This window comes from Achromobacter sp. 77 (assembly GCF_020541125.1).
Taxonomy (GTDB): domain Bacteria; phylum Pseudomonadota; class Gammaproteobacteria; order Burkholderiales; family Burkholderiaceae_B; genus Achromobacter; species Achromobacter mucicolens.
The window spans coordinates 5,777,012-5,868,070 of sequence record NZ_CP059848.1; the positions used below are offsets into that span (position 1 = coordinate 5,777,012).

The following is a 91,059-nucleotide window of genomic DNA, read 5'->3' on the forward strand; positions in this document are numbered from 1 at the left end:
TCGACGAACCCACCGCCGGCATGAGCGTGGATGATGTGCCCATCGTGCTGGACCTCATCCGCGAACTGAAGGCTGACGCGTCCAAGACCATCCTGCTCGTCGAGCACAAGATGGACGTCGTGCGCGAACTGGCCGACCGGATCGTCGTGCTGCACAACGGCCGGCTGATGGCCGATGGCGATCCGGCCACCGTGATCGCATCGCCGATCGTGCAGCAGGCCTACCTCGGCATCAGCGCGCCGGAGGCATCATGACTGTGCAGCCGCTTCTGGAACTGAAGGACGTCCATACGCACATCGGCGCGTATCACATCCTGCACGGCGTAAACCTGTCGGTGCCGGCGTCTGCCGTGACGATGCTGCTCGGGCGCAATGGCGCCGGCAAGACAACGACGCTGCGCACCATCATGGGGCTGTGGCGCGCGACGCAAGGCCAGGTCTGCCTGGACGGCACACCAATCGGCGGTCCTGGCACGCGCACCTCTCCGCCCGACATGGCGCGCATGGGCATGGCGTACGTGCCCGAGAACATGGGCATTTTCGGCGACCTGTCCGTGAAGGAGAACATCCTTCTGGCCGCGCGCATGGCCAGGAATGCCGCGCAACTGGACACCGCGCGGCTGGAATGGATCTTCGGGTTCTTCCCCGCGCTCAAGAAGTTCTGGCTGCATCCCGCCGGCAAGCTGTCGGGCGGGCAAAAGCAGATGCTGGCAATGGCGCGCGCGATCATCGAACCGCGGCGCCTGCTGCTGGTCGACGAACCCAGCAAGGGCCTGGCGCCGGCCATCATCCAGAACATGATCGACGCGTTCATCGAACTCAAGCAGTCCAGCACCACCATCCTGCTGGTCGAACAGAACTTCAACTTCGCCCGCCGCGTTGGCGACTTCGCGGCGATCATGGACAACGGCCAGGTCGTGCACGCGGGCACGATGGGCGAATTGGCCGAGGACGAGGCGCTGCAGACGCGCCTCTTGGGCCTGTCATTGGGAAGCCATCAATGAGCACGCTGGACATCGAAGCTCCCCTGCCCCGCGCGCGCGCCGATCTCATGCCCGTGCTGCTGGTGCTTGCGCTGGCTGCGGTCGCGCTGCCGCTGGTCGGGTCGTTTTCCACCTGGGTGACGCTCACCTTCGCCGGCCTGGCGATGGGCATGATCATCTTCATCGTGGCGTCGGGCATGACGCTCGTCTTCGGGCTGATGGACGTGCTGAACTTCGGGCATGGCCTGTTCATCGCGATCGGCGCCTACATGGCGGCCACCGTGCTGGGTTCCATGGCGGATTGGACGCAGTCGGGCAGCCTGTGGACCAATCTGGCCGCGGTGCTGCCAGCCATGATCGTGGGCATGCTGGTGGCGGGCGCGGTCGGCCTTGCCTTCGAGCGCGTGATCGTGCGCCCGGTTTACGGTCAGCACCTCAAGCAGATCCTCATCACCATGGGCGGCATGATCATCGGCGAAGAGATCATCAAGATGATGTGGGGACCGCAGGCGATCACGCTGCCCTTGCCGGAGTCGTTGCGTGGCGCATTTCTGCTGGGCGACGCCGCCATCGAGAAATACCGCGTCGTTGCGCTGGCGGTGGGCCTCATCGTGCTGGGCGGCATGCTGTTGGTGCTTAACCGCACCAAGCTTGGCCTGCTGATCCGCGCCGGCGTCGAGGACCGCGAAATGGTCGAAAGCCTGGGCTACCGGATCCGGCATCTGTTTGTCGGCGTGTTCGTCGCCGGGTCGATGCTGGCCGGCCTGGGCGGCGTGCTGTGGGGGATGTATCAGCAGTCGATCGTGCCGCAGCTGGGCGCACAGGTGAACGTGCTGATCTTCATCGTCATCATGATCGGCGGCCTGGGTTCCACCGTGGGTTGCCTGATCGGCGCGTTGCTGGTCGGGTTGATGGCCAACTACACCGGCTTTTTGATGCCCAAGGCCGCCCTGTTCTCGAACATCGCGCTGATGGTCGCCATTTTGTTGTGGCGACCGCAAGGCGTGTATCCCGTCACCAACCGCTAGGAGCCGCCGACATGTCGTTTCGTCTGCTTTCCGGCGATCCTCCGCGCAGCGCGATCCTGGCGCTGCTGCTTGTCGCAATCGTGGCCGCGCTGGCCGCGGCTCCCTTCCTGTTCCCCGGCCCCAAGGCGTTGGCGGTCGCGGCAAAGGTCCTGGTCTTCATCGTGCTGGTTGCGAGCTACGACCTGTTATTGGGTTACACCGGCATCGTCAGCTTCGCGCACACCATGTTCTTCGGCATCGGCGCCTACGGCGTGGCGATTGCCAGCATCCGCATGGAACCGGGATGGACCGCGGTGCTTGCCGGCACCGCCGCCGGCCTGGCGGTGTCGCTCGCCTTTGCGTTGGTGATCGGTCTGGCCAGCCTGCGCGTGCGCGCCATCTTTTACGCGATGATCACACTGGCTGTTGCCGCGGCGTTTCAAACGCTGGTATCGCAGCTATCCGAACTGACGGGCGGCGAGGACGGCTTGAACTTCAAGGTCCCGCAGATGCTGCGGCCCGCGTTTCGCCCGTTGTCCGAGCCCCTGTTCGGCGTCACCGTGGACGGGCGGGTCATCACCTACTACCTGATTGCAGCGGTCTGCGTGGTGCTGTTCCTGATGTTGCTGCGCATCGTGAACTCGCCCTTTGGCCGCGTGCTGCAAGCCATCCGCGAAAACCCCTTTCGCGCCGAGGCGATCGGCTATCGCACCGTGCTCTACCGCAGCCTCTCGAACCTGCTTGCGGCCGCGTTCGCGACGCTGGCCGGCGCGCTGTACGCGCTCTGGCTGCGCTACAACGGCCCTGATACGACGCTGTCGTTCGAGATCATGCTCAACATCCTGCTGATGGTGGTGATTGGCGGGATGGGCACGATGTACGGCGCGGTGGTCGGCGCCACCCTGTTCGTGTTCGCCCAGAGCTACCTGCAGGACGGCCTGCACGCCGTGCACGAGGTCGTCTCCGGCATCCCGCCGCTGGCGCTTTTGTTCGAGCCGGATCGCTGGCTGCTGTGGCTTGGGATTCTGTTCGTGCTGTCCGTGTACTACTTTCCGACCGGTGTCGCCGGACGGCTCAGGGAGCTTGCAAGACGCACGTAGCGCACAGGCGATCGCGCGCTTGCGGCATGACTTACTTGCGGTACCCCGGCGCTTGACCTTGACCCAGGCCCAGGCTATTTGCCGCCCTGCCTCAGCGCATCGGCCTCCCGTCTCAGTCCGTCGACGCGCCGCTGCATGTCGTCGACGCTGCGCCGGGTCTCGCTGCGCTGCTGATCCAGTTGCGAACCAGAAGGCGCGGGCAGCAACTGCGGCACATTCATGGGACGCCCGGAAGTCAGGGGAATCATCGCGGGCGGATGGGAATCCGCGCCCGGCGGCGGCGCGTTCAGCACGCGTTCCAGAACCTTGAGCTGGTCGCGCTGCGCCTGCAGCGCGCGTTCCTGATCCAGCAAGGCCCGCTCATCAGGGTCATCGGTGCCAAAGATGGCAGCATGGTCGCGGGATCTGCCGTCCAGTTCCACCCGAGGGTCCGGTCCGGCGTTCAGCAGCTGCTGGCCGAGCGTCGTGGCGTCCGTCGGGGATGGCGACGGCTTCGGAGACGGAGCCGGCGGCGGCAGGTCGGCCTGCACGGGCGCGGCGCGCTCCTGCGCCATCGCCGCGCCGGCGGTCATGACCATCCAGCACAGGGCCGCACCGGCAAGCCGGGCTGATTTGCTGACGCTGAGCATGCTTACTTTCAGGTTTCCCAAGTGCGAGACAAAAAAAAACGGCAAGGGTTTTGGCCCTTGCCGTTTTATATCAGAACGGCGAACCGTTCCGAGGTGCAGCTTTCACTTAGATGATACGTGCGGCTTCAACCAGACGCACCACGCGCCACGACTTCGAGCGCGAGATGGGACGGCCTTCAGCGATTTCAACCGTATCGCCTTCGTTGTACTGGTTCGATTCATCGTGCGCCTTGTACTTCGCGGAACGCATGATGATCTTGCCGAAGATGGGGTGCTTGACGCGGCGCTCAACCAGAACGACGACAGTCTTGTCCATCTTGTTGCTGACGACCTTGCCAACCAGCGTGCGCTGGCGCTTGGCCACTTGGGTGTTTTGAGTTTCGCTCATCTTTATTTCCCTGCCTTCTCGGTCAGCAAGGTGCGGACGCGAGCGATGTCGCGGCGCACGTTGCGCAGCTGGCTGGTGTTGGCCAGTTGCTGCGTGGCTTTCTGCATGCGCAGACCGAATTGTGCCTTCAGCAGGCTTTCGAGCTCTTTGCCGAGCTCGGCGGCGTCTTTCGAACGGAGTTCGCTAGCTTTCATGTTAGTACTCCTTAAGCACCGATATGACGCGCGACGAACGTGGTCGAAATCGGCAGCTTGGCAGCGGCCAGGCGGAAAGCTTCACGCGCGAGCTCTTCGCTAACCCCTTCCATTTCGTAGAGCACCTTGCCGGGCTGGATTTCAGCAACCCAGTACTCCGGGTTGCCCTTACCGTTACCCATACGGACTTCGGCAGGCTTCTGCGAGATGGGCTTATCCGGGAAAATGCGAATCCAGATACGGCCGCCACGCTTGATATGACGATTGATGGCGCGACGAGCAGCTTCGATCTGACGAGCGGTCAGACGGCCACGGCCGGTAGCCTTCAGGCCGAACTCGCCGAACGACACGTGGGTACCACGGGTCGCCAGACCGGTGTTGCGGCCCTTCTGCTCTTTGCGATACTTTCTGCGGGAGGGTTGCAGCATGGTTATTCTCCTTCAGGCGCCGGAGCAGCATCCGCCTTGCGGGGAGCGCGGCCACGACCACCCGGACGACCGGTGCGAGCACCGTCCGGACGATCGCCACGCGGAGCGCGGCGCGGACGACGTTCTTCTTCACGCGGGGCTGCGGTTTCCGGCGGCAATTCGCCGTTAGCCAGCATGTCGCCCTTGTAGACCCAGACCTTGATGCCGATCACGCCGTACGTGGTGTGGGCTTCGGAGGTGCCGTAGTCGATGTTGGCCTTGAGGGTGTGCAGCGGCACACGGCCTTCGCGATACCACTCGGTGCGAGCAATTTCGATACCGTTCAGACGGCCCGAGCTCATGATCTTGATGCCTTGGGCACCCAGACGCATGGCGTTCTGCATCGCGCGCTTCATGGCGCGGCGGAACATGATGCGCTTCTCGAGCTGTTGCGAGATCGAGTCGGCGATCAGTTGAGCATCGGTTTCCGGCTTGCGGATTTCTTCGATGTTGACGTGCACGGGCACGCCCATCAGACGCTGCAGATCAGCCTTCAGGCTTTCGATGTCTTCGCCGCGCTTGCCGATCACCACGCCCGGACGAGCCGAGTAGACGGTGATGCGGGCATTCTTGGCGGGACGCTCGATGATCACGCGACCAACGGAGGCGCTCTTGAGCTTCTTCTTCAGGTACTCGCGAACGCGAATGTCTTCGGCCAGCATCGAGCCGAAGGCCTTGTCGTCGGCGAACCAACGCGAGGACCAATTACGGGTGACCGCGAGACGGAACCCAGTGGGGTGAATTTTCTGACCCATCGTGACTCCTTAAGCTCCGACCTTGACCGTGATGTGGCAGGTCTGCTTCTCGATACGGTTGCCGCGGCCCTTGGCGCGAGCGGAGAAGCGCTTCATCGACTGAGCCTTGTCCACAAAAATCGTGGTGACTTTCAGTTCGTCGATGTCGGCGCCGTCGTTGTGCTCGGCGTTGGCGATGGCGGACTCGACAGCCTTCTTCAGGATGACGGCAGCCTTCTTCGGCGAGAAGGTGAGGATTTCCAGGGCACGGCCGACCTTCTGGCCACGGATCAGGTCCGCAACCAAACGGGTCTTCTGTGCGGAGATGTGAACCCCACGGATAATGGCAGTAGTTTCCATCGCTTACCTCTTCGCCTTCTTGTCCGCGGCGTGACCCTTGAACGTACGGGTCAGCGCGAACTCGCCCAGCTTGTGACCGACCATGTTCTCGTTGATGTACACGGGAACATGCTGCTTGCCGTTGTGCACAGCGATCGTCAGACCGATGAACTCGGGCAGGATCGTGGAACGACGCGACCAGGTCTTGATCGGCTTCTTGTCTTTGCCCGCGACGGCCGTGTCCACCTTTTTGATCAGGTGAGCATCGACAAACGGGCCTTTCTTGATCGAACGTGACATAGTGTTCGCCTCTTACTTGCGCTTGCGCCGTTGGACGATCATATTGTTCGTCCGCTTGTTGCGACGGGTCTTGTAACCCTTCGACGGAGTGCCCCACGGGCTGACCGGCTCGCGTGCTTCACCGGTACGGCCTTCACCGCCACCGTGCGGGTGATCCACCGGGTTCATGGCAACGCCACGAACGGTCGGGCGGATACCGCGCCAACGCATTGCACCGGCCTTGCCGATTTGGCGCAGGCTGTGTTCTTCGTTACCGACTTCACCGATGGTGGCGCGGCATTCGATGTGCACACGGCGGACTTCACCCGAGCGCAGACGCACCTGAGCGTAGATGCCTTCGCGAGCCAGCAGGACGGCGGAAGCGCCGGCCGAGCGGACCATCTGGGCACCCTTGCCGGGGAGCATTTCGACGCAGTGGATCGTCGTACCGACCGGGATATTGCGGATCGGCAGCGTGTTGCCAGCGCGGATCGGAGCATCGGTGCCCGACAGCACGGTTGCACCGACTTCCAGGCCACGGGGAGCGATGATGTAACGACGTTCGCCGTCGGCGTAGCACAACAGAGCGATGTGCGCCGTACGGTTGGGGTCATATTCCAGACGCTCGACCTTTGCCGGGATGCCGTCCTTATCGCGACGGAAGTCGACGATACGGTAGTGCTGCTTGTGACCACCGCCACGATGACGGATCGTGATGTGACCGTTGTTGTTACGGCCAGAACCACGGGTCTTCTTTTCGAGCAGCGGCGCGTAGGGCTCACCCTTGTGCAGGTTCGGGCTGACAACCTTCACCATGCCACGGCGGCCAGCCGAAGTCGGCTTAACTTTTACGAGGGCCATTTACTTCACCTCCGCAAAGTCGATTTCCTGGCCGTCCTTGAGCGAGACGTAGGCCTTGCGCTCATTGCGGCGGCGGCCAACGAATCGGCCAAAGCGCTTGACTTTGCCCTTACGGTTGAGGACCTGCACGGACTCGACCTGCACCTTGAAGAGCAGTTCGACGGCAGCCTTGATTTCCGGCTTGGTAGCGTCAGCCACGACACGGAAAGCGACTTGCTGATTCTTCTCAGCGACGAACGTGGCCTTTTCGGTCACGATCGGAGCCAGAATGACTTGCATCAAGCGTTCAGCGTTCATCCCAGCATCTCCTCGAGTTGAGCGATGGCCGGCTTGGTGATCAGCACTTTCTTGTAGTGGACCAGCGACAACGGATCGGCATAACGGGGCTCGACAACGGCAACGTGCGGCAGGTTGCGGGTGGCGAGGTAAACATTTTCATCGACGCTGTCGGTGATGATCAGGACCGAGTCCAGACCCAGGCTCTTCAGCTTTGCAGCGGCTGCCTTGGTCTTGGGCGATTCCAGATCAAACGATTCAACGACGGCGATGCGGTCTTCGCGAGCGAGCTGCGACAGGATCGAACGGATCCCGGCGCGGTACATCTTCTTGTTGACCTTCTGGCTGAAGTTCTCTTCGGGCGAGTTCGGGAAAGTCCGACCACCGCCACGCCACAGCGGCGACGAAGTCATACCGGCGCGAGCGCGGCCGGTACCCTTTTGACGCCAGGGCTTCTTGGTGGAGTGCTTGACTTCCGTACGGTCCTTCTGAGCACGATTGCCGGAGCGCGCGTTGGCTTGGAAAGCCACGACGATCTGGTGAATCAGCGCTTCGTTGAAGTCACGGCCGAAGATCGTGTCGGGCGCGCTGAACGTAGCAGCGGCCTGACCTTGGTCGTTCAGGAGCTTGAGATCCATTTACTTACGCTCCCTTCTTGGCCGGGGCCTTGATGGCCGGGCGCACAACGATGTCGGCGCCAGCGTGGCCGGGGACAGCGCCCTTGACCAGCAGCAGGCCGCGCTCAACGTCAACGCGAACGACGTCGAGGTTTTGAACGGTGCGGGTGACGTCACCCAGGTGACCAGCCATGCGCTTACCCGGGAAAATACGACCCGGATCCTGAGCTTGACCAATCGAGCCGGGAACGCGGTGCGAACGGGAGTTACCGTGCGACGCGCGCTGCGAACCGAAGTTGTGACGCTTGATGGTACCGGCAAAGCCCTTACCAATGGTCGTGCCCGTGACGTCGACCTGTTGGCCGGCTTCGAACACGGATTCCACGGCGATCACGGAACCGGCCGAAAATTCAGCGGCGCGAGCGGGATCAAGGCGGAATTCTTTGAGGATGCTACCGGCTTCAGCGCCGGCTTTGGCGTAGTGGCCCGTTTGCGGCTGAGCCACACGCGAGGCACGACGAGTGCCATAAGCCACCTGGATAGCGGCGTAGCCGTCGGTTTCCAGCGACTTAACTTGGGTCACGCGGTTGTTGGACACGTCCAGCACGGTCACCGGGATGGATTCACCTTCCTCGGTAAAAATGCGGGTCATGCCGACCTTGCGACCCACCAGCCCCAGCCGGTGAGCGGCGGGCGTGGGTGTCGAATTCGACATCGTTTTCTCCATTCCCGACTGCGATTGGTCGGGGCTAATCAGGCAAAAGGTAACGGCCTTTGCCCTACGACTATGTTCAACCTGGACTTGGCGCGCCGTCCTCGAACTGCAGGGCGGTTTTCGCTTTATCCATAGTTAGACTTGCCACAAAATGGCAAGCTTCGCATATTAGCATGTTTTTTCTAAGCGGCACAAGCACTTAGCGGATTCAAGGCATGCCGCGGTGGGCATTTTTGCGACGGTTTGCGTGCCCGGATCCGCGCGCAGGTACGCGCACGGCCTGGTGGCCCACATTCCACGAGAGTGAGCGCCTGCTCACTTGGACCTCAGGAGCCGCAAAACAAAATGGCCGCATTCCCGAGGGAGTGCGGCCATTTTTGACGTACCTGCCGGCGAAGGTAGCAGGTCCGCAGCGTCTTACTGCAACGCGATTTCGACGTCGACGCCGGCCGGCAGGTCCAGACGCATCAGGGCGTCAACGGTCTTGTCGGTGGGATCAACGATGTCCATCAGGCGCTGATGGGTACGGATTTCGAACTGGTCACGCGACGTCTTGTTGACGTGCGGCGAACGCAGGACGTCATAGCGACGGATACGCGTGGGCAGCGGCACCGGACCGCGGACGACAGCGCCCGTGCGCTTGGCGGTGTCGACGATTTCGGCGGCCGATTGATCGATCAGCTTGTAATCGAAGGCTTTCAAGCGGATGCGGATCTTTTGGTTTTTCATGGCGTTTCCTAAAGAACGAGATGCGAGGGCGGGATCACGCCCTCGCTGGTTGGGTGCTGCTTAGTAGATCCGAATTACTTCAGGATCTTGGCGACGACGCCGGCGCCGACGGTACGACCGCCTTCACGGATGGCGAAACGCAGACCTTCTTCCATGGCGATCGGGGCCAGCAGCTTGACGGTCATCGTCACGTTGTCGCCCGGCAGAACCATTTCCTTGTCGGCCGGCAGGTCGATCGTGCCCGTCACGTCCGTCGTGCGGAAGTAGAACTGGGGACGATAGCCGTTGAAGAACGGGGTGTGGCGGCCGCCTTCTTCCTTGGACAGGATGTACACCTCGGACGTGAAGTCCGTGTGCGGGGTGATCGAGCCCGGCTTGGCCAGAACTTGGCCGCGCTGGACGTCTTCACGCTTGGTGCCGCGCAGCAGGATGCCCACGTTGTCGCCAGCTTGACCTTGGTCCAGCAGCTTGCGGAACATTTCCACGCCCGTGCAGGTCGTCTTGACCGTCGGAACGATACCGACGATTTCGATTTCTTCGCCGACCTTGATGATGCCGCGTTCGATACGGCCGGTCACCACGGTGCCGCGACCCGAGATCGAGAACACGTCTTCAACCGGCATCAGGAACGCGCCGTCGATGGCACGCTCAGGCGTCGGGATGTACGAATCCAGCGCGGCAGCCAGGGCCAGGATGGCCTGTTCGCCCAGTTCGCCCTTGTCGCCTTCCAGCGCCAGCTTGGCCGAACCCTTGACGATCGGGGTGTCGTCGCCCGGGAAGTCGTACTTGGACAGCAGTTCGCGAACTTCCATTTCCACCAGCTCGAGCAGCTCGGCGTCGTCAACCATGTCAGCCTTGTTCAGGAAGACGATGATGTACGGCACGCCAACCTGGCGGCTCAGCAGGATGTGCTCGCGCGTTTGCGGCATGGGGCCGTCAGCGGCCGACACGACCAGGATCGCGCCGTCCATCTGGGCAGCGCCCGTGATCATGTTCTTGACGTAGTCGGCGTGGCCCGGGCAGTCAACGTGCGCGTAGTGACGCGTTTCCGTTTCGTACTCGACGTGAGCCGTGTTGATGGTAATGCCGCGTGCCTTTTCTTCAGGAGCTGCATCGATCTGGTCGTAGCCCTTGGCTTCGCCGCCGAACTTGGTCGACAGAACGGTCGTGATCGCCGCCGTCAACGTCGTTTTGCCGTGGTCAACGTGACCAATCGTACCCACGTTCACGTGCGGCTTGGTACGTTCAAACTTGCCTTTTGCCATGATCTCTATCCTTTGACTTTCAAGGAAACTTGATATCTGCCGGGGCCGTCCGGTTGGACGGACCCGGCAAGGGTTATTTACTTGGCCCGAGCGGCGATGACTTCGTCAGCGACGTTCTTGGGGGCCTCGGAGTAATGCTTGAATTCCATCGTGTACGTGGCACGGCCTTGCGTCAGCGAACGCAGGTTCGTGGCGTAACCGAACATCTCGGCCAGGGGCACTTCGGCCTTGATGGTCTTGCCACCGCCGACCATGTCATCCATGCCTTGGACCATGCCGCGACGCGAGGACAGATCGCCCATCACGGTGCCAGCGTAGTCTTCCGGCGTTTCGACTTCGACGGCCATCATCGGTTCCAGCAGCACGGGGCTAGCCTTGCGCATGCCTTCCTTGAATGCCATCGAACCGGCCATCTTGAACGCGTTTTCGTTCGAGTCCACATCGTGGTACGAACCGAAGAACAGGGTGACCTTGACGTCCACGACCGGGTAGCCGGCCAGGATGCCCGAAGGCAGCGTTTCCTGGATGCCCTTGTCCACCGCGGGGATGTATTCGCGAGGAACCACACCGCCCTTGATGGCGTCGACGAATTCGTAGCCACCGCCAGGAGCGAGGGGCTCGACCTTCAGGACCACGTGACCGTACTGGCCGCGACCGCCCGACTGCTTGACGAACTTGCCTTCGACTTCTTCGCAGACCTTGCGGATCGTTTCGCGGTAGGCCACCTGCGGCTTGCCGACGTTGGCTTCCACGCCGAATTCGCGCTTCATGCGGTCGACCAGAATTTCCAGGTGCAGCTCGCCCATGCCGGAAATGATGGTTTGGCCGGATTCTTCGTCGCTGCGCACGCGGAACGACGGATCTTCCTGAGCCAGACGCGACAGCGCCAGACCCATCTTTTCCTGGTCAGCCTTCGACTTCGGCTCGACGGCCTGCGAAATCACGGGCTCCGGGAAAATCATGCGTTCGAGCAGGATGTGGGAGTCGATGTCGCACAGCGTTTCGCCGGTGGTCACGTCCTTCAGGCCGACCACGGCGGCGATGTCGCCCGCCAACACTTCCTTGATTTCTTCGCGGTTGTTCGCGTGCATCTGCAGAATGCGGCCGATACGTTCCTTCTTGCCCTTGATGGGGTTGTAGACCGTATCGCCCGACTTCAGGACGCCCGAGTACACACGCACGAAGGTCAATTGACCCACGAACGGATCGCTCATCAGCTTGAATGCCAGGGCCGAGAACTTCTCGGAGTCGTCGGCATTGCGCTGGATGGCGTTGCCATCGTCGTCCTGACCGTCGACCGGGGGAATGTCCACGGGCGAAGGCAGGTAGTCGATGACCGCGTCCAGCATGCGCTGCACGCCCTTGTTCTTGAAGGCGGTGCCGCACAGCATCGGCTGGATTTCGCCAGCGATGGTGCGTTGACGGATGGCCAGGTTGATTTCGGCTTCTTCCAAGGAACCCGTTTCCAGGTACTTGTTCATCAGCTCTTCCGACGACTCGGCAGCAGCCTCAACCAGCTTTTCGCGCCATTCGTTCGCCAGACCTTCCAGCTCGGCCGGAACGTCCTTGTAGTCGAACTTGGTGCCTTGGCTGGCTTCGTCCCAAATGATCGCCTTCATCTTGACCAGGTCGACCACGCCTTGGAACGTGTCTTCGGCGCCGATGGGAATGACGATCGGCACGGGATTGGCGCGCAGGCGGTTCTTCAGCTGGTCATAGACCTTGAAGAAGTTGGCGCCGGTGCGGTCCATCTTGTTGACGAAGGCCAGACGCGGCACGCCGTACTTGTTGGCTTGACGCCACACGGTTTCGGACTGGGGCTGAACACCGCCCACCGCGCAGTAGACCATGCAAGCACCGTCCAGGACGCGCATGGAACGTTCCACCTCGATGGTGAAGTCCACGTGTCCCGGGGTGTCGATGATGTTGATGCGGTGCTCGGGGTAGTTGCCGGCCATGCCACGCCAAAACGCCGTCGTAGCAGCCGACGTAATGGTGATGCCACGCTCTTGCTCCTGCTCCATCCAGTCCATGGTGGCTGCGCCATCATGCACTTCGCCAATCTTGTGATTGACGCCGGTGTAAAACAGGATACGTTCGGTCGTGGTGGTCTTCCCTGCATCGATGTGCGCAGAGATACCAATGTTGCGATAGCGCTCGATCGGGGTTTTGCGGGCCATGGTGGATTAATCCTTAAATTACCAGCGGAAATGGCTGAAGGCCTTGTTGGCCTCTGCCATCTTGTGCGTGTCTTCGCGCTTCTTCATCGCGGCGCCACGACCTTCGGAGGCGTCGATCAGTTCGCCAGCAAGACGCAGATCCATCGACTTCTCGCCACGCTTCTTGGCGGCTTCACGGAGCCAACGCATAGCCAGGGCCAGGCGGCGCACGGGGCGCACTTCAACCGGCACTTGGTAGTTGGCACCGCCAACGCGGCGGCTCTTCACTTCGACGATCGGCTTGATGTTGTTGATCGCCAGGCTGAACACCTCGATCGGCTCCTTGCCGGTCTTGGTGGCGACTTGCTCGAGGGCGCCGTAAACGATGCGCTCGGCGACGGCCTTCTTGCCGTCCAGCATGACGACGTTCATGAACTTGGCGAGCTCGACGCTGCCGAACTTGGGATCGGGCAGAATCTCGCGCTTGGGTACTTCGCGACGACGGGGCATTGTTGCTTCCTTGTGTCTGTTCAGTTGAACCGTGTTTCATTACACGGCCATGGCCGCCCATTGGGACGACCCCTTACGTGCCGCGCACCTTCCCATCATCTGGATGGCGCGGTCGCACTTCCCGGGTGACGGACTTCCGTCACGTGGGGGTACTGCTGACTTGTAATTAAGCCTTCTTCGGGCGCTTGGCGCCGTACTTCGAGCGGGCTTGCTTACGGTCCTTGACGCCTTGCAGGTCAAGGGAACCGCGCACGATGTGGTAACGCACACCGGGCAAGTCCTTCACACGGCCGCCACGCACCAGAACCACCGAGTGCTCTTGCAGGTTGTGGCCTTCACCGCCGATGTACGAAATGACTTCGTAACCGTTGGTCAGACGCACTTTGGCAACCTTACGCAGAGCGGAGTTCGGCTTCTTGGGGGTGGTGGTGTACACGCGGGTGCACACGCCGCGGCGTTGCGGGCAGTTTTCGAGCGCGGGGCTCTTGCTTTTGATGATGCTGACTTCGCGCGGCTTGCGCACGAGTTGGCTAATGGTAGGCATGACCTTTGAAATCCCTTTTACGTACCACTGGTAAGTACTTACGTACTCGTCTCCTGGAGCGGGTGAGCTTTCGGAGAAGGCAGTTCGCGCAAAACCGCCTCAAACGTTCAAATACGTAAAAGAGCGGGCTTGCCAACAAACCATGACAAACGCACAAAATCGGGGGCAGCCAGAAAAACAGTTACTACTAGCTGGAGCAAGGACAAAAGGCTCGTGACGCACCTTCGACCATGACCCTGAACTGTCTGCCTGAGCGTGCTGATTTTGCGCGCGAAATAAAGCAGTAAGCCCTTTAGCATAACTGAGATGAAGGGATACTGTCAAAGTTTTTTGTAAGTGTCGCCAAGCCGCGCGTTGCCGGCAAAAGCCGGGCAATTGGCGGCGGCTGACGAAAAATGGGGCCATGTAAGGGACAAACCCAGCATACAAACGCGGCGGAAAGACCTGGCGGCCAACGCCGGCTTGATACCACGGTGCTCGCGGCGCGGCCTGCGAGCAATCCCTGCCCCACGTTCTGGATTGGAGGAGTGTACCCCCTTGCGCGCTCAGCGATCAGTAAATAGATAGCCGCTGCCGTAGACGGTGCGGATCGGCAACACCACGCCTGCTTGCTCGGCCTTGCGCCGCAATCGGCTGACGATGACGTCGATGCTGCGCGCGCTGCTGGCGCGCGCTCCGCCCCCTTCCGCCTGCAGTTCGCTGCCCAGCACGTCGCGGCCCACGGCCTTGCCGGCCACGTTCAGCAAGGCCCGCACGATAAGACGTTCGTTGGCAGACAGGGATAGCGTCACGCCAGTCGGCGCCACCAGCGTCCACCCCTGGTCGCGCAGCTCCCATCGGCCGCTGCCCGTCTCGTGCGCGTCGGCCGGCTCAGCGGTGGCGGGCAGCCGGCGCGCAAGGGCGAGAAGGATGCAGACGAGTTCGCGCGGATCCTGGGGGTCTGGCAGACACGCATCGGCGCCGCTCTGAAGACAGCGCAGGCGGTTATCCACGGACATGTTCTTGCCGACGACCACGATGCCTAGCGGCGCGGAGCCATGCAAGCGGGCGACAAGGGCATAGCCGATGTCACCGGATGCGCCGATATCCAGGACCACGGCGTCGAAGTGCCCGCCGCTGAGCAGGCCAAACAATTCCAGCGTAGTGGAGCAGCCGCGGGCCGAGATGCCGGCCTGCAGCAGCGTGGATACGGACGAACCACGTACGGCTTCGTCCGGAGACATCACAAGTATGCGCAATTGATTCATATCTGTCCCGATCTGCGTTCCCTCCCCTTGCACCGCCTGCTGTGTCGCGGCTGGTGACATCGTTGGAACAGTGTGGCGCTCGATAACGCAACAACTCCAGTCAAGATTCGTCAACTTTGCAATGTTTGACAGTTCTTGCCATAACGTAGCCGCGGGAGGGTTTTCCCGAGTTATCATTCGTTTACATAAATCCGCCCCCTTCGTTTTGCTAGGTCGCCACACGCGCGCCTGCGCAGCCAACTTTCGCGAGAACTCGTCTAATGAAAATCGCGTCGCTGGAAGACGACCTGGATCAGGCTCGGCGCATCCAGCAGGTTCTGACCGCCGCCGGTTATGCTTGCACCAGTTATCACCAAAGCCGCGATCTGCTCGCGGCCTTGCGTACCGAAGCGTTCGACCTGGTGCTGCTGGACTGGCACCTGCCCGATATCGACGGCGACGACGTGGTCCGCTGGTTGCGCACCCATATCGGCGCGCGCATCCCTGTGATTTTCCTGACCAACCGATCGGCCGAAGATGACCTGGTCGAGGGCCTGCGCGCGGGCGCGGACGACTACATCGTCAAACCGATGCGTCCCCTGGAACTGCTGGCCCGGGTCGCGGCTTTGCTGCGCCGCAGCCAGATCGCCGAGCCCGTGGACCAGACCATCGAAGTCGCGCGATACCGTGTCGATCCCGCCGCACGCGTCATTACGCTGGACGACGTGGCCATTACGCTGGCGCCGAAGGAATTCGAACTGGCGCTGCTGTTCTTTCGCAACATTGGGCGGCTGATGTCGCGCGATGTGCTGGCCGAGTGCGTCTGGAACCGGGAAATCCCCGCCACCTCGCGCACGCTGGACACCCACCTGTCGAACATCCGGCAAAAGCTCCAGCTTCGTCCGCAGCACGGTGTGCGGCTGACCTCCTCTTATGCACTTGGCTACCGGCTTGAACTGGTCAGCCCGACCGACGACGGCCAGACCCTTTCGCTGTAGCTGCGTTGCCCGACTCCCTGGAGAATCGTTTGCCATGAGCCGCTTCCGCGCGCTTTGTTTGCTTGTCCTGGTTTCCTGCATCACGCTCACCGCCCCCGCGCGCAGTCAGCCGGCGGGCGCACTGGGCGACGACTTCATCCACCGGGTCCGTCCCGGCGATACGCTGATCGATTTGGCCTCGCGGTACACGCGCAGCCCGACCAACTGGAACCGGCTGCAGACGCTGAACAAGATCGTCACGCCCGAAACGCTGCCCATCGGGTTGGAGCTGCATATTCCGCTGGCCATGATTCCAGTGCGCGACGCGCAGGCGCAGGTGGTGCACGTGAGCGGCCGCGCAGTCCTGAATGGCAAGCCCGTGCAACCCGGCGCGCCCGTGAGCGAAGGCAGCACGCTGGAGACCGCCCCCGACGGCTTCGTCACGCTGCAACTTGCCGACGGATCCCGCCTCACGCTGCCGTCCAGCGGCGCCGTGGACCTTACCCGCCTACGGCAGTTCGAAGGCACCGCGCTGACGGATTCGGTGATCAACGTGCGCCGCGGCAGCGTGGAATCCAGCGTCGCGCCCGCGGGTCAGGGCGTGGGCCGTTTCGAGATCCGCACGCCGGTTGCGGTGACGGGTGTGCGCGGAACGCGCTTTCGCGTGCAGCGCAGCGCGCAGGGCGTGCATAGCGAAGTTTTGCAAGGCAGTGTGCGCCTGCAGGCGCAGGCGCCCGGCGACGCGCCCGCCAAACCGGTCGCGGTGGCGCAAGGGTTCGGCGCCGCGGTGGGCGCCGACGGCGCCATGTCGGGCGTACGTCCACTGCTGGCTGCGCCGCAATTGGGCGAGCCGGTTCGCGCAGGCGGCACGTGGTCGATCCCCTTCGCTCCCGTCGAAGGCGCGCAAAGCTATCTGGTGCGCGTCTCGCACGATGCCGAAGGCCTGCTGCCCGTTTCTTCCGCCAGCTTTCCGACCCCCGACATCCGCTTTTCCGCCCCCGGCCCCGGCACGTTCTACGTATCGGTGCGCGCCGTCGATGCCATCGGCCTTCACGGAACGGATTCGGTCCAGTCGTTCGAGGGCGCCAACATGCTGATGACGTCGTACGGGCTTGGCGTGGCGAGCGGCTCCGGCGGCCTTGTGACGCTGACCGCGTACTGAGGCAACCGCCATGCCCGACGCCGCCGACTCGCTCGACCGGTCCTGGCGGTCCGGCCTGTGGCTGACATTGGCGCTGGCGGCGTTGGCGGCGTTTCTTGGCGCGTTCAACGGCCTGGGCCGTCTGGACCAGGTCTTCTATGACCGCGCGGTCATGCTGACGGGCAGGCCCGCCGACCCGGATATCCTGATCGTGGCGATCGACGACGCCAGCATCGACGCGCTGGGCCGCTGGCCGTGGCGGCGCGCCATCCACGCCGCCCTGCTCGACCGGCTGACCGGCGCGCGCGCCGTGGGATTGGATCTCATCTTTGCGGAACCCGACAAGATCAATGCCGACGACGATGCAATCTTTGCAGACAGCATCCGTCGCAATGGGCATACCGTGCTGCCGGTGGTACTGGACCGCCTGAAGAACCCGACGGCCATCGGATTGCCCATTGCGGAACTGGCGCAAGCGTCCGCTTCCACAGGCTTCATCAATGCGGTCATCGACCCGGACGGCGTCGTGCGCGAAGCCGCCCTCACCGCGCAGTTTGCCGGAGACCGCCGCAACCACCTGGCCATCTCGATGCTGGAAGTTGGCGGCCAAGCCGGCGAGGCGCAACGTCTGCTCAAGCGCGCCGATGCCGACGGCCGCATCCTGATTCCGTATGCGGGTCCTCCCGGCCATGTGCGGACGGTGTCGTACCTTTCGGTGCTGCGCGGCGACCTGCGGCCGGAAGACCTGCGCGGCAAGTATGTGCTCGTGGGTGCGTGGGCCACCGGCCTGGGCGACGATTACCCGACGCCGGTGTCGCACGACGCCAGCGGCATATCGGGCGTGGAGATCGTCGCTAACGTCCTGCAGGCCGCGCGCGACGACATCGCATTCCAGCGGCCGCGGGCTGCGTGGAGCGCGCTGTTCGCGGCGTTGCCGGTGTTGCTGGCCTGCCTGGCCTTGTGGCGTCTGGCGCCCAAGAAGGCGCTGCTCGTCACCCTTGCGCTGCTTGCCGTCATCCCCGCGGCCGCGTGGCTGTTGCTGGCCCACGCCTATCTGTGGTTCGCACCCACCGCGGCGCTGGCGGGCGTGGCGCTGTGCTATCCGCTCTGGAGCTGGCGTAACCAGGAAGCCGCGCTGCGCTATATGGACACGGAGCTGCAGCGTTTGCAGCGCGAGTACCCGCCGATCCTGAACGAAGCCCGCGTGCAGCTTGCCAATCCCGGCGCCTCGCTGGAGAGCCGGGTGGGAGAACTTCGGCGCGCGCTGGCGCGGGTCCGCAACCTGCGGCGGTTCCTGGCTGATGGGCTCGACGGCATGCCCGATGCGACGCTGGTGTTCGACCAGGAAGGCCGCGTGCGATTTCGCAACCAGGCCGCCATCATGTTCTTCCAGCAGCTGGGCATTCGTCCGCCGCGCATCGGCCGGCCGGCGGCGCATCTGCTTGAACACACCCTTGCCGACGACGCTGCGCGGGTGCGCGTGGCCGACGCGCTGAGCGGCCGTCACCCGGCCGATGCGGCTTCGCCCTGGAGCGCGGACCTGGAAGTGCGCGACCGGGCAGGCCGCGACCTGATCCTGAAATGCGCCCCCATCCACACGGCCGAGGGCCAGTTCGCGGGCACGGTGGCCACGCTGACCGACATTTCCAACATCCGTCAGGCCGAGCGGCAGCGCGAAGAGACGTTGCGCTTCATCTCGCATGACATGCGCGCGCCGCAAAGCTCGATCCTCGCATTGGTGGAACTGGCGCAGGAAGGCGGGCAGCAGGAAGTTCGGCACGACACGCTCGCGCGCATTGCGCTGCTGGCCAACCGCACGCTCAGGCTGGTCGACGACTTCGTGCATCTGACCCGCGCCGAATCGATGCCGATCAGCACCATCGAACTGGATCTGGGCGGGTTGCTGCAGGACGCCGTCGACGATCTCTGGCCGTCCGCCAGCAAGCGCGGCATCGCATTGGAAGCCAGCACGCCGCTACCGGTCGCCTACACGCGCGGCGAGCAGACGCTGCTGATGCGCGCGCTGTGCAATCTGGTCGACAACGCCATCAAATACAGCGCGAGCGGCACGCGTGTCGATTGCAGCATCGATGAGCAGCACGGCTTCTGGTGCGTGCGCATCAAGGACCAGGGTCAGGGCATCGCGGCGCAGGACGTGGCCCGGCTGTTCGAGCCCTTCGCCCGTGTCGGCGCCGACAATCGCGACGACGTTGGCGGTGCGGGGCTGGGACTGGCATTCGTGCATACCGTGGCCGGACGGCACGGCGGGCGAATCGAAGTGCAGAGCGAGCTCGGCGCAGGCTCCGAATTCATCCTGCACCTGCCAAAGGTGTAGGTCGCGATCCTATTGGAAGGTGTGCGAGATGACCGCGGGCTTGCCCGGCCTGACCTCGAGCGTCATGCGAAAGGGCGGCAGGTCTGCGTTGCGCACGACCACCTGATACTTGCCCGGAATCAGCTTGAGCTCCTTGACGGGCGGACTGATTCCCCGCGCCACGCCGTTGATCCAGACTTCGCCCCAGGGGCGGATGTCCACCCGCACGGTGACCGGCACCGGCTTGGGCTTGGGCGCCTCTTCGGCAACCGAAGCTGCCGGCGCGGTTTCCTGCGCCGTGGGCGCGGGCGGCGGCTCGGCGGCACTTGGCGAATCCGCCTGCGTGCGCGCAGACGGCGAACCCGGGCCGGCGGCCGGGCCAGTTGCGGTTGCTTGGCCCCCAGCGGCGGCGCCGGCCGTCAAGGGCGGCAGGTCGGCGGGCGCTTGCGATACCGCCGGCGCGGGTTTTGGCGTGGGTGTGGGCGTGGGCGCGGACACTGGCGCGGCAGGCTGCGGCAAGGGATGCACGACGGGCGGATTAGGCTGTACGACTTCCGAGCGGGTAATCAGCGCATTGGGACTGCCCTTGCCCCAATGGAACCACGCATAGATGCCCGCGCCGATCAGCGCGAGGATCAGCAGCCAGAACAGCAGCGGACCGCGCCGGCGGGCGGGCTCGCGCCGTTGCGCGAAACCGGCCACGGGAGGCGGCTTGGCCGTCTCGACCGATTCGTCTTCCGGCTCGGCCGGTTCGTCGTAGGCGGCCACGCCGAGCAGGCTGGCCAGCTCCGCCAACGACTGCGGGCGCGCCCTGGTGTCCATCGCCAGGCCGGCATCGATGACCCGCAGGAAGTCCTGTCCGTACTTGGGCAGTCCCATGTCGGCCAGCGCTTCGTATTCGTCGTGGGCACGGCGCTCGGGCGCCGGCGGCGGCCGGCTGCCAATCACGAGCGCGTACGCCACGGCGCACAAGGAATAGATGTCGGTCCATGGTCCGCGCGGCCATTCCACAGAATCCGTGTACAGCTCGAACGGCGCGAAGCCCGCTGCCGGCGTCCTGCTGGCCCGGCGCGAGCGCGCCACCACCAGTTCGGGCAGCAGATGCGCCCGCGCGCCTTCATCCATGCCCACGGTTTCGAGCGAGATGTCGCCGCAGATTTCCCCTTGCGCATGCAAAGCGATAAGCGAAGGCAGAAGGTCGGACAGGAGCCGCTTGATGCGCGATTCCGGCACCCCGCCCGCCGCGCTGGCAGCAATGGCGCTCAATGGGCGAAGCGCCAACGGCGCAGCGCCTGAAAAGGGGCCACGCGGCGTCAACAAGCCGGCGGGTGTAGACATCATCGAAGCTGCGCAGACGCGCCAATAACAGGTTCAGGGGCTATTTAGGCGGAATATTATCCAATCCGCAACGGCAGGACATTGCCGAAAATGTCCGAGCGCATCAGGCTGTGGCACGATAGCGTACCGCGTCACCATCCTACATCTTTGGAAGCCATGAAAATTCGCATCCTGAGCAGTCTGCTTGGCGTATCGGCCCTGTTGGCCGGTTGCACGGGCATCTCCAAATTGCAACCCGAGAGCCCTCCAACGGCCGAAGCCCTGGCCGAGCTGCAGCAGGTGCGCGACCAGTACAGCGCCGGGCGCTACGGCGAAGTCATCCGCGGCGTCGCCCGTTCCGACACCCTGGCCACCTCATCCAAAGCGGTACGCATCGAGGCCTACAAGCTTCAGGCGTTCAGCTACTGCGTCACGCAATATACGCAGCTCTGCGAGGACAGCTTCGCGCGCATCCTGGTTCTGGATCCGGCCTTCGAACTGGCGCCCAACGAAGCTGGCCATCCCGTCTGGGGGCCGGCCTTCCAGCGCGCCCGCGCCCAGACGGCCAAGTAGTCCTGCCGCACCCTTTCTCTCGCAAGTAAAAAGGCCGCTGATTTTCATCAGCGGCCTTTGTATTCTCAGGCTTGCCCGCGAACCTCGCGGGGCAAGCCTGCCGGAGACTTCCGCTTATTCGGCGGAATCCTCGGTACCCACGTCGGAAGCAGGCGTCTCGGCGTCCGAGCCCACCGTGACCGGCGCGTCCTCGAACGGGTTGGCCTGCTGGCGGGCGGCTTCGCGTTCCGCGGCCTCCAGCAGTTCCTTGTCGCGGCGTGCGTGGTGGTAAGCCAGGCCGGTACCCGCCGGGATGAGGCGGCCGACGATGACGTTTTCCTTCAAGCCGCGCAGGTCGTCGCGCTTGCCCATGATGGCAGCTTCGGTCAGGACCCGGGTGGTTTCCTGGAACGAGGCGGCCGAGATGAACGAGTCGGTCGACAGCGAGGCCTTCGTGATACCCAGCAGCACGTTGTCGTACGTGGCCGGACGCAGGTCGGCAGCCGTGACGCGGTCGTTCTCGTTCAGCAGCTCGGAGCGCTCGACCTGCTCGCCCGGGATGAACTCGGTATCGCCCGCATCGACGATGTTCACACGGCGCAGCATCTGACGAACAATCACTTCGATGTGCTTGTCGTTGATCTTCACGCCCTGCAGACGGTAAACGTCCTGCACTTCGTCGACGATGTACGTCGCCAGCTTCTCGATGCCTTGCAGGCGCAGGATGTCGTGGGGATCGGCCGGGCCGTCCACGATCATTTCGCCCTTGTTCACCACCTGGCCGTCGTGCACCAGAACCTGCTTTTCCTTCGGAATCAGGAACTCGTGGCTCACGCCTTCCAGGTCGGTGATGACCAGACGCTGCTTGCCCTTGGTGTCCTTGCCGAACGAAACCGTACCGGTGACGTCGGCGAGCATGCCGGCGTCCTTCGGCGAACGGGCTTCGAACAGTTCGGCCACACGCGGCAGACCGCCGGTAATGTCGCGGGTCTTTTGCGATTCTTGCGGAATACGCGCCAGAACTTCACCCACGGCAACCTGCTGGCCGTCGCGCACCGTGATCAGCGCGCCCACCGGGAACGAGATGTTCACCGAGTGATCGGTGCCGGCGATCTTGACGTCTTCGCCGTTCTCGTTGACCAGCTTGATCTGCGGACGCATGACGATCTTGCCGCCACGGGTCTTGGGCGTGATGACGACGAGCGTCGACAGGCCGGTGACTTCGTCCACCTGCTTGGCAACGGTCACGCCTTCTTCGATGTTCTCGAAGCGGACGGCGCCGCCGTATTCCGACACGATCGGACGGGTCAGCGGATCCCACGTCGCCAGGCGCGCGCCGGCCTTCACGGCCTCGCCATCGCCCACCAGCACGGTCGCGCCGTACGGGATCTTGTGGCGTTCGCGTTCGCGGCCGTTGTCGTCGAAGATCGCCAGTTCGCCCGAGCGCGAGATCGCGACACGTTCGCCCTTGGCGTTCGTGACGTAACGCATCGTGCTGGCAAAGCCGACCGTACCGGTCGACTTCGTTTCCACCGCGCTGGCCAGCGCCGAACGCGACGCCGCACCACCGATGTGGAACGTACGCATCGTGAGCTGCGTGCCCGGTTCACCGATGGACTGAGCCGCGATGACGCCGACGGCTTCGCCCTGGTTGACGGACGAACCGCGGCCCAGGTCACGGCCATAGCAATGCGCGCACAGACCATGACGCGTTTCGCAGGTCAGCGGCGTGCGGACCTTGACTTCGTCCACGCCGATGCGGTCGATGGTATCGACCAGGTCTTCGTCCAGCAGGGTGCCGGCGACGATGGCCGTTTCCTGCGTGTCCGGATTGACGATGTCCACGGCAGCCACGCGGCCCAGGATACGGTCGCGCAACGGTTCGATGACTTCACCGCCTTCGACCAGGGCCTTCATGTTGTAGCCCTGCGAAGTGCCGCAGTCGTCTTCCGTAATGACCAGATCCTGCGTCACGTCGACCAGACGGCGGGTCAGGTAACCCGAGTTCGCGGTCTTCAGTGCCGTGTCGGCCAGACCCTTACGCGCACCGTGAGTGGAGATGAAGTACTGGAGTACGTTCAGGCCTTCACGGAAGTTCGCGGTAATGGGCGTTTCGATAATCGAGCCGTCCGGCTTGGCCATCAGGCCGCGCATGCCGGCGAGCTGGCGGATCTGGGCGGCCGAACCGCGGGCGCCCGAGTCAGCCATCATGTAGATGGAGTTGAACGATTCCTGGCGCACTTCCTCGCCGTGACGGTTGGTCACGGGCTCGGTGGCCAGTTGTTCCATCATCGCCTTGCCGACCTTGTCGCCAGCCTTGCCCCAGATGTCCACAACGTTGTTGTAGCGCTCTTGGGACGTGACCAGACCCGACGAGTACTGCTTGTCGATTTCCTTCACTTCGCGGCTGGCTTCGGCCAGGATGCCTTCCTTGGCGGTCGGGATCAGCATGTCGCCCATGGCGATCGAGATACCGCCGCGCGTGGCCAGGCGGAAGCCCGACTGCATCAGCTTGTCGGCGAAGATCACCGTGTCGCGCAGGCCGCAGCGGCGGAACGACTGGTTGATCAGACGCGAGATTTCCTTCTTCTTCAGCGCCTTGTTCAGGACGGTGAAGGGCAGGCCCTTGGGCAGGATCTCGGACAGCAGCGCGCGGCCGACCGTCGTCTCGTGACGGCGGATGACCGGTTGCCATTCGCCGTTCTCGTCGCGCTCGTGTTCCTTCAGGCGCACGGTGATACGGCTTTGCAGCTCGACTTCGTTGTTGTCGTAGGCGCGCTGGACTTCAGCGACGTCCATGAAGAAGATGCCTTCGCCACGGCCGTTGATGCGCTCGCGAGTCGTGTAGTACAGACCCAGCACGATGTCCTGCGACGGCACGATCGACGGTTCGCCGTTGGCGGGGAACAGCACGTTGTTCGAGGCCAGCATCAGCGTACGCGCTTCCAGCTGGGCTTCCAGCGACAGCGGCACGTGAACAGCCATCTGGTCACCGTCGAAGTCGGCGTTGAACGCCGCGCAAACCAGCGGGTGCAGCTGGATCGCCTTGCCTTCGATCAGCACCGGCTCGAACGCCTGGATGCCCAGACGGTGCAGCGTCGGCGCACGGTTCAGCATGACCGGGTGTTCGCGGATGACTTCTTCCAGGATGTCCCAGACCACCGGTTCCTGGCTTTCGACCAGTTTCTTGGCAGCCTTGATGGTCGTGGCCAGGCCCATCATCTCCAGACGATTGAAGATGAACGGCTTGAACAGTTCCAGGGCCATCAGCTTGGGCAGGCCGCACTGATGCAGCTTGAGCTGCGGACCCACCACGATGACCGAACGGCCCGAGTAGTCGACGCGCTTGCCCAGAAGGTTCTGACGGAAACGACCGCTCTTGCCCTTGATCATGTCGGCCAGCGACTTCAACTGGCGCTTGTTGGCGCCCGTCATGGCCTTGCCACGGCGGCCGTTGTCCAGCAGCGAGTCGACAGCTTCCTGCAGCATGCGCTTTTCGTTGCGCAGGATGATCTCAGGCGCCTTGAGCTCCAAGAGACGCTTCAGGCGGTTGTTGCGGTTGATGACGCGGCGGTACAGGTCGTTCAGGTCGGAGGTCGCGAAGCGGCCGCCGTCCAGCGGCACCAGCGGACGCAGGTCCGGCGGCAGCACGGGCAGCACTTCCATGACCATCCACTCGGCCTTGATGCCGGACTTCTGGAAGCCTTCCAGCACCTTCAGGCGCTTGGAGATCTTCTTGATCTTGGCTTCCGAGCTGGTGGCCTTCAGTTCGCCGCGCAGCGTTTCCACTTCGCGATCGATGTCGATGGTGCGCAGCAGTTCACGCACGGCTTCAGCGCCCATCAGGGCACGGAAGTCGTCGCCGTATTCCTCGGTCTTGGCCAGGAAATCGTCGTCCGACATGATCTGGCCGCGCTTGAGCGGCGTCATGCCGGGTTCGATCACGCACCAGGCTTCGAAGTACAGCACGCGTTCGATGTCGCGCAGGGTCATGTCGAGCACCATGCCCAGACGCGACGGCAGGCTCTTCAGGAACCAGATGTGCGCGACGGGGCTGGCCAACTCGATGTGGCCCATGCGTTCACGGCGAACCTTGGCGACGGTGACTTCAACGCCGCACTTTTCGCAGATCACGCCACGGTGCTTCAGGCGCTTGTACTTGCCGCACAGGCACTCGTAGTCCTTGATCGGGCCAAAGATCTTGGAGCAGAACAGACCGTCACGCTCAGGCTTGAACGTGCGGTAGTTGATGGTCTCGGGCTTGCGAACTTCGCCGTAGGACCACGAACGGATCTTCTCGGGCGAGGCGATGCCGATCTTGATGGCATCGAACTGCTCGTCTTGCGAGACTTGCTTAAAGAGGTCGAGTAGCGCTTTCATTAGTTACGCTCCAAATCCATGTCCAGGGCCAACGAGCGGATTTCCTTGACCAGAACGTTGAACGATTCCGGCATGCCGGCATCGATCACGTGGTCGCCCTTGACGATGTTCTCGTAAACCTTGGTACGACCGTTGATGTCGTCCGACTTCACCGTCAGCATTTCCTGCAGGGTGTAGGCGGCGCCGTATGCTTCCAGCGCCCACACTTCCATTTCCCCGAAACGCTGGCCGCCGAACTGCGCCTTGCCGCCCAGCGGCTGCTGCGTGACCAGCGAGTACGGGCCGGTGGAACGGGCGTGCATCTTGTCGTCGACCAAGTGGTGCAGCTTCAGGTAGTGCATGTAGCCGACAGTCACGGGGCGTTCGAACTGCTCGCCCGTGCGGCCGTCGAACAGCCATGCCTGCGTACGCGAAGGCGTCAGCGCCATGCGTTCGGCGACGTCGTCCGGATAGGCCAGTTCCAGCATCTTGGTGATTTCCTCTTCGGTGGCGCCGTCGAAGACGGGCGTCGCGAACGGCACGCCGTTCTTGAGGTTCTGGGCCATTTCCATGACTTCGTCATCGGTCAGCTCGTCGATGCGCGCGCCGGTGCCGGTCGTGTTGTAGACCTTGTCCAGGTAGGCGCGGACGTTCTTGACCTGCGCCGTGCGCTCGTCACGCAGCATGTCGGCGATGCGATGGCCAACACCCTTGGCAGCCCAGCCCAAGTGAACTTCCAGCACCTGGCCGACGTTCATCCGCGAGGGCACGCCCAGCGGGTTCAGAACGATGTCGGCCGGCGTGCCGTCAGCCATGTGGGGCATGTCTTCCACCGGGGTGATGCGCGACACGACGCCCTTGTTGCCGTGACGGCCTGCCATCTTGTCGCCAGGCTGCAGACGACGCTTCACGGCCAGGTAGACCTTGATCATCTTCAGCACGCCCGGGGGCAGCTCGTCGCCCTGCGTCAGCTTCTTGCGCTTCTCTTCGAAGGCCAGATCGAACTGGTGACGCTTCTGCTCGAGCGATTCCTTGGCCTGTTCCAGCACGACGGCGTGCGGCTCGTCGGCCAGACGGATGTCGAACCACTGCCAGCGATCCAGATCGGCCAGGTAGGCCTTGGTGATCGTCGCGCCCTTGGCCAGCTTGCGCGGGCCGCCGTTGACGGTCTTGTTGATCAGCATCTTCTCGATACGATCGAACTGGTCGTTTTCAACGATGCGCAGCTGGTCGTTCAGGTCCTGGCGATAGCGGCGCAGTTCATCGTCGATGATGGACTGGGCGCGCTTGTCGCGCACGATGCCTTCACGCGTGAACACCTGCACGTCGATCACGGTGCCGGTCATGCCCGAGGGCACGCGCAGCGAGGTGTCCTTAACGTCGGACGCCTTTTCACCGAAGATGGCGCGCAGCAGCTTTTCTTCCGGCGTCAGCTGGGTTTCGCCCTTGGGCGTGACCTTGCCGACCAGCACGTCGTCGGCGCTGACTTCGGCGCCGATGTAGGTGATGCCGGAATCGTCCAGACGGTTCAACTGCGTTTCAGCCAGGTTGCTGATGTCGCGGGTGATTTCTTCCGGTCCGAGCTTCGTATCGCGGGCGACAACGGTCAGTTCCTCGATGTGCACCGAGGTGTAGCGGTCATCCGCCACGACCTTTTCGGAGATCAGGATCGAGTCTTCGAAGTTGTAGCCGTTCCAGGGCATGAACGCGATCAGCATGTTCTGACCCAGGGCGAGTTCGCCCAGGTCGGTCGATGCGCCGTCAGCCAGCACGTCGCCCTTGGCAACGCGGTCGCCACGCTTGACGATCGGACGCTGGTTGATGTTCGTGTTCTGGTTGGAACGCGTGTACTTGATCAGGTTGTAGATGTCGACGCCCACTTCGCCGGCGACGTTTTCTTCGTCGTTCACGCGAATCACGACGCGCTCGGCGTCGACGTGGTCGACCAGACCGCCACGCAGCGCCTGCACGGTGGTGCCCGAGTCAACGGCCACGGTGCGCTCGATACCCGTACCCACGACCGGCTTTTCCGGACGCAGGCAAGGCACGGCCTGGCGTTGCATGTTGGCGCCCATCAGTGCGCGGTTCGCGTCGTCGTGTTCCAGGAACGGAATCAGCGAGGCAGCAACCGACACGATCTGCGACGGGGCAACGTCCATGTAGTGCACGTTGGCCGGGGCGGTCAGCATCGTTTCGCCAGCTTCACGGCAAGCGACCAGGTCGTCCACGAAACGGCCTTCTTCGTCGAGCGCGGCGTTGGCCTGCGCGATGACGTAGTGGCTTTCTTCGATGGCCGACAGGTAATCGATCTGCTCGCTGACGCGGCCGTCGATGATCTTGCGGTAAGGCGTTTCCAGGAAACCGTACTCGTTCAAGCGAGCGTACAGCGCCATGGAGTTGATCAGACCGATGTTCGGGCCTTCCGGCGTTTCGATCGGGCAGACACGGCCGTAGTGGGTCGGGTGCACGTCGCGGACTTCAAAGCCGGCGCGCTCGCGGGTCAGACCGCCCGGGCCCAGTGCGGAAACACGACGCTTGTGCGTGATTTCCGACAGCGGGTTGGTCTGGTCCATGAACTGCGAGAGCTGGCTCGAACCGAAGAACTCCTTGATGGCAGCCGAGATCGGCTTGGAGTTGATCAGGTCGTGCGGCATCAGGTTTTCGGTCTCGGCCTGGCCCAGACGTTCCTTGACGGCGCGCTCGACGCGCACGAGGCCCGCGCGGAACTGGTTTTCGGCCAGTTCGCCCACGCAACGCACGCGGCGGTTGCCCAAGTGATCGATGTCGTCGATCTGGCCACGGCCGTTACGCAGCTCAACCAGCACCTTGATGGTTTCAAGGATGTCTTCGTTGGTCAGCGTCATCGGGCCGGTGATGTCCTCACCACGGCCCAGACGGCTGTTGACCTTCATGCGGCCGACGCGCGACAGGTCGTACGTCTCTTCGCTGTAGAACAGACGCTGGAACAGCGCTTCCACCGCTTCTTCGGTGGGCGGCTCGCCAGGACGCATCATGCGGTAGATGGCAACGCGCGCGGCCATCTGGTCGGCGGTTTCATCGGTGCGCAGCGTTTGCGAGATGTACGGACCGCGGTCCAGATCGTTCGTGTAGAGCGCCTGGAACTCGTGCACGTTGGCGGCGCGCAGGGCGCCGAGCACGCTTTCCGTGATTTCGTCGTTGGCGTTGGCGATGACTTCGCCGGTATCTTCGTCAACGATGTTCTTGGCCAGCACACGGCCGTACAGGAAATCTTCCGGCACGGAGATGCGCTGGATGCCGCCGGCAGCCAGGTCGCGCAGGTGCTTGGCGTTGATGCGCTTGTCCTTCTCGACGATCACCTTGCCCGAACGGTCGGCGATGTCGAAACGGGCCATTTCGCCCTTCCAACGCTCAGGCACGAATTCCATCATCGCGCCTTCGCTCTTCAGTTCGAAGTTGTCGAAGTCGAAGAAGTTGGCCAGGATGGTTTCCGGCGTCATGCCGATGGCCTTGCACAGGATCGTGACAGGCATCTTGCGGCGGCGGTCGACGCGGAAGAACAGGACGTCCTTCGGGTCGAATTCAAAGTCCAGCCACGAGCCGCGGTAAGGAATCACGCGGGCCGAGAACAGGAGCTTGCCGGAGCTGTGCGTCTTGCCGCGGTCGTGTTCGAAGAACACGCCAGGCGAGCGGTGCAGCTGCGAAACGATGACACGCTCCGTGCCGTTGATGACGAAGGAACCCGTGCCCGTCATGAGCGGAATTTCGCCCATGTAGACTTCCTGTTCCTTCACTTCCTTCACGGTGGGCTTGCTGACTTCGCGGTCAAGCAGCACCAGGCGGACCTTGGCTCGCAGGGGCGAGGCATAGGTCAGGCCACGTTGCTGACATTCCTTGACATCGAACACCGGTTCGCCGAGCACATAGCTCACGAACTCCAAGCGCGCCATACCGTTGTGACTAACGATCGGGAAAATCGACGAAAACGCCGCCTGCAAACCGTCGGCTACGCGTTCGGACGGGGCGGTATCCGCCTGCAGGAAAGTTAGGTAGGATTGAAGCTGTGTCGCCAAAAGGAAAGGAACGTTTTGAACGTCTTCACGCTTGGCGAAGCTTTTGCGGATGCGCTTTTTTTCGGTGTACGAGTAAGGCATGAGCACTCCGACTCGAGGTTGCATGGGCCGTCAACCACGGCCCCAGGTGATACGACTCCAGGAAACCCCACTGAATGGGCATACCCCCAGTAGGGGTTTCCTGGAAACGCAAAAGCCCGGGGACTGCAAACTGTGCTGTCCCCGGGCAGTTGACGCAGGTCTTACTTGACTTCGACCTTGGCGCCAGCTTCTTCCAGCTTCTTCTTGGCGGCTTCGGCGTCAGCCTTGGCCACAGCTTCCTTGACGGGCTTCGGAGCGCCGTCGACCAGGTCCTTGGCTTCCTTCAGACCCAGACCGGTCAGCTCGCGCACGGCCTTGATGACGCTGACCTTGTTCGCGCCGGCTTCTTGCAGGACGACGGTGAACTCGGTTTGCTCTTCAGCAGCGGCAGCAGCGCCACCAGCGGCGGGAGCAGCGACAGCGACGGCAGCGGCAGCAGCCGACACGCCGAACTTCTCTTCCATTTCCTTGATCAGCTCGGACAGCTCGAGCACGGTCATGCCAGCGATGGCGTCAAGGATTTCAGCTTTGTTAAGTGCCATTTTTCAGAACTCCAAATATTTTGGTAATGCCAGGGTTTGGGTGTCGCTTCGTCGTTCAGCGAATTCCGGACAACAGGGCGATTAGGCCGCTGCCTTCTGGTCGCGCACGGCAGCGAGGCCACGGGCGAACTTGGTCGGAACTTCGTTGAGCGTACGCACGAATTGCGCGATGGGGGCTTGCATGGTGCCAAGCAGTTTCGACAGCAACTCTTCGCGCGAGGGCATGGTGGCCAGGGCCTTCACGCCTTCTTGGTTCAGCAAGTTGTTGGGCAGAGCGCCCGCCTTGATGACCAGCTTATCGTTGCTCTTCGCGAAACCAGCAATGACCTTGGCCGCCGCTACCGGATCAGTGCTGATGCCATAGATCAGCGGACCGGTCAGTTGCTCAGCCAACGGCTCGAAAGCCGTGCCAGCAACAGCACGACGGGCCAGCGAGTTCTTCAGAACACGCAGATACACGCCCGATTCACGCGCAGTTTTGCGCAGTACGGTGACAGAGGCGACGTCCAGACCACGGTACTCAGCGATAACAATCGATTGGGCCTTGGCGACTTCCGCCGAGACTTCCTCGATTACCACCGCTTTCTCTTGACGATTGAGACTCACGGTTTGAACACTCCATCAAAAGACGCCTGGGGCCGGAGCCTTGCGCGTCAACCGAATGCGGCGCCTGGACGAGTTCTTCGGGTAAAGAATTCTTCCTGGGGACGCCGTCTACGCTGGATCCGGACTAGGTGAGCTCCGGGATTAAGCGGGGCAGCGGCGATGCTGCCTTCCTTGCGGAAGGTAGATTCCTTCCACTGCCCTGCTCCAGCGGTCTTTGACAGCAACATCCGGAGGGGTCCGGATGCAGCCCAAAGTACGTTTACTGCTGTTGGCTTAGTTGGAAGCCGACAGCGAGGCAATTTCCACACGCGCTCCGCCGCCCATCGTGGACGAAACGGCGAGCTTGCGCAGGTAAATGCCCTTGGCAGCTGCGGGACGAGCCTTTTGCAGGGCGTCGACCAGAGCGGCCAGGTTGGTTTGCAGCTGTTCCACGCCGAACGACGCGCGGCCGATCGTTGCGTGGATGATGCCGGCCTTGTCGGTACGGTACTGAACCTGACCGGCCTTGGCGTTCTTCACAGCGGTTGCGACGTCGGGGGTCACGGTGCCGACCTTCGGGTTCGGCATCAGGCCGCGCGGGCCCAGGATCTGACCCAGGGCGCCGACGACACGCATCGTGTCGGGCGAGGCGATGACAACGTCAAAGTCCATTTGACCGGCCTTGATGCTGTCGGCCAGGTCGTCCAGACCAACGATGTCGGCGCCAGCGGCCTTGGCGGCTTCAGCCTTGTCGCCTTGGGCGAACACGGCGACGCGGACCGACTTGCCGGTGCCGGCGGGCAGCACGACCGAACCGCGGACCAGTTGGTCCGACTTCTTCGGGTCGATGCCGAGCTGCACGGCCACGTCAATGGATTCATTGAACTTGGCGACGGCGGTTTCCTTGACCAGGGTCAGGGCTTCAGCGACCGGGTACAGCTTGGTGCGGTCGATCTTTTGTGCAATAGCGGCGGCGCGCTTGGACAACTTAGCCATGATTAGATCCCCTCAACCGTGATGCCCATGCTGCGGGCGCTGCCAGCGATCGTGCGCACTGCGGCTTCCAGATCGGCGGCGGTCAGGTCGGGACCCTTGGCCTTGGCGATTTCTTCAGCTTGCGCGCGGGTCAGCGTGCCGACCTTGTCGGTATGCGGCTTGGGCGAACCCTTTTGCACGCCGGCGGCCTTCTTGATGAGGACCGTCGCGGGCGGGGTCTTCATGATGAAGGTGAAGCTCTTGTCCGCGAAGGCGGTGATCACCACCGGAATCGGCAGACCAGGCTCCATGCCTTGGGTCTTGGCGTTGAACGCCTTGCAGAATTCCATGATGTTCAAACCACGCTGACCCAGGGCCGGGCCAATCGGGGGGGAGGGGTTAGCCTTACCAGCCGGTACTTGCAGCTTGATAAAGCCGACGATCTTCTTCGCCATGCTTTGCTCCTTGCGGGTGATATCGCCCTGGCCGATAAGGACAGGGCTCCCCGGGGGTTAGATTCAGGTCTTTTCGACCTGGCTGAAATCGAGCTCGACGGGCGTGGCGCGACCAAAAATGGTGACGGACACACGCACCTTGCTCTTTTCGTAGTTGACTTCTTCGACGTTGCCGTTGAAGTCCGCAAACGGACCTTCCTTGACCCGAACCATCTCGCCCACTTCGAACAGGATCTTGGGGCGGGGTTTCTCGACGCCCTCTTCCATCTGGGAGAGGATCTTTTCGACTTCCTTTTCGGAAATCGGGGTCGGACGATTGCCCGAGCCGCCCAAAAAGCCGGTGACTCGGTTGGTGTTCTTGACCAGGTGCCACGTTTCGTCGGTCAGGTCCATTTCAACCAGGACATAACCGGGGAAAATGCGGCGCTCGGTGATCGACTTCTGACCACCCTTGACCTCGACGACTTCTTCGGAGGGCACAAGGATGCGGCCAAAAGACGTTTGCAGGCCCGCGCGCTCAATGCGCTCATTCAGGGCCTTGTGTACGCTTTTTTCCATGCCGGAGTACACATGGACGACATACCAACGCTTACTCATTTGCCGTCCTTATTTCCAGCCCAGCAGCAGGCCGTAGAGAATCCATTCGATGCCCTTGTCGAGCACCCACATGAAAATGCCCATGACGGCCACGAAGGCAAAAACGATACCCGTCATCTGGGTCGTTTCCTTGCGGGTGGGCCATGCGACACGCTTGACTTCGTTGTAGGACTCGCTGGCAAAGCTCAGGGTACGGCGACCGGGTTCGCTGAACCAGGCGATCGCGGCTGCGATCACGAGGCCGCCGACGAACACACCGATCCGAGCGGGCATCGGCTGCGCGCTAAGCACGGAGAACCCGACGATGCCAGCAATAACGACGAGAACCGCCAGCCCGAGCTTGACCCGGTCGGCGGTACTGGTTACGGTTTCTACGCTGGTATTAGACATATTGCGACGCGAGCCGCCGTGAATGCGTAACTCGCGATGATCTCCCGCGGGTTTATCCTGGCGGTGGCAGGGGCAGTAGGAATCGAACCTACAACCTTCGGTTTTGGAGACCGACGCTCTGCCAATTGAGCTATGCCCCTAAACACATCAAAATCTTGTTCCGCCTGCATCGGCTCGCGGAACCATACATAGTACTACTTTTACAGCAAAGATGGATAGAGGGGCATGAATGCCCACCCTACCCATCCGGGTATTGCTTACTTCAGGATCTTGGCGACGACGCCGGCGCCGACGGTACGACCGCCTTCACGGATGGCGAAACGCAGACCTTCTTCCATGGCGATCGGGGCCAGCAGCTTGACGGTCATCGTCACGTTGTCGCCCGGCAGAACCATTTCCTTGTCGGCCGGCAGGTCGATCGTGCCCGTCACGTCCGTCGTGCGGAAGTAGAACTGGGGACGATAGCCGTTGAAGAACGGGGTGTGGCGGCCGCCTTCTTCCTTGGACAGGATGTACACCTCGGACGTGAAGTCCGTGTGCGGGGTGATCGAGCCCGGCTTGGCCAGAACTTGGCCGCGCTGGACGTCTTCACGCTTGGTGCCGCGCAGCAGGATGCCCACGTTGTCGCCAGCTTGACCTTGGTCCAGCAGCTTGCGGAACATTTCCACGCCCGTGCAGGTCGTCTTGACCGTCGGAACGATACCGACGATTTCGATTTCTTCGCCGACCTTGATGATGCCGCGTTCGATACGGCCGGTCACCACGGTGCCGCGACCCGAGATCGAGAACACGTCTTCAACCGGCATCAGGAACGCGCCGTCGATGGCACGCTCAGGCGTCGGGATGTACGAATCCAGCGCGGCAGCCAGGGCCAGGATGGCCTGTTCGCCCAGTTCGCCCTTGTCGCCTTCCAGCGCCAGCTTGGCCGAACCCTTGACGATCGGGGTGTCGTCGCCCGGGAAGTCGTACTTGGACAGCAGTTCGCGAACTTCCATTTCCACCAGCTCGAGCAGCTCGGCGTCGTCAACCATGTCAGCCTTGTTCAGGAAGACGATGATGTACGGCACGCCAACCTGGCGGCTCAGCAGGATGTGCTCGCGCGTTTGCGGCATGGGGCCGTCAGCGGCCGACACGACCAGGATCGCGCCGTCCATCTGGGCAGCGCCCGTGATCATGTTCTTGACGTAGTCGGCGTGGCCCGGGCAGTCAACGTGCGCGTAGTGACGCGTTTCCGTTTCGTACTCGACGTGAGCCGTGTTGATGGTAATGCCGCGTGCCTTTTCTTCAGGAGCTGCATCGATCTGGTCGTAGCCCTTGGCTTCGCCGCCGAACTTGGTCGACAGAACGGTCGTGATCGCCGCCGTCAACGTCGTTTTGCCGTGGTCAACGTGACCAATCGTACCCACGTTCACGTGCGGCTTGGTACGTTCAAACTTGCCTTTTGCCATGGCTGACTCCTGACCTGGATTGCGCTTCTGACTGAAGAAAAGAATTTGGAATTTGTGGTGCCCATGGCGCGGATCGAACGCGCGACCTCTCCCTTACCAAGGGAGTGCTCTACCACTGAGCCACATGGGCATTTAAAAATCTTGGAGCGGGTGAAGGGAATCGAACCCTCGTCGTAAGCTTGGAAGGCTTCTGCTCTACCATTGAGCTACACCCGCGGCAAACCCTTTCACCTTCTCTCATCCCAACCCTTCGAAATGAAGGCCGGAGGATCCTTGCCACCTTCTTTGCGAAGGCTGCGCAAGGCCACCGGGCCTTACATTGCAAATCCAGGCCAACCGCGCCTGGATTTAGGTATGGGTCTCTGGTGGAGGAGGTTGGATTCGAACCAACGTAGGCGCAAGGCCAACAGATTTACAGTCTGCCCCCTTTAACCACTCGGGCACCCCTCCAGCGGAGAACTTGAGATTATGAACACTTTCAAATCCGCTGTCAAACCATTCGGACGAAAAATTCATAATTTCAGTTCCACCTCCGCCGCGTTTCCGCGCAGAGGGGGCGAAGCTTACAGGTTTCCGCGAATTGCTGCACGAAAAAGCTGAGAATATTTTTCGGCGGAGAAATCGACGGGGTTCGTGCCGGCGGAAGGATCCTGGCTGGCCATGCGCCCCACCCGCTCGGCCTGGCCGTCATCCAGGCCGATCTCGGCGAGCGTATGCGGGATACCCACGGCCTCGCGCAGCGCCAGCACCCAGTCGAGCACCGCGCCCGGACTTTGCCGCGGCAACCCGAGATAACGCGCAAGCGCTTCAAGCCGGGGCGCCACCGCTTCTTCGTTGGCCTTGAGCACGTAGGGCATCAAGATCGCGTTGAGCAGGCCGTGATGCGCGTCATAGAGCGCGCCGAGCGGATGCGCCAGCGCGTGCATGGCGCCCAGGCCGCGCTGGAAGGCGGTGGCGCCCATGCACGATGCCGTCAGCATCTGCTGGCGCGCCTGCAGATCGGCGCCATCGGCCACCGCCTGCGGCAGATACGCCTTGATAAGGCGCATGCCCTCCAGCGCAATGCCAGCCGCCATGGGATGAAAGAACGGCGAACAGTAGGCTTCCAGGTTGTGCGACAGCGCGTCCATGCCCGTGGCCGCCGTGATCTTGGACGGCAGGCCCACGGTGAGCTCGGCGTCCAGGATCACGATGGATGGCAGCATGCGGGCGTGAAAGATGATGCGCTTGATGTGCGCGGCCTCGTCGGTGATGACGGATGCGCGCCCGACTTCGGAGCCGGTGCCTGCGGTGGTGGGTACGGCCACGACGGGCGCCATGCCGGCGGCATTGACGCGCAGGTAGTTGTCGCCGATGTCTTCGAAGTCCCACAGCGGCCGGCTCTGCCCCGCCATCAATGCGATGGCCTTCGCTGCATCAAGCGCAGAACCGCCGCCGAACGCAATGACACCGTCATGACGACCGCGCTTGAACGCCGCCACGCCGTCGTCGACGTTGCGCCCGGTGGGATTGCCCTTGATGTCGTGAAAGACCGCGCAATCGACGCCATCATCGTGGCACATGCCCACGGCATCGCGGACCATGGGCAACGCGGCCAGTCCGGGATCGGTCACGAGCAAAGGCCGGGACATGCCCAGCTCACGGCAGCACGCGGGCAATTCCTTGATGCGTCCGGGACCCACCTTGATGGCGGTGGGATAGTTCCAGTTGACGTGGGGGACGGTCATGATTCGGTTCCTGGTGACGCCGCCTTCAGAGGCTACGCAAATGGAAGGATTTGGCCTGGGTGAGCGGTTCGTAGCCGAGCTTGGACAAGGACACGCCGCGGCCCGACTCCTTGACGCCCGTCCACGCGAGCGCCGGGTCGAGGTAGTCGCATCGATTCATGAAAAACGTGCCCGCGCGCACCTGCCTGCCGATACGCAATGCGGTCGCTTCGTCCTGTGTGAAGACGGCAGCCGTCAATCCGTACGGACTGTCGTTCATCAGCGCGATGGCCTGTTCGTCGCTGTCGACCGGCATGATGCCGGCAACCGGACCGAAACACTCCTCGCTCATGATGCGCATGCGGTGGTCGACCTGCGTCAGCAACGCGGGCGCGACATAACACGAGCTTTCGCTCGCTTTAAGTGAGCTTTCGCTCGCTTTTTTGAAATGCGAGTTATCGATCACGTTTACAGCGCCGGCGCCGACGGCTTGCGCGATCACTTCCCGGATCTCGGCCGCAGCGCGGGCGCGCACGACAGGGCCAAGCGTCGTGTCCAGCTGCAACGGATTGCCCAGCACGTAGCGCTGCGTTAACGCAGCGGCGCGCTCGACGAAGGCGTCGTGCACGCCACGCGCCACGTAGATGCGCTGAATGCCGCAACACGACTGGCCCGCGTTGAAGAACGCGCCATCGACGAGCGTCTCTGCCGCGGCGTCCAAATTGGCGTCCTCGCGCACGTAGGCTGGGTCGTTGCCGCCCAGTTCCAGTCCGACGCCGATAAAGCGGCCCACCGCGCTTTCCTCGACGATGCGCCCTCCCCGGACCGAGCCCGTGAAGGACACATAGCCGATCTCCGGCGCGCGGATCAGCCGTTGCGTGATGTCGTGGCTGGCGTGCAGGTATTGAAAAACGCCTCTTGGCGCCCCCGCGTCTCGGAATGCGCGATCGATGAGCTCGGCGCACAGCGGCGTCTGGTCTGAATGCTTGAGAATGACGGTGTTGCCCGCCATCAGTGCGGGCACGATGCTGTTCACCGCGGTCAGCAGCGGATAGTTCCACGGTGCGATGGTGAGCGCCACGCCGATGGGCTCGCGGCTGATGAAGCGCGTAAAGCCTGGCTGCGCGGGCGCGGCAATGGGCGCGAGGGCATCGTCGGCGATGGCGATCATGTGGCGCGCGCGGGCGGCGAAGCCGTCGACTTCGCCGGGTGCGTCGCGCAGCGGACGGCCCATCTGAATGGTGATCGCGCGCGCGATCTCGTCCTTGGCCGCCGCGACATGGTCCACGGCAGCCGCCACGATGCGCCCCCGCGCCTGGATGCCGAGCGCATGCCACGCCGGCTGCGCGCCCTGCGCGTTGGCCAGCGCCTGCGAGATCTGCGCTTCGCTGGCGTAGGCGCGGCGCACGACCGGGCGTCCGTCGATGGGGCTGATGGTGATGAGTTCGTGGGTCATGGCTACCCTGATGGCAATGGACGGGTTCAGATAATTTCGAAGTAGCGCGCAAGCTCCCAGTCGGTCACATGACGCCGGAACTGCCGCTCTTCCCATTCGCGCGTCGCGGCGTAGTGCTCGACGAATGCGTCGCCGAACAGCAGCCGCGCGGCGTCGGAGCCGCGAAGACGCTGCGCGGCTTCCCACAAGGTCGTGGGCAGATGCAGATGCGCGGGAAACTCCTGCGTATAGGCATTGCCCTGCACCATGGGCTCGGGCGACAGCCCTTGCTCGATGCCGTACAACCCGGAGGCGAGCGCCGCGGCCAGCGCCAGATAGGGATTGGCGTCGGCCGATCCGATGCGCACTTCGACACGCTGCGATTTGTCGCTGCCCGGGATGAGGCGCAGTGCCGTCGTCCTGTTTTCCATCCCCCACGTGGCGTCCAGCGGCGCCCAATAGCCGGGCACCAGGCGCGAATAGCTGTTGATGGTTTGCGCGTACAAGGCCATGAATTCGGGAAGGTACCGCTGCACGCCCGCCATGAAGGCGGCCTGCAGGTTGCCGACGCCATGTGGCTGCGACTCGTCGTAGAAGGCCGAACGCCCCGTCTTGCGGTCGCGCAGAGACAGGTGAATATGGCCGCTTTGACCGGGGTGGTCGTGCGACCATTTCGCCATGAAGGTAGCCATCAGGCCGTTCTGTTGCGCAAGCGCCTTGGCGAACGTCTTGAACAGAAACGCCTTGTCGCCGGCCGCGGCCGCATGGTCCACGGCAAGCGCGGCCTCCAGCACGCCCGGCCCGGTCTCGGTGTGCAGGCCTTCGATGGGCATGTCCATGCGCTCGCACATGTCGAGCAGCTTGCGATAGAAGTCGCCCTCGACCGTGCTGCGCAGAACCGAATACCCGAAATTGCCCGGCGTCCAGTTCTCCATGTTGCGGTAGTGCTTGGCGCGCACGGAGTGCGGCGTCTCGCGGAACATGAAGAATTCGTACTCCAGCGCGGCATAGGCATCGAATCCCATGTCCGCCGCGCGATCGATCACGCGGTGCAGCAGGCGGCGCGGACAGATGGCGGCGGCATCGCCCTCGAATTCCGCCAGGAATAGCAGCATGTCTTCGCCGCCGGGGCCTTGTTCCAGCGTAAGACGGCGCGCGCTTTGCGGCACGATGCGCATTTTTGCGTCGGGGTATGCGGTGTGCCAGCCGGTGTACCGGGTGTTGTCGTAGAGCTGATCGTCCAGGTCCCACCCCAGCACCACGTCGCAGAACGCGAGCCCGGAACGCAGCGCGCCCAGGAATTTGTCGCGCCTCAGGTACTTGCCCAGCATGACGCCGTCCACATCGGACAGGCCGATCTTGATATGCGAGAGCGGGCTGGCCTGCACCAGCCGCTCTGCGTCTTCCACCGTTGCTACCCCTAGTGCATGCATGCTCGTTCACCTTATGGCTGAAGCGTTGCGTGGAACTGCGGGCGGGCGGCGCGCCGGTCAGGCCATGGCCGCCCCCAGCACCTGCATCGCCTGGCGATGCAGCGCAGGCGTGGCGGCCGCGATCACGCGGCCCTTTGAAGCGAAACCGAGCGGCTGCCCTGCCCAATCCGTCATGACGCCGCCAGCGCCTTCGATCACGGGCGCAAGGGCAAGGTAATCGTAGGGTTGCAGCCCCGCCTCCACGACGAGGTCGACGTGACCGCTGGCGAGAAGCCCATAGCTATAGCAGTCGCCGCCATAGCGGCGCATGCGTGTCTTGGCTGCCAAGTGGTCGAAAGCGGCCAGCTCGGCGCCCGTGAAGATGTCGGGCGCGGTGGCATACAGGATGGCGCTGTCGAGGTCGGTGCATGCGCGCGTCGCGCACGGCTCGCCGTTCAATTGCGATGGCGCGTGCGCCACGCCGATCCAGCGTTCGTCGAGCATGGGAATGTCGATCAGCCCCAACACCGGCCTGCCGCGGTGCAGCAGCGCAAGCAGCGTGCCCCACAGCGGATTGCCCGAGATGAAGGCGCGGGTGCCGTCGATGGGGTCGAGCGACCACACGAATTCGGCATCGGCATGAGAGGCGCCGAATTCTTCGCCGAATATGCCGTGTCCGGGATGATGCGCGGCGATGGCTTCGCGCAGCGCCGCCTCGACCTGCCTGTCTGCCTGCGTGACGGGACTGTCATCGGCCTTGGTGTCGACATCAAGCGGATGCCGGAACCACTTGCGCGACAGGGGCCGGGCGCGATCCGCCAGCGACTGCGCGAACGCGGCATACGCCGCGAGCTGCGGCGACGACAAGGCCGAGGAAGTCTGCATCGATGCCCTCCAGGAGGGGCGCGCGGAGGATCAGTGCGCCGACGGAACGCCTGCACGCAGGCGTTTCCAGTCTAGACACCTTGCTCCGCGTTGGCAAACATGCCGTTCAATCGAGCGACACGCCCGCCGTCTTCACCATGTCGGCCCAATACGTGGTGTCCTGCTGCAGCCGGCTCTTGAAGGCCGCGGGCGCGCTGCCCACGGGTTGGCTGCCGCCGCTGTTGATCTTGGCGATCACGGCGGGCGACTTCATGGCCTGCTCCACGGCCTGGGCCAGATAAGCGATGCGCTCGGGCGGCGTTCCCGCGGGCGCGAACAAGCCATACCAGTCATCCGCGGTGATGCCTTCCAGACCGGCCTGCTTCAACGTGGGCGCGCGCTTGAAGATACCCACGCCATCGCCGTGACTCATCGCGAGGATCTGCAGTTTGCCGGCCGCCACCATGGGTTCGGCCGATGCCGGCGAAGTGATCAGCATGTCGACGGTGCCGCCCAGCAGGTCCGTGACCGCCGGCGCCGCGCCGCGGTACGGCACATGCACCAGCTTGACGTTGGCCTTCTGGGAAACCAGCGCGCCCATCAGATGGCTCATCGTGCCGTTGCCCGGCGTCGCGTAGGTGATGACCCCAGGCTGCTTGCGTGCGGCCGCAAGATAATCGTCCAGCGTCTTGTACGGGCCGTCCGCGCGCGAGACGAGCACCAGCGGCGCCGAGGTGATCTGCGAAATGGGCACGAAGTCCTTCAGCGGATCGAAGCCCACGTTCTTGTACAGGCGCGGATTGACGGCCATGACGCTGGTCTGCGACATCACGAGGGTGTAGCCGTCAGGCTTGGCGCGGGACACCTGCGCCGTGCCGACGTTGCCGCCCGCCCCCGAGCGGTTTTCGACAACCACGCTTTGACCCGTGATGGCGCCCAGCTCCTGCGCGATCAAGCGTGCGACGCCGTCGTTGCCGCCGCCCGGCGGGAACGGCGAGACAACGGTGATGGCCTGCTTCGGATAGTCCGCCAGCGGCGCCGGCGTCTGGGCATGGGCGGCGAACCCCCACGCGAGGGCTGCCGCTGCCACCGCGGCCGTCTTGCAAGCTTGCAATGCGTGATGCTTCATCTGGATTTCCCCTTGAGATGGCGGCCGGATACTCGGCCGTCCTTTGCATTCCGGTTCTCCATGAACCGTCCGCACCCCGGCGGCGATTGCCGCCGGGGCGTCCTGATCAGGTTGAAGCGGGTGGCGCCGCGCAAACGCGCGGCGGCGGTGTCAGCTGGCCGGGAACCGGTACGCGGCGCGTTCCCGGTCGTCGATCTGCTTGACGAGATTGGTTTCCCAGGCGAGGTACTGCCGCGCGGCGGCCTTGTTCCCGTCGTGGCGGTCGTGCACGAAAAACAGGTAGTCGATGCAATCGCTGTCGGGCGGATCGGCAGGCGTCGTCTCCAGCGAAATGCCTTGAGCGGACCAGCTGTTCGGCGTGCCCGTATTGGCCTTGACGTCATCGATGCCCAAGGCAGCCAGATCGCGTGCCGCCCACGCCGCCAATGCGGCGTCTTCGGCCAGCAGCACGACAGGACGCGCGGGATCGAGCGCCAGACGATGCAGCCGCGGACGGATGGACCAGCGGGCGCCGGCCACGTGGCTCGCGCGGTACCGCATGCTGGGCCGAATGTCGACAATCTGGGCGCCCTGCTTCAGCACATCGGCCAAGGCCGCATCGGACAGCAGAGCAAGCGCAGGCGCCTCGGGCAGTGCCGGAGCGTGGGCCAGGACGGCGCCCGTGCCTTCTTCGAGCGTGCAGGCGTCCCATCCCATCTGCCGAAGCCAGCTGGCGACGACCGGCGCGCGCACGCCTTCGCCATCGAACACGACGATGCGGGCGCCGCGCACGGCGATGTACTGGTCCGTCGCCTGAATGAGTTGCCCGCCAGGCGCATGCTGCGCGCCGGGCAACGATCCCTTCGCGAACTCTTCGGCGCTGCGCACATCGCACAGGAACGTGGTGCGCTGCGGGTCGCGCAGCCAGTCCTGCACCTGCCCGGCTTTGGCCGACGGCACGCCGTGACGCTGGGCGAGCTGCGCGGAACGCTGCGCCAGCGCCGGCACGTCTTCAGGCGTGACGTCATCCGGATACCGGCGGCGCGCGCCATGCTCGAGCTGCAGGTCTTCCAGGTACCAGCCCTGCGTGCCGTTCTCCAGGGCGTAGACCGGATTGGGCACACCCAGGTTGATGAGCGTCTGCGCGCCGATGATGCTGCGCGTGCGGCCCGCGCAGTTGACCACGATGGTGGTGTCCGGCCGCGCGGCCAGCGTGTGGGCGCGCAGCGCCAGTTCGCCATTGGGGCAGCAGATGCCGCCGGGAATGCTCATCTTCTGGTATTCGGCGAAGGGCCGGCCGTCTAGCACGATAAGGTCGTCGCCCCGACGCTGGCGTTCGGCCAGTTCGCGGGCGCCGATGCGCGGGGTGTGGAAAACCTCTTCGGCGAGTTCGCCAAACGTTTTGCTGGGAACGTTCACGCCTGCGAATGCGGCATAACCGTCGCGCTGCCATTGCGCGATGCCGCCGGCCAGGCGGTGCACATCCGTGTAGCCCAGGACGCCAAGGGCGCGCGCGGCGCGGGCCGCGGTGTCGTCCTCGCCCCCCTCGTCGTAGACCACGACGCGCACGCCGCGGCGAGGCGCGAGGCGGACGATGTCGACTTCAAGGCGGCTGTACGGGACCGGCGCGGCGTAGAACAGATGCGACTCGCCATACTGGCCATGCTCGCGCACGTCCAGAAGCGCAATCTCGCGGCCGTCGTGCAACCACTGCTTGAGCGTGTGCGAATCGACGTCGGCGAAGGTGGGGTCGTTATACGGCTGCATCATGAGATTCGGAGGGAACGGATGGGTTGAGTCAGTGCGGCCAGGCCGCGGTCAAGGTCGGCGATCAGGTCGTCAGGATCTTCCAGGCCGATGTGCAGGCGCAGCATGGGGCCGCGCGCTTCAAGGCCGGGCAACGAGCGCGCGGCCTGCAAGTTCACCGGAATAACCAGGCTTTCAAAGCCGCCCCACGAGGCGCCGATGCCGAAAAGCTGCAGGCTGTCGATGAAGCGTTCGGCGTCGGCCTCGGTATAGGCGTCAGACAGTTCCAGCGTCAGCAGGCCGTTGGCGCCGCTGCAATCGCGCTGCCAGATTGCATGGGAGGGATCGCCAGGCAGCGCAGGATTCAAAACGCGCGCAACTTCCGGACGCGCCTTGAGCCACTGGGAGATCCGGAGCGCGCTGCGGGCGTGCTGCGCCATGCGCAAGGGCAGCGTGCGCATGCCGCGCAATACCAGGAAGGCGTCGTCGGCGCCGACCGTCTGGCCGAAATCGATGGTTGCGCGTTCCAGCGCCCGCCATGCGCGCTCGTTCGTGACGGCGGCGCCCATCATCACGTCGGCATGGCCGCCCAGATACTTGGTCGCGGCCAGGATGGAGATGTCGGCGCCCAATTCGAGCGGTTTTTGCACCAGACCGGACGCCCACGTGTTGTCCACAGCCAGCCAGCAATCGTGTTTTCTCGCGGTTGTGGATAACTCGGTGAGGTCCGGCATTTCGTAGGTCAGCGACCCCGGCGACTCCGCGTAGATCATGCGGGTATTGGGCCGGATCAGCGCCTCGATGCCAGCGGCATCCGGCCGGTAGTACGTGAATTCGATCCCCAGGCGCGTCAGGTGTTCGGCGCAGAACCGGCGCACCGGCTCATACACGGCGTCTGTCACTAGCACATGATCGCCGGCGCGCAGATAGGCAAGCAGCACGGTGGCGATTGCGGCCTGGCCCGTGGGATAAAGCTTGGCGCGATAGCCCGCTTCCAGTTCGACGAGCGCGTCTTCCAGGGCGTGCGTGCTGTCGGTGCCCCGCGCGCCATAGGAGGGCAGACGCTCCTGTTCGCGGCGCGCCCGCGTGTCGCGCCACGCTTCTACGCTCTCAAAGACATACGTGCTGGCGCGCGTGACCGGCGTGTTGACCCAGCCTTGATGAGGACGTCCTGCGCGCAGCAGGCGCGTTGCGGACCGGAAGGGCTTGCTCATGATCAGCGCCGCGTCTGCACGCCGATCGGCATGATCTTGCAGGTGCCGGTCTCCAGGTCGAAGCCCAGGCGTTGGTCCAGCGTTTCCAGCGCGCGTCCGTACATGTGCAGATGGCGGATGACGCTGTCGCCCTGGATTTCCACCGCGTGGATATCGTCGGGCATCAGCGCGATGCCGGTGCCGGGGCCCACCACCACGGTATCGATCTGCGCCAGCTTGCCGACGCCCGGCTGCGAACCGTCGTCCAGGCGGTCGTACACATAGTTGTATTCGACGCCCTCGACCGCCGCGATACACGCCCAGGTGGTGTGGTTGTGCGGCACGATCTTCTTGCCCGGGCGCATGACGTTCAGGTACAGCGCATAGCTCTTGTCGGCGTCTTCGGCGATCAGATAGCGGGCCTGGCGTTCGTCGCCCTCGGGCGGCGGGTAGCGGTCGGCGCCCCACCATGCAGTATTGCCGGCCAACGCCACCAGCTCGTCCAGGACGAGCTGAAGGCTGTCGCGGTTCAGACCCTTATTTCCTACAGTTTTTTTAATATTTTCGACCGCGCTGTCGATGCCGGCCTGTTGGGGATGTGCGGTGCTCACGTCGTTGTTCCCTCTTGTTTCATGAGTTATTGCACTTACTGTATCGCCGGGTGTGAATGCCAACAATTTAAATTGCTTGAACATTCCATTAGGACTGCTAATGTGTCGGGTTATCCCTGAACCCATTTCCCGTTGAACGGATGCGCAATCTAGACCTGGACCTGCTTCGCACGCTGACGGCCATCGCGCAGCATGAAACGTTTTCCGAGGCCGCCAACCGGCTGCACAAGACGCAGTCCGCCATCACGCAGCAGATGCAGCGGCTCGAGGCGATGATCGGTTTGCCGCTGTTTGAAAAGCAAGGCCGCAACAAGGTGCTGTCCTCGCATGGCCGGCGGCTGGTCGAATACGCCCGGCACATGCTGGCCATCAACGATGAAGCGCTGCGGGCGTTGCAGGACGGGCCGCTGGAAGGCGATCTGCGGCTGGGTGCGCCCCTGGACGTGGCGGACACGATCCTGCCCACCCTGCTCACGCACATCGCACGCGTGGCGCCCCGCGTGAAGCTGGAGATCCGGGTCGATCGCAGTCCTTTCCTGATGGATGCCCTGCGCGCGGGCGAGATCGACCTGACGATCTCCACGCGCTTTGACCAGGACTTCGAGGGCGTGGCGTTGCGCACGTCGCCGACGGTCTGGCTGGCATCCGCCGATTACATGCACGATTCCCATGCGCCCGTGCCGCTTGTGCTGGCGGACGAACCCAGCATCTTTCGCCGCCTGGCGCTCAATGCGCTGGAGCAGGCGCAGGTGCGCTGGCACACGAACTACGTGGCGCCAAATCTGGTGGGGATCAAGGCCGCGCTGCGCGCGGGCCTGGGCGTGACGGCGCGCAGCGTGGAACTGCTGGGGCCGGAGATGCGGGTGCTGGGAGAAAAGGAAGGGCTGCCGCCCCTGCCGGACGTGACCTACTTCCTGTGGATAAGGCGTGATCTCATCAATCCGCTGACGCGGCAGGTGTACGACATGCTGCGGACCAACCTGGGTCTTGCGCAGCAAGGCGCGGCGACGGAGCCGCCGCCCACGGTTCAATAACGGTCGAACACCTGCTGCAACGCATCCGGATCGCGAGTGATCGTCAGCGCGAGCATCAAAAGGATGCGCGCCTTCTGCGGATTCAGGTCCCGCGCGGCGACAAAGCCCAAGCTGGCATCGTCGACTTCGACATCGCGCGCCACGAAACCGCTGCCCGTGCGGCTGGACCGAACAACGGCCACGCCGTCGTCGGCTGCACGCCGCAGGCCTTCGATGGCCAGGTCGGTGGCGTTGCCGTCGCCCACGCCCGCCAGCACGATGCCGTCGGCGGCGCTGGCCAGGAAATCGATCACGTCGGCCTGCAGGTTGGCATACGCATAGACGATGTCCACACGCGGCCAGCCAGCCTTTTCCAACAATGCGAGTGAAAACTCGCTTTGTGCGCCACAGGTGGTGGCATTGCGCGAGTAAAAGCAAGGCACGCCGCCGTGCATGACGCCGGCGCGGCCGCGATTGGGCGATGCAAACGCGCACAGGCCGGCGCTGGCGATCTTCTGGATCTCGCGGGCGTAATGGATGTCTTCGTTCATGACGACGAGCGGGCCGCGGCCCCGCGCATCGGGATGGCGCGCCAGCGCCACCGCGTTGTACAGATTGGCCGGACCTTCCGCGCCCAGCGCCGTGGCCGGGCGCATGGCGCCAACCAGCACGACGGCCTTGTCATGACGGTTCACCAGGCTGAGGAAATACGCGGTTTCCTCGAGCGTGTCCGTCCCGTGGGTAATCACGATGCCTGCCACCGAGGCGTCCTGGCAAAGCGTGTCCACGCGCTGCGCCAGCGCGCGCCAGACGCCGTGCGTCATGTTCTGGCTGCCGACGTTGGCTACCTGCTCGGCGCGGATCTCTGCGATGCCGGCCAGCTGCGGCACCGCCGCGAGCAGGTCATTCACGGAAAAGGTGCCCGACTTGTAGCCGGCGGACGTGGCGTCAGCCTGGGCCCCCGCAATCGTGCCCCCCGTCGCCAGCACCGCGATGACGGGCAATGCGTTTTCAGGCATCCACCGCTCCGGAAAGGCCCTGGCGCTCGAGGAGCGAATTCAGGTGCTCCCAGCCGTGGAAGTCGATGACGATCTGACCCTTTTCCTTGGCGCCCACTTTCAGCGCCACGCGCGTGCCCAGATGATCGGACAGCGCTTCTTCCAGACGCGTCAGGTCACGCGACACGCCGTTGGTCTTTTTCTTGGGCGACGCCGAGGCTTCGGCTTCCTTGGCCGTCTTGGCAACGAGCTTTTCGGCCTCGCGCACCGACAGACGGCGCGCGATGATGAGATTGGCAAGCTGGATCTGCGTGGCCGCATCGACGGCGAGCAGCGCGCGGGCGTGGCCCATGTCGACGTCGCCGGCCAGCAGCATGGTCTGCACGGGCGCGGCCAGGTTCAAGAGGCGCAGCAAGTTGCTGGTGGCGGACCGTGAACGGCCGATGGCCTGCGCGGCCTGTTCGTGCGTCAGGCCGAACTCATCGAGCAGACGGCGCACGCCGTGCGCTTCTTCGAGCGGATTCAGGTCTTCGCGCTGGATGTTTTCGATGAGTGCCATGACGGCGGCGTTTTCATCGGCGACTTCGCGCACCAGGACCGGCACTTCTTTCAGGCCGGCAAGCTGCGCGGCGCGAAAGCGGCGTTCGCCAGCAATGATTTCGTAGTGGCCGGGCGCATCGCCCAACGCACGCACGAGTATCGGCTGCATGATCCCTTGCGTGCGAATCGATTCGGCCAGCTCGCCCAGGGCCCCCTCGTCCATGCGCGTGCGCGGCTGGTACTTGCCGGCGCGCATCTTCGAAATGGGCAGGGTGGACGGCGGACCCTCGGGCTTGGCGACAGCCTTGCCGATGTTGTCGATTGCGGGCGCATCGGCGCCCAGCAAGGCGTCCAGTCCGCGACCCAATCCCTTGGGTTTCTTGGTGGCCATAATTAAATCCTCTTTCCTTCTGTCTTTGTATCCTGAGCGCTGGGCTCAGGCGTCCGCCTGCTCGGCGGGCAGGCGGTACCAATACGCGTAACAGTCTTTGAATCCGTAGCGGTCATACAGGGTCCGCGCGGCGACGTTTTCCGGCTCGACCTGCAGATAGGCCGTCCTGGCGCCGTCGGCAGCCCCTTCGCCCAGCAAATGCTCCACCAGGACAGCGGCGTAACCTTTGCGCCGATGTCCCGGGTGGGTAACGATGTCGAACAGGCCGAGCAGGTCGCCTTCACGCACGGCCATCCCCGCAGCGACCATCTGCCCTGCCGCGTCGGTGGCGAGCACCGGCTGCTTATCCACAGCCAGACCGGCAAGGCGCGCGTGGTGTTCGGCGATGTGCGCAGCCGATGAGCCGCGCAGCGCCCCGACCGCCGCCGCAAAGCGCTCGGCATCGACCATGCTGAAATGCAGATCGCTCCTGACGCTTGCGCGGGGAGCGAGCGGCGTGCTCATGACGCGAGTCTCACCGGTGTAGAGATAACCGCGGGCCTCCAGCTCGGCGTCGAGCGAAAAATCGGGGCCGATGGAGGTGATGCGCAGCACCATGGGCAAACCCTGGCGCGCATACAACGATGAACAATACGCCAGCCGCTCATCCAAAGGACGTGTGGATAACCCCAGCACATTGACGCTTCGGACCCGCTTGGCCGGCGATTGGGCAAAACGCACGAGCCAGCCATCATAGATCACCTGCGCGCCCACGGCGGTGGCATTGAGCGCCGCGTCTTCCAGCCGCACGCGCAGCGCATCGCGCACGTCGGCGGGCGGCGTGGAGACGGTTGGCTGTGGCGGAAAAAAGAGCGCGGCGTCAGGCATCGGGGACGGCTAGTTCAGGTCTTTCCTGACGCGTTCGATCATTTCGGCGCCGAACGAGATGTATGCCTGCGCGCCGCGTGACGCGCGGTCATACACAACACCCGGCATGCCGTAACTGGGTGCTTCGGCCAGGCGCACGTTGCGCGGCACGACGGTCTTGAAGACCTTGTCGCCGAAGTGCGATTCCAGCTGCGCGGACACCTGCTGTTGCAGCGTCATGCGCGGATCGAACATGACGCGCAGCAAACCGATGACGCGCAGGTCGTCGTTGATGTTGCGATGCACGCGCTTGATGGTGTTGACGAGGTCCGACAGGCCTTCGAGCGCGAAATATTCGCACTGCATGGGAATGATGACGCCATGCGCGGCTGCCAGGCCGTTCAAGGTAAGCAGGGACAGCGTGGGCGGGCAGTCGATGAGCACGAAGTCGTACTGGGTCGCAACAGTGTCGATGGCGGCCTTCAGTTGGCGCTCGCGCTGTTCCATCTGCACCAGATCGATTTCGGCGCCGGACAGTTCGCGGTTGGCCGGCAGCACGTCGTAACCACCGGACTCGGACTTCACGCGCGCCTGCTCGATGGAGGTCTCGCCGATCAGCACCTGGTACAGATTGGACTCCAGCGAGTTCTTGTCGATGCCGCTGCCCATCGTGGCGTTGCCCTGCGGGTCCAGATCCACCAGCAGCACGCGCTGATTGTGCGTGGCAAGACCCGCCGCCAAGTTGATGGCGGTCGTCGTCTTGCCCACGCCGCCCTTCTGATTGGCAATGCAGAAAACGCGGGCGGATGTGCTGGGGGGTATGTTCTTCATAGGGTTCCTTGACTGCGGCGCATCCAGATCAGGCAGCGTTCTGCTTGCAGCTCCGGCACCTGGAGCGGCTGAATATGGTCGACTTGCCATTCCCCGCGCGCGTGCAGCGCCTGGATTTCTTCTTCGGGGACCTTGCCCTTCATGGCGACGAGGGTACCATTCTTGGCTACATGGCGACCCGCGAGTTGCGCAAAATCATCCAATGATGCAAACGCTCGCGAGGTGACGATGTCGCACTCGGCGGGATCCAGCGTTTCAATGCGCGCGTGCCGCGATTGCAGGTTGGGTAAACCCAGCGCGCCGCTCATCTGGCGCACGAACGCGGTCTTCTTTTCGACGGCATCGACGCACGTCACGGACCAATGGGGCTGCATGATCGCCAGGACGACGCCAGGCAGGCCGCCGCCCGATCCGACGTCGAACACCTTGGCTGGCGCGTCGGGCGCGGCCAGCGCCTCGCTGAAGGGCTTTACGGCCGCAAGACTGTCGAACAGGTGCTGCACGAGCATCTGCTGCGGATCGCGAATGGCGGTCAGGTTGTACGTGCGATTCCAGCGCTGCATCTGCGCCAGGTAATTGAGCAGTTTGGCGACGGCGCCATCGTCGGGGCGCAGGCCAAGCTGCTCGCATGCACGAGTGAGTCGGCCGGCCATGTCGATGCCGGCCTGATTGGCGGGCGCGCTCATGCCGCTTGCTTGCGCGAGCCGTAATGCAGGCGCTTCAGATGAATGAGCAGGAGCGAGATGGCAGCTGGCGTGACGCCGGAAATGCGCGCGGCCTGGCCGATCGTTTCCGGACGATGCGTCTTGAGCTTCTGACGCACTTCAAAGGACAGGCTGGTCACGGCGTCGTAATCCACGTCCGCCGGAATCGGCTGTTGTTCATGGGCGATGTGCTTTTGCACTTCGTCCTGCTGGCGCGCGATGTAGCCGGCGTACTTGACCTGGATCTCGACCTGCTCCGACAACACGTCGTCTTCAACGACCCCCGGGCCGGCGAGCAACGAGCCATCGGCGTTTTGGGCGCCCATCAAGGCTTCGTAGGACACGTTCGGCCGTTTCAGCAGGTCAGCGAGTGAGTACTCACGTTCAATTGCCTTGCCCAGCAGCGGTTCGGCGACCTCGGCCGGCAGCAGGCGCGGATTCACCCATGACGACTTCAAGCGTTCGACCTCGGCCGCCACCGCATCGCGCTTACGGTTGAAGGTATCCCAACGTGCATTGTCGACAATTCCGAGCTGCCGGCCGATTTCGGTCAGACGCAGATCGGCATTGTCTTCGCGCAGGCTAAGTCGGTATTCGGCACGCGAGGTGAACATGCGATAGGGCTCGGTCACGCCACGAGTGACCAGGTCATCGACCAGCACGCCCAGGTAAGCCTCATCGCGGCGCGGGGTCCACTGTTCGCGTTCCTGCGCTTTCAGGGCCGCATTCACGCCAGCCAGCAATCCCTGCGCGGCGGCTTCTTCGTAGCCGGTGGTGCCGTTGATCTGGCCGGCAAAGTACAGACCTTCGATGGCCTTGGTCTCGAGCGTGCTCTTGAGTCCACGTGGATCGAAGTAGTCGTACTCGATGGCGTAGCCGGGCCGCATGATGTGCGCATTTTCCAGCCCGGGCAGCGAGTGGATCAGATCCAGCTGCACGTCGAACGGCAAGCTGGTGGAGACGCCGTTGGGATACACCTCGTGCGTGTCCAGCCCTTCCGGTTCAAGAAAGACCTGGTGGGACTGCTTGTCGGCGAACCGGTGGATCTTGTCTTCGATGGACGGGCAATACCGCGGACCCACCCCTTCGATGACGCCGCTGTACATCGGCGAGCGATCCAGACCGCCGCGAATGATGTCGTGCGTGCGCGCGTTGGTGTGGGTGATCCAGCACGGCAACTGGCGGGGATGCATGGCCACGTTGCCCATGTACGAAAACACAGGAATCGGGTCCAGGTCGCCGGGCTGCTCTTCCAGGATGGCGTAGTTGATGGTGCGCCCGTCAATGCGAGGAGGCGTACCGGTCTTGAGGCGGCCTTGGGGAAGCTTCAGTTCCTTCAGGCGCTGACCCAGCGAAATAGCCGGCGGGTCGCCAGCGCGTCCGCCCGAATAGTTCTGCAGGCCAACGTGGATCAGACCGTTCAGGAATGTGCCGGCGGTCAGCACCACCGTCTTGGCCCGGAACTTCAGGCCAACCTGCGTCACCGCGCCGACGACGCGATCGCCCTCCACCATCAGGTCCTCAACCGCCTGTTGAAACAGCCACAAGTTCGGCTGGTTCTCGAGGCGGCCGCGGATGGCCTTGCGATACAGCACACGATCTGCCTGCGCGCGCGTGGCACGGACAGCCGGCCCCTTCGAGCCGTTCAGGATGCGGAACTGGATGCCAGACTCATCCGTGGCCAATGCCATGGCCCCGCCGAGGGCGTCCACCTCTTTGACGAGGTGGCCCTTGCCAATTCCGCCGATGGACGGATTGCAAGACATTTGGCCAAGGGTCTCGATGTTGTGCGTGAGCAGCAGCGTCTGCGCACCAGTACGGGCTGCAGCCAGCGCCGCTTCGGTGCCGGCGTGGCCGCCACCGACGACGATGACATCGAATTCGCGGGGATAGTCCATGATGGGGGGAAGGTAAAGAAGAGAGCGTTCGGCGCTCATTATAGAGGCAGGGGTTGCATGTTTCACGTGAAACATTTTCGGGGAGTGTGTTTTGCGCCAATGGGCCTTTGTCGGGTAGTCCGAGAACTCGTGGGCGGCGGGCAGACGGGTCTGAAAGTATCGGCATCTGCCGGTGTCATGGGCTGATGTTCCACGTGAAACATCCCCGTCGCTTGTCGACTGAGTACGCCGCAGCACGGCTCTTGCGTTGTTTCACGTGGAACATTCATTTATTTGGGGACTTGGTGGCTCGCGTAGATGGCCAGATGCATCGGCGCGAGGGCTGAAGTCCGTACCTATAGCGCCTGCTCCGCTTTCCGGCAGGTGAAGTGCGGGCCTGGTGGTCGAGGCAGAAGGCGAGTGTTGGAAGAACTGGGGCGATGGGCATCGGAGTGTTTCACGTGGAACATTACGCGGGGCATCATCGACTCGCCAGCGAGCCACGATTCGTCCAGCGTTGGACCCTACGGCTGGCTCCCTACTTATCTCCCCTCGCCCACCGTCAGCATCGTGCGCTTAGGACGTGTAGCCAGATTGAGACCCCTCAAAGGCGCGCGGGGCCGCATCCTTTACACCACACGATGACGTCACGCTTTAGACAGCAGAGACTGCCGTCAGCTATGTAGAGCTCAGGTAAGTCCGCCAGCCGCCCCTGCGTTCGGACTTGAGGCAATCATTCCTCACTTCACCGTGCGCCTATTCGGGCTGCGGACCAACGGGTGTTTCACGTGAAACAAGCGCTTAGCTCCGGGCGGTTGCCGATGGGGTAAATCGCTAAGTGGCAGCCGTACGGGCCAATCGGTGCGCCATGGAGAGGTGAGATGGGTGCCGCGATATACCTCGAGTACCGAAGTCCAGAAACGCCTTCACCAGTTGAAGCCCGATGCGCACCAGTGTTGTTCAACACCATCCAGTGTTTCACGTGAAACACTGGTCACGAGGAGCGTCGTGGTTAACGTCGATGTACTCGATGCTAGCTAGCCTTCGAATGTTTGAACCAGCCTGCAATCGTCCCAACTAGTTCTCGGTGTTCTGTCGGTGATAGAGATGGCTGCGGTATTCAACGACGCTCGCGCCCACTCCCAGCACGGCCAAAGCAACGTGGACGTCGCTTCTTTGGGCACAAACCGCCCCCCTCCCAACAACCGGAAGTCGTGGTCTCGAAAGTCTGCCGAATCTATCGTCATTCGTACCCCCAAAAGACGCCGATGTTTCACGTGGAACATCCAAGACAAAGATTCCGCGGCTGGCCGGCAGCTATGTTCCACGTGAAACACCCAAAGCAGCCGGCGTCTATCCCGCCGCAACATCTCACTTTCCGCGGGAGGGCCCACATCAATAAGCAACGCATGGACCTGCAGCGCGTGACCCAGGAAAAGTAAGAAAGCAGAAAAATATCGATTTATTCCACCCTACCCTACCCCTAGCCTGAGAAAACGAACTTTTCGGATCACAGCGGTTGGACAAAACCTCAGCGGATGATTCGAAAGCCGCATTAAAGTTCCCGGGGTAGCCAACCAGGCAGCCGGATGCGGCAAGCGAAACGGTTCTCACATTCCGTTCCGACGGCCGGCAGCATGAAACGCAAACACAGGTTGATGCCAAGCGAACGTCACGCGGGAACCATGAAGCATGCGTTCCCAGCTTAAAACGTAGGGCTTATCCACAGACAACGGTTAACCGCAGCGCACTATGAAAAGGTTCGAATTGCTCAACGCCAGACTCGGGTTACGCACATTCTTATCAACAGGCCGGCAAGGGTTCAAGCCAATACACGCCATGCATTGAAGACCCGTGCGTTATCAACAACAGCACAAGCCACCGGAACGCCCACCTTCAGCGGGTTCTCGCAACACCAGCAGACACGGCTGGCTTCAACGGCTGTCTTATCCACAGCACCAGCAGCACGTTCTTCTGACGTCGGCCTCATACCAACCGCTCGTTGATGGGCATGCTCATGCCAGCGCGGACTGCGGCTACGCTGATCAAAATCGGCGGCGTACATCGGCATGTTGCTGCCGGCCGCCTTGAGCAAACTCGCCGCGCAGATTACTGGGGGGCACGTTATTCACAAAATTATCCCCACCCCAGAAATCCACTGAAACGCACATGCCCAGGGCATCGATCTTCATTGACCCGACAATCATCTTGCTCGGTCTCTGCCACCGGCGCCATCATCCATATGGCCGAGACGACAACACTTCATGTGAAACGCTGTGGAAAAGTCGGCGGAAGAAGTTCTATGAGCAATTCTCCGCGCGACTAGTGCGCGCAGGCATCGTTGGGATAATCCAGTGCCCGGCTCTTGCCCGACCCTCTTGAATCAGCAATGCAACGTGGCGCGCCAGCCGCTTGACGAAGTTCGTCCTGCTCACGCCAGGCATCGGGATAACTCCGCAATTTCCGTTCCCTGACCCTAAGCCTTTCGGCGATATCCCCACTTCTATCCACAGGCGCAGACCGCCAATTTGGACTCCAGAAGGCGTAATTCTGTGCATAACCGGGATGGGGATATCTTTGTGAACAACAGACAGAATTCAGGCCCGGACGCGCCAACTACAACCCGAAAAGCGCGCCTCTCAGCGCAAGAAAGAGCCGGCATGCCAGCGGAAAATAATGCGCAAATCCCCGAGTTTCCCTATGAGAACGCGGATTAAACCCTCTATCCAGCGCTCGGACGCAGGCAAACTGATTATTCACGGGAAACCCAATCGGGTCGCCGTTATTGATGCAGATATCTGTGCAAAACCGGATTGACCCTGACCTGAATGCTTCATTACTGAGCACCAAAATCAACGGCACCGGAAATAATTATCCACAGAGTTATCCAGTGCTCGAGAATATGTTAGTAAACACTAACGTCGCGTGTTTTTAATGGGCAGGACCAGACAGCCGGGCGCCGCAAAACGGAAGGCCAAATGAAACAACGCCCCAGACCGGGAGGTCTTGGGGCGTTGTAGCCAGGCCGGGCCTGGCGGACGGGAAATTGGGATTTCCCGATTTAGAGCGGGCGAATGTCGGCCGCTTGAGGTCCTTTCGGACCATCCTTAACTTCGTATTCGACTTCCTGGCCTTCGTTCAGGCTGCGATAGCCGCGACCCTGGATGGCGGAAAAGTGTGCGAACACATCGGTGCCGCCCACGTCCGGCGTGATGAAACCGAAACCCTTGTCAGCGTTGAACCACTTGACTTTGCCCTTCTGAGCCATTTTCTCTAGCGTCCTGTAATTAAATCGAAATGCAATGAATCAAGGACGCCGTGCGAACTGAACGATCGGTGCAAAACCAGTGTTCCCGCTTGTCGCCAGAGCGGCAGACCGAGTCCGCGCGCTGCTTGAATCAACTGCGGAATCAGCATACTCATCCGGCATTACCGAGTCATATAGTTGTTTACCCCAATGTCGCTTTTTTTTCACTGGAACGGCAATACCGCCTGGCGGAATTAGCCTTGCCGACGCGCCAGAATCGCGTAAATGGGACCGGTCACGATCACCACGAAAACCATGCGCGTGACGTGAAAAGCGGTCACCACCGGAACGCCCAATTGCAGCACTTTGGCGGTGATGGCCATCTCTGCAATGCCGCCGGGTGTCGTGCCCAGAATCAGCGTGGGAATTGGTGCGGCGGACCATAGCGAAAGCAAGGCGCCCACGCCAAATGCAAGCGCCAGCGCAAGGATCGTGAAGCCCGCCACCGCCGCCATGAATCGCGGTGCGGCACGAAAGAAGTCGGGGCGATAACGATCGCCCAGCGACCAGCCGATAAGGAGTTGCCCCGCCCTGGGCACAAAGTCCGGCAACGCGGATAGCTCTATGCTCGACGCGGTGAGAATCATGGCGACAAGCATGGGCCCCAGCACCCAGGGATTGGGCAGCCGAAATTTCGTGAAGGCAGCGCCACCCACGATGGTCAGGGCCACCAGTGCCGCAAGCCCCAGCGCATGCACATCGCGCGGCCCCGGCACGGTCGGATCCAGCCCCGCCACGCCCCACCACTGAAAGATGAAAGGCACGGTGACCACCACCAGCAAGACGCGCACGCTGTGCGCGGTGGCCACGCGATCGATCCTCGCGCCGTGACGCTCGGCCAGGTTGGCCATTTCGCTTGCACCGCCGATGGCCGATGAAAACCACGCGGTCTTGAAGTCCACATCGGTATAACGACGCAGAATCGCGGTGCCCAGAAATGCGAGCGCCAGCGCAAACAACATGCCGGCAATGATGGGGCCGGCGTTGCTGCCGATATGCCCGATAACCTGCGGCGTGAAGTACAGCCCCAGCGAGGCGCCGATGACCCACTGGCCCGCATTGCGAGCTGGCCTCGGGCACGCCGTTCGCAATCCGGCGATCCGGGTAGCCGCGGTCAATAGCAGCGCGCCCAACATCCACGGAAGCGGCATGTGCGCCCACACCGCCAACAACGCGCCGATCAGCGCAATACAAAATCCGGCCAGCACTCGGGCCATCCTGTTCTGAACCACAATCCCGTCCGCATTGGAACTCTTGAAAATGGAATTATGAGTTAGTGGGATACTTACGAGAAATTTCCTCGGCTACCCGTGTTCACTTCGCGTCCAACATGATCCGCTCCAAACTCCCCGACGTCGGCACCACCATCTTCACCGTGATGAGCCGCCTGGCCATCGAGCACAAGGCCATCAACCTGGGCCAGGGCTTTCCTGACTTCGATCCGGACCCTGCGCTCTGCGCGCTTGTCACCAAGGCCATGGCCGACGGGCACAACCAGTACCCGTACATGCCTGGCGTCGCGCCGCTGCGCGAGGCCATCGCGGCCAAGACGCGGGAACTGTATGGACACGCCTACGATCCCGAAACCGAGATCACCGTGACCAGCGGCGCAACTGAAGCGCTGATGGCTACCGTGCTGGCGGCTGTGGGCAGCGGCGACGAAGTCGTGGTGATCGAACCTTGTTATGACTCGTATCTGCCGGCGATTCGCCTGGCCGGCGGCACCGCGGTTCCCGTGCCGTTGCGCGCGCCCACCGAAGCCGATCCGTACTACCGCATCGACTGGCAGCGCGTGCGCGACGCCATCACGTCCAAGACCCGTCTGTTGATGCTGAACTTTCCGCACAATCCCACAGGTGCGGTGCTGGACGACAGCGACCTGGATGCGCTGGAAGCCATCGTCCGCGACACGGGTGTGCTGCTGGTGTCGGACGAGGTTTACGAACACATTGTGTTCGACGGCAAGCCGCATGCCAGCGTGGCGCGGCGCCCCCTGCTTGCCGAACATGCGTTCGTGATCTCTTCGTTTGGCAAGACGTATCACACCACCGGATGGAAGATCGGTTATTGCTGCGCGCCGCGGCACCTGAGCGCCGAACTGCGCAAGGTGCATCAGTTCATGGTGTTCACCGTGCCCTCGCCCATGCAGTTTGCGCTGGCCGAGTTCATGCGCGATCCCAAGCCCTACCTCGATCTGCCGGCGTTCTACCAAGCCAAGCGCGACCGTCTTTCGCAAGGCCTGGCCAAGACGCGCTTCCGGCCGCTGCCCAGCCCCGGCACGTTCTTCCTGCTGGCTGACTACAGCCAGATCTCGAAGCAGAACGAAGCCGACTTCGCGCGCGACCTGACCGTCAATCATGGCGTGACCGTGATTCCCGTGTCGGCGTTCTACCGCCACCCCGATGCGCCCGAATCCAATCATCGGATCGTGCGCTTCTGCTTTGCCAAGAAGGACACGACGCTGGATGCGGCCCTGGAGCGCTTGAAGCAGGTCTGACATTCAATATATGAGCAAAAGCTCATATATGAACGGGCGCGCCACCTTGTGCGGCACGCCTGAAAAAAAGGGGCGCCGAAAGGCGCCCCTCAACGTTTGCCGGCCTGGATTTGAGCCGGTGTGCGCACCGTCAGGGTTGCATCACCGCGCCATCAGACCGGCCCAGCGGCAACCTTTCTTGCGGCCCGCACACGACGCAGGACCTGCGGCACGATCACGACCGCCGCCGCGCCCGTCCACAGCGCAATCGAGACCGGGCTGGCGAACAGCACACCCACGTCGCCATCCGTCATCGACAAGGCGCGGCGCAGGTTCTGCTCCATCATGTTGCCCAGCACGACGCCCAGCACCAGCGGCGCCATCGGCACGCCGAACTTACGCAGGAAGTACCCAAGCGTGCCAATGCCCGCCACCAGCAGCAGATCAAACGTGCCGGCGTTGATTGCATACACGCCGATGTAGCTGATGCACAGAATGCCCGGCACCATCAGCCAACCCGGCACCGACAGCACTTTGGAGAACAAGCGGACCAGCGGCACATTCATCACGAAAAGCAATACGTTCGCCACGAACAGCGAGGCGATCAGGCCCCACACCAATTCAGGCTTGGTGTCGAACAGCACCGGACCCGGCGTGATGTTGTAGAGCGTCAGCGCCCCCATCATCACGGCAGTGGTGCCAGAGCCGGGCACGCCCAGCGTCAGCATCGGCACGAACGAGCCGATGGCCGAGGACGTCGCGGCCGCTTCCGGCGCGACCAGGCCGCGCATGTCGCCCTTGCCAAATTTGGCATCGGGATCCTTGGCCTCGATGATGCGCTTTTCCTGCGAATAGGCGACGGCCGCGGCCACGCTGGCGCCAGCGCCAGGCAGCACGCCCACGCCGAAGCCGACCAGCGCGCTGCGCACGACGCTCCACCACGTGAATGCCATCTCTTTCAGGTTGAACAGCTTGCGCCCGCTGGGCTTGACCTCGACGCTGTGGCCGGCCACTACCTTTTCAAGCATTTCCAGCATCTCGCTGACCGCGAACAGCGCAATCACCACCACGACGAAATCGATGCCGTCGGCCAAGTGGACGGACTCGAAGGTATAGCGATACACGCCCGAGTTCGCGTCCACGCCCACCACGGAAATGGACAGGCCGATCATCGCCGCCAGCACGCCCTTGACCGGTTGCTTGCCAAGCAGGCTGGTCAGGCAGCAGAACGCGAAAATCATCAGCACGAAGTATTCGGCGGGGCCAAACGCGAGCGCCCATTTCGCCAGCATCGGCGCAAGCAGGATGATGCCCACTACCGACACGATCGCCCCAAAGAAAGCCGACCACGCGGAAAGCGTCAACGCCACGTTGGCCAAACCCTGCCGCGCCAGCGGGTAGCCGTCCAGCGTCGTCATAATGGCGCTGGCTTCGCCCGGCACGTTCAGCAGGATCGCCGTGATACGGCCGCCATACTCGGCGCCCACATACACCGCGGCAAGCAGGATCAGCGCCGTTTCCGGCGGCAGATTCATGGCGAAGGCGATGGGGATCAGCATGGCCACGCCGTTGACCGGCCCCAGCCCTGGCAGCACGCCCACCATGGTTCCGATGAAGGAGCCGATGGCGGCGACCAGCAGGTTCGTCAGGGAAAAGGCGACGCCAAAGCCTATCGACAGATGATCGAGAATGCCGCTCATATCAGGTTCTCCAGCAGTCCGCCGGGCAGGACGACGTCCAGCACCTTGTCGAACAGCACGAAAAAGAAAAGACTCATCACCACACCGCCGATCGCGCACTTGATCCAGCTGCCGCCAAAGAGGCGTCCCACGAAGATCGTCATGAGCGAGGTTGCGATCACGAAGCCCAGCCACTGGAAGAGAAAGGCATAGGCGGTCGCGAACACGACCATCAGCGCGATGCGTCCATTGGCGCCGGCGGAATTGTGCTCGACCGCATGGCCGCCCTTGTAGACGAGGCGCAACCCGCACAGGCCGATGATCAGCGCCACAAGCAGGGGAAAGGCGCGCGGGCCGACGGGTTCGTAGGCGAAGGGCGCCTCGATGCTCCAGCCGGCAGCCGTCATGAAGACGGCCAGCGCCAGGGCGGCAATGCCCAGGATTCGATCATTCATGGTCCAGGTTTCCGTTCAAGTCGGATTGCGCGGCGCAGCGGGCCCTGCCGCCGCCCAAGGCGGGCGGCAGGTGTGCCCCTTGCGGGCGCGGTCGGGAATCAGCCTGGCGGCTGGCTTACTTTTTGATCAGGCCAAAGGTGTCGGCGAGTTCGCCGTACTGCTTGACCTGGTTCTTCACGTAGGCGTCCAGTTCGGGGCCGGTCTTGTTGAAGGGAAACAGACCCTGCTGCTGGCGCAGCTTCTCGAACTCGGGCGCGGCCGTGGTCTTGTTGAATGCGTCGACCCAGAACTGGTAGTCGCTGTCGGACACCTTGGGACCGACGTAGAAGCCGCGGATGATGGGCCAGACGATGTCGTAGCCCTGTTCCTTGGCGGTGGGTACCGAGCCCAGCTTGCCCGGCAGGCGCTGGTCGTTGAAGACGGCCAGCACGCGGATGGGGGCGCCCCCCTCAAGCATGGTGAAGGCTTCGGCGGCGTCGCCCATGTAGGCCTGGATATGACCGCCGCGCAGCGCCGTCACGGCCTCGCCGCCGCCTTCGAACGCGACAAAGCGCATCTTCTTGAAGTCCACGCCCGCCGCCTTGGCAGTCAGCGCCGCCTTCATCCAGTCCTGACTGCCCACGGTGCCGCCCGCGCCCAGCACGATCTTGGTCGGGTCCTGCTTGAAGGCTTCCATCAGGCCCTTCAGGTCGGTGTACGGCGAGTCGTTGCGGACAACGGCCACGCCATAGTCGGTGCCGATCGCGGCCAGCCAGCGCACGTCGTTGACGTTGTAGTTGCCGAACTTGCCCTGCGCCAGATTGAGCAGCGAGCCGCCGGAGAACGCGACGATGGTGCCCGGCTCGTTCGGATGCTGGGCGACGATGTTGTTGTACGCCACCGCGCCGATGCCCCCGGGCATGTAGACGATGCGCATCGCGCTCTTGAGCGCGCCGCTCTGCTTCAAGCCTTCGGTGGCCAGCCGGCACGTCAGATCGAATCCGCCGCCGGGCTGCGCCGGGGCGATACATTCCGGACGGCGGGGCTCGTCGGCGGCATGCGCCGCGCCGAGGGACAGGGTGATGGCGCCGAGCGCCGCCAGGGCTGCGATGCGCAGCTTCAGACTCGTCTGCATTCTTGCGTCTCCAGGATTTATAGGTCTAGGTATTGCTGGCAGCGGCGCGGCGGCGGTCGATCGCATCCCACGGCTCCAGTGGACGCCACCGTACAAAATCGAACCTTTCCATAACCTTTCAATTCCGGCCGATTTCGTGACGCGGCGCAGCATCCGGGCCCTTTTCCAGGGAAAACACCAACGCCGCCCGCAATCCCGGCTGCCCATTCCGGTTCTCCAGCACGAGACGCGCCCCCAGGATTTCGGCAATCGTGCCCACGATCGCCAGGCCCAGGCCAGCGCCGGAGGTGTTCTTGCCCGCCGCGCCCCGCCGGAACCGCACGCAGGCCCGGGCAATGTCCTCGTCCGACATGCCGGGACCGTCGTCTTCCACGGCAAGGCGGGCCTGGCTGGCGTCCGCGTCGATCCGGACTGTGACCACGCCGCCCGCGGCCGCATACCGGATGGCGTTGTCCACCAGGTTGCTGACCGCCTCGCGCAACAGCCACTCGGCCCCGCTGACCACGACAGGCCTGCGGTCGGCTTCCAGCCCGATGTCCAGTTGCCGGGCGCGGGCATTGGGTAATTGGGTGCGGATCACCGCGTCCGCCAGCTCAACCAGGTCCACCTGTTCGGGTGCCGAACCGCCTTCGGCCAGCGAGGCGTCTTTAGCGCGCGCCAGGGCGAGCATCTGGTTGGTGGTGCGTACGGCCCTGTCCAACCCCTCTTGCATCGCCAGAAGGGCTGTACGGACCTCCTGGGGGTCTGTTTCGCGCAGGGCATAGGCCATCTGGGTCCGCAAAACCGACAAAGGCGTGCGCAACTGATGCGATGCGTCGTCCAGGAACTGCGCCTGCACCCTCCCCAAGGCCGCAAAACGGGCCATGTGGAGATTTATGGCCGCCACCAGGGGTAGGACCTCACCTGGCATCTCGGACGCGATGACGGGGCTTAAATCGTCTGCAGACCGGCCTTTGACTTCCTGACGCAGACGCTCCAGGGGACGCAAAGCCATGAAAACGCCTAAAACGATCACCAGGACGCTGATGAGGATCACGGCAAGGTCCCGCTCCACCGAGCGCACCAAAACCTTGTGAAGGAACGCCTCGCGGCTTTCCAGGCCCTCTGCGACCTGCACGATGACCCGCCCGCCCTGGTTGGCGTACAGCGGCGGATCCATGGGCCGCGCCAGCGCCGCCACCCGGACGGGCTGCCCCTGGTAGGTTGCATAAAAAAACCGCGGCTCGCCCGACACGAGGGGCTGGTCCGGCAGGGGCAGCCCGGGATGGCCGATTTCGGCCAGCCCGTCTTCGGTCGCCACCCGGTAGAACACGCTGCCATTGGCCGTCAGCTCGAAAAATTCAAGCATCAGGTAGGGCTGCTCCATGGCTAATCCACCGCTGGCTGTGGATATGTTGTGGTCGATCGCGCGCAGCGCGCCGGCAAGAGACCGGTCATAGGCAATGTCGACCTGGTTGCGCAACTGGTGGTTGGACAGCCAGAGCGCGCCCATCATCACGAACACCAGGGTCGGAATCAGCCACCAGAGCAGTTGCGTCTTGAGGGTCCGGGCGCGTTTTTTTGCTGAAAAATCAACGCCGTTTTGCGGACTTCTAGTTGTCAACAAGGTTCTCCAGGCAATACCCCATGCCGCGCATGGTCACGATTTGCACACCGGTATCCGCCAATTTCTTGCGCAACCGGTGAACCAGAACCTCGATGGCTTCCAGGTTGACGTCCGCATCGTCGGTGAGGATGCGGTCAAGGATCTGCTGTTTGTTGATGGGTTCACCGCTTTTCTGGATCAACACCCGCAGTACCGCGTGTTCACGTGGGGATAACTGCAAAGGCTGTCCGCTGACGGTGAATTTTTGCGCGGAAGTTTCAAAAACCAGGTTTCCCAGCGTCAGGCGGGGATGTTCGCGGCCGCGGCTGCGGCGAATCAGGGCAATCAGGCGCGCCTCCAACTCTTCCACAACAAAGGGTTTCGGCAGGAAATCGTCCGCGCCTTCGTGAAGTGTTCCGATCCGCTCGGCCAAGGAATCGCGCGCGGTCAAGACCAGCACCGGCGTACGGTCGTCCCGCGCGCGAATCTTCGCCAGCAAAGCATGGCCATCCATGCCGGGAAGTCCCAGATCCAGGATCACCGCATCGAAATCTTCCATGGCCAGCCTTCTTTCGGCGACCAGTCCGTCATCAGCCCACTCCACGACGAAGCCGGCATGTCTGGCCAGGCTTCTGGACAGCCAGCGGGCAAGTTCAGCTTCATCTTCGATCAAGAGGATACGCATGGACGCAGTCCGGGGGGCGGTGGATGGGCGGAATGGGAAAGCATGTTTGGCTTTTCCTTTTTTTTTCTTTATATAAAGACTAATGATTAATAAGGGCTGTGGATAACTACCTTAACCTTGAAAACCTCTTTGCTTTCATTGCCTTGCGTCCGTTTTTGCCTGTGCAAGAACTCTGTGTGGGAAAAAAGCTGAAGTTGGACAAGATTTTGGACCTCGTCCGAAACCCCTGCTTGTTCAACTTGCCTCCACAACATGTGCACAACAGCGCTACTTAGGAGTTATCCACAGGCCTCTTCTGGCAACCGAGCCTTGAAAAGGGCCCTTTTACCCCGGAAAACCGCCCTTCGCCTACCCTGATTTTTGCCCTTGCAGCGCCTCAAAACGGGCCGCTAAGCGACGTTCGGAATCGGGGATTCGAGGGGAGACGCGTACGGACCGCTGACGGTGAACTGAACAAAAAGTGAGCAGAATCCGCCGTAGAATCCGGCCATGGATAGCGACTTGAAACTGCGTCGACCGGCCTGGGCCAGACGGTTGAGACGCGGACTTTTGGCAGAAAATCTGGCCTTGACGTTGTGTGCGGCCGCGTTGGTTGGCGCGCTGGGTGCGCTGTCAACGGTGGTGTTTCGCGAACTGCTGGGCTGGATGCAATTGTTGGTGGGAGGCGGCGAGGTTCCCCATGGCATGGTGTCGCTGGCGCGGGGACTGGATCCCTGGCAGCGGTTTCTGATGCCAGCGGCCGGGGGCGCGATCGCCGGCCTGATCCTGCAGGCGGCCACCCGATGGCTGCCCCGGCGCGGGGCCGCCGACTATATGGAAGCCATTTCCATCGGACGTGGCGTCATCGGCTTTCGCCAGACGGTCGCGCGCAGCCTGTCCTCCATTTTTTCGATCGGTTCCGGCGCATCCATTGGCCGCGAGGGGCCGATGGTGCAACTGGCAGCTATGTGCGCCTCGTTGACGGGCCGCTATCTGGTGCTGCCGCCCCGCCATCTCAGGCTGCTGGTGGCCTGCGGCGCCACCGCAGGCATCACCGCGGCGTACAACGCGCCGATCGCGGGCGCGGTGTTCATTTCCGAAATCGTGTACGGCGTGATTTCAACGGCGACGCTGGTGCCGCTGGCCGTCGCTTCTGTTGTCGCCAACATCGTGACGCGGCAGGTGCTGCACTACGACGCGGTCTTTCAGATGCCGCATTTCGAGTTTGTGTCCGGCTGGGAAGTGATCAATTACCTGGGACTTGGCCTCATCGCCGGCCTGGCCGCACCCCAATTCCTGCGGTTCCTGGACTTGTCCCGCGCGGCGTTTCGCCGGTTGCCGTTTCCGATCTGGGCCAGGATGGCGGCAGGCGGGCTGGTTGTCGGCGCGCTGTCCGTGATCGATCCCGCGGTGTGGGGCAACGGCTACAGCGTGGTGAACAGCATGCTGCATACGGATTGGGCATGGCAGGCGGTGGCGGCCCTGCTGCTGCTCAAGACGCTGGCCACGGCGGCCAGCGTCGGGTCCGGCGCCCTGGGCGGCGTCTTCACGCCGACCTTGTTCGTGGGGGCGGCGCTGGGCGCGTTGTACGGGACTGCGCTGCAGGGCCTGTTTCCGGCCGGCAGCCTGTCGGCCGTGTCCAGTTATGCGGTCGTGGGAATGGGGGCGCTGTTGGCCGCCACCACGCATGCGCCGCTGATGTCGATCTTGATGATCTTCGAGATGACGCTGAGCTATGAAGTCATGTTGCCGCTAATGCTGGCGTGCATGACGGGATACGTGATTGCGCAGCGCATCCGGCCGGCGTCCGTCTATGCGAAATCGCTGGCGAACAACCGGATTTCCGCTCACCTGATGGCAAAAAAGGGTAGACCGATAAATTACGAGTAAAAGCTCATATATTCGGTTTGTCCGTTCTTGTGCGGCGGAGAGCGCTGCAAAAACACCCTATATAAGGGGTCTTTGCATGAAAACGCGGTTCAGCCCGATCTCCGTGGCGCGGTGCGTTTCCGCATAGCCGCGCCGCGTGTAGATGGCGATGTTCTCGGTCATCGCTTCCTGCGTGTAAAGCCGAATCCGTGAAAAACCGGCGCGGCGCGCGGTGTCTTCGGCCCATTGCAGCAGTGTCCGGCCGTGCCCTTTTCCTTGCGTGGTTGGCGACACGGCGATGTTGTCCAGCAGCATGCACCCGTCGTCGGGTTCTGGAATCAGCACGATGAGGCCTTCGATGCCAGCGTCCGATTCCAGCACATGAACCACGCCTTGCGCGACGCGCGCCGGATAGTCGTCCAGCATGGGGCCGGGCGTGGCGCCGTTGCGTGCGATGTAGGGGGAGTAAGCCTCGCGGACGATGAGCTCGATGCGGGCGACATCGGCGGGTGTCGCGGCGCGGATACGAAAGGGGGTGGGATTCGTATTCATGACGACGCGCTTCCGGTTATTTTCCCGATGCAAAAGCGATAGGTGCAATCTGACCGGTCGAATCTAGCACGGAGTTCATCTCCGGTGCCGTTCGAGATTCAAGATCCATATCCGCAGGCCACTGGACTCTGGGAGCCAGGCGCAAGGCGATGTTGTAGGGAGCGACGTCGTTGGCGTCACGCGGTTCGGCGTGATCGGGGTCGAGGCCGTTGATGCCGTTCTGTATATAGGCGCACACATACGCCCAGAAGTTGGAGGTGTTGGCAGCGTCGGTGTTTAAGTGAAAGCGCGTCACGACGTTGTTGGTGCCCGGTTCCACCACCGCGATGGAGACGCCTTCTTTGATGATGAGCCCGCCGCCAGGCGTCGCGCCACGGACTTTCCACTTCTCTGCGCGCAGATCGTCCCAGTCATAACTCGCCGTCGTCACGTACCCGCGCTCGAAGGGGTTCCACCAGACTGAATGGAAGTCATAGACGTAGACCTTGCGACGTAGGCGATTGAAGCGAAGCGGGAGATCGCGGGGTGGGGACACCTCGGCACGGTAGATAACAAACGCTGTCCAGAGGCCGATGGAAATTGACCCGACAAGCATCAGAAAAATTCCGGCCATAAGTGCACTAACACCCGTAGTGGCGAACGAATATATATCCTTTGCGGCCATTACGAAGAGATCTAAAAGAACCCATGCGACTACCGGTAAAAAGAAAAAGCAAACACCGCGCAAACTCGACGTGTTCCGAGCGAACTCGACATACGTCTCATCCATATGCGTCGGTGCCTGCCACAGCAGCATTGGGGGCTCGTCAAGCGGGTCATTGGGGCCGGGCAGATCGCGTTGCCAACCGAGGCAGGGGCGATTCAGTTGAGGTTTCGCCAACAGAGTTCCTAAGAAATGTCGATGGCGGCGAAGTGGGAGTTCGCCAATCGAATGTACCGGGGCTGTGGAGCTGCAGTGGCGGGGTGGCGAGCGGGCCCTTCCGGCAAGCGAATCCAGTCCTAGGCCTCGACCTTAATGGTGCTGTTCGTGATTCAAGATCCATATCCGCGGGCCACTGGACCTTCGGCGCCAGGCGCAAGGCGATGTTGTAGGGAGCGACGTCGTTGGCATCACGTGGTTCGGCGTGATCGGGATCGAGCCCTTTAATGCCGTTTTGCATGTAGGCGCACACGTATGCCCAGAAGTTGGAGGTGTTCGCAGCGTCGGTGTTCAATTGGAAGCGCGCCACGACGTTGTTCGTGCCGGGTTTCACCACCGCGATGGAGACGCCTTCTTTGATGATGAGCCCGCCGCCAGGCGTCGCGCCACGGACTTTCCATTTCTCCGCGCGCAAGTTGTCCCAGTCGTAACTCGCTTTAGTTACGCATCCGCGGTCAAACGGGTTCCACCAGGTTGAATGGAAGTCATAGACGTAGGCTTTGCGGCGTAGACGGTTGAAGCGAAGCGGGAGATTGCGGGGTGGGGACACCTCGGAACGGTAGATAACACAAGCCACCCAGGCGTTGACGGTAAGTGTGCTTACATGCAGCAGAAAAATACCTGCGACTTCAAGCATGCCCCTCCCTGCCGCCGCACTTGCTGAAAAAATATCCCATACCGCGAAAAGTAGAAGCAGGACGCACATCAATCCGAGCATTAGTGAAAGGAAAAAGCAGACACCCCGGATACTCGACGTATTTCGAGCGAACTCGACATATGTCTCATCCATATGCGTCGGTGCCTGCCATAGCAGCATGGGGGGCTCTTTGATAGGTGCATTAGGGCCAGGCAGATCGCGTTGCCAGCCGGCGCAGGATGGGTTCAGTTGAGGTCTTGCCATCAGAGGACCTCCGTAATTTCGATGGCAGCAAAGCCTAAGCTGTCGCTCTTATCCGGCCAGAACGCCACGACAAATGTTGCCGACTTGATCTTGTTGATGGGATCCAGCCAATATCGACCGCTAAGAGTGGGCTGCGAAGATGTCGGTTTCGTCTCGCCGGCCAGTGTGTAATCGGGACTACCCAAGGCGGAAACCTGTGTGGTGTGGGTTGTATCGTTGACTTGTCCAGATGTCATGACGTGGGAAGACAAATTGGGAGCACGTTTGCCGTCTTGAGCAAGGCCAAAGCGCTCGGTGGTGAGCGTGAAGCGGTAGCGTGACTGTTCGGCATCGAATCCCGGCAGGGTTGCGCCGTAAACGAGCATCTGAGATCTCTCAACTGGTCCGTGGTTCTTGAGTACTTCGACGTCTTCGCTGTAGAGTTCATCGGTCGATCTCGCTCGATATTCATAAGAAAAACGGAGGTCGACCTCCATGCCGAGCACCGCTGCATTGAGTGCAGCAATTGCGACGTCCAAGTCTTCCGGATCCCGCCAGCGGTTGTTCGCGCCTGTTCGGCCGAAGTAGCAGCGCTGAGCCCACTTTTCCATGGCGTCAGATTCGAGGCTTTTCGCAATTTTCGATATCGCGAAGGCGGCGAGTCCGATAACTATGCCGACACCCAACCCCCCTAACAGAGACAGGGATCGCACAGATCCCCAAAAAATCACAAATGCCCCAGTAATTGACAAGCCACCGGAGAATATGTGGTAAGGGGTAACATTTACGTCACCAGCTTTTGCTACGCGCAAAGCAGCACTAAAACTCGTACTAGCATCCGCAATCCCTGCCAAAGCCGAAATCGCTCCCCCCACCATCACCATCTTCGACCCCAACCCGACAACGCGCGTGAGGACAGGAGTTTTCTCCGCACCCCAGCGCAGCACGAACCCTCGGGCAGCCTCCGCCGGAACCTTGATCGCCAAACCCGCGGCTTCAACACTCGCTCCCATGAAGCCCAGCGCCACGCTATAAAACGCCGCCACAGCCTCCGGATGCCGCGCGCCGACTTTCGCATCCAGGTCAGCTAACGTGCTTTTCAAGCTGTCCTGCAGAAAATACAGGCCGATGAAAGACAAGCCGCCATCCACACTACCGACGGCCAGGCTCTTCAAGCTCGCAAAGGTGCTGCCGGCGACACGACGCGCCCCCGCCGCGCCAACTTGCAGGCCCTCGAGCACCGCGGCGGCAGCGGGTTCCAGATTCTTCAGGCCGGCGTTGACCTGGCGTAGCGCAAACTTGGCTTCTCTGTTGATCTCTTGCCCAAGCGCGCCTGCAGCCTGCCTGATGTCTTGCGCGCCCTCCTTGGCTTCGCGGCTGAAATCCAGGATGCGCTTCTTGACCTCTTCTGCAGTTCCATGCGCCCATAGCGTGACGTCGATGAGCACATTGCGGACATTGGCATTCGGGATGGTGATCAGACTGCCCAGCAACATCGCACGTGCCCTTTTGCCAGCGGCCTTTTGGGCGGAGTTGGCGTGCTCGCGAATCTCGCTCGACAGCAGCTCGAAGCACTCCCCCACCGTGAGCTGGATGGTGACCTGGGTGAACCTGGCCTTACCGTACAGCCAGGCGGCGCCGGACTGGAGGTTGTCTAAAGCCGCCTTGGCGCCGATGCTCAGGGTGCTTTCGAGGCGATTACTCGCATCGTGAATGGCCGCCAACAACTGATCGGCAGATTCAACAACGAGCGTCCGGCGCCAATCGCTTCCCTCCTTGCTCGTGGCGACCATTTTTATCGCGTCATAGTATTTCTTGCCTGCCTCCGAGGGCATCGCGTCCGAGAACAAGGGTTCGAACGCCTGCTGCAAGTCGGTGTATTGCCCATTGAGCGCGATGTAGGCCGGACTACCTGCGTCGGACAGCAGGTCTTTCCATGCCTTGCTGCTAGGCCCCAACGCTTGCGGCGTGGGCTTTTCGCCGGGTTGGCTCTCGTCCGCCGGCGTGGTCTGCTGTGGCGGGGCATCCGTGATGCCGCCCGCGAGACAAGCCGCGGTGGTGCTCAGGCGGCATTGCTGCGAACGCGCATCGGCGTCCGCATAGTCCAAAGCCATGATCCGGCGCCAACTGGCGCCAGCCACCAGGTCGGCCCAGTCGGTTGCATAAGCGTCGATCTGCTTTTGAAAGCTGTCGTCTTCCTTGTCATACGCATCCTGAAAAGTCTTTCGCCCTGCAGGGCCGGTTTCCCAGTAACGATCTTCTAGCCGGGCCATGCGACGCCCGGTCTCGCGATTGACCACGCCAGCACGTTGTTGTGCGGGGTCGTGGAATACGGGCGGGACGCCGGATTCGCTGGACGTCCAGTAGTCGCTAGGTGGCGGCGGAGGCGGGTGTGCAGCCTCTACTTGCTGGGCGATGTAAGCTTTGATTCCGAGCAGGCACTGCGAGGTGAGGTAGGCATACCGCCGTGTTGGCTCTTCACGCCACCGCTGGCGCATCGTGTTGACAGAAAGACGCAGGCTGTTGAGCTCTGCAGCCATGCCCACCGGATCGGGCAGGATGAGTCCTGCAACCCCCTTCGCAAGCCCATGCTGCTTTTCGAGCATGCGCAGTTGCGCATGCATGGCTTCAAGGCGGGCATGGCGGGGATGCCAGTCATGAACGCTACCGAAGTCGTGCGTGCCGATGGCGTACTCGGCGACATGCTGGGCAAGATCATCACCGTGCTCAAGGGCAAGCGCCTGGTTGCCACCTGTCGGATCCTGCTTGAGCGTGATCAGATTGATTACCCTGAACCGCTGCCGATAATCAGCGGGCAGTGCCTTTCCATCAGCGTGCTTGCCGGTGCGGTAGGCATCGAGTGTCGCCTTCGGCCAAGGGTCTTGTGAAAACGCGATCCAGGCCTGCTTGTGCGCTGCGGTGTCGATGTTGATGAATGCCGAGCGCAGATCGTGTCCGGCGTCCAGGCAAGCTTTGGCTAGGGGCTCGGGCGCCGCCCGTGGCATGGAGAATGGATTGAACTGGCGCAGATAGCCTTCCGGGGTGACCTGATAGGCATGCCAGATTTCTTTGTCCAGCAGCACATAGACATACCCCTGCCGCAATACACGCAATGCGGTCTGAATGGATTCGTGACTGAGTGCGCCATGTTGCTTGAGTCCGCCTGTGACCGGCATGATGGCAGGCCGTAGCGGCAGGATCGGTAAGCCGGTACGTTCACACGCGCTGCACGTGCCGGTGGGATTGGGCGCCGCCTGGCGCCGGGCCTGGGTCAGGGTCTTGCTGATGCTCATGTGTAGTTCGCGGCGGGAGGTAATGACGCAACGATGCGCTGCCACGCAAAGTCGTCGTAGTTGTCAAAACGCGCTTGCAATGTGGACTGCCCTGCGACGGCGGCTTGGATGTCGTCCTGTATTTCTGGATGCCGTGGCAGATGGGGATGAATGAAGACGCGATGCATGCACAGGTCGATGATGTCGGCGCTCAGGCGCAAGCGTGAGTTCTGTGCGTCACGGATCATTCGGAAAGCGTGCACGGCGGCCTGGGGCGGAAGAATCGTGGGGCCACGCCAGCGCATTGGCGCATACGTCACGGGGAATCGGAGCGCGGCGCGCCAGACATCCAGGAAATCGCTGACGAGCGGTGCAAGTTGCAGTGCCTGTCGAACGAGTGGAGGGGCATCCGAGCCGGCTTCGGTGGGGGAGCCGCGAAGTAAGGTGAAGGCGCCCCAGCTGGTCGGGCAAAGCCAACGTTTGACGGGCCACAGCAGAGCAGGAAAGGCGTGTTCCATTGATGCCGCGAGCAGTTCGAGCCGCAACGGCTCGAACCACGGCGTCATGCGTTTTCCAGCTATAGGCACGACGACATCCAGGCAGCGCGCAGTCAAGTGATCGGCGAGCGCAGCGAGGGATTGATCACTGGTCAGCCATCCGCACACATAGCGCTTTTTATAGCTGGCATCATCACGCGCGGAACGTTCGGCGGCTGCGAGCAGAGAAATGTCCGCGGCACCTTCTGGCGCGGCCAGCTGTATAAGCGCCGGGCACGCGTCGGGCGTATGGGCAAGGTCTGGCCGGATGACGCGTGCGATCGCCTGTTCGCCCAACGCGTGGGTTAGCGACTGAATGCTAAGGGCATCTTGTGGCTCGCACGGCGCGAGCGGGTCCAGCAAGAGGTAAAGATAGTCGCTGGGGGCGCGTTCGAGACGGGCAAACGCTTGTACGACGCTCTGCATCATCTGGCGCGCTCCAGACAATCAGAAAGTGCGCCTTCCAGAACCTCGCAGCCCAAAGCCAGTTCATTTCCGCCGCCGCCCCCCTGCATCTTGAGCGGACCTTTAACCTGGATGGAGATAGCGTCAAGGGTTATGCCGGTGCTATCTATTCGAATGGTTCCACCCGGCCCTTTAATGATGAGCGCTTCTCCAGCATGCAGAGAGTAGTCCCTTGTCCGACGGCGGATGGCCTGGCCCGCCCGCAGTTCCGCTCGCCCCTCCACGCTCTGCTCCTGGTGCCCGCCAATACTCACCCAGTGATTGGCCGCAGTCTCGTCGCGGCGGTTGTTGCCCACTTCCTCGGTGCGGTCCTTGCCGGTGTAGATGGTGTGATTACGTCCCACCGTCAAGAAGTCGTCCCGCCCAATGTCGTGCCGCCGATCCTGGCCGATGTTCACCTGTTCGTCATTGCCCACGGTCTCCCTGCGGTCGTGGCCAATGGTGATGGTTTCGTCGTTCTCGACCTGCTCGCTGCGGTCGTGACCCACGAACGTCGACTCGTCGTGGTTGACGTGGATGTTCTGGTCCCTCTGCGCGTGGACGTAGATTTCTTCCTGATCCATCTCGTCCTCAAAGCGCAGTTCGTTGTATCCCTCGCCTTTGTGGGTCTTGGTCTTGATGGTCATCCGCGTCTTGTGGCGCGGCAGCTCGTAAGGCGGCAATTGCAGGCGGTTGTAAACCCGGCCGGTGATCACGGGCTGGTCGGGATCGCCGTCGAAGTACGAGACGATGACCTCTTGTCCGATGCGTGGAATGGCCATGTGGCCCCACGTGGCGCCAGCGATGTTCTGGGATACGCGTATCCAGCAGGAGCTGTGTTCGTCCTCCTTGCCGAGACGGTCCCAGGGGAACTGGACCTTCACGCGGCCGTATTCGTCGGTGTAGATCTCTCATTGGGTGGGCCGACCACTACGGCGTTCTGCGGTCCGTCGATGCGGGGCCGGGGCAATGGCTCTGCGCGCCACTCGGCGTCGTCCGGTACCAATTCAGCCTCGTAGTGGTATCGAGTCCCAGACGCGGAATCGGCGCATTCCTCGGCCTGGCTCGTGTGTTGGATGCCGCGGTGGACGATGCGGACCGGGCGCCATCCGCGATTCATGTCCTCGCGTGGGTGCCCGGCCAGCGTGAAGGAGATGCCAGGCTGCAAGCGCGGGTCATCGCCTTCGACCAAGGCGATGCGCGCGTCGCGCCGATGCCCGCGCAGGCGATTCTCGGTGAAGGGCTTGCCGGCCTCGTCGAACTTGGCCCGGGCGGGGTAGTCGTAACGCTCGTAGCGGCGGCCTTGATGGTCCAGGTCGCGCCCATCGCGGCTGTGCTGGTGGGTATAGCGCGGATGGTGAAAGGTGTAGTCGCGCTGCGTCTGGCGCGCGGTGCGAACGTTCTCGGTATAGGTGAAGCGACGCAACGCAGGGTGCGGCTGATCGCCGCCGGGCGTGGGGTTGTACTGCACCGGCGCGTCGCCGACGCGGCCGTGAATGAAGAGGCGATCGCTGTGGACAAGTTGATGTCCTTCGGCGCCATGACGGAAGGAATAGAAAAAGCCTTCCTCACGCATGATGCGTTCGACAAAGTCGTAGTCCGTATCGCCGGCTTGCACGCAGTACTCGCGGGACTGGTGCTCGGTGGTGCTGCGCTGCTCGTAGTCCTGGGTGAGGCCATGCGCCTTGAGCACGGCCTCGGCAATCTGTGGAACGGTCAGCGCCTGGAAGATCCGCCAGTCAGAACTGAGCGCGAGGCGTGCCAGACGCGGTTCGACGACAGCCGAATAGCGCGTGCGCCGAAAGCCGGTTTCGCCCTGGACGAATGAAGACACCGCGCCGTGCACGTACCGGACAGGCGTGTCGCCGTGCCAGATGGTAAGCAGCGCAGCGCGGTCCAGCACCGCGCCGAAATCGATGGCGGGATTGGCGCTGGCCAGTTCCGCTTGCAGCACGAAAGGCTCGGACAAGCCTTCCTGGAGCGAGAACTCGACGACCTCGAAGGACTCTTCGCCAATGGCGAACGTGAAGCGCAGGTCGGATTGGGTAGGCATGGCGGGCTTCCGGTTGGGACAGACCGCTCGGGTCGTCCTTGGTGCCAAGGGGCACCACCGGTTGTAAAAGCCGCCGATATTTCGTGTAAATCAGAAGAGTCTTATTAATTAAGAGAATCGATGTGCGCAAGCATGTTGCGGGTGAAGACCTGACTACTTCCCGATGCAAAAACTGGAAAAAATCTCCCCCAGCAAATCGTCGCTGGTGAACTTGCCGGTAATGCTGGACAAACTATCGTGCGCCAGCCGCAGTTCCTCGGCAAACAGGTCCAGCACCCGGTCATCCTGACTGGCATGCGCGGCGGCCAGTTCCAGATGTTCGGCAGCCTCCTGCAATGCATGCAGATGCCGTTCTCGCGCGAGCCAGGGCGACTCGGCGCCAGGGTTCCAGCCTGCGATTTGCAGCAGTTCGGCGCGAAGCGCGTCTAGCCCCGCGCCGCGTTTGGCCGAGATGCCTAGTTCGCCGGGACCGGGGACGAAAGGCTCGGGCAGCAGGTCGACCTTGTTGAATACTTTCAGCACCGGCGTGCGGGCGGGCAGGCGCGCGGTGATCTGCGCGTCGAGTTCGTCGCCCGGCTGGGTGGCATCCTGCAAATGGAGGATGACGTCGGCGCGTTCGATTTCCTGCCAGGTGCGCGCGATGCCGATGCTTTCGACAGTGTCTTCGGTTTCGCGCAGGCCGGCTGTGTCGACAATATGCAGCGGCACGCCATCAATATGGATTTCCTGCACCACTTTGTCGCGCGTGGTGCCGGCAATGGGGGTGACGATGGCGATGTCGTCGCCCGCCAGCGCGTTGAGCAGGCTGGACTTGCCCACGTTGGGCTGGCCGGCCAACACCACATGCAGGCCTTCTCGCAGGATGACGCCCTGGCGTGCTTGCACGATCAGCGCGGACAGGTCGCCGGCCAACGCGTCCAGGGTGGGACGCGCCTGATACTTTTCCAGGAAGTCGATCTCTTCTTCGGGAAAATCCAGCGTCGCTTCGACCAGCATGCGCAGGTGAATGATGCGGTCGGACAGGTCGTTGACGCGCGCCGAGAATTCGCCAGACAGCGACGCCATGGCGCCGCGCGCGGCCGCGACCGACGAGGCTTCGATCAGGTCGGCCACCGCTTCGGCCTGCGCCAGATCCATGCGGTCGTTCAGGAAGGCGCGGCGTGTGAATTCGCCGGGTTCGGCCAGTCGCACGCCCAGGTCGCGGCCGGCGGCAAGGCAGCTGTCCAGCACGCGGCGCAGCACGGCCGGGCCGCCGTGGCCTTGCAGTTCCAGCACGTCTTCGCCGGTGTAGGAATGCGGCGCGCGAAAGTAGATGGCGATGCCTTCGTCCAGCAGTTCGCCTTCGACAGTCTTGAAGGGAAGATAGTGCGCATGGCGGGGCGTGAGATCGCGCTGAAACAGGCGCCGCACCAATTCGGACAGGTCCGCACCAGAAATGCGCACGACGCCGATGCCGCCTCTTCCGGGAGCGGTGGCAATGGCGGCAATGGGGGCGTAAGCGGACATATCGGGGCAGATGACAAGGCGAAACAATAGGGGAATATAACTGTTGCGCGGCGCGTTGTTTGCTGGTTAATGTGGCCCCGAGGTTCAAAACCCGAAACAACTCTGGGAGATCACGATGGCGTCTCGGTTTTCGCGTGTCTTGGCCTGCGGCGCAGCCGCGGTGGTGATGGCCTGTGGCACATTCAGTGCGGCCATGGCCCGCGATCTGGTGATAGGACTGAAGACCGAGCCGTCTTCGATGGATCCGCAATACCACGCGTTGACGCCCAACACGCAGATCTCCCAAACCATTTTCGATACGCTTGTCGCCACCGACGCGCAGCTCAAGCCTCAGCCGTCGCTGGCGGAATCCTGGACGGTCGATGGCAAGGTCTGGACCTTCAAGCTGCGCCCGAACGTGAAGTTCTCCGATGGCACGCCGTTCACCGCCGAGGACGTCGTCTTCACGTACGACCGCGTGCCGAAGGTGCCCAACAGTCCCTCACCGTTCACGCTGTATCTGGGATCTGTCGCCAAGACCGAAGCGGTCGATCCGATGACGATCCGCATCACCACCAAGGACGTCGCGCCCAATCTGCTGGTCAATCTGGCGCAGCTGCCCATCATGTCGAAAAAAGCCGCGTCGGGTCCCGCCGCGGAAGGCAAGACCACGACCGAATTGAACAGCGGCGACGGGCTGATCGGGACCGGACCCTACAAGTTCGTGTCCTGGAAGCGCGGCGCGGAATTTGTGCTGGCCCGCAACGACAACTATTGGGGCAAGAAACCCGAATGGGATCGCGTAGTCTATCGTCCGATCAGTAACGCCGCCGCGCGCGTGGCCGCGCTGCTGGCGGGCGACGTGGACATGATCGAAGATCCTCCCACCGACGACCTGCCCAAGCTCAAGTCCGACAAGAAGCTCTTTGTCGAGGAAACGCCGTCGGTGCGCGTGGTGTACGTGGCGCTGGACCAGTACGCGGAGCCCTCGCCCGGCGTGCAGGGCACCGACAAGAATCCGATGAAGGACAAGCGCGTGCGCGAGGCCTTGTCGCTGGCGATCAATCGCGATGCGCTGGTCGAGCGCGTGATGGGCGGCGTCGCCCTGCCCGCGGGCAACCTGCTGCCGTATCCGATGTTCGGCGCCAGCAAGGAACATTCGAAGGCCCCCAAGGCCGATGTCGAAAAGGCCAAGGCGCTGCTCAAGGAAGCGGGTTATCCCAACGGGTTTTCGATCACGCTGGGTTCGCCGTCCGGCCGCTATGTCAACGATTCGAAGGTGGCGCAGGCCATTGCATCGATGTGGACGCGCATTGGCGTGAAGACCAGCGTGGATGCGATGGCGCCCCCGGTGTTCTTCAAGAACCGCGACAGCTACTCGTTCTCGGCTTACCTGGCGGGCTGGTCGGTGACCAGCGGTGAAATGTCGAACGCACTGACATCGCTGCTGATGACGCGCAATCCGGAAGCGGGCCAGGGCACGACGAACCGCAGCCGCTACTCCAACCCCAAGATGGATGAACTGGTGAAGCAGGCTTCGTCCACGATGGATGACGCCAAGCGCGCGGAGCTGCTGTCCACGGCAAGCAATATCGCCATGGATGATTTCGCGATGCTGCCCGTGCATTTCGAGCTGTCGGTCTGGGCGATGAAGAACGACATCCGCTATCAAGGCCGTCCGGACCAGGTCACCTTGGCACAGAACGCTACGCTGAAGAAGTAAGCGCGCCGGGCGATATCTCGTGCTTGCAACCATTGTCAGAAGGCTGCTGCAGACCATCGTCGTCATGCTTGTCATGTCGGCGTTGGTCTTTGCCGGCATTTACATGGTCGGCGATCCGGTCTCGATGTTGGCCAGTCCGGAAGCGACCGAGGCGCAGCGCGCCGCGATCAGTGCATCGCTGGGGTTGGACCAGCCCTTGTGGCGGCAGTACCTGATTTTCATGAGCCAGGCCGTGCGCGGCGATTTCGGGAACAGTTTCCTGACCGGCGAGCCGGCCATGCACCTGATCCTGGAGCGCATGCCGGCGACGGTCGAGCTGGCCTGTGTGGCCATGCTGCTGTCGGTGCTGATCGGCGTGCCGCTCGGCATCCTGGCGGGTTTGAAACCCGCGGCGGTGGGGTCGCGCGCGATCATGACGGGCTCCGTGCTGGGATTTTCGCTGCCCAATTTTTGGGTGGGCCTGATGCTCATCATGGTGTTTGCGGTGATGCTGGGCTGGGTGCCGGCCGGCGGCCGCGGCGACACCGTCAGCATCGGCTCGCTGCAACTGAGCGTGCTGACGCTGGACGGCTGGCTGAGCCTGGCCCTGCCCGCCGCGACCATCGCGTTTGCCAAGTGCGCGATGATCATCCGCGTGACACGGGCCGCCACGCGCGAGGCGCTGCCCATGGACTACATCAAGTTCGCGCGCGCCAAGGGCCTGTCTGAAAAGCGCGTCCTGGGCGTGCATCTGCTCAAGAACATCCTGATTCCCGTGGTGACGGTGGCCGGCCTGGAGTTCGGTCAGGTGATGGCATTTGCCGTCGTGACGGAGACCGTGTTTTCGTGGCCAGGCATGGGCAAGCTGCTGATCGATTCCATCATCAACCTGGATCGGCCGGTGGTGGTGGCGTATCTGCTGCTGATCGTTTTCTTCCTGGTCATGTTGAATCTGGTGGTGGACATCATCTACACGGTGCTGGACCCCCGCGTACGCCTGGATAGCCGCCGATGATGAATACGCCCGCCACCGCTGCCTCGCCCCCGGCGCCCACGAAAGAGCAGTCGCCCTGGCGCCGTTTCGTGTCGGACTTCTTTGCCAGCAAGCTGGCTACGCTGGGTCTGGTGATGCTGGTCGTGATCGTGGGGGCGGCGCTGCTGGCGCCGTGGATCGCGCCGCAGAATCCCTATGATCTGGCCAGCCTGGACATCATGGATTCGAAGCTCAAGCCGGGCAGCGAAAGCGGGGATGGTTCGATGCGGCATTGGCTGGGCACCGACGGCCAGGCGCGCGACCTTTTTTCCGCCATTCTTTACGGCATGCGCACGAGCCTGATGGTGGCGACCGTGTCGGTGCTGGCCGCCTTTGGCATCGGCGCCACCGTGGGGCTGATTGCCGCGTACTTTGGCGGACGCATCGACGCCCTGCTGATGCGGGTTGTGGATATCCAGTTGTCGTTCCCGGCGATCCTGGTGGCGCTGATGCTGCTGGCCATTCTGGGCAAGGGTGTGGATAAGGTGATCATCGCGCTCATCGTCGTGCAATGGGCGTATTTTGCGCGGGCCGCGCGTGGCGCGGCGCTGGTCGAGCGCGGCAAGGAATACGTGGAGGCGGCGCGGTGCATGTCGCTGTCGTGGTCGCGCGTGTTGTTCCGGCACGTGCTGCCGAACTGCATGCCGCCGCTCATCGTGATCGCCACGATCGACCTCGCGCACGCGATTGCGCTGGAGGCAACGTTGTCGTTCCTGGGCGTGGGCGTGCCGGTCACCGAGCCGTCGCTGGGCATGCTGATCTACAACGGCTTCGAGTACCTGCTTTCCGGCCAGTACTGGATTTCGTTCTTTCCCGGCATTGCGCTGGCGCTGGCCATCATCGCCATCAACCTGGTGGGCGACCACCTGCGCGATGTGCTCAACCCGCGGCACGCAAATTGAGGACGGGGGCGATGCAGACGAACGCCGCGCAGCGATCCGTGCCGGGCCCGGCCCCTGTGCTTGAGGTGCATGGCCTGAAGACGCATTTCTTCACGCGCAATGGCGTGGTCAAGGCCGTGGATGGCGTGGACCTGACGCTGGCCGAAGGAGAGATCCTGGGGCTGGTGGGCGAGTCCGGATCGGGCAAGAGCATCACGGGCTTTTCGTTGATGGGCCTGCTGGATGAGCCCGGGCGCATCGTCGACGGTGATCTTAGGCTGAACGGCGAGGACCTGCGCGCGGCCACGCCTGCGCGATGGCGTCAGTTGCGGGGACAGGAGATCGCGATGATCTTCCAGGATCCGATGATGACGCTCAATCCGGTGCTGCGGGTGGACACGCAGATGATCGAGGCGGTGCAGGCTCATGCCAAGGTCTCGCGCGAAGCGGCGCGAAAGCGCGCGCTGCAGACGCTGGCGATGGTAGGCATTCCCTCTCCGGAAGAGCGCCTGCGCACGTATCCGCATCAGCTGTCCGGCGGCATGCGCCAGCGGGTGGCGATCGCCATTGCGCTTCTGAATTCGCCGCGCCTCATCATTGCGGACGAGCCCACGACCGCGCTGGACGTCACGATACAAGGGCAGATCCTGTTCGAAGTGCAGAAGCTCTGCCGCGAAACGGGCACGGGCCTCATCTGGATCACGCATGACCTGGCCGTGGTGGCGGGCCTGGCCGACCGTGTGTCGGTGATGTATGCGGGCCGTGTCGTGGAAACGGGCAGCACCGAGGCGGTCATCAGCCATCCGATGCATCCGTATACGCACGGGTTGATCGCGTCGATTCCGACGCCGGCGTCGCGGGGCAAGCCGCTGGTGCCGATTCCCGGCATGACGCCGTCGCTCTTGAACCTGCCGCAGGGCTGTGCATTCCGGGGGCGCTGTCCGCGCGCGACGGACGCGTGTCTTACCGAACCGCCGCCTGTCGAAGTCCGCCCGGCGCAATGGGTGCGCTGCTGGCATGCCGGAGCGCCGGATACGTTATGACCGAAGCTGCAATCAACCCCACGCCGATCCTCGCGCTGAACGAAGTCGAACTGCGCTTCGTGCAACCGGTGGATCTGGCCGGCCGCATTGCCAACCTGCTGGGTGCGGGCCTGAAGACGCAGGTGGTGCATGCCGTGGCGGGCGTCGACCTGGCGGTCAAACCCGGCGAAGTGATCGGCATCGTTGGCGAATCGGGCTGTGGAAAATCCACATTGGGCCGCATCGTGTCGGGCATCCTGCCGCCCACTGCGGGCCAGGTGCGCTATCAGGGCAGGCCCGTGCATACCATGAAGGGCGCGGAGCGGCGCGCGTACGAGCTGGGTGTGCAGATGATCTTTCAGGATCCGTACGCGTCCCTGAATCCGCGCATGCGGGTGCGCGACATCATCGGCGAAGCGCCGACGGCGCACGGCCTGATTGCCTCGCGCGACACGCTGGAGTACGTGGCCGGGCTGATGCGTCAGGTGGGACTTGATCCGAGCTTTGCACAGCGTTATCCCCATCAGTTCTCGGGCGGCCAGCGCCAGCGCATCGGCATTGCACGGGCGCTGGCGCTCAAGCCTTCGGTGATCGTCTGCGACGAGGCCGTGGCTGCGCTGGATGTGTCGATCCAGGCGCAGGTGCTGAACCTGTTCGAACAGCTGCGCGCGGACCTGGACCTGACGTATCTGTTCATCAGCCACAATCTCAGCGTCGTGAGCCACATTTCGGACCGCGTGGCGATCATGTATCTGGGACGCATCGTCGAACTGGCCGATACCGATACGGTCTTCGCGCGCGCCAACCATCCTTACACGCAGGCGCTGCTCAAGGAGCTGCCCACGCTGACGCCCGGGCGACGGGCGTATCAACCCATTCGCGGCGAGCTGCCCTCGCCGCTGGATCCGCCTTCCGGTTGCGCGTTTCACCCCAGATGTCCCCACGCGATGCCGCGCTGCAAAACGGAACGCCCGCTCCTGCGGGAAATCGCGCCGGGGCAGTTAAGCGCCTGCCATTTGAATGATGGCGCCTGACCTGCGCCGAAAAAGGGCTGGACGGGGGGCGCGCGGCGGCGCGAGAATTCCCGCACCAGCAAGCCTTTTGCGCATGCGTCATCCATCCACCCAGACAGCTTATCCACAGCCATGAAAACCATTGCCGAAATCGAACGCGTACACGGGGACCTGACTGCGCTGAGGCGCGATATCCATGCCCATCCCGAACTGGCGTTTCAGGAAACGCGCACTTCCAACCTGGTGGCCGAGCGCCTGCGCGGCTGGGGACTGGAAGTCCACACGGGGCTGGGGAAAACCGGGGTGGTGGGCATTCTGCGCGCCGGCAGCGGCGGCAAGACCATCGGCCTGCGCGCCGACATGGATGCGCTGCCGATGCCGGAGCACAACCGGTTTGCCCACAAGTCCACGATCAGCGGGCGCATGCATGGCTGTGGCCACGATGGGCACACGACGATGCTGCTGGGCGCCGCGCAGTATCTGTCGACGCATCGCAATTTTGATGGCACGGTGGTGTTCATCTTCCAGCCGGCCGAGGAAGGCGGCAACGCCGGCGCGCGCGCCATGATGCAGGACGGGCTGTTCGACAAGTTTCCCTGCGATGCGGTCTTCGGCATTCACAACATGCCCGGCATGCCGGTGAATCAGTTCGGGTTCCGGTCCGGCCCCACGATGGCCTCCAGCAACCGCTGGGACATCGTCATCAAGGGTGTCGGCGGCCACGCCGCACAGCCGCATTCGTCGGTCGACCCCATCATCGTGGCCGCCGACATGGTGCATGCGCTGCAGACGGTCATTTCGCGCAGCAAGAATCCGCTGGAGCAGGCGGTGCTGTCGATCACGCAGATCCACGCAGGCGATGCCTACAACGTGATTCCCGGCGAAGCCGTGCTGCGCGGCACGGTGCGCACATATTCGGTGGACACGCTGGACAAGATCGAAGCCGACATGCGGCGCATCGCGACCACCTTGCCGCAGGTGTATGGCGGCACGGGCGAGCTGGATTTCGTGCGCGCGTATCCGCCGCTGGTGAACTGGGAAAAGGAAACCGCCTTCGCGGCGAAGGTCGCCGAAGACGCCTTTGGCGCGGAGAACGTGCTGCGCGACATGCCGCCGTTCATGGGGGCGGAAGACTTTTCGTTCTTCCTGGAATCCGTGCCGGGCTCGTATTTGTTCCTGGGCAATGGCGACGGCGACCACCGCATGGAAACCTATCACGGCATGGGTCCGTGCCAGCTTCACAATCCCAACTACGACTTCAACGACGCGTTGCTGCCGGTGGGCGCGACGTACTGGGTGAAGCTGGTCGAAGCATTCTTGCCGGCCCGGTAACGACCGATCCGCTATTTGTTTATATGCGGTTGGTCATGAAGCCGCGGGGCGCCCCCGCGGCTTTTTGCTATATGACGTAAAGCTTTGATCAAACGCCGATAACTTCGTTTGAGATGGATGGCGGCGTTTTCATAATCGGTCGTTCCTGCCATGCCGATAAGGCGAACCGGAGCGACCGATGTCCCAGAGCAATGCCTTGCGGCGCGAAGCGCACGCCGCCTCCCAACCTGACACGCAAACGTTTGACGTGCGCCCCCTGCCCGGTCCGTTGGGCGCGGAGGTCATCGGCCTGGACCTGTCGCGTGAACTGGCAGCTGCCGATTTTGCCCGTGTGCACAAGGCGCACCTGGACCATCACCTGCTGGTGTTTCGCGACCAGCGCATCACGCCGCAGCAGCACATCGATTTCAGCCGCCGCTTCGGCCGCCTGATGATCCATGTGCTGCACCAATTCCATCTGCCCGGCCATCCGGAGATCCTGACGGTCTCGAACATTGTGGAAGACGGCAAGCCCATCGGTCTGGGCGACGCGGGCAAATACTGGCATTCGGATATCTCGTACAAGGAACTGCCCAGCCTGGGTTCGCTGCTGCACGCACAGGAACTGCCTGCCGAAGGCGGAGACACCTTGTTCGCGAACATGCACCTGGCCTACGACACGCTGCCGCAGGCGCTCAAGAACGCCATCGACGGCAAGCGCGGCGTGCATTCCTATCTGGCGCAATACGGCCAACTGCAGAAGGAAGGCAACTGGCGCCCGAATCTGAGTGCAGCGCAGATTGCGCAGGTGCAGGAGGTGGTGCATCCCGTGGTGCGCACGCACCCCGAGAACGGCCGGCGCGCGCTGTTTGTGAGCGAAGGCTTCACGACCCGGATCGAGGGCCTGCCGGACGACGAAAGCCGCGCGCTGCTGAACGAGTTGTTTATCCACAGCGTGCGTCCAGAGCATATCTACCGCCATCAGTGGCAGCCGCATGACCTGGTGTTCTGGGACAACCGGTCGCTGATCCACCTGGCCGGCGGCACGCCCGATCACCTGCGCCGCAAGCTCTACCGCACGACGATCGAGGGCGATGCGCCCTTCTGACGCCGCGCTCGTGACCTCACACCACTTATCCACAAGGAACGCCATGCGTTTGACCTCCACGCTACGGGATCGACTGGTCCAGACCGCCACGGGCGCCGGCCTGGCGCTGATGCTCGCCGTGCTGGCGCTGGCTTCGCCCACGCCCGCCCAGGCCGAAGGACGCATCCGGATTGCCGAGCAATACGGCATCGTCTATCTGCTGCTGAACGTCGCACGGGACCAGCAGCTGATCGAAAAGCACGGCAAGGCCGAAGGTGTGGATATCTCGGTCGAATGGGCCAAGCTGTCCGGCGGCGCGGCCGTCAACGATGCGCTGCTGTCCGGGGCTGTGGATATCGCGGGGGCGGGTGTGGGCCCGCTGCTGACGATCTGGGATCGCACGCACGGCAAGCAGAACGTGAAGGGCGTGGCGTCGCTGGGCAACTTCCCGTACTACCTGGTGACCAACAATCCCAACGTGAAGACGATTGCCGACTTCACGGACAAGGATCGCATCGCCGTGCCGGCGGTCGGGGTGTCGGTGCAGTCGCGCGTGTTGCAACTGGCATCGGCCAAGCTGTGGGGCGATGCGCAGTACAACAAGCTGGACAAGATCTCGGTGGCGCTGCCGCACCCGGACGCGGCGGCCGCCATCATCGCCGGCGGCACGGAAATTACGGGCCATTTTGGCAACCCGCCCTTCCAGGAGCAGGAACTGGCCGAAAACCCGAAGGCGCGCATCGTGCTCAATTCGTACGACGTGCTGGGCGGACCCAGTTCGTCCACCGTGCTCTTTGCCACCGAGAAATTCCGCCGCGAGAATCCCAAGACCTACAAGGCCTTTCAGGAAGCCTTGAAAGAGGCGGCCAGTTTTGCGGCGGCCCATCCGGAACAGGCGGCGGACATCTATCTGCGGGTCACGGGCGCCAAGCAGGACCGCGACTTCCTCATCAAGGTCATCAAGAATCCCGACGTGCAGTTCAAGCTGGCGCCGCAGAACACCTACGCGCTGGCGCAGTTCATGCACAAGGTCGGCGCGATCAAACATGCGCCGGCAAGCTGGCGCGACTACTTCTTCGACGATCCCGTCACGGCGCAGGGAAGCTGACATGGCCGTGAGCCGCGCCACCCCTGTGGATAACGTTGATCGGCCCTCGCCTTTGCTGGCTGTGGATAAGGTGTCGATCGAATATAAGACGCGCGAGCGGCGCGTGCGGGCGACGCATCAGGTCAGCTTCGACGTGCATGGCGCCGAGCGATTCATCCTGTTGGGGCCGTCCGGCTGCGGGAAATCGACGCTGCTCAAGGCGATCGCCGGATTCATCGAACCGACCGAGGGACGGATCGCGATCGACGGCAAGACGGTTCAGGGGCCGGGCCCGGACCGCATCGTGGTGTTCCAGGAGTTCGACCAGCTACCGCCGTGGAAGACGCTGCGCCAGAACGTGGCGTTTCCGCTGGTGGCGTCGCGCAAGCTCAATCGGCGCGAGGCCGACGAACGGGCGATGCACTACCTGGACAAGGTCGGGCTGGCGGCGTTTGCGGATGCTTATCCCCATACGCTTTCTGGCGGCATGAAGCAGCGCGTGGCCATTGCGCGGGCGCTGGCCATGCAGCCGCGCGTGCTGCTGATGGATGAGCCGTTTGCCGCGCTGGATGCGCTGACGCGGCGGCGCATGCAGGAGGAACTGATGGCGCTGTGGGACGACGTGCGGTTCACGCTGCTGTTTGTCACCCATTCCATCGAAGAGGCGCTGGTGCTGGGCAGCCGCATTCTGTTGCTGTCCCCGCATCCGGGCCGTGTGCGCGCCGAACTGAATGCGCACAGCTTTGACCTGCACAGCCAGGGATCGGCCGCTTTTCAATCGGCGTCGCGCCGCATTCACGACCTGTTGTTCGATACCCCGCCGTTGGCTCAGGCCGAGCGCGCGGCGGCATGAAAGGAGCGCGCATGAGCATCAGCCATGCCGGATCGGCGTTTATCCGCCCCGAAGTGGAATACGACCTGCCGCCCCTGCCCCCGCAGGCCGCCGAGACGCCGCTGCCCTGGCACGAACGACTGTGGCAGCATGCCGCCCTGCGCAAGGGCGTGATCCTTGCCCTGTTGGCGGTGGTGTGGGAACTGGCGGCGCGCTACACCGACAACGACCTGCTGTTGCCCGGCGCCTGGCAGACCGCCCAGGCCTTTGTCGAGGGCGTGACCAGCGGTGAGCTGCTGGCGCGCGCCGGTCAGTCGATGCGCGTGCTGGTGCAGGGCTACCTGGCGGGTGTCGTGCTGGCCTTTGTGCTGACGACGCTGGCGGTGTCCACGCGGTTCGGCCGCGATCTGCTGTCCACACTGACCGCGATGTTCAATCCCCTGCCGGCGATCGCCCTGTTGCCGCTGGCGTTGCTGTGGTTCGGGTTGGGCGAAGGCAGCCTGGTGTTCGTGCTGATTCACTCGGTGCTATGGGCGTTGGCGCTGAACATGTATGCGGGCTTTCTGGGAGTGTCTGACACCCTGCGGATGGCGGGGCGCAATTACGGGCTGACCGGGTTGCGCTATGTGCTGCAGATTCTGGTGCCGGCCGCGCTGCCCGCCATTCTGGCCGGGTTGAAGATTGGTTGGGCGTTTGCGTGGCGCACGCTGATCGCCGCCGAACTGGTGTTTGGCGCGTCCAGCGGCAAGGGCGGATTGGGCTGGTACATCTTTCAGAACCGCAACGAGTTATACACAGACCGGGTGTTCGCAGGCCTGGCCGCGGTGGTCATCATTGGGCTGCTTGTGGAAAACCTGGCGTTCGATACGCTGGAACGGCTGACGGTTCGGCGTTGGGGGATGCAGCGGTGATTGTTGCAGTGATCGAGCGATCAGAATGAAAAAGGGGGCGGCCATGATGCCGCCCCTTTTTTTCATGGTTGGCGCGTAACGTTTACAGCTTCAGCCCCAGCGCCTTGGCCACGCCTTCGGCATAGGCCGGGTCGGCCTTCTTGAAGTGATCCAGCTGGCGGCGCTGGATGACTTCGGGCACGCCCGCCATGTGGCGGCCGATGTTGCCAAAGAGCTGCTCCTGCTGCGCCGGCGTCATCAGGCGGAACAACGCGCCCGGCTGCGAGTAGTAGTCGTCGTCGACCCGATGGTTCCAGCGGGCCGCGGCCTGGCCGTCCAGCGCCAGCGGCGGTTCGGCCGCGGACGGGGTTTCCTTCCACTCGCCCGCGCTGTTGGGCTCGTAGTTGATGGTGGCCCCGGCGTTGCCGTCCACGCGGCCCGCGCCGTCGCGATGGAAGCTGTGGAACGGGCACTTGGGCGCGTTCACCGGGATCTGGTGATGGTTGATGCCCAGGCGATAGCGGTGCGTGTCGCCATACGAGAACAGGCGGCCCTGCAGCATCTTGTCTGGCGAGAAGCCGATGCCCGGCACCACGTTGGCCGGCGTGAACGCGGCCTGCTCGACCTCGGCAAAGTAGTTTTCGGGGTTGCGGTTCAGTTCCAGCACGCCGACTTCGATCAGCGGATAGTCGCCATGCGGCCAGACCTTGGTCAGGTCGAAGGGGTTGATGTGATACGTCGCCGCTTCGGCCTCGGGCATGATCTGCACCTTCAGCGTCCACTTCGGGAAGTTGCCCTCTTCGATGTTCTGGAACAGGTCGCGCTGCGAGCTTTCGCGGTCATGGGCGACGACCTGCGCGGCTTCCTCGTCCGTCAGACAGGCGATGCCCTGCTGCGACTTGAAGTGGAACTTCACGTAGAAGCGCTCGTTGTTGGCGTTGATGAAGCTGAACGTATGCGAGCCGAAGCCGTGCTGCTGGCGCAGGTTGGCGGGGATGCCGCGATCGCTCATCAGCGTGGTGACCTGATGCAGCGATTCGGGGTTGAGCGACCAGAAATCCCAGGCGGCCGTGGCGTTGCGCAGGTTGGTCTTCGGATCGCGCTTCTGGGTGTGGATAAAGTCGGGGAACTTCAGGGGGTCGCGGATGAAGAAGACCGGCGTGTTGTTGCCCACCAGGTCCCAGTTGCCTTCCTCGGTGTAGAACTTGATCGCAAATCCGCGCACGTCGCGTTCGGCGTCGGCGGCGCCGCGTTCGCCGGCGACCGTCGAAAAGCGCAGAAAGAGCGGCGTCTGCTTGCCGACCTGGGAAAAGATCTTGGCGCGGGTGTAGCGGCTGATGTCGTGGGTGACGGTAAAGGTGCCGTAGGCGCCGGAGCCCTTGGCATGGACGACGCGCTCGGGGATGCGTTCGCGGTCGAAGTGGGCAAGTTTTTCAATGAGCCAGAAATCTTCCAGCAGGGCTGGACCGCGCGGGCCGGCGGTCAAGGTGTTGTTGTTGTCCGGCACTGGGGCGCCCGAGGCGGTGGTCAAAGGCTTCTTGTCGGTCATGGCACACTCCCTAAGTCATTCCTGGATGTCGCGGATCCGCCTTGCGGGCCGCGCGCGTTGCAGCAAAAACTCCGGCGGGCAGGACGCCGGAGGGCAAATTCAGAGCCATCATAGGTGCCAGGATTCGCTGTGTGAAGTTGATTGATCCTGCTTTGGCGATAAGTAATACCTATGTATATGCCTCATGGGCATGGAAAGTGCTGAACGTGCCTTCCGCGTTTCAATCGCAACGGGCGAAAAAAAACCGGCCTCGAAAGGCCGGTTTCTTGTTTCTGAAGGGCGATCAGCGATTGGCCGCCACTTCCGATTTCTTCTGGATGGCGCGGGTGATCGACCACTGCTGCGCAATCGACAGGATGTTGTTGACGCACCAGTACAGCACCAGGCCGGCCGGGAAGAAGAACATCATCCCGCCGAACACCAGCGGCATGATCATCATGACCTTGGCCTGGATGGGATCCGGCGGCGTCGGGTTCAGTTTGATCTGCAGGAACATGGTCGCCATCATGATGGCGGGCAGAATGAAGAACGGATCGCGGACGGACAGGTCGTGCACCCACAGGATCCACGGCGCGCCGCGCATTTCCACGCTGGCCAGCAGCACCCAGTACAGCGAGATGAACACCGGAATCTGAACCACCATCGGCAAGCAGCCGCCCAGCGGGTTGATCTTTTCGGTGCGGTACATCTCCATCATGGCCGCATTGAGCTTCTGCTTGTCGTCGCCGTACTTTTCCTTCAGGGCCTGCAGGCGCGGAGCCACCTGCTTCATGCGGGCCATCGAGCGGTAGCTGGCGGCGGCCAGCGGGTAGAACACGGCCTTGATCAGCACGGTCAGCGCGACGATCGTCCAGCCCCAGTTGCCCAGGATGGAGTGCAGCCAGGTCATCAGGGTGAAGAGCGGCTTGGCAATAATGGTCAGCCAGCCGTAGTCGACGACCAGTTCCAGGCCCGGGGCCAGCGCGGCCATGGCCTTCTGGTCTTGCGGACCGACCCACAGGTGCGAGTCGACACGTGCGGCGGCGCCCGGGGCGATCTCGCCGACGGCTTCGATGCTGCGGCCGGCGTACAGGTTGGGCTGGACTTCGAGCAGTTCGTTCGTGCGCGGCTTGCCTTGCGGGGGCACCCAGGCCGTGGCGAAGTAGTGCTGGACCACGGCGATCCAGCCGTTGTCCGCCTGCTTGATGTAGCTGGCCTTCTTCTTCTGGATGTCGCTGAACGTGCTCTTCTGGAACTTGTCCTGTTCCGAGTAGACGGCAAAGCCCGTGAACGTGTGATAGAAGCTGGACGTATCGGCCGGATCGTTGCCGTCGCGCTCGATCTGCAGATACAGGGACGGGGCCACGGGGGCGGCGCCGACGTTGGCCAGGTCATGGCGCACGTCGATGTCGTAGCGGCCGCGATGCAGGGTGAACGTCTTGGTGACCTTTACGCCGCCGGATTCGCCTTCGAACGTGACGACCAGGTTGTCGCCGGTCAGTTCGCGTTCTTGCGAGACCAGGCGGAACGGCGTCTGGTGCGTGGGGAAGCTCTGGCCGCTGGGTGCGCCGACCACGCCGGTCTGCACCACGTAGTTCAGACCCGCCGAGCGGTCCAGAAGCACGGTGGGCTTGTCGGGCTGGCCGGTGGCCGGATACTTCAGCAGCTCGGCGCGCACCAGCTGGGCGCCCATCGTGTCGAAGGTCAGGCGCAGCACGTCGGTGGTGATGACGACTTCTTCGGAACGCGTGGGGACGGGAGTAGCGGCGCCAGGCACCGTGGAGGCCGGTGCGGCGGTCGCGGTCGGCGCGCTGGGCACGGACGGCGTCGCATTGTTGGCGGCAGCCGGAGACTCGGTCGTGCTGGCCGCGGGCGGGGCCCCGAACAGCGACGGCTTGCCGTTATGGATTTGCCAGTTGTTCCAAAGGAGCAACAGCGAAAAGGAAAAAATCATCCAGAGGACGGTTCGTCGGATATCCATGGTGCCTACTGAAGTGAATACGGGCCAGCAAAGCCCGCCAGTTTAGCGTCAATCGTGCTCGATGCGGTGGCTGTGGGAGCAGCACCGGGCGTCGTTGGTTCCCTCGGCCGGCGGAACCGGATCCAGCCCGCCGGGTGACCAGGGATGGCACCGGCCTATGCGCCGGACCGCCATCCAGAAGCCGCGCCATGCACCGTGGCGCTCGATCGCTTCGATCGCGTACGCCGAGCAGGTCGGAGTAAAACGGCACTGCCTGCCGATCCAGGGACTCAGGAAAAACCTGTAGAACCGGATCGGGGCAATGAGTAGAGCCTTGATCATCGCGCGATGCGCTCAAAGTGAGCGTCCACTTCGGCTCTGGCGGCGCGTTTCAGCGCCGTGAGCGTGGCGGGAGCGACCTTGCTGTGCAGGCGCACGACGTAATCTTTCGCCGGCAGCGCCAGGCGCCGATGGCGGAACGCTTCGCGGATAACCCGCTTCAAGGCGTTGCGCGTGGTGGCGTGGGCGGCAAACCGCTTGGCGATGACGAGTCCCAGGCGCGCACAGGCGTCCTGGCCGGGAGGCAGATCATTGGGAGCCGCGCTCACAATGAAGAATGCCCCTCGGGCAAGACGCCGGCCTTTGAGGGCGGCGGCAAACTCGGAGGGGCGATGCAGCCGCGCCTCCGGAGGAAGCGTGGAGCGCGGCATGGACTGCGGGTCAGGCGGTTGCGCGGAACCGGGACAGGATTGCGAGAGGTCTTGCAATATGGTCGGTCCGTGCGAAAGTCAGATTCCGGAAAACCGGAAAACTGGACTTAGACGGCCAGACGCTTGCGGCCCTTGGCGCGACGGGCGCTCAGGATCGCGCGGCCAGCGCGGGTTTTCATGCGCACGCGAAAGCCATGGGTGCGCTTGCGGCGGGTAACGGAAGGTTGGTAGGTGCGTTTCATGGACGATCCACAAAAAGAACAAAGTCAGAAGGGACCTGCCCGGAGGGTTCCACGTCGCGCTAAGCAGAAGCGGGTATCTAGGAGCATTTTTGCAACGGGTTTCGCAACCGGTGCGAAAAACGACTCTAAGACGGGGCTCTGTACCGAGAATTTCATCTCGGGCGACCTATTCAGCAAAGCTAAAAACCGGACAAATTGCTCTTGTAGGAGCGTGTCCGGCCAGCTTTCTGCGAAACCTTCTGACAGACAGAATTCGGAAAAGCCCACCATTTCAGCAAGTTTTCCCTGTCTTGTCAAACAGTTAAGGGGGCGCCATGTAGACGCTTATGGCCCTCCCTGTGGATAACCCCAGCCCAGGCAAGGTAGAATCGAGGTTTGAGTAAGAGCGAC

81 protein-coding genes, 4 tRNA genes and 1 pseudogene (1 of these 86 running past the window's edge) are annotated in these 91,059 nt (G+C 62.9%); 21 read left to right on the plus strand and 65 right to left on the minus strand.

What is annotated here, in order from left to right; all coding sequences use genetic code 11:
* The 4 genes in view from H4P35_RS26710 to H4P35_RS26725 are tightly spaced (at most 11 nt apart) and all read left to right on the plus strand, a layout consistent with a single transcriptional unit that may run on beyond the window.
* On the plus strand, positions 1 to 254 hold the 3' portion of the coding sequence (locus H4P35_RS26710; protein ID WP_226847599.1) for an ABC transporter ATP-binding protein. 514 nt of this gene lie to the left of the window's left edge; only the last 254 of its 768 coding nucleotides appear in the window; its start codon lies off the left edge, out of view; the stop codon is at positions 252 to 254.
* Positions 251 to 1,003, plus strand: coding sequence for an ABC transporter ATP-binding protein (locus tag H4P35_RS26715; RefSeq protein ID WP_226847600.1), 753 nt, complete (start codon positions 251 to 253; stop codon positions 1,001 to 1,003). Before H4P35_RS26710 ends, H4P35_RS26715 begins: the two co-directional genes overlap by 4 nt.
* A complete protein-coding gene (locus H4P35_RS26720) occupies positions 1,000 to 2,010 on the plus strand; it encodes a branched-chain amino acid ABC transporter permease (RefSeq protein ID WP_226847601.1) in 1,011 nt (336 codons plus the stop codon). Before H4P35_RS26715 ends, H4P35_RS26720 begins: the two co-directional genes overlap by 4 nt.
* A gap of 11 nt (positions 2,011 to 2,021) precedes the next feature.
* A complete protein-coding gene (locus H4P35_RS26725) occupies positions 2,022 to 3,089 on the plus strand; it encodes a branched-chain amino acid ABC transporter permease (protein WP_226847602.1) in 1,068 nt (355 codons plus the stop codon).
* 74 nt (positions 3,090 to 3,163) lie between these two features.
* On the opposite strand, the gene H4P35_RS26730 is transcribed toward H4P35_RS26725, so the two are convergent.
* The 17 genes from H4P35_RS26730 to H4P35_RS26810 all read right to left on the minus strand — a co-directional run bounded on the left by H4P35_RS26730 (position 3,164) and on the right by H4P35_RS26810 (position 15,042).
* Positions 3,164 to 3,718: a hypothetical protein gene (locus H4P35_RS26730; RefSeq protein WP_226847603.1), complete on the minus strand. Its 555-nt coding sequence runs from the start codon at positions 3,716 to 3,718 to the stop codon at positions 3,164 to 3,166.
* A 106-nt stretch (positions 3,719 to 3,824) separates the two neighbouring features.
* Entirely contained in the window at positions 3,825 to 4,106 is a 282-nt protein-coding gene (gene rpsQ / locus H4P35_RS26735) for a 30S ribosomal protein S17 (protein ID WP_006216549.1), read from the minus strand.
* A gap of 2 nt (positions 4,107 to 4,108) precedes the next feature.
* Positions 4,109 to 4,300, minus strand: a complete 192-nt coding sequence (gene rpmC / locus H4P35_RS26740) for a 50S ribosomal protein L29 (protein ID WP_003806912.1) — start codon at positions 4,298 to 4,300, stop codon at positions 4,109 to 4,111.
* 11 nt (positions 4,301 to 4,311) lie between these two features.
* Entirely contained in the window at positions 4,312 to 4,728 is a 417-nt protein-coding gene (gene rplP / locus H4P35_RS26745) for a 50S ribosomal protein L16 (protein ID WP_006389610.1), read from the minus strand.
* A gap of 2 nt (positions 4,729 to 4,730) precedes the next feature.
* A complete protein-coding gene (gene rpsC / locus H4P35_RS26750; protein WP_008168950.1) occupies positions 4,731 to 5,522 on the minus strand; it encodes a 30S ribosomal protein S3 in 792 nt (263 codons plus the stop codon).
* 9 nt (positions 5,523 to 5,531) lie between these two features.
* Entirely contained in the window at positions 5,532 to 5,861 is a 330-nt protein-coding gene (rplV, locus tag H4P35_RS26755) for a 50S ribosomal protein L22 (protein ID WP_006227021.1), read from the minus strand.
* Positions 5,862 to 5,864: 3 nt separating this feature from the next.
* A complete protein-coding gene (gene rpsS / locus H4P35_RS26760; RefSeq protein WP_006216555.1) occupies positions 5,865 to 6,140 on the minus strand; it encodes a 30S ribosomal protein S19 in 276 nt (91 codons plus the stop codon).
* 12 nt (positions 6,141 to 6,152) lie between these two features.
* On the minus strand, positions 6,153 to 6,980 hold the full coding sequence (gene rplB, locus H4P35_RS26765) for a 50S ribosomal protein L2 (RefSeq protein WP_226847604.1): 828 nt from the start codon (positions 6,978 to 6,980) through the stop codon (positions 6,153 to 6,155).
* Positions 6,981 to 7,277: a 50S ribosomal protein L23 gene (gene rplW, locus H4P35_RS26770; RefSeq protein WP_006216557.1), complete on the minus strand. Its 297-nt coding sequence runs from the start codon at positions 7,275 to 7,277 to the stop codon at positions 6,981 to 6,983.
* Positions 7,274 to 7,894 carry a 50S ribosomal protein L4 gene (gene rplD / locus H4P35_RS26775; protein WP_008168948.1) on the minus strand — a complete coding sequence of 207 codons (621 nt, stop codon included), beginning with the start codon at positions 7,892 to 7,894 and terminating at the stop codon, positions 7,274 to 7,276. Before rplD ends, rplW begins: the two co-directional genes overlap by 4 nt.
* 4 nt (positions 7,895 to 7,898) lie before the next feature.
* Positions 7,899 to 8,588 (minus strand): 50S ribosomal protein L3, encoded by a 690-nt coding sequence (gene rplC, locus H4P35_RS26780; RefSeq protein ID WP_056327035.1) that lies wholly within the window; start codon positions 8,586 to 8,588, stop codon positions 7,899 to 7,901.
* Between the two features lie 417 nt (positions 8,589 to 9,005).
* Positions 9,006 to 9,317: a 30S ribosomal protein S10 gene (rpsJ, locus tag H4P35_RS26785; RefSeq protein WP_003806903.1), complete on the minus strand. Its 312-nt coding sequence runs from the start codon at positions 9,315 to 9,317 to the stop codon at positions 9,006 to 9,008.
* Positions 9,318 to 9,391: 74 nt separating this feature from the next.
* Entirely contained in the window at positions 9,392 to 10,582 is a 1,191-nt protein-coding gene (tuf, locus tag H4P35_RS26790; RefSeq protein ID WP_062839263.1) for an elongation factor Tu, read from the minus strand.
* A 77-nt stretch (positions 10,583 to 10,659) separates the two neighbouring features.
* Complete coding sequence (gene fusA / locus H4P35_RS26795) at positions 10,660 to 12,762, minus strand: elongation factor G (RefSeq protein WP_056320702.1); 2,103 nt, start codon at positions 12,760 to 12,762, stop codon at positions 10,660 to 10,662.
* 18 nt (positions 12,763 to 12,780) lie between these two features.
* Positions 12,781 to 13,251, minus strand: a complete 471-nt coding sequence (gene rpsG / locus H4P35_RS26800; protein WP_006389600.1) for a 30S ribosomal protein S7 — start codon at positions 13,249 to 13,251, stop codon at positions 12,781 to 12,783.
* Positions 13,252 to 13,417: 166 nt separating this feature from the next.
* Positions 13,418 to 13,795 (minus strand): 30S ribosomal protein S12, encoded by a 378-nt coding sequence (gene rpsL / locus H4P35_RS26805; RefSeq protein WP_005017264.1) that lies wholly within the window; start codon positions 13,793 to 13,795, stop codon positions 13,418 to 13,420.
* Between the two features lie 545 nt (positions 13,796 to 14,340).
* Positions 14,341 to 15,042: a response regulator transcription factor gene (locus tag H4P35_RS26810; protein WP_226847605.1), complete on the minus strand. Its 702-nt coding sequence runs from the start codon at positions 15,040 to 15,042 to the stop codon at positions 14,341 to 14,343.
* A 260-nt stretch (positions 15,043 to 15,302) separates the two neighbouring features.
* Between H4P35_RS26810 and H4P35_RS26815 the strand changes: the two genes are divergently transcribed.
* From H4P35_RS26815 to H4P35_RS26825, 3 genes are read left to right on the plus strand one after another with little or no spacing between them, the layout of a single operon-like run.
* Positions 15,303 to 16,019, plus strand: coding sequence for a response regulator transcription factor (locus H4P35_RS26815; protein ID WP_223573695.1), 717 nt, complete (start codon positions 15,303 to 15,305; stop codon positions 16,017 to 16,019).
* Between the two features lie 34 nt (positions 16,020 to 16,053).
* Positions 16,054 to 17,160: a FecR domain-containing protein gene (locus H4P35_RS26820; RefSeq protein WP_226847606.1), complete on the plus strand. Its 1,107-nt coding sequence runs from the start codon at positions 16,054 to 16,056 to the stop codon at positions 17,158 to 17,160.
* A 10-nt stretch (positions 17,161 to 17,170) separates the two neighbouring features.
* Positions 17,171 to 19,474, plus strand: a complete 2,304-nt coding sequence (locus tag H4P35_RS26825) for a CHASE2 domain-containing protein (RefSeq protein ID WP_226847607.1) — start codon at positions 17,171 to 17,173, stop codon at positions 19,472 to 19,474.
* A gap of 9 nt (positions 19,475 to 19,483) precedes the next feature.
* On the opposite strand, the gene H4P35_RS26830 is transcribed toward H4P35_RS26825, so the two are convergent.
* Complete coding sequence (locus H4P35_RS26830) at positions 19,484 to 20,791, minus strand: serine/threonine protein kinase (RefSeq protein ID WP_226847608.1); 1,308 nt, start codon at positions 20,789 to 20,791, stop codon at positions 19,484 to 19,486.
* A 156-nt stretch (positions 20,792 to 20,947) separates the two neighbouring features.
* On the opposite strand from H4P35_RS26830, the gene H4P35_RS26835 reads away from it, so the two are divergent.
* Positions 20,948 to 21,343 carry a TssQ family T6SS-associated lipoprotein gene (locus tag H4P35_RS26835; protein ID WP_056320715.1) on the plus strand — a complete coding sequence of 132 codons (396 nt, stop codon included), beginning with the start codon at positions 20,948 to 20,950 and terminating at the stop codon, positions 21,341 to 21,343.
* A gap of 114 nt (positions 21,344 to 21,457) precedes the next feature.
* Here the strand turns inward: H4P35_RS26835 and rpoC are convergent, their stop codons facing one another.
* The 21 genes from rpoC to H4P35_RS26940 form a co-directional block, all read right to left on the minus strand.
* The gene (gene rpoC / locus H4P35_RS26840; RefSeq protein WP_056320718.1) at positions 21,458 to 25,702 is read right to left on the minus strand and encodes a DNA-directed RNA polymerase subunit beta'; all 4,245 of its coding nucleotides are present in this window, start codon (positions 25,700 to 25,702) and stop codon (positions 21,458 to 21,460) included.
* On the minus strand, positions 25,702 to 29,814 hold the full coding sequence (gene rpoB, locus H4P35_RS26845; RefSeq protein WP_142052175.1) for a DNA-directed RNA polymerase subunit beta: 4,113 nt from the start codon (positions 29,812 to 29,814) through the stop codon (positions 25,702 to 25,704). The genes rpoC and rpoB overlap by 1 nt, the downstream gene beginning before the upstream one ends.
* Positions 29,815 to 29,975: 161 nt before the next feature.
* On the minus strand, positions 29,976 to 30,356 hold the full coding sequence (gene rplL / locus H4P35_RS26850; RefSeq protein ID WP_008157777.1) for a 50S ribosomal protein L7/L12: 381 nt from the start codon (positions 30,354 to 30,356) through the stop codon (positions 29,976 to 29,978).
* Positions 30,357 to 30,437: 81 nt separating this feature from the next.
* Positions 30,438 to 30,962, minus strand: coding sequence for a 50S ribosomal protein L10 (gene rplJ / locus H4P35_RS26855; protein WP_056320723.1), 525 nt, complete (start codon positions 30,960 to 30,962; stop codon positions 30,438 to 30,440).
* A 273-nt stretch (positions 30,963 to 31,235) separates the two neighbouring features.
* Complete coding sequence (rplA, locus tag H4P35_RS26860) at positions 31,236 to 31,937, minus strand: 50S ribosomal protein L1 (protein WP_056320726.1); 702 nt, start codon at positions 31,935 to 31,937, stop codon at positions 31,236 to 31,238.
* Positions 31,938 to 31,939: 2 nt separating this feature from the next.
* Positions 31,940 to 32,371: a 50S ribosomal protein L11 gene (gene rplK / locus H4P35_RS26865; protein WP_056320728.1), complete on the minus strand. Its 432-nt coding sequence runs from the start codon at positions 32,369 to 32,371 to the stop codon at positions 31,940 to 31,942.
* A gap of 63 nt (positions 32,372 to 32,434) precedes the next feature.
* Positions 32,435 to 32,968: a transcription termination/antitermination protein NusG gene (nusG, locus tag H4P35_RS26870; protein ID WP_006389586.1), complete on the minus strand. Its 534-nt coding sequence runs from the start codon at positions 32,966 to 32,968 to the stop codon at positions 32,435 to 32,437.
* A 9-nt stretch (positions 32,969 to 32,977) separates the two neighbouring features.
* Positions 32,978 to 33,358, minus strand: coding sequence for a preprotein translocase subunit SecE (gene secE, locus H4P35_RS26875; protein WP_046806052.1), 381 nt, complete (start codon positions 33,356 to 33,358; stop codon positions 32,978 to 32,980).
* Between the two features lie 64 nt (positions 33,359 to 33,422).
* Positions 33,423 to 33,498: transfer RNA gene (locus H4P35_RS26880), tRNA-Trp, on the minus strand.
* A gap of 117 nt (positions 33,499 to 33,615) precedes the next feature.
* Positions 33,616 to 34,806, minus strand: a complete 1,191-nt coding sequence (gene tuf, locus H4P35_RS26885; RefSeq protein ID WP_062839263.1) for an elongation factor Tu — start codon at positions 34,804 to 34,806, stop codon at positions 33,616 to 33,618.
* A gap of 55 nt (positions 34,807 to 34,861) precedes the next feature.
* A tRNA-Thr gene (locus H4P35_RS26890) sits at positions 34,862 to 34,936 on the minus strand.
* A 12-nt stretch (positions 34,937 to 34,948) separates the two neighbouring features.
* Positions 34,949 to 35,022: transfer RNA gene (locus H4P35_RS26895), tRNA-Gly, on the minus strand.
* A 147-nt stretch (positions 35,023 to 35,169) separates the two neighbouring features.
* Positions 35,170 to 35,256: transfer RNA gene (locus H4P35_RS26900), tRNA-Tyr, on the minus strand.
* Positions 35,257 to 35,369: 113 nt separating this feature from the next.
* Positions 35,370 to 36,533 carry an iron-containing alcohol dehydrogenase gene (locus tag H4P35_RS26905; RefSeq protein ID WP_226847609.1) on the minus strand — a complete coding sequence of 388 codons (1,164 nt, stop codon included), beginning with the start codon at positions 36,531 to 36,533 and terminating at the stop codon, positions 35,370 to 35,372.
* 25 nt (positions 36,534 to 36,558) lie between these two features.
* Positions 36,559 to 37,968 (minus strand): aldehyde dehydrogenase family protein, encoded by a 1,410-nt coding sequence (locus tag H4P35_RS26910; RefSeq protein WP_226847610.1) that lies wholly within the window; start codon positions 37,966 to 37,968, stop codon positions 36,559 to 36,561.
* A 26-nt stretch (positions 37,969 to 37,994) separates the two neighbouring features.
* Positions 37,995 to 39,380, minus strand: a complete 1,386-nt coding sequence (locus H4P35_RS26915) for a glutamine synthetase family protein (protein ID WP_180097029.1) — start codon at positions 39,378 to 39,380, stop codon at positions 37,995 to 37,997.
* Between the two features lie 57 nt (positions 39,381 to 39,437).
* Complete coding sequence (gene hisN, locus H4P35_RS26920) at positions 39,438 to 40,244, minus strand: histidinol-phosphatase (protein WP_226847611.1); 807 nt, start codon at positions 40,242 to 40,244, stop codon at positions 39,438 to 39,440.
* Positions 40,245 to 40,350: 106 nt separating this feature from the next.
* Positions 40,351 to 41,352, minus strand: a complete 1,002-nt coding sequence (locus tag H4P35_RS26925) for a tripartite tricarboxylate transporter substrate binding protein (RefSeq protein WP_180097025.1) — start codon at positions 41,350 to 41,352, stop codon at positions 40,351 to 40,353.
* 150 nt (positions 41,353 to 41,502) lie between these two features.
* Positions 41,503 to 43,098, minus strand: a complete 1,596-nt coding sequence (locus H4P35_RS26930) for a rhodanese-like domain-containing protein (RefSeq protein WP_226849543.1) — start codon at positions 43,096 to 43,098, stop codon at positions 41,503 to 41,505.
* Positions 43,098 to 44,291: a cystathionine beta-lyase gene (gene metC, locus H4P35_RS26935; RefSeq protein ID WP_226847612.1), complete on the minus strand. Its 1,194-nt coding sequence runs from the start codon at positions 44,289 to 44,291 to the stop codon at positions 43,098 to 43,100. The genes H4P35_RS26930 and metC overlap by 1 nt, the downstream gene beginning before the upstream one ends.
* A 2-nt stretch (positions 44,292 to 44,293) precedes the next feature.
* Positions 44,294 to 44,881: a cysteine dioxygenase family protein gene (locus tag H4P35_RS26940; RefSeq protein ID WP_056320567.1), complete on the minus strand. Its 588-nt coding sequence runs from the start codon at positions 44,879 to 44,881 to the stop codon at positions 44,294 to 44,296.
* A gap of 140 nt (positions 44,882 to 45,021) precedes the next feature.
* Here H4P35_RS26940 and H4P35_RS26945 point away from each other — a divergent pair, with 140 nt between their 5' ends.
* A complete protein-coding gene (locus H4P35_RS26945; protein ID WP_226847613.1) occupies positions 45,022 to 45,915 on the plus strand; it encodes a LysR substrate-binding domain-containing protein in 894 nt (297 codons plus the stop codon).
* Here the strand turns inward: H4P35_RS26945 and H4P35_RS26950 are convergent.
* The 9 genes from H4P35_RS26950 to H4P35_RS26990 all read right to left on the minus strand — a co-directional run bounded on the left by H4P35_RS26950 (position 45,909) and on the right by H4P35_RS26990 (position 56,605).
* Positions 45,909 to 46,913 carry an asparaginase gene (locus H4P35_RS26950; protein ID WP_226847614.1) on the minus strand — a complete coding sequence of 335 codons (1,005 nt, stop codon included), beginning with the start codon at positions 46,911 to 46,913 and terminating at the stop codon, positions 45,909 to 45,911. The genes H4P35_RS26945 and H4P35_RS26950 overlap by 7 nt on opposite strands.
* Positions 46,906 to 47,823: a ParB/RepB/Spo0J family partition protein gene (locus H4P35_RS26955; RefSeq protein WP_062839279.1), complete on the minus strand. Its 918-nt coding sequence runs from the start codon at positions 47,821 to 47,823 to the stop codon at positions 46,906 to 46,908. Before H4P35_RS26955 ends, H4P35_RS26950 begins: the two co-directional genes overlap by 8 nt.
* A gap of 45 nt (positions 47,824 to 47,868) precedes the next feature.
* Complete coding sequence (locus tag H4P35_RS26960; RefSeq protein ID WP_226847615.1) at positions 47,869 to 48,690, minus strand: N-acetyltransferase; 822 nt, start codon at positions 48,688 to 48,690, stop codon at positions 47,869 to 47,871.
* Positions 48,691 to 48,699: 9 nt separating this feature from the next.
* Positions 48,700 to 49,500 (minus strand): ParA family protein, encoded by an 801-nt coding sequence (locus H4P35_RS26965; RefSeq protein ID WP_056320583.1) that lies wholly within the window; start codon positions 49,498 to 49,500, stop codon positions 48,700 to 48,702.
* Positions 49,497 to 50,186, minus strand: a complete 690-nt coding sequence (gene rsmG / locus H4P35_RS26970; RefSeq protein ID WP_226847616.1) for a 16S rRNA (guanine(527)-N(7))-methyltransferase RsmG — start codon at positions 50,184 to 50,186, stop codon at positions 49,497 to 49,499. Before rsmG ends, H4P35_RS26965 begins: the two co-directional genes overlap by 4 nt.
* Positions 50,183 to 52,102 (minus strand): tRNA uridine-5-carboxymethylaminomethyl(34) synthesis enzyme MnmG, encoded by a 1,920-nt coding sequence (gene mnmG, locus H4P35_RS26975; protein ID WP_226847617.1) that lies wholly within the window; start codon positions 52,100 to 52,102, stop codon positions 50,183 to 50,185. Before mnmG ends, rsmG begins: the two co-directional genes overlap by 4 nt.
* Positions 52,103 to 54,126: 2,024 nt before the next feature.
* The gene (locus tag H4P35_RS26980; protein WP_175156988.1) at positions 54,127 to 54,273 is read right to left on the minus strand and encodes a hypothetical protein; all 147 of its coding nucleotides are present in this window, start codon (positions 54,271 to 54,273) and stop codon (positions 54,127 to 54,129) included.
* A gap of 869 nt (positions 54,274 to 55,142) precedes the next feature.
* Positions 55,143 to 55,349, minus strand: a complete 207-nt coding sequence (locus tag H4P35_RS26985; RefSeq protein ID WP_056320589.1) for a cold-shock protein — start codon at positions 55,347 to 55,349, stop codon at positions 55,143 to 55,145.
* Between the two features lie 233 nt (positions 55,350 to 55,582).
* The gene (locus H4P35_RS26990; RefSeq protein WP_180097015.1) at positions 55,583 to 56,605 is read right to left on the minus strand and encodes an AbrB family transcriptional regulator; all 1,023 of its coding nucleotides are present in this window, start codon (positions 56,603 to 56,605) and stop codon (positions 55,583 to 55,585) included.
* A 113-nt stretch (positions 56,606 to 56,718) separates the two neighbouring features.
* Between H4P35_RS26990 and H4P35_RS26995 the strand changes: the two genes are divergently transcribed.
* A complete protein-coding gene (locus H4P35_RS26995; protein WP_180097013.1) occupies positions 56,719 to 57,885 on the plus strand; it encodes a pyridoxal phosphate-dependent aminotransferase in 1,167 nt (388 codons plus the stop codon).
* 152 nt (positions 57,886 to 58,037) lie between these two features.
* On the opposite strand, the gene H4P35_RS27000 is transcribed toward H4P35_RS26995, so the two are convergent.
* From H4P35_RS27000 to H4P35_RS27020, 5 genes are all read right to left on the minus strand, one after another.
* Complete coding sequence (locus tag H4P35_RS27000) at positions 58,038 to 59,564, minus strand: tripartite tricarboxylate transporter permease (RefSeq protein WP_128829665.1); 1,527 nt, start codon at positions 59,562 to 59,564, stop codon at positions 58,038 to 58,040.
* Positions 59,561 to 59,998, minus strand: coding sequence for a tripartite tricarboxylate transporter TctB family protein (locus H4P35_RS27005; RefSeq protein WP_056320598.1), 438 nt, complete (start codon positions 59,996 to 59,998; stop codon positions 59,561 to 59,563). Before H4P35_RS27005 ends, H4P35_RS27000 begins: the two co-directional genes overlap by 4 nt.
* 115 nt (positions 59,999 to 60,113) lie before the next feature.
* Positions 60,114 to 61,112 (minus strand): tripartite tricarboxylate transporter substrate binding protein, encoded by a 999-nt coding sequence (locus H4P35_RS27010; RefSeq protein WP_226847618.1) that lies wholly within the window; start codon positions 61,110 to 61,112, stop codon positions 60,114 to 60,116.
* A 118-nt stretch (positions 61,113 to 61,230) separates the two neighbouring features.
* Positions 61,231 to 62,715: a sensor histidine kinase gene (locus H4P35_RS27015; RefSeq protein ID WP_370638946.1), complete on the minus strand. Its 1,485-nt coding sequence runs from the start codon at positions 62,713 to 62,715 to the stop codon at positions 61,231 to 61,233.
* The gene (locus H4P35_RS27020) at positions 62,705 to 63,382 is read right to left on the minus strand and encodes a response regulator (protein WP_056320607.1); all 678 of its coding nucleotides are present in this window, start codon (positions 63,380 to 63,382) and stop codon (positions 62,705 to 62,707) included. Before H4P35_RS27020 ends, H4P35_RS27015 begins: the two co-directional genes overlap by 11 nt.
* Positions 63,383 to 63,871: 489 nt before the next feature.
* Between H4P35_RS27020 and H4P35_RS27025 the strand changes: the two genes are divergently transcribed.
* Positions 63,872 to 65,251, plus strand: a complete 1,380-nt coding sequence (locus H4P35_RS27025) for a ClcB-like voltage-gated chloride channel protein (RefSeq protein WP_226847619.1) — start codon at positions 63,872 to 63,874, stop codon at positions 65,249 to 65,251.
* Positions 65,252 to 65,308: 57 nt separating this feature from the next.
* Here H4P35_RS27025 and H4P35_RS27030 read toward each other — a convergent pair whose 3' ends face one another.
* From H4P35_RS27030 to mnmE, 7 genes and pseudogenes are all read right to left on the minus strand, one after another.
* Entirely contained in the window at positions 65,309 to 65,782 is a 474-nt protein-coding gene (locus H4P35_RS27030; protein ID WP_226847620.1) for a GNAT family N-acetyltransferase, read from the minus strand.
* Positions 65,783 to 65,798: 16 nt separating this feature from the next.
* Complete coding sequence (locus H4P35_RS27035) at positions 65,799 to 66,578, minus strand: DUF6708 domain-containing protein (RefSeq protein ID WP_226847621.1); 780 nt, start codon at positions 66,576 to 66,578, stop codon at positions 65,799 to 65,801.
* Positions 66,579 to 66,597: 19 nt separating this feature from the next.
* Entirely contained in the window at positions 66,598 to 67,518 is a 921-nt protein-coding gene (locus H4P35_RS27040) for a DUF6708 domain-containing protein (RefSeq protein ID WP_226847622.1), read from the minus strand.
* An 83-nt stretch (positions 67,519 to 67,601) separates the two neighbouring features.
* Positions 67,602 to 70,874, minus strand: a complete 3,273-nt coding sequence (locus H4P35_RS27045; RefSeq protein WP_226847623.1) for a T6SS effector BTH_I2691 family protein — start codon at positions 70,872 to 70,874, stop codon at positions 67,602 to 67,604.
* The gene (locus tag H4P35_RS27050; RefSeq protein ID WP_226847624.1) at positions 70,871 to 71,818 is read right to left on the minus strand and encodes a hypothetical protein; all 948 of its coding nucleotides are present in this window, start codon (positions 71,816 to 71,818) and stop codon (positions 70,871 to 70,873) included. Before H4P35_RS27050 ends, H4P35_RS27045 begins: the two co-directional genes overlap by 4 nt.
* Positions 71,815 to 73,886, minus strand: a pseudogene (locus H4P35_RS27245) (type VI secretion system Vgr family protein). Before H4P35_RS27245 ends, H4P35_RS27050 begins: the two are co-directional and overlap by 4 nt.
* A 153-nt stretch (positions 73,887 to 74,039) precedes the next feature.
* Entirely contained in the window at positions 74,040 to 75,392 is a 1,353-nt protein-coding gene (gene mnmE, locus H4P35_RS27060) for a tRNA uridine-5-carboxymethylaminomethyl(34) synthesis GTPase MnmE (protein ID WP_226847625.1), read from the minus strand.
* Positions 75,393 to 75,507: 115 nt separating this feature from the next.
* Between mnmE and H4P35_RS27065 the strand changes: the two genes are divergently transcribed.
* The 10 genes from H4P35_RS27065 (at position 75,508) to H4P35_RS27110 (ending at position 86,250) form a co-directional block, all read left to right on the plus strand.
* The gene (locus H4P35_RS27065; RefSeq protein WP_062839295.1) at positions 75,508 to 77,094 is read left to right on the plus strand and encodes an ABC transporter substrate-binding protein; all 1,587 of its coding nucleotides are present in this window, start codon (positions 75,508 to 75,510) and stop codon (positions 77,092 to 77,094) included.
* Positions 77,095 to 77,113: 19 nt separating this feature from the next.
* Complete coding sequence (locus tag H4P35_RS27070) at positions 77,114 to 78,088, plus strand: ABC transporter permease (protein ID WP_062839296.1); 975 nt, start codon at positions 77,114 to 77,116, stop codon at positions 78,086 to 78,088.
* Positions 78,088 to 79,008, plus strand: a complete 921-nt coding sequence (locus tag H4P35_RS27075; RefSeq protein WP_056327777.1) for an ABC transporter permease — start codon at positions 78,088 to 78,090, stop codon at positions 79,006 to 79,008. The genes H4P35_RS27070 and H4P35_RS27075 overlap by 1 nt, the downstream gene beginning before the upstream one ends.
* An 11-nt stretch (positions 79,009 to 79,019) precedes the next feature.
* Positions 79,020 to 80,030, plus strand: coding sequence for an ABC transporter ATP-binding protein (locus tag H4P35_RS27080; protein ID WP_223573745.1), 1,011 nt, complete (start codon positions 79,020 to 79,022; stop codon positions 80,028 to 80,030).
* Positions 80,027 to 81,043 carry an ABC transporter ATP-binding protein gene (locus tag H4P35_RS27085; RefSeq protein WP_226847626.1) on the plus strand — a complete coding sequence of 339 codons (1,017 nt, stop codon included), beginning with the start codon at positions 80,027 to 80,029 and terminating at the stop codon, positions 81,041 to 81,043. Before H4P35_RS27080 ends, H4P35_RS27085 begins: the two co-directional genes overlap by 4 nt.
* A gap of 111 nt (positions 81,044 to 81,154) precedes the next feature.
* Positions 81,155 to 82,354 (plus strand): M20 aminoacylase family protein, encoded by a 1,200-nt coding sequence (locus H4P35_RS27090; protein WP_056327635.1) that lies wholly within the window; start codon positions 81,155 to 81,157, stop codon positions 82,352 to 82,354.
* Positions 82,355 to 82,532: 178 nt separating this feature from the next.
* Positions 82,533 to 83,441 (plus strand): TauD/TfdA family dioxygenase, encoded by a 909-nt coding sequence (locus H4P35_RS27095; RefSeq protein WP_226847627.1) that lies wholly within the window; start codon positions 82,533 to 82,535, stop codon positions 83,439 to 83,441.
* Between the two features lie 43 nt (positions 83,442 to 83,484).
* Positions 83,485 to 84,528 (plus strand): ABC transporter substrate-binding protein, encoded by a 1,044-nt coding sequence (locus H4P35_RS27100; protein WP_226847628.1) that lies wholly within the window; start codon positions 83,485 to 83,487, stop codon positions 84,526 to 84,528.
* A gap of 1 nt (position 84,529) precedes the next feature.
* Positions 84,530 to 85,360 carry an ABC transporter ATP-binding protein gene (locus tag H4P35_RS27105; protein ID WP_226847629.1) on the plus strand — a complete coding sequence of 277 codons (831 nt, stop codon included), beginning with the start codon at positions 84,530 to 84,532 and terminating at the stop codon, positions 85,358 to 85,360.
* An 11-nt stretch (positions 85,361 to 85,371) separates the two neighbouring features.
* Positions 85,372 to 86,250, plus strand: a complete 879-nt coding sequence (locus tag H4P35_RS27110; protein ID WP_226847630.1) for an ABC transporter permease — start codon at positions 85,372 to 85,374, stop codon at positions 86,248 to 86,250.
* Between the two features lie 82 nt (positions 86,251 to 86,332).
* On the opposite strand, the gene H4P35_RS27115 is transcribed toward H4P35_RS27110, so the two are convergent.
* The 5 genes from H4P35_RS27115 to rpmH all read right to left on the minus strand — a co-directional run bounded on the left by H4P35_RS27115 (position 86,333) and on the right by rpmH (position 90,669).
* The gene (locus H4P35_RS27115) at positions 86,333 to 87,778 is read right to left on the minus strand and encodes a catalase (protein ID WP_056327640.1); all 1,446 of its coding nucleotides are present in this window, start codon (positions 87,776 to 87,778) and stop codon (positions 86,333 to 86,335) included.
* A 283-nt stretch (positions 87,779 to 88,061) separates the two neighbouring features.
* Complete coding sequence (gene yidC, locus H4P35_RS27120; RefSeq protein WP_062839302.1) at positions 88,062 to 89,738, minus strand: membrane protein insertase YidC; 1,677 nt, start codon at positions 89,736 to 89,738, stop codon at positions 88,062 to 88,064.
* A 48-nt stretch (positions 89,739 to 89,786) separates the two neighbouring features.
* Entirely contained in the window at positions 89,787 to 90,059 is a 273-nt protein-coding gene (gene yidD, locus H4P35_RS27125) for a membrane protein insertion efficiency factor YidD (RefSeq protein ID WP_226847631.1), read from the minus strand.
* On the minus strand, positions 90,056 to 90,427 hold the full coding sequence (locus tag H4P35_RS27130; RefSeq protein ID WP_056327643.1) for a ribonuclease P protein component: 372 nt from the start codon (positions 90,425 to 90,427) through the stop codon (positions 90,056 to 90,058). Before H4P35_RS27130 ends, yidD begins: the two co-directional genes overlap by 4 nt.
* A gap of 107 nt (positions 90,428 to 90,534) precedes the next feature.
* Positions 90,535 to 90,669: a 50S ribosomal protein L34 gene (gene rpmH / locus H4P35_RS27135; protein ID WP_006228069.1), complete on the minus strand. Its 135-nt coding sequence runs from the start codon at positions 90,667 to 90,669 to the stop codon at positions 90,535 to 90,537.
* Between the last annotated feature and the right edge of the window lie 390 nt (positions 90,670 to 91,059).

What these genes read in the sequence shown, in the direction of transcription:
- H4P35_RS26715 (WP_226847600.1), top strand. Translation starts at nt 251, where the DNA reads ATGACTGTGCAGCCGCTTCTGGAACTGAAGGACGTCCATACGCACATC.
- H4P35_RS26720 (WP_226847601.1), top strand. Translation starts at nt 1,000, where the DNA reads ATGAGCACGCTGGACATCGAAGCTCCCCTGCCCCGCGCGCGCGCCGAT.
- H4P35_RS26725 (WP_226847602.1), top strand. Translation starts at nt 2,022, where the DNA reads ATGTCGTTTCGTCTGCTTTCCGGCGATCCTCCGCGCAGCGCGATCCTG.
- H4P35_RS26730 (WP_226847603.1), bottom strand. Translation starts at nt 3,718, where the DNA reads ATGCTCAGCGTCAGCAAATCAGCCCGGCTTGCCGGTGCGGCCCTGTGC.
- rpsQ (WP_006216549.1), bottom strand. Translation starts at nt 4,106, where the DNA reads ATGAGCGAAACTCAAAACACCCAAGTGGCCAAGCGCCAGCGCACGCTG.
- rpmC (WP_003806912.1), bottom strand. Translation starts at nt 4,300, where the DNA reads ATGAAAGCTAGCGAACTCCGTTCGAAAGACGCCGCCGAGCTCGGCAAA.
- rplP (WP_006389610.1), bottom strand. Translation starts at nt 4,728, where the DNA reads ATGCTGCAACCCTCCCGCAGAAAGTATCGCAAAGAGCAGAAGGGCCGC.
- rpsC (WP_008168950.1), bottom strand. Translation starts at nt 5,522, where the DNA reads ATGGGTCAGAAAATTCACCCCACTGGGTTCCGTCTCGCGGTCACCCGT.
- rplV (WP_006227021.1), bottom strand. Translation starts at nt 5,861, where the DNA reads ATGGAAACTACTGCCATTATCCGTGGGGTTCACATCTCCGCACAGAAG.
- rpsS (WP_006216555.1), bottom strand. Translation starts at nt 6,140, where the DNA reads ATGTCACGTTCGATCAAGAAAGGCCCGTTTGTCGATGCTCACCTGATC.
- rplB (WP_226847604.1), bottom strand. Translation starts at nt 6,980, where the DNA reads ATGGCCCTCGTAAAAGTTAAGCCGACTTCGGCTGGCCGCCGTGGCATG.
- rplW (WP_006216557.1), bottom strand. Translation starts at nt 7,277, where the DNA reads ATGAACGCTGAACGCTTGATGCAAGTCATTCTGGCTCCGATCGTGACC.
- rplD (WP_008168948.1), bottom strand. Translation starts at nt 7,894, where the DNA reads ATGGATCTCAAGCTCCTGAACGACCAAGGTCAGGCCGCTGCTACGTTC.
- rplC (WP_056327035.1), bottom strand. Translation starts at nt 8,588, where the DNA reads ATGTCGAATTCGACACCCACGCCCGCCGCTCACCGGCTGGGGCTGGTG.
- rpsJ (WP_003806903.1), bottom strand. Translation starts at nt 9,317, where the DNA reads ATGAAAAACCAAAAGATCCGCATCCGCTTGAAAGCCTTCGATTACAAG.
- tuf (WP_062839263.1), bottom strand. Translation starts at nt 10,582, where the DNA reads ATGGCAAAAGGCAAGTTTGAACGTACCAAGCCGCACGTGAACGTGGGT.
- fusA (WP_056320702.1), bottom strand. Translation starts at nt 12,762, where the DNA reads ATGGCCCGCAAAACCCCGATCGAGCGCTATCGCAACATTGGTATCTCT.
- rpsG (WP_006389600.1), bottom strand. Translation starts at nt 13,251, where the DNA reads ATGCCCCGTCGTCGCGAAGTACCCAAGCGCGAGATTCTGCCCGATCCC.
- rpsL (WP_005017264.1), bottom strand. Translation starts at nt 13,795, where the DNA reads ATGCCTACCATTAGCCAACTCGTGCGCAAGCCGCGCGAAGTCAGCATC.
- H4P35_RS26810 (WP_226847605.1), bottom strand. Translation starts at nt 15,042, where the DNA reads ATGAATCAATTGCGCATACTTGTGATGTCTCCGGACGAAGCCGTACGT.
- H4P35_RS26815 (WP_223573695.1), top strand. Translation starts at nt 15,303, where the DNA reads ATGAAAATCGCGTCGCTGGAAGACGACCTGGATCAGGCTCGGCGCATC.
- H4P35_RS26820 (WP_226847606.1), top strand. Translation starts at nt 16,054, where the DNA reads ATGAGCCGCTTCCGCGCGCTTTGTTTGCTTGTCCTGGTTTCCTGCATC.
- H4P35_RS26825 (WP_226847607.1), top strand. Translation starts at nt 17,171, where the DNA reads ATGCCCGACGCCGCCGACTCGCTCGACCGGTCCTGGCGGTCCGGCCTG.
- H4P35_RS26830 (WP_226847608.1), bottom strand. Translation starts at nt 20,791, where the DNA reads ATGTCTACACCCGCCGGCTTGTTGACGCCGCGTGGCCCCTTTTCAGGC.
- H4P35_RS26835 (WP_056320715.1), top strand. Translation starts at nt 20,948, where the DNA reads ATGAAAATTCGCATCCTGAGCAGTCTGCTTGGCGTATCGGCCCTGTTG.
- rpoC (WP_056320718.1), bottom strand. Translation starts at nt 25,702, where the DNA reads ATGAAAGCGCTACTCGACCTCTTTAAGCAAGTCTCGCAAGACGAGCAG.
- rpoB (WP_142052175.1), bottom strand. Translation starts at nt 29,814, where the DNA reads ATGCCTTACTCGTACACCGAAAAAAAGCGCATCCGCAAAAGCTTCGCC.
- rplL (WP_008157777.1), bottom strand. Translation starts at nt 30,356, where the DNA reads ATGGCACTTAACAAAGCTGAAATCCTTGACGCCATCGCTGGCATGACC.
- rplA (WP_056320726.1), bottom strand. Translation starts at nt 31,937, where the DNA reads ATGGCTAAGTTGTCCAAGCGCGCCGCCGCTATTGCACAAAAGATCGAC.
- rplK (WP_056320728.1), bottom strand. Translation starts at nt 32,371, where the DNA reads ATGGCGAAGAAGATCGTCGGCTTTATCAAGCTGCAAGTACCGGCTGGT.
- nusG (WP_006389586.1), bottom strand. Translation starts at nt 32,968, where the DNA reads ATGAGTAAGCGTTGGTATGTCGTCCATGTGTACTCCGGCATGGAAAAA.
- secE (WP_046806052.1), bottom strand. Translation starts at nt 33,358, where the DNA reads ATGTCTAATACCAGCGTAGAAACCGTAACCAGTACCGCCGACCGGGTC.
- tuf (WP_062839263.1), bottom strand. Translation starts at nt 34,806, where the DNA reads ATGGCAAAAGGCAAGTTTGAACGTACCAAGCCGCACGTGAACGTGGGT.
- H4P35_RS26905 (WP_226847609.1), bottom strand. Translation starts at nt 36,533, where the DNA reads ATGACCGTCCCCCACGTCAACTGGAACTATCCCACCGCCATCAAGGTG.
- H4P35_RS26910 (WP_226847610.1), bottom strand. Translation starts at nt 37,968, where the DNA reads ATGACCCACGAACTCATCACCATCAGCCCCATCGACGGACGCCCGGTC.
- H4P35_RS26915 (WP_180097029.1), bottom strand. Translation starts at nt 39,380, where the DNA reads ATGCATGCACTAGGGGTAGCAACGGTGGAAGACGCAGAGCGGCTGGTG.
- hisN (WP_226847611.1), bottom strand. Translation starts at nt 40,244, where the DNA reads ATGCAGACTTCCTCGGCCTTGTCGTCGCCGCAGCTCGCGGCGTATGCC.
- H4P35_RS26925 (WP_180097025.1), bottom strand. Translation starts at nt 41,352, where the DNA reads ATGAAGCATCACGCATTGCAAGCTTGCAAGACGGCCGCGGTGGCAGCG.
- H4P35_RS26930 (WP_226849543.1), bottom strand. Translation starts at nt 43,098, where the DNA reads ATGCAGCCGTATAACGACCCCACCTTCGCCGACGTCGATTCGCACACG.
- metC (WP_226847612.1), bottom strand. Translation starts at nt 44,291, where the DNA reads ATGAGCAAGCCCTTCCGGTCCGCAACGCGCCTGCTGCGCGCAGGACGT.
- H4P35_RS26945 (WP_226847613.1), top strand. Translation starts at nt 45,022, where the DNA reads ATGCGCAATCTAGACCTGGACCTGCTTCGCACGCTGACGGCCATCGCG.
- H4P35_RS26950 (WP_226847614.1), bottom strand. Translation starts at nt 46,913, where the DNA reads ATGCCTGAAAACGCATTGCCCGTCATCGCGGTGCTGGCGACGGGGGGC.
- H4P35_RS26955 (WP_062839279.1), bottom strand. Translation starts at nt 47,823, where the DNA reads ATGGCCACCAAGAAACCCAAGGGATTGGGTCGCGGACTGGACGCCTTG.
- H4P35_RS26960 (WP_226847615.1), bottom strand. Translation starts at nt 48,690, where the DNA reads ATGCCTGACGCCGCGCTCTTTTTTCCGCCACAGCCAACCGTCTCCACG.
- H4P35_RS26965 (WP_056320583.1), bottom strand. Translation starts at nt 49,500, where the DNA reads ATGAAGAACATACCCCCCAGCACATCCGCCCGCGTTTTCTGCATTGCC.
- rsmG (WP_226847616.1), bottom strand. Translation starts at nt 50,186, where the DNA reads ATGAGCGCGCCCGCCAATCAGGCCGGCATCGACATGGCCGGCCGACTC.
- mnmG (WP_226847617.1), bottom strand. Translation starts at nt 52,102, where the DNA reads ATGGACTATCCCCGCGAATTCGATGTCATCGTCGTCGGTGGCGGCCAC.
- H4P35_RS26980 (WP_175156988.1), bottom strand. Translation starts at nt 54,273, where the DNA reads ATGAAGATCGATGCCCTGGGCATGTGCGTTTCAGTGGATTTCTGGGGT.
- H4P35_RS26985 (WP_056320589.1), bottom strand. Translation starts at nt 55,349, where the DNA reads ATGGCTCAGAAGGGCAAAGTCAAGTGGTTCAACGCTGACAAGGGTTTC.
- H4P35_RS26990 (WP_180097015.1), bottom strand. Translation starts at nt 56,605, where the DNA reads ATGGCCCGAGTGCTGGCCGGATTTTGTATTGCGCTGATCGGCGCGTTG.
- H4P35_RS26995 (WP_180097013.1), top strand. Translation starts at nt 56,719, where the DNA reads ATGATCCGCTCCAAACTCCCCGACGTCGGCACCACCATCTTCACCGTG.
- H4P35_RS27000 (WP_128829665.1), bottom strand. Translation starts at nt 59,564, where the DNA reads ATGAGCGGCATTCTCGATCATCTGTCGATAGGCTTTGGCGTCGCCTTT.
- H4P35_RS27005 (WP_056320598.1), bottom strand. Translation starts at nt 59,998, where the DNA reads ATGAATGATCGAATCCTGGGCATTGCCGCCCTGGCGCTGGCCGTCTTC.
- H4P35_RS27010 (WP_226847618.1), bottom strand. Translation starts at nt 61,112, where the DNA reads ATGCAGACGAGTCTGAAGCTGCGCATCGCAGCCCTGGCGGCGCTCGGC.
- H4P35_RS27020 (WP_056320607.1), bottom strand. Translation starts at nt 63,382, where the DNA reads ATGCGTATCCTCTTGATCGAAGATGAAGCTGAACTTGCCCGCTGGCTG.
- H4P35_RS27025 (WP_226847619.1), top strand. Translation starts at nt 63,872, where the DNA reads ATGGATAGCGACTTGAAACTGCGTCGACCGGCCTGGGCCAGACGGTTG.
- H4P35_RS27030 (WP_226847620.1), bottom strand. Translation starts at nt 65,782, where the DNA reads ATGAATACGAATCCCACCCCCTTTCGTATCCGCGCCGCGACACCCGCC.
- H4P35_RS27035 (WP_226847621.1), bottom strand. Translation starts at nt 66,578, where the DNA reads ATGCTGCTGTGGCAGGCACCGACGCATATGGATGAGACGTATGTCGAG.
- H4P35_RS27040 (WP_226847622.1), bottom strand. Translation starts at nt 67,518, where the DNA reads ATGCTGCTATGGCAGGCACCGACGCATATGGATGAGACATATGTCGAG.
- H4P35_RS27045 (WP_226847623.1), bottom strand. Translation starts at nt 70,874, where the DNA reads ATGAGCATCAGCAAGACCCTGACCCAGGCCCGGCGCCAGGCGGCGCCC.
- H4P35_RS27050 (WP_226847624.1), bottom strand. Translation starts at nt 71,818, where the DNA reads ATGATGCAGAGCGTCGTACAAGCGTTTGCCCGTCTCGAACGCGCCCCC.
- mnmE (WP_226847625.1), bottom strand. Translation starts at nt 75,392, where the DNA reads ATGTCCGCTTACGCCCCCATTGCCGCCATTGCCACCGCTCCCGGAAGA.
- H4P35_RS27065 (WP_062839295.1), top strand. Translation starts at nt 75,508, where the DNA reads ATGGCGTCTCGGTTTTCGCGTGTCTTGGCCTGCGGCGCAGCCGCGGTG.
- H4P35_RS27075 (WP_056327777.1), top strand. Translation starts at nt 78,088, where the DNA reads ATGAATACGCCCGCCACCGCTGCCTCGCCCCCGGCGCCCACGAAAGAG.
- H4P35_RS27080 (WP_223573745.1), top strand. Translation starts at nt 79,020, where the DNA reads ATGCAGACGAACGCCGCGCAGCGATCCGTGCCGGGCCCGGCCCCTGTG.
- H4P35_RS27085 (WP_226847626.1), top strand. Translation starts at nt 80,027, where the DNA reads ATGACCGAAGCTGCAATCAACCCCACGCCGATCCTCGCGCTGAACGAA.
- H4P35_RS27090 (WP_056327635.1), top strand. Translation starts at nt 81,155, where the DNA reads ATGAAAACCATTGCCGAAATCGAACGCGTACACGGGGACCTGACTGCG.
- H4P35_RS27095 (WP_226847627.1), top strand. Translation starts at nt 82,533, where the DNA reads ATGTCCCAGAGCAATGCCTTGCGGCGCGAAGCGCACGCCGCCTCCCAA.
- H4P35_RS27100 (WP_226847628.1), top strand. Translation starts at nt 83,485, where the DNA reads ATGCGTTTGACCTCCACGCTACGGGATCGACTGGTCCAGACCGCCACG.
- H4P35_RS27105 (WP_226847629.1), top strand. Translation starts at nt 84,530, where the DNA reads ATGGCCGTGAGCCGCGCCACCCCTGTGGATAACGTTGATCGGCCCTCG.
- H4P35_RS27110 (WP_226847630.1), top strand. Translation starts at nt 85,372, where the DNA reads ATGAGCATCAGCCATGCCGGATCGGCGTTTATCCGCCCCGAAGTGGAA.
- H4P35_RS27115 (WP_056327640.1), bottom strand. Translation starts at nt 87,778, where the DNA reads ATGACCGACAAGAAGCCTTTGACCACCGCCTCGGGCGCCCCAGTGCCG.
- yidC (WP_062839302.1), bottom strand. Translation starts at nt 89,738, where the DNA reads ATGGATATCCGACGAACCGTCCTCTGGATGATTTTTTCCTTTTCGCTG.
- yidD (WP_226847631.1), bottom strand. Translation starts at nt 90,059, where the DNA reads ATGATCAAGGCTCTACTCATTGCCCCGATCCGGTTCTACAGGTTTTTC.
- H4P35_RS27130 (WP_056327643.1), bottom strand. Translation starts at nt 90,427, where the DNA reads ATGCCGCGCTCCACGCTTCCTCCGGAGGCGCGGCTGCATCGCCCCTCC.
- rpmH (WP_006228069.1), bottom strand. Translation starts at nt 90,669, where the DNA reads ATGAAACGCACCTACCAACCTTCCGTTACCCGCCGCAAGCGCACCCAT.